This is a genomic window from Porphyromonas sp. COT-290 OH3588, from assembly GCF_000769075.1.
Lineage (GTDB): Bacteria > Bacteroidota > Bacteroidia > Bacteroidales > Porphyromonadaceae > Porphyromonas.
In genome coordinates this window covers 519,044-634,386 of sequence record NZ_JRFC01000014.1, presented here as the reverse complement: position 1 = coordinate 634,386, position 115,343 = coordinate 519,044, and the positions used below count along the sequence as shown (strand labels likewise).

Below are 115,343 nucleotides of genomic sequence, written 5' to 3'. Positions count from 1 at the left end.
TCGCCTACGCTGGTGGAGAAAACCTTCCTCAAGAGTATCAATGTAGAGGCTGCTCCCAAGCTCACTCAGCTCGCTATCGGCAACCATGCACTGCCCGATACACTCGACCTGCGCAACAACAAGGAGCTGCGTGTCCTAGGTGTGGCTGCTGGTCTAGATAAGGGGGATAAGAAGCGCAAGAAGCTGCGTGCGATCCTAGGCATCAAAGATTTAACCCTCGAGCGATTCTACGGGCAAAACAATGAGCTAGGTTTCGATCAACTCCCCAATAGACCCGAGGAAGTGCCCCTAGAGCAATTTATCTACAGCAATCAGCGCAACTATCTACTCAACCGCCAGTATATCCAAGGCCTCACGGTCAATCTGGCGCACCTCTACAAGGCTAAGGGGATACAAGCAGGTATCTCGCTGACCAACTTCGAGTGGGTAATGGGTGTCGAGAAGGGAGAGAAAACGGAATACATTCCTATCCCCGAGGATAAGATTAAGCATAAGGATGGTGTCTTTACTTTCGACGAGTCTATCCTCATCGACGGCAAGCGTAAGGTCTACTTCCGTATGTGGAATAGCGGCTACCCCGGCATCGGGCGGTACATCACCAAGGATAAGAAGTACAATAATAAGCTCGTTTCCTATGCTTTTACTCTCGAGAAGAAGACCTCGCACGTTGTCCTCTCTACGGGCGTCAAGGCTGGAGCACCAATCAGCCTGCGCCTTGTCTCTCGCAGTGGTAAGGCGATGATCAAAGTAGGAGCCGAGCAGCGAGAGTACGAGGTGAGTACAGACCTGCAGCAGGCGACTCCTCTGACCCTAAGATCGACAGAGGAGCATCCCGTGGTAGAGCTAGACGGAGAGCTAAGGTTGCTAGCTTGCTCGGATATCAGCCTAAAAAGTCTGGATCTGAGCAAGGCCAAATCGCTACAAGTTCTCGACTGCTCCCGCACAGGTCTAGAGAGCCTAGACGCATCGGCCTGCGAAGACCTAGTCTACCTCTATGCCATGGAGAACGAGCTAGAGGCCGTTACCCTAGGCAAGCTACCCAAGCTACGAGAGCTCAATCTCTCATTCAATAGTCTAACCTCGATCGACTTCTCTGGCTTGCCTCTCTTGACGAACCTAACCTACGATAAAAATAAGGTCAAGCAGGCCGATTTCTCCCACAACCCCGAGCTGAGCCAGCTCTACTGCAAAGCCAATGGCATCGAGAGTCTTAACCTCAAGGGGCTGACTAAGCTCACAGCTCTATCCTGCGAGAGTAATAAGATCAAGGAGCTAGACCTCACGCCTTGCCCTAAGCTCGAGAAGCTCTATTGTAAGGGCAATAAGCTCACGGCGCTTGACCTCAAAGCTAATCCCGCTCTTGTGGAGATCAACGCCTCGGCCAATGAAATCAAGTCGCTTGATCTAAACGGGCTTGCCGAGCTTAAGGAACTCTACTGCTGGACGAACCAAATCGACAAGCTAGACCTCACGCCTTGTAAGAAGCTAGAGGTCGTTAGCGCTGGCGATAACAAACTTACAGAGATTAAGGCTACGGCTTTGCCTATGCTTGGTTCTTTGGCTTTGAGTTTCAATCAGCTCTCTGCGCTCTCGGTAGAGGGTTGTGCCTCTCTGGAGGGAATTGATGTCTCGTTCAATAAGCTCTCACTAGCGGCGGCAGATGCTTTCATTGCTTCTCTACCTATGCGTTCGGCCGATGAGTCTGGGGTTGTAATCTACTACAATAAGCAGGAATTCCCCGATGAGCAAGATCAGAATCAAATTACCCCCGAGCTGGCCTCTAAGGCTAGGGCGAAGCATTGGGTTATGCAAGATGGCGAGGAGCCGCTGCCTCTAGGCTTGCAGGAGGTTGTGCAGCAGAGGCTGAGAGCCTTCCCAACCGTGGCTACCGATCGATTGGAGATTAGAGGAGCCTATACTCGTGGTGCTCTCTATCGCTTCGATGGGGTAGAGGTTGCTCGCCTCGTGGGTGAGCAGACGGCGTGGAGTGTTAGCCATCTGCCAGAGGGTAGCTATCTATTGCGTCTGTGGCTCCCCGATGGCTCGGTCGAAATATTCCGTATAGAGATCCGCCATTAGGGCTATTCCAACACTGTTATAAGTCGAAGGGGCTGTGGTAAAATCAAATTTGCCACAGCCCCTTTGGTCGTTTAATCGACAAGTGAGTGATTAAGATGTAGCGACGCTACGTGCTGCGTCGTCGCCTCTCGGGAGGAGCTCATTAGTATAGCCCTTTTTCCTGTATAGGGGGTAATAGTGCTGCTTGGGTCTGTTGATGTTGGTCTGAGCCAAAGCCCCAAGATTTATATTTCAGCTCAAATTTCAGAATGTTGGTGGGTAAATGCTCAGCTGACAGGTCAAGAAATAGCAGACCTCGTATTTGCCCTCTAGAAGGTGCTATACGGTGCGCGCCTCCGCTTGGGGGCTTAGGCCTACATGAGCGGAAATACCCCTCTTAAACGGCCTGTTCGTAATTGTTTGATTTCTAGATTTGTATGTTCGTGTTCTGAAGTGCTTGATCCATCTGTAGCTTATGTTGTGGTATTTCTTCCCATCAATCTTGCTGGATTGTAGGACACTTCTTGACGGGCTAGTCCATCAATCCCAATAAATCTTCCCACCGATTTTGCCCAGAGGGTCTGTCGCTTTGCCTCAACGAGTCCATGATTGGGGTTGTATGTACCCTTGTTTGTTTGCAAATATTAACGAATAAGTTGCATTTTGGTATCTTCTGTTGCTGGAAGATTGCTGTCGGATCGGGGCGCCTTGCGGCATACTTGTGCCAACATTTGTGGTGAGGTTCTGCTAATTTGATAGATTTGTGTTACTTTTATCCTCGTGCTGTTTGTTGCAAGTCAAAGTTGAATAAGAAATAAAGTAAGATACTCTAATGATTAAATCAGTTACACTTATGAGAAAGCTACTCTACACGCTGGGCTTGGCTTTTGGTATTAGCCTCATAGCCTCGGCTCAGATCCCAGACTTTAAGCTCAAGGATATTGATGGGCGTACGCATCAGACTACTGCTGTTGTCGGCCAAGGCAAGCCTGTCGTTATGAGCTTCTTTGCTACTTGGTGCAAGCCTTGTCTACGAGAACTTAGTGCTATCCATGAGGTCTATGCCGACTGGAAAGAAGAAACAGGTGTAGAGCTGATTGCCGTTTCTATCGACGAGGGGGCCAATAGCCGTAAGGTGAAGCCTCTAGCTCGTAGCAATGGTTGGGAATGGCTGGTACTGCTCGACCCCAATAGCGACTTGATGCGTGCGATGAATGTGACGATGGTACCTACTGTCGTGATTTTCGACGGTGCAGGTAAGATCGTTTACCGCCACACGGGCTACAATGAGGGTGGAGAACAGGAGATCATTGCAGAGGTACGCAAACTCATCAAAAAGTAGGCTGTATGAAGAAGGGTCTATTGGTACTCTACACACTGGCCTCTCTCTCTGGTCTAGGCCTGCACTCTGCACAAGCGCAGGGCGAAGATAACGGGTGGAAGAAGATTAACTACAGCATACTGCTCCAGAGTGATCAGCACCTCAGCCAAGATGAGAAGCTGTCGCACCGCTTTACGGGGATGTCGTACTTGGATATGAAGCTATCCAACGACTATCTGAGCCTAGGCGTTCGTGGCGAGTATATGCCACACCCTCTGCCCGGGCTACACGCCACAGCAGGCAAGGGCATCAGCCATCTCTACCTCAGAGGTAAGTACAAGATGCTGGATCTGACGGTGGGCGATGTGTACGAGCAGTTTGGCTCTGGGCTACTGCTCCGTGCCTATGAAGATCGTCCTCTAGGGATCGACAACGCCATACGTGGTGGGCGACTAATCTTGACGCCTCTCGAGGGTCTTCGTTTGGTGGCTCTAGGTGGTCAGCAACGTAACCACTTCGATCGTGAAGGCAAGCTCTGGAATAGCTCTCGTGGACATCTCCTCGGCACAGACCTACAGCTAGACTTGCAGTCGCTCATCAGCCCTCTGCAGCAGAGCGATCTGCGCATAGATCTAGGCGGTAGCTTCGTCAGCAAGTATGAGAAGACAGATGCGGGTATGCTCATCTTGCATCCTACCGATCCCAAGCTCAGGCTCAACCTGCCCGAGGTAACGCCTGCTTGGTCTGGTCGTACCTCTGTGCAGTATGGCTCTTGGGAGGTCTATGGTGAGTATGGCTACAAGTGGGCAGATCCCAACCGATCCAATAAGTACACCTATGGTCCCGGCTCGGTAGCTATGCTGACGGCCTCGTATTCGACCAATAGACTTAGCGCAGTGATCGGAGCAAGACGCTCGGAGGACTTTGACTTCCGCTCTGCTCGTTCGGCTGGCGAAACGGATCTTAGGGTCAATCACTTGCTCCCCTTCACGCAGGCGCAGACTTATACGCTAGCGGCCCTACGCCCGTATGCTACTCAGGCTCGTGGAGAGTGGGCGCTACAAGGAGAGCTCCGCTACTCTCTCGATCGTGGCACGGCTCTAGGCGGTCGCTATGGTACCAAGATCAAGCTGACGGCCTCGTACATCAGTGCGCTTAAACCTCAGGCAGGCGAGAAGGTCTTCGACAACCTCCAGCAGGGCGACAATGGTATTCGCTATGCTTATTTCGGCTGGGGCGAGAAGCTCTTCCATGACTTGGGGCTAGAGATTAGCCGCAAGGTGAGTAGCTCGTACTCCTTCGCCTTCAGCTATTTCAACCAATACTACAATCAGTTCCAGCTCGAGCAGCACGGCGAGCGTGATGTGCGTAGCCACATCTTCGTCTACGATGGCAAGCATCGCCTTACTAAGTCTTTGGGGCTGCGCACAGAGCTGCAATATCTGCACTCTGGTCAGGCCGAGGGCGACTGGATGTTTGGCCTTGTAGAGGCGTCTATCGGCAAGCATCTCATCGTTTCGCTTAGCGACCAGTACAACAATGGCAAGACCAAGGAACACTACCCCATGGTGGCTGTTGCTGGTACCTATAAGTCGCATCGCCTACAGCTCTCATGGGGTCGTACTCGTGCCGGGATCAACTGCTCGGGTGGTGTGTGCCGTATGATGCCCGAGACACAGGGACTATATCTATCACTTAATTCAGCATTCTAATGAAGAAAATCTTTGTGGCGCTTATGGCGGTGGGGACTCTACTCACCGCCTGCGACAAAAATCAGAAAGAACCTCGCTGGGAGAGCAACGAGGGCGTTCAGCTAAGCGAAGCGGAGCGCCGCACCGTTCTCATCGAGGAGTATACGGGTCAGGACTGTGTCAATTGCCCAACCGCAGCTGGAGTCTTGCATAAGTTAGAGGAGGAGTTCCCCAAGAACGTAATCGTCGTAGCCATGCACTCGGCGCACTCGGGCATGGCACGTGATCTGGAGAACGCCGAGGCGACTCGCCTAGCCAAGCACTATGCTTTACCTAGTGCTGTGCCCATGATGATGATGAGCCGTATGCCCTTTTCCGACAACAAGAACTTCAACTCCGACTATCTCCAATGGCCTAATAGCATTCGTAAGCTCATCAACACTCCCAAGCTGGCAGACATTGTGCTTGGTAAGCCTGAGTATAACGAGGCGGAGGATAAGCTAAGCCTCAGCATTGAGCTTAAGCCAGCACCTACTCTGAGCGACGAACAAGTCGGCCTAGTAGCTTGGCTCGTGGAAGATGTGGTGGCAGGGCAGAAATTGCTCAATGGTAAGACTAAAGAAGACTATCAGCACCACAATGTCCTACGCAAGGTGCTCTCAGGTGGAGAAGCCTTGGTCGTTAAGTCAGAGAGCAAGACTACACTCACAGCTACGGGACTCAAGGCAAGTCTCAAGGACATCAAGAACGCCAAGGTCGTTGTATTCATTCATAAGCTCAAGGGTGGCGACGAAGTGCTAGCAGCTGGTCTTGTTACTCTCGGTTCGGGTAACAAGCCAAAGCCCAACCCAGAACCCAACCCCAATCCCAACCCTCAGCCAGATGGTAAGCCTGAGCTACGTGACGGCCTAAGCTTTTACTTAGCCGAAACGGATTTCAATTCCGACTATTCGCTCAAGTTCGTTAGGCTCATCAAGCAGGCCGACTCGGGATATGAATTTAAGTTTACCGAGAAGCCCGAGAAGGATGGCTCCGAGTATCAAATTGGAATGCCCAATGTATTCATTCACCCCGGTAAGAACGCTCCTGCGGGTCAATACCAAATCAAGGTAGAGAAGGTGAGTCACAAGGGTGATGCTTCAGTAGGGTTATTCTCTGTGTGTGTTCTAGGCCAATGTAACTCGGCCAAGAACCCCGAATCCTACGAGCAGGAAATCAATGTGCAGCCTGCCGACAAGTTGGCCGCTGAGCTCGTACAGATCCACTACAAAGTACCTGCCAACAATCCTCCAGCAGACGGTACGGAGTACAAGACTAAGGTAACTATCTCCGATATGTCTGGTAAGGAAGTCGCACATTGCTTCGTGACTTTCGTCTTCAAGAAGCCTACGGAGTAGCGTACATATCGTATAATTAATTAGGGGGTGTAGACCGCATCGGTCTACACCCCCTAATTAATTATTTCCCCTTAGTGCTCTAGCGCACTTCGTCGCTTTGGCTAGCTCTCTTTTTACGTAGGTACATACCCACGAGTACTAGGACTACCACGACGGTGATGCCGATACCTATTGGCTTGCTGTAGCTCATGACCGTAGGGATCAGTTGATCTTCTGGCACAATGTGCCCTAGATAGTAGCCTATTGCTGCAAGAATGATATTCCACGCACCAGCCCCGATCGTTGTGTAGAAGAGGAAAGGCATCAGCTTCATGCCCGATAGCCCAGCAGGAATCGAGATGAGCTGGCGAATACCCGGGATCAAGCGGCCCACTAGCGTAGAGGTAGCACCATTCTTCTGGAAGTAAGCCTCGGCTTGCTGCACCTTCTCACGGCTGAGCAAGCACATACGTCCCCATTTGCTCTCGGCGAAGCGGTAGACAAGTGGGCGACCTAGGTAGCGTGCTAGATAATAGTTCACGAGGGCACCAACGTTGGAGCCCAGCGTAGCCGCCAGTACGACCAATACTACGTTCATCTTGCCATTGGCCGCCAGATAGGCTGCTGGGGGTACGACCACTTCGCTAGGGAAGGGGATAAACGAACTCTCGATAGCCATCAGTACCGCCACCCAAAAGTAGTTGAGGTGGTGGAGGATTTCTTGGATAAACTCTAATGATTCGAGCATCGGATAGTGACGTGCTTAGGGGTTATTTATTCACCTTCTTCCAAGTATCCTTCAGCCCAACGGTACGGTTGAAGACTGGGCGCTCTGGCGTGCTATCCTTATCTAGACAGAAGTAGCCGATGCGCTGGAACTGGTAGGACTCGCCTAGCTTAGCCTCTGCTAGGAATGGCTCGATGCGGCAGTGCGTCAGTACCTTCAGGCTCTCGGGGTTGATGAGCTCGGCGAGGGTTTTGTCCTTGACGGCTGATGGGTCTTCGTCCGTGAAGAGGCGATCGTATAGGCGTACCTCTGCCTCTACACTATCGGCACAAGACACCCAGTGGATCGTACCCTTGACCTTACGGTTCGCCTCTGGCATACCGCTTAGTGTCTGTGGGTCGTACTCGGCATAGACCTCTACGACATTGCCCTCTGCGTCCTTTTTGCAGCCTGTGCACTTGACGATATAGGCACTCTTGAGGCGCACCTCCTGCCCGGGAGTCATACGGAAGTATTTCTTCGGCGCATCTTCCATGAAGTCTTCGCGCTCGATGAAGAGCTCACGGCGGAAGGTAATTTGGTGGTGTCCTGCACTCTCGTCCTCGGGGTTGTTGAGGAAATCCATTGCCTCGGCCTTGTCCTCGGGGTAGTTGGTGATGACGAGCTTGACGGGGTCGAGTACCGCAGAGCCACGTAGGGCATGGCGGTTGAGGTCTTCACGTATCGAGTGCTCGAGCAGAGCTACGTCGATGATGCCATCGTACTTGGTATAGCCAATCTTGTCGATGAAGCTGCGAATAGAGGTAGGCGTATAGCCACGACGACGGAAGCCACAGATCGTAGGCATACGAGGATCGTCCCAACCACTCACTAGCCCCTCCTGTACGAGCTGGAGCAGCTTGCGCTTGCTCATCATCGTATAGGTTAGGTTGAGGCGGTTGAACTCGAACTGACGTGGGCGATACTCGCTATCAGCAGGCTTGAGTAGGTCGATGAAGTAGTCGTAGAGCGGGCGGTGTACCTCGAACTCTAGCGTACAGATCGAGTGCGTTACGCCCTCGAAGTAGTCGCTCTGCCCGTGGGCGAAGTCGTACATCGGATAGACGTGCCACTTGTGTCCCGTGCGGTGGTGTGGGTGCTTGATGATGCGATAGATGATAGGATCACGGAAGTGCATATTGCTATGCGCCATATCTATCTTGGCACGCAGGATCATAGCCCCCTCCTCAAATTCGCCTGCGTTCATGCGGCGGAAGAGATCTAGGCTCTCCTCGGCAGGGCGATCACGGTAGGGGCTGTTGATCCCGGGGGTGGTGGGTGTCCCCTTTTGCTTGGCAATCTCCTCGGCACTCTGCTCGTCGATATAGGCGTGCCCCTCTAGGATCAGACGTTCGGCGAACTCGTAGAGCTGATCGAAGTAGTCGGAAGCGTAGTACACATCGCCCCACTTGAAGCCTAGCCACTCAATATCCTCACGGATCGCATCGACGTACTCGACGTCCTCCTTGGCGGGGTTGGTGTCGTCGAAGCGCAGATTGCACACACCATCGTATTTCTCGGCGATACCGAAGTCCATACAAATGGCTTTGGCGTGGCCGATATGCAGATAACCGTTGGGTTCTGGTGGGAAGCGAGTTTGTAGGCGACCTCCGTTTTTGCCTGCGCAGAGGTCGCTCTCGACGATCTGCTCGATGAAGTTGAGGCTCTTCTTGCTCTCGATTTCTTGCTCTAGTACTTCACTCATAATCTATATTCTATTGTAATCTTATTTGCTTGAGTTGGGCTGATCAATAGATCAGTATTGATTTGCCGAATTTGGGACACAAAGTTACACATTTGCGCTTGATTAGCTGCCTTATCCCAAATTCCTAGCTGGTCAGTACATGATCTCGTGTCTTGAGGTTTGCCTCCGTTGGAGGGTTCGGCTTGTTGGTTCCCCTGCCAGAGTGGGCCTATGGGCGTTGCACTCCAATGGATTGGAGTCTGGATATACTCAGCCTCCACTGTGCTAAGCGTATTTGAGAGGCTTGGCTTAGTGAGAGGGCTGCCCAAGCATCGCTCCTAGTGGTAGCTGTGTCTTTGCGCTTTTTTTGTTAAAATGCATAAACAAAGGATCCTCACATCAAGGCTGAAACGCAGGGTGTCCTCGGCAGATTGGGCCTACTGTGATCATAATTGATGGGAAGATCTACTTGGATTGGAGGACTAATCTCTTGCAGTGTGTCCACCAATTCCCAAGGATTGATGGGGAGAAATATCCTAGAATATACGACAAGAGTACTAAGATGTGGCTTGTTTGTAGTATATTAGTTTGTTTTATAGGTAGTTATAAAGAGTTTCCTTTAGACGAGTGTTTTCGTGCGACTGAGCCCCAAGTGCCCAAATGCGGTCGGACGCAGTACAGAGCTTGCTAGAGGGTAAATACGGGGTCTAGCGGTTCTTGTCCGAGCTATGAGAGGCTTTCTCATCAACATTCTGAAATCTGGTCTAAAATCTAAAATCCCTGCCAGTAACAACGCCCGCCTAACTAGTATATCGTATTCGTGTTCTCCTAGGGTTTGCTTCTATCGCTCTGCCCTCTAGTACGGGGAGATAGGGGTTGTGCTTGGGAGTCGTAGAGGTGCACCCGAGAGCCCTATATGCTCCGATTGGGGGCTAGGAGTGCGACGCCTTTGTGCCTAAAAAGTGTATGATTTGTCCGTTTTCTAGAGCTCTAGATAAAATTTGTTTTGTTTTTCGTGGTGTAGATGAGCATTTTTGAGTGTCTATGGAGGTTAGTTTTACTATGCTATGTGTGCTTTATCTGTTGATGTATTTTCCTTTTTGCAGTAAACGAGGGGTAAAAAAGGACATTTTTCTATCTGTCCTGCTTTAATAATTAATTTAACTAACCAGACCTGCTGGTGTAATGTAAAATAAGTTGGATTATTATATGGGTTTGTCTTAATTTTGTATTTGCGTACGTGACTACATATATGTATGTCGGTATGATATTTGACTATCTTCCGGTGTGGTGATCCAAGGAAGGAGTTCTTGAGAGGTAAATGATTTTTTAATTTTAATTATAGTGATGAGAGTACTAAAGCAATTTCTACTCATGGCGCTACTAGGTCTATTTGTGATCGACGGCCTAGGTGCGCAAGCAACCCGTAAGGTTGTAGGGGTAGTCAAAGACGACAAGGGAGAACCCTTGATCGGAGTGCAGGTGGTACCTGTAGGGGCTACTCAGAATGGAGGTCTTACCGACTTCGATGGCAACTACAGTGTAGATGTCCCCAAGGGTGTTACACAGCTGAGCTTCTCCTACATCGGCTTTGCTACGCAGACTATTGACATCAATGGTCGTAGCAAGATTGATGTGACTATGCGTGAGGATTCGCAGCAGCTCGAAGCGGTCGTAGTGACAGCTCTTGGTATCAAGCGTAAGAGTAAGACGCTGACCTATGCTACACAGTCGGTGGACAACAAGGAGCTGACACGTATCAAGGAGCCTAACTTCGTTAATGCTCTGCGTGGTAAGAGTGCCGGTCTGACCATTACCCCCAACAACTCGGGTGCAGGTGGTGGATCTACCAAGATTACTCTTCGTGGACAGAACTCGATCCTCGGTACGAACCAACCTCTGATCGTGCTCGACGGGGTGCCCCTCTCTAGCGGACCTTCGGGTCAGGCTACCGACCTCTTGCAGGGTGGTGGTCGAGATGGTGGAGATATCCTCTCTACGATTAACCCCGACGACATTGCCTCGCTTACCGTACTCAAGGGCCCCAATGCTGCTGCACTCTATGGTAGTAGTGCCAATAACGGGGTGCTCATCATCACCACCAAGAGTGGTCGCGAGGGTAAGCTACGTGTAGATGTATCTACTAGCACTATGGTAGACCTCATCGCAGACTATCCCGAGCTACAGAAGACCTATGGCCTAGGTGCAGGGTACGATGGTTGGGGTAAGCGCATCAGCGAGCTGACAGACGACGAGCTAGCTGCTACGCCCTACCTGACACGCACACCTCGCAATACGATCAAGGATTTCTTCAACCTTGGCTTTACGCAGAATACAGCTGCTACGATCAGCGGAGGTACAGAGAAGCAACAGACTTATTTCTCCTATGCCAATACCTATCAGACAGGTATCATGCCCAAGAATAAGTTTATGCGTCATAATATGATGTTCAAGCAGTCTTATAAGCTCTTCGAGCGCCTAGACCTAGACTTGAGCATGAACTATATCCACCAGAATACGCTCAACCGCCCCGTTATCGGTCGCTCTATGAGCCCTATGGCTGCGCTCTATCGTACGCCAGCTAGTGTGGATATGCGCTACTTCCGTCACAACTACCAGCACCCCGGTACCTACGACGATCTCGTTGTCTACAACCCAATCGACGGACGCCACAATAGCAAGCTGCTCGGCCAGCCCGTACAGACTTGGTACTGGCTAGACACAGACTTCAATAACCCATGGTGGCTTGTGAATATGCTCTCTGACGAGTCTATCCAAGACCGTCTGCTTGGTACACTGTCGGCCAAAGTGAAGATTCTTGACAATCTGAACTTCCAGACACGTACCAACCTCGACTACATACAGAATAGAGGCTTCAACTCTCGCTATGCTACCTCTATCGTAGCCGGTCAGGCGCTCGGTGCTTCGTACTACACGGGTCGTAGCCACTCTACGGACTTCTTCCAAGATGCTCTCTTGAGCTACAACCAAGAGCTTGGTAAGGCTGTGAGTCTACAGGCCACTGCCGGTGCTAGCCACAAGCGTTCAGCCAACCGCTCTCTCTCTGTGGGTAACGACCAAGATACTGCGGCTCGCCCCAATATCTTCTTGCCACAGAATGACCTCGTGATCAACGATACCAATAAGTCTGGTCGTAGCGCTAACCCCAACGAAAGATGGGGCGACAACTGGGAGGCAGCCCTCTTCGCTACGGCAACTCTGGGCTGGGACGATAAGATCTTCGTAGATGGTAGCTACCGTATCGAGTGGGCGAAGAGCTTCCAGCAGTTTGCCAAGGAAAATGAATACATCTCCTTCTCATTCTACTCTGCTGGTGCCAATGCTCAGCTAGACAAGTTGCTGCCTCTGGGTAAGCAGTTCAATAGCCTCAAGCTACGTACCTCATTCTCTGTAGTAGGTAACCCAGTGCCCAACCAAGACTTCTTCGCTCAGGGTATTAACCTGCGAGATCCAAGTGGTTCTATCTCTCCTGCTCCACCCCCCTTCAAGGATCCTAAGCCCGAAACAACAACTTCGTTTGAGGTCGGCTTAGACGGAGCACTCTTCGACAATCGTTGGGATTTTGACCTAACGTTCTATAACTCTACGCTCAAGAACCAGTTCCTCTACATCGACGGTGTACCTGTCAATACAGGTAAAATTCGTAACTGGGGGGTTGAGTTCTCTACCAACTATCGAGTGAATATCACTAAGGATCTGACTTGGCGCCCCGGCTTCAACATTGCCTACAACGACAATAAGATCCTCGAAACTTACATTCGCCCCGACGGCACACCTCACACTTACGTCACTGGCCCCAATAAGTTCAAGATCAAGTACGTCAAGGGAGGTGCTTATGGTGATATCTATGTGAACTCGTTCCTGCGTGACGAGAAGGGTCACATCGTGCTACAAGACGATGGCCATACACCAGTGCTCGCATCGGGAGGCTTCGATACTAAGGTGGGTAATGCTACGGCTCGCATCAACTTCGGTATCAACAATACGTTTAGCTACAAGAACTTCCAGCTCTATATGCTCATCGATGGTAAGATCGGTGGTAAGGTGATGAGCCTCACGCAGCCAGATATGGACCTCTATGGTGTGTCTGTGCGCTCAGCCGAGGCTCGTGACCGTGGCTACGTAGAGCTCAATGATGGTAGCGGACGCCGTGTAAACCCCGAGATCTACTACAAGACGATCGGTGGTAACCCAATCGAAGACTATATCTACGATGCGACGAACCTACGCCTTAGAGATGTTTCTCTGAGCTACACGTTCTACGACCTACTAGGTGCTAGCAAGAATTTGCAGCTCAGTGCTATCGCTCGTAACCTATTCTTCATCTACCGCAATAGCCCAATCGACCCAGACATCTCTCAGTCTGCTGCCAACGGCTTTGGTGGTATTGATGCCTACTCAATGCCTACGACACGTACCTTCGGGATTAGTGCCAAGGTTACTTTCTAGTTGAGTTGTCTAACTATTTATCAAAAGAAATTCGATGAAAAAGAAACATATAGTAGTTGGGATCGCATTAGCCTCTTTGGGGTTAGTGCTTCCCGCCTGCGGATCAAGAGAACTTGACAACTACCCTTGGAATGCTCCTCGTGAGAAGCATCAGGGGCAGAATAAAGAGATTGACGATACGGGTGGTGCAGGTGCAGAAGATCCCGTAGCTCTTGCCAAGGAGATGAAGGGTGGTATGAACCATGTGATTACCTGTCAGGAGCACAATTATCAGTATCAGCGTGCGAACCATATCGATGTGTATGCAGGCTACTGGACGGTAACGCAGAATAAGTTCCTCTTCGGAGGAGCTCTGCCTACCACCTATACGTTCCCCAATGACTATCTGATGGGGGCGATGAGTACACCCTCTGCCCTCTATCCTGCTATCCGCAATGCTTACTTCCATGGTGAGCGTCTAGGGGTGCCACACTTCAAGGCGATCGCGATGATCCTCTTCGACTTCACGGCTCAGGAGCTTACAGATATCTTTGGTCCATTGGCCTTCGATGATATGAGGGCGGTGAAGCGCTTCCCCCCTCGCACCTATATTTCACAGCAGGAGGTCTACAAGCGTATTTTCGACGAGCTAGACGAGGCTTCTAAGATTCTTAGAGAAACGCAGCCTTCGTCCGACGAGCTAGCCAAGATCGAGGGCCCACGTGGTGGTATCTCTCGTGGCGACTGGCGCAACTGGGTTAAGTTCGCCAACTCAATCCGCTTGCGTATGGCTATGAATATCGTTAAGGTTGATCCTACACAGGCTCGTCAGCAGGCAGAGAAGGCTATGAGCGATGATATAGGTGTGTTTACCGACAAGGATGCTTACGACTTCACGCAGGATCGTAACTTCTGCGACTGGGTGGGCGATAATCCCATCTGGAAGATTTCTGTGGGTTGGGACGACCTGCGTCTAGGTGGATCTATGGAGAATATCATGAAGCGTCTAGATAATCCGCTCATCGGAGTCTGGTTCACTAAGCATGGTAATATCCTCAATGCCAACAATCAGTCTACGGGTTACACATTCGAGGACGAGGGCTATATCGGCGTGCGTCAGGGTATCCCCATGATCAATAAGAGCGATAAGCTCCACGGCTATGGCCCCTATTCGGCTGCTAGCTCCAATATGCAGAATATGCCATTGCCTTGGATTAAGCGCACGGAGATGCTCTTCATTATGGCGGAGGCTGCTCTGCGTGGCTGGAATACTCCCGGTGGCGCTACTGCACAGGAGTGGTATGAGCGAGGCATTAAGCTCTCTTTCACCGAGAATGGCCTCACCGAAGATGATGCAGCCAAGTACATGGAGCGTACAGAGCCTAAGGATATCGACTATGTAGATCCATACGCAGGCAAGGCTCACGACCTCAAGGGCCGTGTGATGGTAGGTGTAGCTTGGAATGAAGCCGATACCGACGAGATCAAGCTAGAGAAGATCATTACCCAGAAGTATATGGCTGTCTTCCCTTGCTCGGCTCCTACTTGGACGACTTTCCGCCGTACGGGCTACCCACGTCTATTCCCAGTGTACATCAACAACTGGAGGGGCGTAGATGGCGAGCTACAGCTCCGCCGTATCCCATACGTAGAGAACCCCAACAACGCAGAGGAACTCAAGACACTACCTGCGCTACTAGGTGGCCCTAATGAAGGATCTACACGCCTATGGTGGGACGTGCCAACGGAAACGATCACGGATATTCCCGGAGATGACCTCGCCAAGAGCAAGCGCCGAGAACCTAAGAACTTTTAATCTCTAGGCTCTACTCTATTACCTAGTTCGAGTGCTTCTGGGCAATAGGGTAGGGTTGATATGAATGACATTATTATAACCAATAGGAAATGAAACGAAATCTCAATAAATGGGTGGCAGGTCTTTCTGGTCTTGTGCTGGCTTCGTCCTTGTTTAGCTGTAAGGACAAGCAGACCTTGGCTGGGGTAGGCAACGACTACTACATAACCATCACGCCATCTGCTCCCAAGCTAAGAGCAGAGCTCGATACCATCGCCATGACTTGTGCTGTGCGCAATGTCGATGGAGAGGACATCAAGGATGCTGTGGTGAGCTGGTCTTCGGAAGATGAGAAGATTGTTAAGGTTATAGAGGGAAATAAGATTGTTGCCGTCAAGGGTGGCGAAGGCAAAGAGGTAGCGATACGTGCTAGCCTACAGAACGGGCGCTATGCCAAGGTAACAGCTACGGTGACCAAGAAGGCTAACGCCAGTGGCATTACTTTCTTCCTCAACGAGATTACTCCAGTCAAGAAGTATTTCTATATGCCTGCTGGCGAGAAAAGGGATCTCTTGTTGGCGGTGACGCCTGCTGCACTCATTGCAGAGGAGGAGATTGAGTGGTCTTCGCAGGACGATGTGTTCAAGGTAACCAAAAAGGTGCTAGACCCAGAGAAGGACAGTGACATCATCAAGGATCTCCCACAGGGGGCTGCTTGGTACGTTGTAGAGGCTAAACCCGTTTCTCTGGGTGTCTACACGCTCAACGTCAAGCTAGCAGGCAAAACGCAGAGCCTATCCGTCAAGCTAGGCCCAACGCTTAAGGCGGCTGTAGTTAAGAAGGAGATCCAGCCACAGCTCGGTCTTGACCCAAGCTTCAAGTCGTTTGAGAAGTCTGAGGCTATTGATATCCTAACGAAGCATCAGGTAGAGGTCTATGCCGACGTTACCCCCAATACTCAGGAAGCTCTAGATCAGATTAAGGGCGATGTCGTTTGGGAGGTATCAGGTGGCGGCGGTATCATCGAGCAGACCGAGAGCTCTATTGACCCAAGTGGTAAGTTCAAGTTTGTGGCTCATGTGGCTAGCGGTTCTACTGAGGGCAACTTCAAGGTAAGTTGCACTCTGCAGGAAGCTACAGTCGGGGTTATCTTCTCTGTACTCAACTTCAAGACGATACCATTTGAGGGCATTTCGTTTGCTCCATCTGTAATCACGGGCTTCTCTGTGGGTGAGCACCTACCTATCCGTCTACTCGTGACTCCTCGTAGCTCTACGGCAGTGATCCTCGGCGAGCTCGATCTAGAGAAGGCCGTTACCTACTCTACACCCGGTATTGTGGAGCTACAGGGCAACGATGGTGTCTTCTCTCTCAGAGCTCTAGCTACGGGTACTACAGATATGACCATTACGCTACGAGGCAAGAGCTTTACACTCAAGAATATCACTACGCTTGCCTCTCCTAAGTCGCTGAGCATCGACAACTCAACGCCCAACGTCTTGATGGTAGGCGACGAGGTAGACTGGAGAGCTAAGCTCCTAATGGAGGGAGCTGATAAGCCAGACTGGACTAAGGTGCACTGGTCTATCGACAAGAATGTACCTCTAGAGTTTGTAACCAAGAACCCAGTAGGAGAGGTTGTACGTCTCAAGGCTCTTGATTTGCCAAGCAATGAGCCTGTCAAGGTAGAGGTAAGGGCTCAGTATGGTAAGTCCGACCGTATGGACAAGCGTGAGATGACTATCGTGCCAGTACAGCCTAGCGCTACACTCAGCAATGAGATGTACGAGGCCAAGCAGAGTGGTATCCGCTACTCGGGTGGTCTGTACGACATCGTGCTCAAGGCCAAGGACGCACAGCAGAGTATCCCTGCCAACTTCAGAATCAAGGTTGCTGGCTCCGACAAGTTTGAAGAAGGTGTTTACACTGTGGGTAATGGTACCGAGATCTCTGTTCGCTGGAGCATTGGTGGAGGTCTCATTAAGCAGGCCGAGTCTGGTAGTATTAGCATCGAGAAGGACGGATCTAAGTACAAGATCGTTGTTAATGATCTGACGCTCGATGTGGCTGGGAAGAAGATTAAATTCACAGGAACTGTAACAGGTCTTGCTCGAGGCAAGTAAAACCTAGAGCCACCAGAGCTTGGATAAAGGCTCTGGTGGCTCTAGCTGATAATGATAATTAAAGTTTCATTCACAAATAATTAGTTTTATGAAGACAAAGACAAGTCTCTGCCTGGCGGCAGTGCTACTCTCTTCGACTTCTCTACTCGCACAGCTTCCAACGAAGTATGTCAAGTGGACAGGAGAAGGAGAACGTTTTGGTAATGTCTATCGCAGTTGGACTCCGGGTAAGCCTCTGTATCCTGGGGCAGCGGAGGACGAGAACTTCTTTATCTCCCGTATTAAGTTCCGTCCTCGCTTTACCAATCAAGCTACTCAGGTAGACAAGGCCCTTACGCAGGATAAGGACAAGAATGTCCTGAACTGGGTTCCTATTGGGACTTCTAACGATGGTAATACGAATGCTTTGCCCTCTGCTGTTTTCGATAGTGATGTGTTTTCCACATGGAGCTATCTGACGCATTATGGTAACTGGACAGCTCCGCTGGTGCGCATGCCTGGCGCTTTTATGGACGCTGCTCATAAGAACGGAGTAGGTACATCGGTTCTATCATCTATCCCCTTTGGAGATAATATAAATCCTAGCTCGGGGCATGGGCTCGACCTCTCTGGAATGTACGAAGGAGGAGCTGATAAGTTTCTAGCTCTGCTCAAGCAATACGGTATTGGAGGCTGGGGGATGAACTCTGAGTTTAAGAGTACTTCTTCTTTTGCTATAAAACTACAGGAGTTTATGGCTGATGTCTACGATAAGGCAATCACCAAGAAGGAATGGCCTCAGTATGCTGCTATTTGGTATACGCTTGTTTCGAACAATGGTGGCCTGGTATTAGCAGACGGTCTGACGAATAATAATATCAACTGGTTCCATAAGGATGGTCGTCCAGTATCTAATTATGTATTCGGGAATTATAACTGGACACAGAGCCAATTAGCCCTCAATGACCAGTTGGCAAAGAGTGTTAATCGAGATCCAAGAGAGGTTTATGCCGGTATGAATCTTCAGGGAGCTGAAGGCCGTCGCTGGAGTCTACTTAAGACCTCTGGCACATCTATAGGTCTTTGGGGAGCCCACAACCGCAATATGTTCTTCGAGAGCCGTAATGAGATGGGGTCTGCTCCAGAGATCATGCAACGTACATACCTAGGGCGTACCGAAAGCTTCTTTGGCAATGGCAGTCGTAACCCCGCCATCAAGCTACGTGTGCAGGATAAACTGGGTATTTCTTTGGGGTTCCTAAAAGACTTTCACGGGATTAGTGCTTTTGCTACTGCTAAGAGTGCCCTCAAGTGGGATCTTGACCAGATGCCATTCTTCACATTCTTCAACCTTGGTAATGGTCGCTTCTACAACATCGAGGGTAAGACAGTACGTAATGCAGAGTGGTACAATCTGGGGATGCAGGATTATCTCCCTACTTGGCGCTACTGGTTCTCCAAGAAGTATCTAGGCTCTGCAGAAGCAGATGTTAAGGATCTAGGCCTATCTGCCACCTTCACCTGGGATGATGCATGGTTTGGTGGCTCTAGCTTCCAAATCAAGGGTACTGCAGCAAGTGAGTATCTCCACCTCTTCAAAACTGAGTTTGCACTCAAGAGTGGTGACAAGATTCGTCTGCGCTATAAGTTCAGATCAGGTTCTTCTGACCTTGCTCTTGTAGCTTCTGCTAAGGGGCAGGAAAGCACCGAAGTTACTGCTTCTATACTCGATGCTTCTGATGTAGATTTGGACGAATGGACAACCTCTGAAATCACGATTGGAGAAGGTTTCACTGATCTTAATCTAGCAAATCAGACTATAGCTGCTGTCGCACTCAAGTTTGAGAATGCTAAGGATATGGAGCTTCTTATCGGTGAGTTCTCTATTCTGAGAGGTGAGGTTAAGAAGCCTGCTACTCCTACAATCAAGGAAGAGTATACGAAGGCTTATAACTATACATTCAAGGGTATTGATGGTAAGATTATCTTCAATATGCCTACACCTGACGGCCACCCCAAAAATGAAGTGGTGTACAACGAAGATGTTAAGACAGCCTTCTTCAAGCTATACAGCCAGCAGGAGGGTGAGAAGGAACACTTCATTGGAACGACGACTTCGTGGGCTGGTCTTTATTTCTCTGCTCCATTCGACGTTGCTAAGACCAAGAAGATTCGCTTCGGGGTGTCTGCTGTAGGTCTAGATGGTGTTACTGAGGGAGAGATCGCTTGGAGCGAATATAAGACAGCTGGCGAGCAGGAAATCAGTGAAGCTGTTGTGATCGACAAACCTGTTATCAAGCCAAATCAGGACTTCACAGTACAGTTTGAGGATCCAACGCATGCGGATGCGACATGGGTAATCTTAGATGATAAGAACACAGAGCTTGCCTCGTTCGCAGGAGTTAAGAAGTTTACCCACCAGCTACCTAAGTCAGGTATCTATTCGCTTAAGTATACAGTCAATAACCAAGGGGCTAAGACTCTCTTTGGTTTCATCCAAGTTTCAGACCTTAGCAAGGGAGCTGTGCCAAGCATCAAGACGCTGACCTTCAATGCCACTGAGGATAAGAGCGTGAAGAGTAAGAAGGGTCAGGTTAATGAGCTTGCCTATACGGGTAATAGCGCCAATGGTGCGGTGTCTAGAGGTATTAGCCTATCGGAACAGCCCTACTCAATTCCTTCTAGGGAGGTTCGTTTGACTCAACCCGGACAGACTTGGTCAATGGCTATGTGGGTAAAGTTCAATTCGTTCAAGGGTGCTACCCAGCTACTTAACGTGCGTGATGTGCAATATCACGATTGGCCACAGAACAACTGGGGTAATACTTGGTCTGTTTATGACCCTAATAGCAAGATATACGATGTAGCCCGTCGTGAGGACTATTCTCAGGGTGCAACAGAGCATCATCAGAAGTATCGCATCAACTTCCCTATTGGAGCGTGGACGCATCTTGTCTATGTCTTTGAAAGAAAGGATAATGGCCTAAATGTTGGTCGTCTCTATGTCAATGGTAAGCCAGCCGAAGCAGTTGAGTATAGAAATGGAAATGCGAAGGGTCAGGGGCTTGATGAAACAGGTTTTAATCTGACCGACTACAACGATAAATCATTCGTCTACTTCGGTGGTACTGCTGCTGGTCGTGCTGGCGTAGATGGCGTGATTGATGATGTTAAGTTCTATGATATTGCTCTTACGGAGGAGCAGGCAGCTAAGGAAATGTATGCATCTACACTTCCAGAGGGAACTATCGGTTATTGGGACTTCGAGGGTGAAATGAATGCAGAGCACAAGTTCGCCTCCAAGATTTCTAAGCTCGACAATAAGCCTCACTCTTGGACTGCGATCTTTGCTGCTGACCCTAAGGGAGCAGAGGGACGCTCTATTCCATCCAGCATCCCATCTTCTTTCGAGGCAGGTTCTCCATATCTGCCAGGTGAGCTCTTCAAGGTAGAAACTACAGCTAAGTGGACTTTCCCACGCGGTGCCGTTACCGAAGCTACTGGTAACGATGTAGCTGGTAGCGCTAAGGTTACTTATGCCAAGAAGGGAGTTTTCTCTGGTAAGCTTACGCTGACTAATTCATGGGGTAGTGATAGCCGTGAGATCGACGTGATTACCATCACAGATCCCGGTAGCATCGAGACTACCGACGAAGTAAGCCTAGCTGCATTCCCCAACCCATTCGTGGAAACAGTGAATGTTCGCTTTGCTACTGCCGGCCAGTACCAGATTGCTATCTATGATCTCTCTGGTAATCTCGTAAGCCGCAAGGCTATGGATGCAGAGGCTGGTAGCATCGTTGCTGTTAACTTAGACGCTCCTGCAGGTATCTACCTGCTCCGCGTACAGACTGCAGAGGGTAAGCTTCTACAGACGCTTAAACTGCAGAAAAAGTAGGGTTAAACCCTAGTTTAAGAAAACAATGCAAAGAGTGGGCTAGTCATTTCTCAAGATGTGCTAGCCCACTCTCTTTTTTATGATTGCTAATGAACGTATACAAATCATTTAGTATGAAAAGGACAATTTTATTGAGCCTATCCGTAGCCTTGGCCAGTAGCTGGGCGATAGAGGCTCAGACGCCCACACACCCTCAGTACGTTAAGGAGATGGGGGGCTCCGAGGATTTTGCCACCCTCTACCGTAATTGGTCTTTGGGTAGCCCTCTCTCCAAGGAGCGTGTAGAGGACGAGGAGTTCTTCACGAGCCGAGTGCGCCCTCGTCGCCGCTTCGTGGAGAGTAGCACGCAGGTCAATAGTAGCCTATCGACGGATCGCAAATTCATGTGGTGGGTACCTTGCGGCGTAGGTGGCTGGAATGCCGTTCCCTCGTATTTCTTCAACTCGGAGGTGTTCTCTACATGGAGCTATATCGACCACTGGGGCAACTGGACCGCTCCCTATCTACGTATGCCGGGAGCATTCGCCGACGTAGCACACAAAAACGGTGTGTCTATTACCGCAACATCTTCTCCCACTTTCGGCGCTCAGATAACGAGAAACAACGGAGCAGGCCTACAGTATCATACAGTTGTAAAAGGTGGAGTAGATAAATATCTGCAGTACCTTAAGTACTACGGCCTCGATGGAGCTGGCTACAACTCCGAGTTTCGTATGGACTGGAGGCTAGCTATGGAGATGTCTTCATTTTTGGCCAATGTGGGTAAGAAAGCCGCCGAGCAAGGCTTCTTCAATTACTCCAACGACTGGTACTCCCTCACTGCAAGCTCGGGTCGCTTCTCGAGCAACTGGGACGACTTGGCTAGCGAGGACACTGCTTGGTTTCACAAAGATGGAGGTGTGGTGTCGAACCATTACTTCCTCAACTATAACTGGTACGATACCCACCTCAATACCAGTAAGGCTACAGCAGAGGGGCTAGGACGTAGCTCATACGATGTCTATGCTGGTATCAATATGCAGGCTGGTAGCGGCGTACGCTGGGAACTGCTGTCACGCCACCCGATCTCTATCGGGGTTTGGGGTGCACACAGATCCAATATGCTCTTTGAGAACCGTGGAGGCGGTGGCTCAAACCCCCTAAGCCAGCAGGAGGAGTATCAGCTGGCTAGCGAATACTTCTTCACTGGTGGCAAGCACAATCCTATTAGCCACTTCGACTATGGTCGTACTATCCCCTCTGGCTCTCAAGCTGCATCTAGCTTTTTCGGCATCTCTAAGCTAATCTCTGCCCGCAGTACTCTGCACGGCAATCTAGGGCAAGAACCATTTGTAACGTACTTCAACCTCGGTAACGGACGCTACTTCAACCTCAAGGGCGAGCAAGCCTTTGCTGGCGAGTGGTACAATATCGGTATGCAGGACTTCATGCCTACATGGCGCTGGTGGTTCTCCACCCAGTTCATGGGGCGCACCGAGGCTACCATCCCTCAAGAGAGTATGAAAGCCCGCTTCACTTGGGCAGATGCTTGGTTTGGTGGTTCTTGTCTAGAGATCTCTGTAGGCTCTGGCAAGGAGCAGTATCTCCAGCTCTTCAAGACCAAGTACGAGCTCAAGGCTGGCGATAAGCTAACAGTGCGCTATAAGGTGCTCAGAGGTACTGGCTCTATTGCATGGGCCAACGCAGCTCAAGGCAAGGCCGACGAATACTCGGCTACGATCCTAGATAGCGAAGAGAAGCCCCAGTATGGAGAGTGGATTGAGAAAACGGTTGAGGTTGGCTCGGGCTTTACAGATCTAAATATGTCTGATGCAACGCTTGCACTCATCGGGTTGAAGTTTACAGATACTTCTGCCGACTTCGCCGTGCGCCTTGGGGAGATTTCGCTTACTCGTGATAGCTACAAAACTCCTAAGGCTCCCCAGATCGTGTTGCACAAGGTGCTGGACAATAACTATAAGGGGCACGACTTCAAACTTGTCTACAAAATGGCCGAGCCTAAGGTAGACAAGACTATTATCTACAATGACGAGGTCAATACTTGGTTCTACAAGATCTATGCTCAGCAAGAAGGGGAGTCCGAGGTTTTCTGTACGGCTACCACTTCTTGGGCTGCTTATGTCGTGGGTGCTAAGCTCAACATCGAGGGTAAGCGCCGTGTGCGCTACGGCGTTTCGGCTGTTTCTCTAGACGGCAAGACCGAGAGCCCAATCACATGGACTGACTATGTAGACCTCTCCGAGGCCAAGGTTGTAGGTACGGTAAGTGCCGACAGGACGACTGTTAATATCGGTGAGCCTGTGCGTATCAGCTTCGATGACCCCACTCACCCCTCAGCTAAGTCTTGGACAGTCAAGCAGGACGGCAAGGTCATCAAGCAGGTAAGCAATAGTAAATCTGTGGAGTTCTCTGCAAGTGCAGTAGGACTATGCGATGTGGAGTATACACTACAGAATGGACAGACGGAGGTTCTCCCTGCCTATATATCTGTAGTGCCCGAGGCCGCAGGTACTACCCCACGTATTAATAGTATCACTGCTAACGGCAAGAATACAGCTATCGAAGTACGCCCCGATGAAGCCGTGACTATGGCCTACACCGCCAAGAAGAGCGATGGCGCTGTGTCGCGAGCTTTGCGCATCCAAGACAAGAGCTTCTCGATCAAGAGAATCTACGAGACGCTAGGCATTCGTCTTGGTAACTCTCGTGCTACGAATGCAGAGGGTGGTATGACAGTTTCCTTCTGGCTACGTCCACACAAGACGGTCTATGCCCCCGGAGAAGATGGAGTCCGTTTGGTTGAGATTGCAGAGCCTCATGCTCCATGGCCAATGAGTGAGTGGAGCTACTTCTGGGTAAATTATGGAGGAGGCCATACGAACAACCATAAGTCTAGACCATCCTACCAAGGCTTCAGCTGGACCAATATGTTTACGGGCTACGACAGCAATGACGCTCGCGAGAAGTTCGTCGATACTAAGCCTTACAAGATGGAGGCTGGAGGCTGGTACCACATCACCGTATCTCTTAGCTACGACCTAGCAGCTAAGATTTACATCAATGGTGTACTCCTTGATGAAACTAAGCCTTCCGATAAGCGTTCGTCCGTATATGGCTCCAACTATGACCTCAACATCAGTCGCTATGTGAAGTTTGCCTCTGCGCTTGACGGCCTGATTGATGAGGTGCGTGTCTACGATCGTGTGATCACAGAGGCAGAGGTCAAGGAAGCGATGAAGCACAGCGATAATCCCCAGAGCATCAAGGGACTCAAGGCTTACTTCGACTTTGAGCAGGAGCCACAAGATGGCTACTTCATTAGCCGTGTGGGCAACAACGTCAAGGCTGAGGTACGTTCGCTTACTTGGAAGGGAGAGGGTAATGTGGTTTGGACTAAGGAGCCTAATCCGCTCTTTGGCCCCGGAACTGGTCTACTACCTGGCAATAGCTACAACGTCACGACTAAGGCCGTTTGGAGCGCTCCTAAGGGTAAACTAGCCGACATCAAGAGCTCCGAGGCTGGCGGTACAGCACTGGTTTCTTGGTCTAGAGAGGGTGCCTATCCTGTAACGCTTACCCTGCAGAATGCGTGGGGTGAGGATACTAAGACCTTCAATGTGGTCAATGTAGTCAAGAAGAATGTAGCAGTTGAGCAGACAGAGATGATTGACCTAACGGTATATCCCAATCCTTTTGTCGAAGATGTGCGCATTCGCTTTGCCGAGGCTGGTCGCTACGATATAGCTCTATATGATCTGGCTGGTCGTCAGATCTCTCGTAGCGAGGCGCATGTGGATACTGCTATGCTGCATACGCTACATGTAGACGCACCTGCTGGTATCTATCTACTCAAGATTTCTCAGGCTGGGCGTGTGGTTACGACGCTCAAGTTGCAGAAGAAGTAGGCTGAGCTAAGCCTAGAATAATCCAAGAGGGGCTGTGCCAAGATTTGATTTTGGCGCAGCCCTTCTAGCATATGCTAGAGTCTAAAGAGTATTAAGAGCGGCTATGTATGCTGGCGGGACTAAAAAGGCGGTGTGTCATAGTGCACAAACTGCTGTGTTGCTTGCGATATTCTGAGATATCTCAAAAGGGGCTGCGCCAAAAATGAATTTTGACACAGCCCCTTTTTGTAGCGAGAGGGGGACTTGAACCCCCGACCTTCGGATTATGAATCCGACGCTCTAACCAGCTGAGCTATCTCGCCATCTGAGTACCTGAGGTACTCCCGAAATCGATGCAAAGGTAATACTTTTTCTGAAACTAACAAGTCTTCGTGTGCCTTGCACTCGATTTTGTTGTCTAGACACCAACTAAGCCGACCATCGTAGCCTCATGTATTGTGTGAGGCTTGGAGGTCTTGAGGTCCATACCTGCTCGTTTAGTTGCTTTTTTGTTAAGGTCTGTAAATGGATTGTGCTTAAAATTGGTGTAATGGCTGACTAGTTTATAAAGAGTAGTGGAGCTGCTGAAGAAAATTGATGGGAAGAGTTATTCGGATCCTAGGGCTAATCCTCGGAGATGTGTCCACCGTTTGCCCAAGATTGGAGGGAAGAAAAGCCTCAAAGTCTGCCCAAGGTTTATCGAATTGCCCTTTTATTTGATGTATATATTTGGTTTTCATTTGTTTGTTGATCTCCTGTTTAACGGCGCTATTTCCGTCCGTCTGAGGTTAGGTACGGCAAGAGGGGAGCGCTCAATCTAGAGCCTGCTAGGGGCCAAATACGGGGTGTGGGTAATCTACCCCTTGTTGGTCGATGGTTTCGAGTACGATGCCGAGAGAGGGGCCAAGAATATAAACTCAACCATGCTATTTGTTTATTTCTGTAAATCCTCCATGAGATCGTCTAGATTAAGCAAAGACGGCGGAGATCTAGATCTGAGCCCGTAAATTCTCCTTTTGCTTGCTCATTACCACAGACCTTCATAACTTAGGGGGCTGTGGCAAGATATGAGGTTGTCCCCAGCATGAGACCCAATTGAATTTATGATTATACAGATACTACTAGTGGCACTGCTTGGCGGTGCTGTACTGGCGATATTCGCCTTGGAGCGTCGGCGTGCTCGTGTGCAGAGCGAGCTCGACCAAAGTAAACTAATTGCCGAGCAAGGGCAGCGTGACCTTGCCCATGCCGAGCAGAGGCTGCAAGCCCTAGAGGGAGATCTGCGCAGCACGGAGGAGCTGCTGGCACATGCTCGCCGAGAGGAGATAGCACTCAATACAACCGCTGCCGAGCTGCGTACACGCCTCGAGCTGGCAGAGCATCAGCTAGGAGAGGCACAGGCACAGAAGCAGGTCTTGGGCGAGGAGCTCAAGGGGCAGTTTCGTCAGCTCGCCTCGGATATCCTCCAAGAGCGAAGCTCGGCACTCGACCAGCGCAACGAGGAGGCACTCAAGCCTCTACGAGAGGACCTCAAGCGTTTCGGTGAGCAGGTACAGAAGACCTATACAGAGGAGGCACGTGAGCGCTTCTCGCTAGAGCGTGTGATCAAGGAGCTTATGGAGCGCAGCCAGCAGGTTAGCCAAGAGGCCAATCAGCTGACCAAGGCTCTGAGGGGCGATGCCAAGGTACAAGGGGATTGGGGCGAGATGATACTGGACAATATCCTAGAGATGAGCGGTCTGCGCTCTGGGGAGGAGTACTTCACCCAGCAGGAAGTGCGTGACGAGGAGGGCAACCGTTTGCGCCCGGACGTGGTAGTCAAGTACCCCAATGGTGGGTTTATGGTCATTGATAGTAAGGTTAGCCTCACGGCCTATACTGTATATGTAACAGCCGAAGACAATCTAGAGCGTGAGGCAGCAGCCCTCAGACACCTAGAGAGTGTTCGCAGGCATATCGACGAGCTCTCGAGGAAGTCATATAGCGACTTGATCGAGGGAGCACCAGACTTCGTCCTGCTCTTCATACCCAATGAGCCTGCCTACAACTTGGCGATGCAGCTCAACCCACAACTCTGGATGGATGCCTACCGCAAGCGCATTGTCTTGATCAATGGCACCAACCTAATCGCAGCCCTACGCATGGCACAGGATATGTGGCAGCGAGATCGACAGATTAGCAATGTGGAGAACATCGTCCAAGAGGCAGGCAAGCTATACGACAAATTCGTTTCCTATACCGAGACGCTACTCGAGGCGGAGAAGAAGATGCAGGCAGCCTCGGCCTCGCTGAGCAAGGCGCGCAATCAGCTTACCGATGGTAGAGGCAACCTCGTGGGGCGCCTACAGAAGCTAAGCAAGATGGGCGTCAGGGGCAAGAAGTCGCTACCAGCAGAGCTCGAACCAGACGAGAGCGAGGAGTAGGGAAGTATGGGCAAAAGAATAGGGTGCTACCAGCGGCTGTCGCTTGGTAGCACCCTATCTCGTAGGTGGTGTCGCCTAGTGGCGTAGATCCTTGAGCGCCTTTTGTAGCTCTTGTCTGGCTAGGAAGATGCGGCTCTTGACCGTTCCTAGAGGAATGTTGAGAACCTCTGCAATCTCGTTGTACTTGTAGCCAGAGAGGAACATGGAGAATGGCTCCTTGAGTACTGGGCTCAGTGCCGCAATAGCCTTCGTAATCTCCTTGATATCCATAGAGCCCTCGGGGGTATTCTCTCCGCCCTCGCTCAGTAGAGGCACGTTGTAGGCATCAACATTGTAGTCGATGACGCTCTGCGAGCGCACGAGTTTGTGGTAGTTGTTGATGAATATGTTGCGCATAATGGTCAGCACCCAGCCTTTGAAATTGACATTGTCTACGAACTTATGCTGGTTTTTGAGCACCTTGAGGGTTGTATCCTGCATCAAGTCCTCTGCGTCCGCTTCGTCAGCGGTGAGAGAGCGAGCAAAACTCTTCATATAGTCTTGCATACCGAGCAGGTTCTTTTGGAATTGTGCCGATGTCATATCTATTCTTACACCTATTTTGGATCGTGAATAATTGCTTCTTGTCAAGTAAGGTTTTCCCTCACATCTCTTTAACAAAGGTAAACAAAATAGCCGATTTGTTCGATAGATGTTGTATGTTACCCCATAGGCAATGATAATTGCTGGTCATTTATAGGTATTTGGGCTGCTTTGTGAGCCTCTAGGACGTCCCAAATAGGCTAAGTGCCGAGCTCAAAATGGATTGGGCCTTGGTGGTATTTGTAGATTGCCTCAGCTTGATTAACTTTGCTCCCGATTTAGAATAGTTTGAATTATTCACTTAAACGAAACATCAAAAATTATGGGACAAGCAGATGAAATAATTTGCCATTGCCTTGGCATCACTCGTGGTCAGATCGAAGAAGCCGTTCGCGAGAAGGGTCTATCTACCTTTGACGAAGTATCCGAAGCTACTGAGGCTGGTAGCGTATGCGGTAGCTGTCAGGACGACATCGAGGAGATCATCGCCGAGATTAAGGGCTAAGCATATTGCCCAGATTGGGCATACAGCAAAAGAACGAGCTATCCTCTAGGCTTATCCTAGGTGGGTAGCTCGTTTTCTGTCTATGCGTTAGGTCAAAGTGTCGTATCTTTGTCCATAATGTCTGAGTAACAAAACTTTGTTCTATGGTGTATATATATTCGATCATCTATCGCCTTGTCCTATATCCCTATTTGCTGTGGCGTGGCCGCAAGGCGCTCAGCCATACTTGGTACAGACGTCTTAGAATGACCCTGCTCGTGGAGTTTCTATTGGCTCTACTGGGCGTGCTCATTCATCGCTATATAGAGCATTCGCTCATGAGCTTCTACATGAGCATGGGTCTCTTCATTTTTTTCTCGCTTGGCTATGCTTCTGTTTTCGCCTTGTTGATCAATGGGCTAAGGCTACTAGACGAGCGCTACCTAGGCTGGTATGCTCGACTAGGCTCTAGGATCAAGCTTTGGGCGGAGCGCTTGGTTTGGCTGCTCTCTGGTGTGATCTTCTTGGGTACGATGTACTCGGGCTATCTCAATGTGGCAGACCCAGCCACCAGATACCACCGCTTAGTGATCGACCGACTGGCTAACCCTAGCATTCCCGCAGAGCATCGCCTACGCTTGGCTCTGCTGACGGATCTACATATCGGTGAGGGGATTACTCCGGGTTATGTCGAGCAGGCTGTCGATCGTACCCTAGCCGAGAAGCCAGACCTAGTGCTCATCGGAGGCGACTACATCGACCACGACCATAAGTATGCCTACACCGAGCGGGTGATGCAGGCGATGCGTCGGCTCAACCAAGCTCCGCATGGGGTCTACTACGTGCTCGGCAACCATGAGTATCGGGTAGACACGCTCGCCAATATGCGCTGGGTGGAGCAGGTTGGTGGGACGCTGCTCGTAGACTCTGTAGCTCAGCCTGCGGGTGGACTCATCAACCTCATTGGCCGTGACGACTATGTAAACCGCTCTCGTGCGATGCTCGAGCAGCTTACCCGAGGGCTCGATACGAGCCGCCCTACGATACTCCTAGAGCATACCCCCGAGGAGCTAGATAGCCTCAAAGGTGAGAGCATTGATCTAGCGCTCTATGGTCATACCCATGGCGGACAGCTCTGGCCGATGCCTCTCTTGATTTGGCTCAAATATGGGATTGTCTCGGGGACAGAACGCATCGGGCAGACCGAGGTTTGCGTGACGAGTGGTATCGGTGCAGCAGGCGCCCCCTACCGCATCGGCACACGCAGTGAGTTGGTGATCTATGACTTATACTGGTAGAGCCTATGGCTAAGAAGTCTAAATGGTACGTCGTCTGGCAAGGACACGAGCCGGGCATCTATGACACTTGGGAGGAGTGCAAGGTGCAGACCTCAGGCTATGCCGGAGCTCGCTACAAGGGTTTCGGCTCTCGGAGCGAAGCGATGCGTGCCTACGAGGAGGGTGCCGAGAGCTATGTGCGACACAACTATCTGCGTGAGGCCGATGCGCTGAGCAGTGCGCCTCCCTCATTCCGAGCTCTGGCGGTAGATGCAGCTTGCTCGGGTAACCCCGGGGTACTCGAGTACAGAGGTGTGCTGGTCGATGAGCGTCGGGAAATCTTTCATGTAGGCCCTTTCCCCAAGGGAACGAATAATATCGGCGAGTTTCTGGCTATCGTCCATGCCCTCGCTCTACTCAAGAAGCATAACCTCTCGATGCCGATCTACTCCGACAGCGTTACGGCTATTGCTTGGGTACGCAACAAGCGCTGCAAGACCCTACTGCCACGAGATGCCCAAACCGAGCATCTCCTTGGGGTAGTGGCACGTGCCGAGCAGTGGCTCAAGGAGAATACCTATCAGACACAGATCCTCAAGTGGGATACTAGTCGCTGGGGGGAGATCCCAGCCGATTTTGGCCGTAAGTAATGTCAGGGCGCCTATTCGTTTTTGACCCCGGGCACGAGGAAGCACTTCGTCTTCCTCAAGGGCAGAGCTATACACCGCCCAAAGAAGTTCGGCGTATGATGCTCGACCTCTCTCCTCTAATGCGGCTATTAGCCTCTACGGACGATTATATATGGCTCCCTAGTGCCGATGGCTCTGCCCAGATAGCCACACACGAGGGCGTATTGTTAGAGGATCTATCAGCCCTCCCTCCGCTACTGCTGACCCCTTGGGCACTAGAACCTCGGTTCATTGAGCAGGTCAGACGACAGGCCACATCACTAGGCATTAGGCTGATTACTCCAGAGGTTAGCTCGGCGTATCTCACTCTGTCGCATAGGCGCTCAGCCACCGATTTACTTGAGTACCTCGATAAGCACTGGGCTCGAGTTGAGGAGCTGGCGCCACGATGGATCATGCCTACGGGCGAAACAGAGAGAGCGTTGCGAGAATTATTGGAGGGTTTTAGGTTGCGTCAAGGTCTTAGGGAGGTCATTGTCAAACGTCCCTATACCTCCTCTGGGCGTGGTGTGATGGCATATGATTTACCTCTGTCTGATGAGAAAATATCAAGCCTAGTGGCCGCTTGTGCCCGGGCTGGAGGGCTAAGCGTAGAGCCTCGCCTACGTCTTGTGCAGGACTGGGCGGCGGAGTACTACTACACCGAGGGCGAGGCGCGCTATATTGGGCTATCCAAATTTGCGACGACGGCCACTACAGGCGCCTATACGGGCAATGAGCTACAATCCGAGCAAGCGCTTTGGGCGGAGCTGTCGGCCATTGTGGGCGAGGCGGAGCTCGAAGCTCTGGTGCATGCGCATCAGGACTTTCTCATAGTAAGACTAGGAAGAGGCTACGAGGGATATATCGGGATTGATATGTTCGTCTATCTCGACGATGCAGGTAGACAAAAGCTCCACCCCGCAGTCGAGATCAATGTGCGCTGCACGATGGGTGTGCTTGCACTCATGGCTTATGAGCATCATCTCGCTCCGAATGGTAGTGGTACGTATCAGCTCATCTACGGCAAACCGCCTACGATGCGTCAGCTCTATCAGGAGCATTTGGCTCAGAGAGATGTGTTCGTCCCGCTCACTTTCCCAAGCGAGCAGTCCGCATTCTATGCCTATATTACTAGATCTAATACAAGGTAGACAAGTCCTATAGTCTACTTGCCTTGCCCTCTAGGGCATCTGCTAGAGCGGTGAGGGTCGCTTCGGTTGGCATGGCACTTACACACAATCCATACGCCTGTATTGTCTGGGCGGTCACCTCACCGATAGCTGCTAGAGGCACTCTAGTCGCATAGCCCTGCAAGCCGTGTAGGTTGAGCAGAGCCATGAAGTTGTGCACGGCCGATGAGGAGCAGAAAGTAATCCAATCCAACCCTTCATCAAGCAACTCCCGAAGTTCGTCTTTCGTGTAGGGTATCGGGCGGTTGTCATAGACGTGGTATTCGCTCACTTGTAGGCCTAGGCTTGCTAGCTCTTCCCTTAGCTCTCCCGAGGCCAAGGGTGATGTGGGCAAGATGGTGTGTGTCATCTGCTGCCTCATAGGACTGTCCTTCCACGCCTCTACAAGCCCTCTGGCACTGTAGTCGGAACTAGGCATCAGATCGGCTTGTAGGCCATAGCGAGCAAGCTCTTTGGCTGTGGCTGGGCCTACGGCAGCGATTGTGCAGTCGCCAAAGAAGCGAATGTCTTGTCCGCGAGCCTGCAATCCCTCGATGTAGTAGCGTACGCCATTGGTCGAGGTGAAGAAGATGCAAGTATTGGAGTTTGGTTTGCGAAGAGCCTCAGGGCTGAGCCAGCCGTGGCTCGGGGTAATCTCTATCGTGGGCAGGAGCGTGGTGTCGGCTCCTCGCTCCTGCAAGATCTCCACTAGACGAGAGGCTTGTGCTTGGCTACGGGTAACGAGTATGCGCTGGCCTGCCAGCGGATAACTCGAGCGCCAAGCGTAGTCTTGGGCAAAAGTGACGACGTCGCCCACGACGAATACCCCGGGGGTGTAGTGCTCGTAGTCCAGATACCCCTGCACAAAGCTCGAGATCGGGGCGGTGTGTAGCTGCTCGGTGGGCAGAGTGCCACGGCTGATGATGGCAGCCTCTGTGGTTGCCCTTAGACCGCTTGCTATTAGACGCTCGGCAATGATAGGCACGACACGCATACTCATATAGAAAACCAAAGTGCCGTCAAGGCGTACTAGGGCTTCCCAATCTAGCTCGGGCACACCGCCCTCTTTGCTGAAGGCTGTAATGAGTGACACCGATCGGCTCACGCCCCGATGCGTCACGGGAATGCCACAGTAGGCAGGGGCTGCTACGCCTGCGGTTACCCCGGGTACTATTTCGTACCTTAGGCCAGCCTCTCTAAGGGCTTGCATCTCCTCGCCCCCTCGTCCGAAAACAAAAGGATCGCCCCCCTTGAGCCGTACGACGATTCCCTTGCATCGCTGGGCGACCTCTACAAGTGTCTGGTTGATTTCCTCCTGCGTCATGGCATGCCGCCCCGCTCGTTTGCCTACATAGATGCGCTCCGTATGGCTAGGTAGATGAGAGAGAATGGCTGGGCCAACGAGCGCATCGTAGACGACGGCCTCGGCTTGGGCAAGCAATCTGCTAGCCTTGAGGGTCAGTAGCTCGGCATCTCCCGGTCCCGCACCCACTAAATAGACTTTACCCATGGCATGGCGTATTAAGTTGCTTCAGTTCTTCGATGATTTGTACCAGCTGTTGCTCAGCTTCGCTTTCATCGAAGCTAAGGGCTTGCCTTAGATATTGGCTATTGTCTGACGAGGCATAGAAGGTGCGCAAGTGATACTTTGCCCCGTCGATGTGGCACACAGCACCGAGGGGTAGGGCACATCCGCCTCCTAGTCTCGATAGGATATTCCTCTCCAGTGTAACCTCCCGTGCGGTACGAGGACAGTGAATCTTATGTAGTAGCTCTGACAGATCGGCTCTATCGGCACGCTGATGTACTGCGATCGCAGCCTGCCCGGGGGCTGGTACGATGATCTCCTCGTCAATGACCTGACTGATCTCGCCCTCTAGAGCCAAGCGCCGTAGACCAGCCACTGCCATGACGATCGCATCATATTCGCCAGATTTCATCTTAGCGATACGTGTTTCGACATTCCCTCTAATCGGGCGAAACTGTAGATCAGGGCGATGAAGCCGTAGCTGCTCTACTCGGCGGCGGCTCGAGGTGCCGACGATTGCTCCCTCGGGGAGAGTAGTTAGGGTGTATGCACCGAGCAGGGCGTCTGCTGTGATCTCTCGAGGCAGGATTGCTCCGAGGCACGTGCCTGCGACTAGCTCCACGGGGAGATCCTTGAGGCTATGCACAGCCAAATCTATCCCACCAGAGAGGAGCTCTTGCTCCAGTTCTCGGGTGAATAGCCCCTTATCCCCCGAGGCGTCTAAGGCTAGTTGTAGGAATTTATCCCCCTTGGTCTTGATGATGCGTACCTCAACCTCCAGTTCTGGAGCCACCGCATTGATTGACGAACGCACTAGCTCTGTCTGATACAGAGCCAGACGGCTACCACGTGTCCCGATGACTATTTTCTTCATCTTGTTTCCTTGTTTAATATGTGTTGGAATACTGCCCTCATCGCCTCCAGATGCTTCGTCTGCCCAGTTGGTTCTGCGATCTCTCTTAGTGCGGCTATGATCGAGGTTGCGTAGGTCGTACGCAGATGTTGGTCATATTGGCTGATGAGCGTACGTTCGCTCTCGGTCAGTGTGTTGGGTAGATTAGCCAACTCACGCTCGAGGATAGCATCGGAGCTCTGCTGAATTAGGGCAATCACTTCACGTAGCTTAGATCCCTGTGTCCACTGAACGAAGTCGGCTAGGACTTCCTCCAAAATAACCTCAGCCTCACTGATGAGCTTTGCAGTATGCTCTTGCATTTCTTCTGTGCGTAGGTCGTCTATGGTGTATAGATGAGTCAGAGGCAATGTGCCGACCTGCTCGGAGATATTGCGTGGTACGGCTAGGTCAAATAACCACTGCGCTGCTTTACGTCCATGGAGATGCTCGGGGAGGATAATCGGGTTGGAGGCTGAGGTGGCTACGAAGATTGCCTCTGCCTCTAGTAGTGCAGTGCCTAGATCTCCCTCGCAGTGGATACGTAGCTCGGGGTGACGCTCAAGGAACCTCTCGGCCCTATCCCTTGTGCGGTTGTAGATGCCGACTTGACGAGCCCCAAGATGCAGGAGATGGGCTACGATCGTTTCGGCCATCTGCCCCGCACCTACGATGAGTATAGGGGCATCAAGGATATGTTTGGCTTGTGAGAGGACGAAGTCTACTGCAGCAGATCCGGCAGAGAGAGGTGTAGCCGAAATAAGATACTGCGAGCGAATGCGCTTAGCTGCCTCGAAAGCTCGGTGAAAGAGCCGAGAGAGCAGAGGCGTACTTTGGTTCTCGGAGGTCGCTAGACGGAAGGCATCTTTGACTTGTCCTAGGATTTGCGTTTCGCCGATGACCATAGACTCGAGCCCCGAAGCGAGGCGAAAGAGGTGTCGTGCCATGGCCTCGCCCCTGAGGCTAAACATCTTGCTGTGCAAGCGTGGGCTAACCTCCAAGTTGTCAAGCAAAGACTCTATTAGACGATCGGCCGAAGCTGGGCAGTTGCTCTGGCTCTCGTAGTAAATCTCTACTCTATTGCAGGTCGAGAGCACGATTGCTCCCTCAACATATCCTGCGGCTTTCCAGTCCTCTATGAGCATAACTGCTTCGCTAGAACTAAGGGCAAAAGCCGCCCGTTCATCTATTGACGCTGTTTTGTGGTTAATCCCGATTAACCCAATCATATCTTATCTGTGCTGTTATTTGTGCTTTGAGCTGTTCGTATTCTTGTCTTGAGGCCTCTGACTCCTTCCCCGTTTGTGAGATGTAGCTCGCCCTAAGCTCAGAGAGGCGTCTAAGCTGCTCCTCGCCTAGCCTAAGGCTCTGGCTAATCTCGTCACGAATGCACTGAGCTACCTCGGGAAGACGATAGTGCGTGTGGATCGCAAGGTCTAGTCCCTGCCCCGAGTGCTGTGCGGCGAACTGAATGTTTCCGCCCGTGCTCTCGCTCAGTGTGCTGGTCAGTAGCCCTATGCTAGCGGCTCGTGTGGCGATCTCTCTATCTAGTGCCTCCTGCCCTGTGGCAGCAATGACGAGCCAGTAGGGCTCGAGTGCTACCTGCGAGCTATAGTGCCCCTGCCTCCACTCGATGCCATGAGTGGGTAGTAGCTGCGCAAGCTCTGCATCTAGCTCTGGGGCGAGCACCGTACAGTGTGCCCCATGTGCTAGGAGGGTCTGCACTTTGCGCTTAGCTCCCCGACCGCCACCGACTACCAATACCTGTTTCCCTCTGGCAGGGTGAAAGAGAGCAAGCGAATAGTCGGCATCGGTATATCCCCCAGCCGACCTTCTCTGCCCAGCTAGTTTGTCATACATCAAGAGAGGCCTATCAAGGTTGGCACGAGCGAGTAGAGCATCGTCAGCGAAAACTTCGTCTGCCGAGCCGTCGGCAATAAGCTCTCCAGAGCTCATCACGAGGATGCGGCTTGCCCATTGGTATGCCAAATTCATATCGTGAGTGGAGAGCAAGATCGTCTTGCCCGAGCGATTGAGCCGATCAAGGAGCTCCATAACCCGATGCGTATAATATCGGTCTAGGGAGGCCGTTGGCTCATCAAGGAGTATAATGTCGGGGTCTGTAGCCAGTACGGCTGCCAGACTTACCCATTTTTTTTGCCCCTCACTGAGCTTGTGCGGAGGCTGATGACGAAGCTCGTGCAGGTTGTAGCAGTCGATGATGCTCTCAACCTGTGTGGCGAGCTGCTCGTCCTGCAAGCCGATGTTTTTGAGCCCGAAAGCGATCTCGTCTTGTACAGACGGGCAAAAGAGCTGATGGTTGGCATTCTGTAGCACCAGCGCAACGCTTTGGCGAAGCTGCTTCAGCCCTCTATGATTGACCTCTATGACCTGTCCTGATAGCTCAATCTGCCCCTCCTCGCATCTGAGCAGTCCGCTAGCGATGCGCATGAGTGTCGATTTGCCAGCACCATTCGCTCCGAGTAGGGCAATGCGCTCGCCATGCTTGATCTCTAAACTAATTCCTCTGAGGGCATAGTGCTCTGGGCGATAGCAGTGGCTTAGCCCTCTAAGGGTTAACCTGATGTCTGGAGAACTGTCCGCTGGGGTGGTAGGCTCTGAGGCTCCTTCATCGTCAAAACCACGAGAGAGTAAGCCGTCATAGATCTGCTCGGCTTGGCTGTGTGCTAGGACAAAAGTCCGCGATAGGAGTATGGATAGATGTTCCAACCGAGAACGATAGCCCCCGAGATAGCCGAGCCGGCTTACTTGAGCCAACGCAATTTGCTTCGCCGTATCTTCTAATACGTATATATACCGGTAGCTGAGCTCCAGCAACTCAACAAATAGAGTTGGCACTCCTGCTGTCCTAAGATCCGATGTGAGCTGATAGATCGGATTGAGCTGTGTGAGTAGAGTCATTGCCCCAAAGGCCGTGATTGCCCTAATGCTAACTAGAGCAAATAGGTCGATACTCCCTCGGCTGATGCCCCAGCCCCAAAGTGTGTAGAGCGATTCCGCACTCGCACGCTCGATCAGTAGGGGGATAGTGCCCAACAAGATGAATAGCCAAACGATGCTTATCCGTATGACTAAACGTTTCTTGGAGTAGGGCTCTACGCCTAGAGCTATACCATAGAGCGACATTGCCACGGGGAGCAAGAGCCATACCCAAGGCACAACGAGGGCGAATACCAAAGCTCCACAAGGGACAAGTAAGCTCGGGCGCAGTAGCGTGGCGGTCTTGGCAGGGATAGCTTGAGGCATTTTGCTGATTTTTAGAATCCGTTTTGGGCTATGATGCCCCAAAATTACTCAATTTCTAGCACCTATCCCCCTGCCTTCCCGTGTCGCAGTACTCCTCAAAGCCTCTAGTGTCTCAGCTTTGAGGGGTGTTATCTGCGCCTAGAGCTGTGGGGGTATCTGCAGAGTGGATTAGGCGAGAGTCGAGGTAGAAGTCGAAGTTGAGGCTTAGATCGAAAGTGAGTTCGCCAATCGTGCGTGACGTTTGGATTTTACGATATGCCTCTGGCCCGTCGTCATTTGGTTCCCATGTGCCATTGTTGTAGCTAAACGTACGCTCTAGCACCACTGTTTGGGCGTCACGCTCAGTCCTATCTCCAAACTTATAGGCAGATGATTTCNCCCATGTGCCATTGTTGTAGCTAAACGTACGCTCTAGCACCACTGTTTGGGCGTCACGCTCAGTCCTATCTCCAAACTTATAGGCAGATGATTTCACCTCGACCTCAGCGTAAATGGTAATCTTATTAAAATATGATCCTTGAGGGCTTCTTTCATGATAAAGCTTGTATATAGGTATGTATACAGGATCCTTGATCCAGAAATTCTTATTCTCAATATCTATGGGTTGAGTCTCAAGTTTTCCTCCAGATTTGTAGTATTTAATAAATAACTTTTTCAACGCTACATGACCTCTATTAGATGCTATCCATCCAGAAGAAGGAGAAACCTTAACGAAAATGTCATTCAGCATAATACCTACTACCCCATCTTTTTCCTTAGGCAAAAACTCCACCTTATCATAGCTGTATTTGAGGGTATTGCCCATACGTACAGTGGAGGCATCGTAGAGGTGCTTGACCGTAAACGAGATAGGNCTTAGGCAAAAACTCCACCTTATCATAGCTGTATTTGAGGGTATTGCCCATACGTACAGTGGAGGCATCGTAGAGGTGCTTGACCGTAAACGAGATAGGTGCCTCAACGTTATCCCCACTGAGCTTTGCGCCCTTGATGATGAAGTCTGCGACATCCTTGAAGTTGCCTGTTACAGCTCCCTGCAGGCCAGACTGGGCATCACCACCCAGCTGAATCATCTTGATTTTAAGTTCTTGTAGCTCTTTGGTGCTGTTTATTTGTCCCCCTGCAGAGATACCCGAAAGTCCGACATTGAGTATGGCAGTCAGCTCTTGGTGGGTCTTATTGGACTCTACGAGCAAATAGTAGACGCGGCCATAGGAAACCGAGGAGATNCTTGGTGGGTCTTATTGGACTCTACGAGCAAATAGTAGACGCGGCCATAGGAAACCGAGGAGATGTAGCAGAGCGGATTGCCCTTGCCTGTGAATGGATTCAAATCATCCGTAGTTATGTCATCGGTAAAGACCCCTCTGAAGCCTCCATCGGGATCCTCGTAGCTCATCGTGAAGAAGCGCTGATAGAGGCGCACGAGCATATAGTTCTTCTGCTTATTCAGGGTCTGCCCAAAGCTCGCCTTAATCTTGCCGAACGAGCGGTTGATGTCTATCCCAGCGGAGATAGCCAGCTCCTCGAGGCTACGCACTGCTTCGAAGTTGTAGCTCACCGAGGCTGGCATACCACTATGTAGATAGCGCTTGAGGAGCCTATTCTGTGCCTGCAGGACGTTGCTCTCACGCATGTCCTTGACCTCCTCGTAGAGCGCAGCCTCATCCTGATCGCCTGCCCCAGAGACGAGCTGTAGCAGGATGCGCCCGGGCTTACGCTTCTTGTATATAGGGACTGTGGCAGGTACATTCGTCCCCTTGAGGCTCTCGCCCTGCACGATACAGCCAGGCCAGAGTACCGAAGGCCAGGGGTTGAGGATGGCAAAGNACTGTGGCAGGTACATTCGTCCCCTTGAGGCTCTCGCCCTGCACGATACAGCCAGGCCAGAGTACCGAAGGCCAGGGGTTGAGGATGGCAAAGTCCTCCGACGAGCTAGCGTAGTCGTAGCTCACCGGAGTGGTGATCTTTTGATGCTCCTGATTTCTGCCCGTAATTATGTTTTTTCTAATTCCGACATCCTCTGTCTTCTCCTTTCCTTGGGTGATGATATTCTTCTCCTCGGGAACTTCTAGCTTACCAGCGCTACGCAGGAGTTCACCTACAGCTTCGAGATTGGTCTTCTTAATAGGCTTCTCCGAGTCAATAGGCTTATCCTCTGAGCAAGAGGGTAGCACGACAGAGAGTAGTAGCAGAGCANTCGAGATTGGTCTTCTTAATAGGCTTCTCCGAGTCAATAGGCTTATCCTCTGAGCAAGAGGGTAGCACGACAGAGAGTAGTAGCAGAGCAAGGCTACTCAAATGACGCATAGAGTTATTCATAATCATATATCTCGTTTATAAAGTGGAGGGGGCGGTGTATCTAGACGCACACCGCCCTCAAAGCTAGTTTAGAGCTGTGGGGGTATCTGCAGAGTGGATTAGGCGAGAGTCGAGGTAGAAGTCGAAGTTGAGGCTTAGCTCGAAGTTGAGTTCCCCAATCTTGACTGACTTTTTAATCTTGCGATATGCCTCTGGCCCGTTGTCATTTGGTTCCCATGTGCCATTGTTGTAGCTAAACGTACGCTCTAGCACCACTATCTGGGCGTCACGCTCAGTCCTATCTCCAAACTTATAAGCAGATGATTTCACCTCGACCTCAGCATAAATGGTAATCTTATTAAAATATGATCCTTGAGGACTTCTTTCATGATAAAGCTCATAGACAGGGATATATATAGGGTCTTTGATTCCATGTCTTTTTGAACTTATTGCTATAGGCTTATTGACCAGCTCCCCTCCCTGTGTTTGATGGAGGCGGATCGATAATTCTTTCAAGAGAGCATGTCCTTTATTGGAAGTCGTCCATCCAGAGTTTGCAGAGGTGTGAATAGAGATGTTGTTTAGCATAATGGCGATTCTGCCTTCTTTCTGTTTAGGGACGAATTCAGTTTTATCATAGTTGTACTTGAGGGTATTGCTCATGCGTACGGGAGAGCTATCGTAGACATGCTTGACCGTAAACGAGATGGGCGCCCCAACGTTGTCCTCACTGAGCTTTGCCCCCTTGATGATGAAGTCTGCGACATCCTTGAAATTGCCTGTCACAGCCCCCTGTAGCCCAGATTGAGCATCACCACCGAGCTGAATCATCTTGATTTTAAGTTCTTGTAGCTCTTCGGTGCTGTTTATTTGTCCCCCCGCAGAGATGCCAGAAAGTCCGATATTGAGTATGGCAGTCAGCTCTTGGTGGGTCTTATTGGACTCTACGAGCAAATAGTAGACGCGGCCATAGGAAACCGAGGAGATGTAGCAGAGCGGATTNATGGCAGTCAGCTCTTGGTGGGTCTTATTGGACTCTACGAGCAAATAGTAGACGCGGCCATAGGAAACCGAGGAGATGTAGCAGAGCGGATTGCCCTTGCCCGTGAATGGAGCCAAGTCGTCCGTAGTGATGTCATCGGTAAAGACCCCTCTGAAGCCCCCATCAGGGTCCTCGTAGCTCATCGTGAAGAAGCGCTGATAGAGGCGCACGAGCATATAGTTCTTCTGCTTATTAAGGGTCTGCCCAAAGCTCGCCTTAATCTTACCGANACTGTGGCAGGTACATTCGTCCCCTTGAGGCTCTCGCCCTGCACGATACAGCCAGGCCAGAGTACCGAAGGCCAGGGGTTGAGGATGGCAAAGTCCTCTGACGAGCTAGCGTAGTCGTAGCTCACCGGAGTAGTGATCTTTTGATGTTCTTGCTCAAACCCCGTAATTATATTTTTTCTTTTCCCTGAATCCTCTGTCTTTTTCTCCCCCTCGGTGATGATATTCTTCTCCTCGGGGGCTTCTAGTTTACCAGCGCTACGCAGGAGTTCATCTACAGCTTCGAGATTGGTCTTCTTAATAGGCTTCTCCGAGTCAATAGGCTTATCCTCTGAGCAAGAGGGTAGCACGACAGAGAGTAGTAGCAGAGCANTCGAGATTGGTCTTCTTAATAGGCTTCTCCGAGTCAATAGGCTTATCCTCTGAGCAAGAGGGTAGCACGACAGAGAGTAGTAGCAGAGCAAGGCTACTTAAATGACGCATAGAGTTATTCATAATCATATATCTCGTTTATAAAGTGGAGAGGGCGGTGTATCTAGACGCACACCGCCCTCAAAGCTAGTTTAGAGCTGTGGGGTATCTGCAGAGTGGATTAAGCGAGAGTCGAGGTAGAAGTCGAAGTTGAGGCTTAGGTTGAAAGTGAGCTCGCCAATGGTGCGTGACGTCTGGATTTTACGATATGCCTCAGGCCCGTTGTCATTTGGTTCCCATGTGCCATTGTTGTAGCTAAACGTACGCTCTAGCACCACTGTTTGGGCGTCACGCTCAGTCCTATCTCCAAACTTATAGGCAGNCCCATGTGCCATTGTTGTAGCTAAACGTACGCTCTAGCACCACTGTTTGGGCGTCACGCTCAGTCCTATCTCCAAACTTATAGGCAGATGATTTCACCTCAACCTCAGCATAAATCGTTATTTGATTAATATGCGTACCTCTTACTGTATTTTCATGCTTCACAGCATATATAGGGATGTATACGGGGTCTTTCACTCCCCACTTACGTTCATCTAATGTGAAAGGGGAAGACTCTACAAGGTTCAGGGCTGGCTTGTTATATCTTAATGTTAACTTTTTTAACGACACATACCCCATGTGTGAAACAATCCATTTATTTGATTCTGAAGTGTTTACTTCTATGTCTTTAATTGAGATTGCAACCTTGCCCTGTTTCTTCTTAGGCAAAAACTCCACCTTATCATAGCTGTATTTGAGGGTATTGCCCATACGTACAGTGGAGGCATCGTAGAGGTGCTTGACCGTAAACGAGATAGGNGCAAAAACTCCACCTTATCATAGCTGTATTTGAGGGTATTGCCCATACGTACAGTGGAGGCATCGTAGAGGTGCTTGACCGTAAACGAGATAGGTGCCCCAACGTTATCCCCACTGAGCTTTGCGCCCTTGATGATGAAGTTTGCGACATCCTTGAAGTTACCTGTTACAGCTCCCTGCAGACCAGACTGGGCATCACCACCGAGCTGAATCATCTTGATCTTCAGCTCTTCCAGCTCCTTAGTATTATTTATTCCTCCCCCTGCAGAGATCCCCGAAAGTCCGACATTGAGTATGGCAGTCAGCTCTTGGTGGGTCTTATTGGACTCTACGAGCAAATAGTAGACGCGGCCATAGGAAACCGAGGAGATNCTTGGTGGGTCTTATTGGACTCTACGAGCAAATAGTAGACGCGGCCATAGGAAACCGAGGAGATGTAGCAGAGCGGATTGCCCTTGCCTGTGAATGGAGCCAAGTCGTCCGTAGTGATGTCATCGGTAAAGACCCCTCTGAAGCCCCCATCGGGATCCTCGTAGCTCATCGTGAAGAAGCGCTGATAGAGGCGCACGAGCATATAGTTCTTCTGCTTATTAAGGGTCTGCCCAAAGCTCGCCTTAATCTTACCGANGAAGTTGTAGCTCACCGAGGCTGGCATACCACTATGTAGATAGCGCTTGAGGAGCCTATTCTGTGCCTGCAGGACGTTGCTCTCACGCATGTCCTTGATCTCCTCGTAGAGCGCTGCCTCATCCTGATCGCCTGCCCCAGAAACGAGCTGTAGCAGGATGCGCCCGGGCTTACGCTTCTTGTAGATAGGGACTGTGGCAGGNTCGTAGAGCGCTGCCTCATCCTGATCGCCTGCCCCAGAAACGAGCTGTAGCAGGATGCGCCCGGGCTTACGCTTCTTGTAGATAGGGACTGTGGCAGGCACATTCGTCCCCTTGAGGCTCTCACCCTGCACGATGCAGCCAGGCCAGAGCACCGAGGGCCAGGGGTTGAGGATGGCAAAGTCCTCCGACGAACTAGCATAATCATAACTGACGGGGGTTGTTATTTTATCATGAGGAAGTGTGCTTCCAGTGAAGAGTTCCGTTCTTTCTCCTGCATCCTCTGTCTTTTTCTCTCCCTCGGTGATGATGTTCTTCTCCTCAGGAGCTTCTAGCTTACCAGCGCTACGCAGGAGGCTGTTGACCTCTACGATGTTGGTCTTGTCGATAGGCTTCTCCGAGTCAATAGGCTTATTCTCCCGCTCGCGGCATCCAGCCACGCCTAGCATACAGAGTGCTAGCGCAGCAACTCCCCAGATCTTTGTTTTTTGTTTCATAAATAATAACGTTGCTTATTGTAATTGATATTTCACTTCTTTGGATAAATAACTTGGTCTGTCCTAAATGAATACTTGAGTTCAAAATGAACGGGACAGAAATTGAAAATCTCGTGTACACCTATCTTACGAAAAAGATCGTTCTCAAAATAGCTCCCATGTTGCCTAGCAACCCACTCCTTCTTGGATGGATTATAGGAAAACTCGACTGATAGGTCGTAGGTTTTCTCTGCCGCATCTCTATCTCCCCAAAGTAAGCCGTCTGTATATCGCTATGCCCGACATGAGACACTGAGCCTTAGTTTGATAATAGCATTGCCCTCCTGCTTTTTGTTGTCTTGGCGACTAAACAATCTTGCGTCGCTAGGCGGCTTGGGGACTTGAGTAGCAAAGAGCGAGTCTAGTCCCCTCAATCGGGCTTTGTCTTTTTGTTCCTGCTCTCTCTGCTCCTTACGGGCTTGCTCTTCGCTGAGCTTAGGATCCAAGGGGGCATCCTCACGCTGAGTGCAGGCGAAACTACTCCCTAGAAAAACGAGCCACAGGCAGGTGTGGCGTACTAGGTGTGTGAAGCCATTAAGCATGATGAGTTACAAAATCTTAATCAATAACATCACTTCCGTTAATATACAGATAGACTATACAGACTATCGAGATAATGAATTTATATTCTCGAGGACAAATGTAAATATTTATTTATTTTTATATCAGATATATTTTTCTTTTCCCGCTACTCAGTTTTCGAGCGCTAGTATCCTTCAGGGTACACCATTGCCAATGCTCAATAAGAAGCTTCGAGATAGCACCATGCTTGCCTTGGGCGTTTGATGTCTTTGTGGGCGTATTTTGCCTGATGCTTGTGATGCCCTGTGTGCTATCGCTATATCTAGGTTACTTGATTTTAGGCTTCATTCTTCTGTGTTTGTGTTGAGAAGTGTTAATGTGTTCTTGAGGAAATTGAGGGAATATGCCAGAGGTTCGTAAAGAGCGTTGAGGTGTTTGAGGAGGATTGATGGGAAGGTTGATTGGGATTGGTGGACCAATTTCTAGAGGTATGTCCACTAATCCAAGAGGATTGATGGGAAGAAACCGCAAGAAATATGCCATAAGAGCCTAAGTTTGCTTCTAGACAGATTTTATAGTACTGGTTATTAGCGTGATGTGTTTTCGGCCTTTGGAGGGTCTGTTTTGTTAAGCTGGGGATAGGGAGCCTAAAGAAGGTTGGACGCAACCTAGAGCCTCCCAGAGGGCAAATACGGAGGATGTCACTTCCTCCCCTTGGTCCTAGCCAATCTGCTCATTGATGCTATATAAGTATTATATTATGTAAAGGGGGTGAGGGGTGGGAAGGACTGTACCTTCGGCCTTGTATCCAAAAAATGTTGTGGGATTGGCGCTCCTCTATTCGTTTTCTGTAACTTTGCATAAATACTCAATTATATTAGGATACTTAGGTTATGAATCATCCACTACATATATATAATACGCTCACGCGTAGCAAGGAGCAGTTTGTCCCCAGCCAAGCCCCACACGTTGGACTCTATGTCTGTGGTCCCACAGTTTACGGCGATGGACATCTAGGGCATGCACGCCCTGCGATTACTTTCGATCTGCTCTTTCGCTACCTGCAGCACCTCGGTTACAAGGTGCGCTATGTGCGCAACATCACCGACGTTGGTCACCTTGAGCATGATGCCGACGAGGGCGAGGACAAGATCGCCAAGAAAGCTCGCCTAGAGCAGCTCGAGCCGATGGAGGTTGTGCAGTACTACATGACTCGCTACCACAAGGCTATGGAGCGTCTCAACGTCCTGCCGCCCAGCATCGAGCCTATGGCATCGGGGCATATCATCGAGCAGATTGAGCTGACGAAGCAGATCCTAGAGGCAGGCTTCGCCTACGAGAGTGCAGGGTCGGTGTACTTCGACGTACGCAAGTTCGACGAGGTCTATGGCTATGGCAAGCTCAGTGGGCGCAACATCGAGGATATGCTCCACAATACACGCGAGCTCGATGGCCAAGGCGAGAAGCGCTTCCCCCTAGACTTCGCACTGTGGAAGAATGCCCAACCCGAGCACATCATGCGCTGGCCTAGCCCATGGGGTATGGGCTTCCCCGGCTGGCACTGCGAGTGTACGGCTATGGGGCGCAAGTATCTCGGCGAAACGTTCGATATCCACGGTGGTGGTATGGACCTCGTCTTCCCGCATCATGAGTGTGAAATCGCTCAAGCGGTTGCCTCGCAGCAGGGGCAGGCGATGGTGCGCTACTGGATGCACAACAATATGATCACCATCGAGGGCAAGAAGATGAGCAAGAGTGCAGGCAACTTCATCACTCTAGATGAGTTCTTCACTGGGGAGCATCAGCACTTGCAGCAGGCCTATAGCCCGATGACGATTCGCTTCTTCATCCTTGGAGCGCATTACCGCAGCACCGTAGACTTCGGCAATGATGCTCTACAAGCTGCCGAGAAGGGGCTCGCTCGCCTACTTGATGCTGCAGCTCTGCTTGATGGGCTCAAGGCCTCGGGACAGACGACCGTATCGGTGTCGGGGCTTAGAGAGCGTTGCTACGAGGCGCTCAACGACGACCTCAATAGCCCCATGGTTATCGCCGAGCTATTCGAGGCGAGCCGTGCGATCAATAGCATCCATAGCGGTCTGGCGAGCATCACGGCCGAAGACCTAGAGGAGCTCAGGGCTACCTTCCGCCTCTTCCTCTTCGATCTGCTCGGGCTGGTAGACGAGCGACAGACAGACTCGGGCTCGCAGACGGCTTTCAGCGGTGCGGTAGACCTACTGCTACAGCTCAGAGCAACCGCCAAGAGCAACAAGGACTGGGCAACGAGCGACCGCATCCGAGATGAACTGACGGCTCTAGGCTTCGTGATCAAGGACACGAAGGACGGTGCCGAGTGGCAACTTAAATAACTCAACCTAAGAATAATGCTCCTCTCAATCATTGTCCCCGTCTACAACCGCCCCGACGAAGTGCGTGAGCTACTGGATAGCCTCACGCGTCAGTTGATGCTCGACTATGAGGTCATCATCGTGGAGGACGGCTCTACGCTCAGCTGCGAGCGGGAGGTGGAGCGCTTTCGTTCGCTTCTCCCCGCAGTGCAATATCTGCGCATTCCCAACTCTGGCCCTAGCGTGGCACGCAATAGAGGGGCAGAGCGTGCTAGCGGTGAGTATCTTCTCATTTTGGACTCCGATGTGGTGCTCCCTTCTGGCTATCTAGAAGCCGTGCAGAGAGGTATCTATGGTACCCGTGCCGATGCTTTCGGCGGGCCAGACGCCGCTTCACCTGACTTCACGCCGATGCAGCAGGCGGTAAACTATGCCATGACCTCATGGCTCACCACAGGTGGCATACGTGGCGGTAGTGCCGATGCTATGGAGCAGTTCAAGCCTCGCACCTTCAATATGGGCTGTCGCCGAGAGCTCTTTCTCCGTTTGGGAGGTTTCGCCGAGGATATGCGCTACGGCGAGGATATCGACTTTAGCTTGCGATTGATCGAGGCTGGCGCTTCGGTGCGCTTATTCCCCGATGCTTTTGTCTATCACAAGCGTCGTGTAGACCTCAGTAGGTTCTTCATGCAGGTGCATCACTCGGGCATGGCACGCATCGCTCTAGAGGCACGGCATCCCGGCAGTACGAGGCTTGTACATTACTTGCCTGCCCTCTTTACGATGATCTCTGCCCTCTGCCTGCTCTCGGTAGTAGGCTGCGCGCCACTCTTGCTCTATGCACTCTTGCTCCTTGTCGATGCCAAGCAACGCTCTGGGCGCTGGGACGTGGCAGTGCGAGCAGTCCCTGCTAGCTTCGTGCAGCTCTGGGGCTACGGCTCGGGCTTCATCCGCGCGTGGGTGGACAAGCACTGGGTAGGGTAGAGTCCCTAGAGGTTTCGAGGAACTGTAAACGGCCTTTGTAGATCGCATTATATACTCAGGTATAAATTCAAAATTCGATTAGTGTGAACTTTCAAAATTCGATTAGTGTGAACTTTAGAGTATTAGTTACTCTGTGCTTGCTCCTAGTGGGGGCGAGTGTCTATGCACAGAAGTCGGGCAATGAGGTTGTCTACCTCAAAAACGGCTCGGTTATCCGAGGTACAGTACTGGAGGTTGTGCAGGGCAAGCAGGTCAAAATCCTTACTGCCGATGGGAGCATATTTGTGTACAACTCCAGCGAGGTGGAGCGTATCGTCAAGGATGCTCCACTCAATCGCAAAGCCTCTAGTGGCTATACTGAGAAGCGTGGATATATTGGCTTCTCTGCTGGTATGGCTTATAGTGGAGGTATGAGGAGCATCGGGGGCTATATTAGCCCTATTGATTTTGGTTTTCTCCTGACGCCCAATGTCGGCATAGCGGCCAAGATAGGAGCACGGGTCTATGATCTAGAAGATCAGACATCCTACGGCCAGCACTACGATGAGGATATATCCCTAGCCTCTATGATGGTCGGTGGACTTCTGTCTCTGCCCACGAGTAAATACGATCGCTTCGAGCTGAAGCCTCTTGTTGGCTTTGCACGCTATCAGCTAGAAGGAAACTGGGTGGGTCGCACCCTCTTCTCTTGGGAACTTGGGGGACAGTACCGTCGCCACTTGGGACGCACCGTGGACTTCTATACAGGCCTAGGCCTCAATCAGGTCAATGGCTTCTACGACTGGACTATCAGTTTTGGCTTTGGCTTCCGCCTACGCTAGAGGAGTAAGTGGTACACACGTAATTATTAGATTTATATGAAAGCAAATATTAGAGCGCATGCACTAGGACTACTAGGCATCTTGGTAGCCTCTGGGATAGCAGTGGCACAAAACCCCCAACGCATTGAGCGCGAAACAGAACACAAGGCTACACCACAGCCGACACAAGTACTCAAGTGGAAGGTCGCCATCGGTCGTTTCTCCAATGAGACGCAGTATGGCAAGGGGATCTTTTACGAGCGCGAAAACGACCCAATGGCCAAGCAAGCTCTCGACATCCTCTCGACCAAGCTCAGTAGCTCGGGTAAGTTTATCCTCCTAGAGCGTGGAGATCTAGACAAAATCGAGGCCGAACTCAAGACGCAAGCCTCTACGACACAGAAGATCGGGGCCGACTATCTGATCTTGGGGTCTATTACAGAGTTTGGACGTAAGACGACAGGCAAGGAGGGACTCTTTACCACCGAGAAGAGCCAGATCGTAGAGGCAGGTGTGAGCATCCGCATCGTAGATGTCGCCACGGGGCTTATTATCTACTCGGAGGAGGGTAAAGGCTCGGCCGAGACTACCTCGAAGAGTACTCTAGGCTTTGGCGGTAAGGCTGGCTACGATGCCACGCTCAGCGATAAGGCCATCTCTGGAGCGATCGATATGCTCGTAGAGAATATCATCAACAAGTGTACGGACAAGCCTTGGCGCACCTATCTGCTCAGTGTGGATGACGAGGGTGTCATCATCGCTGGTGGAGCGTCTCAGGGGTTGCGCCAGGGGGATATTTTTGGGGTTTTCGCCCGAGGCAAAAAGGTCAAGAACCCGCAGACAGGTGTCGAGTTTGAGCTGCCAGGCAAGCAGATTGCGACAATCAAGGTAGAAGCCACGATGGGAGAGACTACCGAGACGGAGTTCTCTATCGTAACTGTTGTGGATGGTCAGATTGACCCCACGCAATATGAGCATTACTACATCCAACAACTTTAAGAGCAGAGCTATGAAACAGAAGATAAATCTCAGATATCTAGCCCTAGGCCTATTGATGGCTTTATCTATGATATTTACACTTGGATCTTGTGGCTCTACCGCCTCGATCAGTGGTGGTCTGAGCGACGAAGCCTATGTCGTACTCTCGGCCAATCGCACCTATATCAACGAGACGGTCTATGTGCAAATTGATGCAGAGGAGTCTATCCCCGTTAAGGTGGTACGCGACGACAAGGCGGCTCGCACAGGCAGGCGCATCGTCCTCAAGCCTGGCAAACACCGTATTGTGGTTTTCGATAGTGCAGGCAAAGTTCTCTATAACCAGCATATCTTCGTCTCTACGCGCAACGCCAAGACGATCGTACTACCCTAGCTATACATACTAAATAATCCATACCCCAAGGGAGCTGTGTGCCAATTCATTTTGTCCGCAGCTCCACTATGGGTACACACGGCTATTAGCCTACTATGGCACACCATTATCATTGAATATCACATTAAACTTTTTCTATATGAAGCAACCTATGCGCACACTAATGCTCTCGGCCATTTTGGTTATTATGCTAGGCTTATCGAGCTGTAGTACGAGCTCAAATCTCTACTCTTGGTACAACTACGAACAGGTTACCTATGCCTATACACAGAGCCAAAGCCCCGAGCGACTCTCCGATGTCGTAGAGACCTACAAGAAGATGATCGATAGACAGGTAGCCTCGCGCAAAACCCCACCTCCAGGCATCTGTGCCGAGTACGGCTATCTGCTGGTCAAGACTGGGCAAAAAGAGCTAGGCCTACAGATGCTCGCCAAGGAGGTAGAGCTTTATCCCGAGAGTACCGTGTTTATTAACCGCATTATTGAGCAGCTAAAAAATAAATAACTATGTCTATAACCAACAAACTTCTGCTCCGCCTCTGCCTCACTTTGGTGAGTGCTTTCGTCCTAGTAAGCTGTGGTACGCTCTCATCTACGCGCGCCAAGCTATTCCCCAAGGTTTATAGCGAGAAACCTGCCTCAATCCTCATTATGCCTCCAATCAATGAGACCAATCACGTTGAGGCCAAAGATTACTTCTACACTTCACTGATGAAGCCTCTCTCCGAGCGTGGCTATTACATTTTCTCACCCTATCTGGCTATGGAACTTCTGCAGAGTGAGAGTGCAGCGGATGCGGAGATGTTTATCGACCGTTCGCTCAAACCATTTGTACAGGTCTTCAATGCCGATGCAGCCCTATTCACGATTGTCAAGCAATGGGAGAAATCCGTTCTCTTGAATACAATCGACGTAGAGGTTCAGTTTATCTTGAAGTCTACGCGTACAGAGGAGGTTATGTTTGAGCGTCATATCGTAGCTACAGTAGATTGTGCAGTAGTGTCCGATGGCGGACTTTTGGGGATGATCGCAAACGCTGTAATTACGGCTGCCACCGAGAAGATAGTTGGGGCGCGCAAGGCCAGTGCATACGCTGTGGCAGATCTACCTCTAGGCAAGTTCTCTCCCGAATACGGCAAAGACGGTAATATGCCAGCACAAGTCAATAGCTTAAAGAAGGTCGTAATCCGCTAGGGGCAACTAACATTTGCTTTAACCTAGTAGGCTCGTCGGGTAACTCAAGGCTAAATCGCTGCATAGACTCGCTAAGAATTTTGCAAAAAAAAGTGGTGGTTGTTTGGAGATTTGGAAAATAGTATTACCTTTGCAGTGTCTTAAAGACAACGGGGCCTATAGCTCAGCTGGTTTAGAGCATCTGCCTTACAAGCAGAGGGTCATAGGTTCGAATCCTATTGGGCCCACGAATTATAGTCGCAAGTTGATTCATTCAGCTTGCGACTTTTTCATTATTCCCTTAGCGGTAGACGAGCATTCGTCCTCATATCGGGTGCCTGACATCAGGCATTAGTTCGTATATTTGCGTTACAAGCATTTCTGATATATGATTTTAGGAAGAGATAGGGTTGGGTTTATCACTGTTGTACTACTTGTACTACTGGGCACGGTCTCTTTGTTGGCTCAAGAAGCAGATAACGTTAAGCTCCGATTGGGTGGAGCACTTCGCTTTGGATATAAGTATGCCGCTTGGTTGGAGGACCACAAGCGAGAGGGTGGATTGCTCGTCTATGATGTCTTTCGCCTTAACCCTGAAGCGAGCTATGGCAACTTTAGCCTAACGGCGGACTATCGCTTCTATGCCACAGCCTCGGGAGGCGGTATGCTCAAGTATGGATATATGAGCTATACACCCAACGAGCGTCATCAGGTGCAGTTAGGGCTAGTACCCGTTCCATTCGGCGTGATGCCTTGCGCCTCTAATAGCTTCCTATTCAACCTCAACTATCTACTCGGCTTAGAGGACGACTCCGATATGGGGCTTCGTTATGTCTACAATTATCGTGGCTGGGAGGCTAGTGTGGCTTTCTACAAAAATGCCGATTGGTTTGGTGGCGAGGAGGCCTCGCCCTCTAGGTTTGGCTTCGATGTGGCAGGACGCAATAGAGAGGTCAATCAGCTCAATCTCTACCTGCATCGCCAGTGGGGGAATACTTGGCAGCATCAGATCGGTCTATCGAGTATGGTCGGTGGGCTGTACAATATAGATACTCAGGCTATGGGTTCGCGCTATGCTACCGCCCTACACTATACGCTAGACTATGGAGCGCTTAGCTTCAAGGCTCAGTATAGTAGATATGGTATGTATTCGAGGCCTAAGCAAGGCCTATCGACCGACTATGTGACCATGACGGCCTTCGGGGCAACTCACCCCATTGCCTCCGAAGGCGATACCTATTCGGCTGGTCTAGGCTATCGCATCCCTTTTAGGCTCCCTTGGCTGAGCGAACTGTATCTCTACAATGACTTCAGTATGATGCATAAGCGCCTAGATGGCGCACATAATACCTATCAGAATATCTTAGGTTGCCTCATTACTACGGGGCCAATCCAGACTTATGTCGATTGGGCGCTTGCCCGTAATCATCCCGATATGGGCTTAGGTAATGCCGAGGGCTTCGTCCGAGGGTTGCCCAACCAGCCTTGGCAAAGCTACCTATACATCAATCTCGGCTACTACTTCTAGGCTCTTATCGTTTTGGGGAAGTGGTAGATTTGCCGTATATTTGCGCCTCATATTGTACCCGTACTCTCCGTAGAGTAGATGCGTACAGTAGAGCTGTTTGGAAAATAATTCAATCATAATAATCAACAAAAAAAGAATGGCTGTATCCATTAAGCATACCAGCGACGTCGCTGCAGTAGTGACAATCGCGGTAACGAAAGCAGACTATCAAGCAGAGGTAGAGAAGGCACTCAAAACATATCGTCAGCGTGCCGACATCCCCGGCTTCCGCAAGGGGCACGCGCCTATAGGCATGATTCAAAAGAAGTTTGGGCTAGGTGCAAAGGTTGAGGAAATCAACAAGTTCGTTGGTCGCAAGCTCTACGACTATATCAACGAGCACAAGCTCCGTGTGCTTGGAGAGCCTATGCCAAGCGAAACGGCTCCAGAGCAAGATCTAGAGAAGGGCGAAGACTTTGAGTTCGTTTTCGACCTAGCTCTTACGCCAAATATCGACGTTAAGCTCGGTAAGGACGACCATCTGCCATACTACCATATTGAGGCTACAGACGAGATGGTATCTGCACACATCGAGCAGATGCTTAATATGCAGGGCACTCAGCAGGAGGCCGAGAGCGTAGAAGCTCGCGACATCGTACGTGGTAGACTTGTACAGCTAGAGAATGGTGCTGCCAAGGACGGAGGTATCCTCGTAGAGGAAGCTCTCATTATGCCAGACTATGTCAAGGAAGAGTCTGCGAAGGCTGCGTTCATTGGCAAGACTAAAAATACGGTTGTTACATTCGAGCCTTATGCGGCCTACGAAGGCAATCAGTACGAGCTTGCTTCTTTCCTCAAGATCGACAAGGATCAGGTAGAGGCCTACAAGGGCGTGGAGTTCTCATTCGAGATCTCTTCTATCCAGCGTCACGTACCAGCAGAGCTCAACGAAGAGTTCTACGTGAAGGCATTCGGCGAAGAGGGTGATGTGAAGGACGAAGAAACACTCAAGGCTAAGATCCGCGAAGGATTCCGTGAGCAGTTCGACCCAGAGAGCGACTATAAGCTACTGCAGGACGTACGCGACCTAATCATCAAGAAGGCTGGCAAGATAGAGTACCCTGAGGCTTTGCTCAAGCGTTGGCTCAAGATCAGCAACGAGAAGCTAAGCGAAGAGGAGATCGAGAAGGAACTCCCAGCGCAGCTCGAGGGGCTAACTTACCAGATCGTTAAGGACGGCATTCTAGCTGAGAAGGAAGTAACGGTTAGTCGTGAGGAAGTTCTAGCCTTCGCTACGATCGTTGCCAAGAGCCAGTTCGCCCAGTATGGTATGAGCTCTGTACCCGACGAAGTGCTACACAACTATGCCAAGAGCCTACTTGAGAAGGAAGACACTGCTCGTAATCTGAGCGCACGTGTGCTAGACAACAAGTTCGCTGCTATCGTTAAGGGTATGGTAACGCTCGAGGAAAAGAGCGTTAGCCCAGAGGAGTTCGGTAAGCTGATCAATCCAGAGGCCTAATCGGCTACAATAATAGCTCACATAACGGGGCAGTGTCGAAGATCTTTTCGGCACTGCCCCGTTTGCTTTGAGGGTAGGCTTGATGTTTTTTGTATGTTTGCAAGGTAATTATCTATACGTAAACGAACTATTATGATCAGACCAATTAAGCTAATGCTTGCGATGAGCACGCTTGTGCTTTCTCTCGCAGCGCAGAATGGGCACAAATCGCCCACTATCGACGAGATCTTCACGGGTAAGTTCTCGGCTAGAGGTGCAGGCTATGGTATGCGCTCTACGACCGATGGGCAGCACTATACGCTTGTTTCTCAAGACGGGTCGGCGATACTGCGCTACAACTTCGCCACTGGAGCACTGGTAGATACACTCTTCAGCACAGCGAAGGCTAGGGATTGTGAGTTTAAGCGTTTCGACGATTATCAGATTGCCCCTAGCGGTCACCACATACTCTTGCACACGGAGCGTGAGCACATCTACCGTCGTTCGACCAAGAGTGTCGTCTATCACTACGACGTACGACGCAATCGTGTACAGCCACTGAGCGAAACCCAAGGCAAGGTGATGATCCCCACCTTTAGCCCCGACGGACGCATGGTTGCTTTCGTGCGTGAGGGCGATATTTTCATTAAGAAGTTCGACTACGACACCGAGGTACGTGTCACGACAGATGCCAAGCGCAATCATGTGATGAATGGTGTGACGGACTGGGTGTACGAGGAAGAGTTTAGCGTCACAAAGCTGATGAGCTGGAGCGAGGACGGCGCTTCCTTGGCTTTCGTCCGCACCGACGAGAGTGCCGTGCCCGAATACCGAATGCCTATGTATCATGGCAATCTCTATCCTACCGACTATACCTACAAATACCCCAAGGCAGGCGAGCCGAACTCTAGGGTAAGCGTACATCTCTACGACGTCGCCGATCGCAAGCTCAAGCACATTCCGCTCAAGGAGGAGGACAGTTACTACATTCCTCGCATCGACTTCGTGGGGCGTGGCGGTAATCTGGCCGTGATGACGCTCAATCGCCGTCAAAATCACTTCAAGATGTTCTACGTCAACTACAAGACTATGATCCCTAAGCTCGTTTTCGATGAGCGAAGTGAGACCTATGTCGATAGCGAAAACATACAAACGCTGGAGTTTGTCCCCCAAGGTTTTGCTTATACGAGCGAACGCAGTGGCTATGCGCACCTCTACCTCTTTGGCGACAATGGGCAGGTTATTCGTCCGCTTACCTCAGGTCAATGGGACGTTACTGCCTTCTACGGGCTAGATGAGCAGGGCAATGCCTATTACCAAGCAGCCGACGAGCACCCAAGCCAGAGAGCGATCTATCGGGTCGATGCCAAGGGGAAGCGTACTCGTCTAGGGGCAGGTAGAGGTACGAACAAGGCGATCTTCTCTACTAGCTTCGACTACTTCATCAATAGCTACGCCTCGCTCGCCTCTCCTACGGTGACCGAGGTCTACCGCAGCAAGGACAACAAGAGCCTACGTACCCTAGAGGACAATGCAGCCCTGCGCAAAAAACTCTCCAAGTATAGCTTTGCACAGAAAGAACTAACGAACATTAGCCTAGCCGATGGCGTAGAACTCAATGCGTGGATGCTCAAACCTCACAACTTCGATGCTAACAAAAAGTACCCCGTACTGATGATTCAGTACAGCGGGCCTAATTCGCAACTTGTGCTAGACGACTACCGCTTTGGCTGGGAATACTACTTGGCAAGCCAAGGCTACATCGTAGTTTGTGCAGACGGGCGAGGTACGGGAGCAAGAGGCGAGGCTTGGCGCAAGGGGACGTACCTCAAGCTCGGTGTGCAGGAGAGTGCCGACCAGATAGCAGCCGCCAAGGCTCTAGGTAAGCTCCCATACGTAGATGCTAAGCGTATCGGTATTTGGGGCTGGAGCTTCGGCGGATATAATACGCTGATGAGCCTCTGCCATGGCAAGGGTACGTTTAAGCTCGGCATTGCCGTAGCACCAGTAACCGACTGGAAGTACTACGATACGATCTACACGGAGCGATTTATGCGTACACCACAAGAGAACCCCGATGGCTACCGCAAGAGTAGCGTCCTAGAGGTGGCCGATAAGCTACAGGGCAAGCTCCTGATCATACACGGCAGTGCGGACGACAATGTGCACGTGCAGAATACGATGGATCTGACCACTCGCCTCGTAGAGGCTGGTGTCCCCTTCGATATGGCTATCTATACGGACAAAGATCATGGCATCAGAGGAGGCAAAACTTCTCAGCATATCTATGGCAAGATGGCTCGCTACGTCATCGAGCATCTTTAGTTGAGCCTCGAGGTTCTAGAATTAGCCGAAAAAGGGCTGCGCTAAATTCATTTGGCGCAGCCCTTTTTCGGTCTAATCGGCTCATCTGAGTACTTCGTTTGTCTACTTTAGTGTTAAGAAGTGTTGGAATATTTCTGAAGGCTTTGGTGGAATTCATGGCCGGTTTGTAAAGACCGCTTGGGCTGGTAAGCAAAATTGATGGGAAGAATGATTTGGATTGGTGGGCTAATGCCCCCCGATGTGCCCACTAATTTCTAGAGATTGATGGGGAGAAATGCCAAGAAATGTACCACGACTCTATTTAATTGCTCTATCTTTATGGTTATTCTTTTGTTTATTAGTGTTTTATGATTATTGCGTTTAGGGTGGTTATTTATGTCTAGCTAAGGGAGGGAGCCCAAGCAAGAGAGGACGCAGCCTAGAGCCTGCTAGGAGGCAAATACGAGGTCTGCCACTTCTAGCCCTAGGGCGGATACGATTGCCCGTAGATATGCCAAAGTGTAGTCAGAGTTGCAAATTTTTGTTTTCGACAAGGGGAGGGCATTTCGCCTCGTAGAGAGAGGGAGTTTGGGGCAGGGGAAATATAAATAACTTTGCCTTAAATTGTTTCACCTTAATAACAAGATTGTATGGCGAAGATATTAGTCGGATTTAATACCGTAGACGAAGGGTTTGAACGCCTATGCGCTCAGCATACAGTTATTCGTCCGCAAACCAATAAGGATCTTAGAACGGAAGAGCTCATGGAGCTCATCGAGGATTGTGATATACTCTGCTCGACAATCACTCATGCAGTGACCGGAGAGCTGATGGCACGAGGTAAGAAGCTCAAGCTCGTGGCGAACTATGCCGTCGGATACAATAACATAGATATAAACTATGCTCGGGTACACGGCATCGCTGTAACCAACACGCCTCGTTCGGTTGTGGCACCTACCGCAGAGCTAGCCATGGCACTCCTGTTGAGCTGTACTAGGCGGACGGCAGAGCTAGACCGCCGCATTCGAGAGGTTGGTGGTAAGCTGCGCCTCCCTAGGCTTGAGATGCTAGGCACCAACCTCTATGGTAAGACTATCGGGATCGTCGGCTATGGCAATATCGGAGCTGCTGTGGCGAAGCGTTGCTTGGCGTTTGGCCTTCGGGTGCTCTACTATAAGCGCACTAGGCTCGCCCCAGAGCTAGAGGCTGCCCAGCAGATTGAGTACCGACCTCTAGAGGATTTGCTCCGTGAGAGCGATATTGTTTCGCTACATACACCCTACACTCCAGCCTCGCATCATCAGATTGGCGAGCGTGAGCTGGCGCTGATGAAGCAAGGGAGCATACTGATTAATACGGCTCGGGGTTCTATTGTGGACGAGGATGCTCTGATTGCTGCCCTCAAATCGGGGCATTTGGCTACGGCCGGGCTAGATGTCTTTGAGGACAAAGATGTTCCTCGCCCCGGACTACTTGAGCTGCCACAAGTCGTGATGACCCCACACGTCGGCACCAAGACCTATGAGGCATGGCGGTCGATGGTCGATGAGCTGGTGGGCAATGTGCTCGGCTTCCTCGACGGCTCACCTAATATCAGCCGCATTGTTTAGCCTTGGGGGCGTCATCATATTGTGATCGAGGAGTGGCTTTGATGAGGCTTTTCAAGTGTCCTTCGCTGCTGGCCTCGACTCTATAGGTTGGCACACTCTGCTTTGTCCTGTTTTCAGTGCCTTGTGCTTTGGATACTTTGGAGTGTCTTGGAGGAGGAGAGGCCAAAATTAACTATCCTCTAAGACACTCTTCGCAGTATCATGCTATTCCTATCAGGTCTGCCCCATGGCCGATAGATCTATGTGTTGGTAGCTCATTTGAAAACAATAAAATATATCGTTCTTTGGATTGGGTATTTTTATATTTATTTAGTATCTTTGTGGGCGGATAACTTAACGAGAATATTCATCCATTATTCAAGACTAATATGCATATTGTAAAGATTGTAGGTCGAGAAATCCTCGACTCTCGCGGTAACCCTACCGTAGAGGTAGATGTACATCTAGCTTGTGGTATCATCGGTCGTGCCGCTGTACCAAGCGGTGCTTCGACTGGTGAAAATGAGGCGCTTGAGCTTCGTGACGGAGATAAGGGTCGCTACCTAGGTAAGGGCGTACTCAAGGCTGTAGAAAACATCAACAACGAGATTGCCCCTGCTCTCTATGGTATGAGCACTCTAGAGCAGCGTGCTATCGACATGAAGATGCTTGAGCTAGATGGTACTAAGACTAAGAGCAGACTAGGTGCCAACGCTATCCTCGGTGTATCTCTCGCTGTGGCTAAGGCTGCTGCTGCTTACCTCGATATGCCTCTGTATCGCTACATCGGTGGCACCAACACTTACGTGCTACCTGTACCTATGATGAACATCATCAACGGTGGTTCTCACTCAGATGCTCCTATCGCATTCCAAGAGTTTATGATCCGCCCCGTAGGTGCTACCAGTTTCCGTGAAGCACTCCGTATGGGTGCCGAAGTATTCCATGCCCTCAAGAGCATTCTCAAGGGTAAGGGTTACAGCACGGCAGTAGGTGACGAAGGTGGTTTCGCTCCCAACTTCGCTGGCGGTACAGACGAAGCTCTAGAGACTATCCTCGCTGCTATCGAGAAGGCTGGCTACAAGGCTGGTTCAGACATTACGATTGCTATGGACTGCGCTTCTAGCGAGTTCTTCAAGGATGGTATCTACGACTACAGCAAGTTCGAGGGTCCTAACGGTGCTAAGCGCACGATCGACGAGCAGGTTGAGTTCCTCGCCTCTCTCGTAGAGAAGTACCCAATTGACTCTATCGAAGACGGTATGGGTGAAAACGACTGGGAAGGTTGGAAGAAGCTTACAGCTAAGATCGGTAGCAAGATCCAGCTCGTGGGTGACGACCTATTCGTAACCAACGTAGAGTACCTACGCCGTGGTATCGCCGAGGACTGCGCTAACTCAATCCTCATCAAGGTTAATCAGATCGGTACACTCACCGAAACACTTGATGCTATCGAGATGGCTCACCGTCATGGCTTTACGAGCGTAACATCTCACCGCTCAGGCGAAACTGAAGATGCTACGATTGCAGACATCGCCGTAGCTACAAACTCTGGCCAGATCAAGACTGGCTCACTCTCACGCACAGACCGTATGGCTAAGTATAACCAGCTGCTCCGTATCGAGGAGGAACTTGGCGCACTAGCTCAGTACGGCATCAAGCGTGTGAAGTAGATCGCCCCTCGGGCACATAACACAGTGACTTGAAAAGACTCCCAAGAGGCTGCCTCTACACGAGGTTGGGCTCTTGGGAGTTGAGCTTTGGAGGCACACCACGAGGCGTAGGGCAATTATAGATGGAGCTGATTTAGGCATTATATCTGTCTGTTGGTTGCCAGTAGGGGAGGTGCTACCTTTGCATCATCAAAGAAACAAAACAAACTAAACAAAGAAGTATTATGAACAAGGTATTGTCAATCACAGGGCTAGATGCTGCCAAGCTCGCCCCAGTAGTTAAGGGTCTGGAAACGCTGCTTGCTACATTCCAAGTATATTACACCAATCTGCGTGGCTATCACTGGCACGTTCGTGGTCCACAGTTCTTCGTTCTGCACGAGCAGTTCGAGAAGATGTACGACGATGTAGCCGAGAAGGTAGACGAGCTAGCAGAGCGTCTGCTCCAGCTGGATGTACAGCCCGAGAATCGCTTCAGCGTACTCGTAGGCCAGAGCAAGATCAAGGAAACGACTCTGCTGTCTAAGCAAGAAGAGATCCTCCCAGAGATTGTAGACAACTATAAGACCCTCATCGCTCTAGAGCGTGAAGTTCTAGAGGCTGCTAGCGAAGCAGGCGACGAAGTAACGGTTGCCCTCCTTGGTGACTTCCTCTCTGAGCAAGAGAAGAGCGCTTGGATGTTTGCTGCTTACCTAGGCTAATCAAAACAAACGACTATATATAAGCACTTCGCCCCGTGATCCATTTGAGATTACGGGGCGAAGTTTTTTTTGTGTCTAGTCGGCTGCAATAGCCGTCGTCTACGGGGACTATTACAGGCCCATCTGTTCTTTCGTCGATAGCATACCGCAGGCCGCCGAGATATCTTCGCCTCGAGAAGTGCGGATCGTCGTTACATAGCCCGCACGCTCTAGCTGAGTCTTGAAGGCTTCCATGCGCTCACGTGTCGTAGGGCGTAGGGGGACGTTCGGGATTTGGTGGAAGGGGATTAGGTTGATGCGACAGGGAATACCTCTGAGAATGCGTGCCAGCTCGGCAGCATGCTTGGGACTATCATTGCGATCGTCGAAGACGATGTACTCAAATGATACACGCCTCTGGCCAGAAAAGTCGTACTGACGAATCAGATCGAGCGTTTCGCTTAGCGTCATGCCCTGCTCGGCTGGCATAATCTCTAGTCGGCCCTCGTGGAATGGGTTATGCAAGCTAACAGCTAGATGGCACGTCGTCTCACGAAGGAAGCGCTCTAGTCCCTTGCGTACGCCCACCGTCGATAGGGTTAGTCGCTTGGGGCTCCAAGCCAGTCCCCAGTCTTGCGTCATCACTCGTATTGACTTCATCACTTGCTCCACGTTGTCTAGCGGCTCGCCCATACCCATATAGACGATATTGGTGAGTTGCTCCGACTCCTCGACTGAGAGTACTTGGTTGATAATCTCACTCACGGGGAGATGTCCACGGAAGCCTTGCTTGCCCGTCATGCAGAAGAGGCAATTCATCTTACAGCCGACCTGCGAGGAGATACAGAGTGTCGCCCGATCTCCGTCTGGAATGAAGACCGACTCTACCAAACCTCCAGTAGCGACCTTGAAAAGATACTTGCGAGTGCCGTCTACCGAGAGCTGCGAAGTCACGGGGGCGCTACGCCCTACGACGAAGTGCTCGGCCATTAGCTCACGATTGGCCTTGGAGATATTCGTCATCTCTTCGATGCTTGTTGCCCGCTTTTTGTAGAGCCAGTCCGCCACTTGTTTGCCTGTGAAGCGGGGCATTCCGAGTGCGGTGAGCGCAGAGGTTAGCTCCTCGAGCGACATACCCAGCAGGGTTTGTTTGCTTGTATTATTGTCCGTCATTGAGTTATAAATCATTTGTATAAGAAACCCGAGCCACCTGCCTAATGTTTGGCAGTCGGCTCGGGTTGTTGGTTGTGTAGGGTTTCGTATGCCCTAGTAGAAGCGAGCTCTGTTGTCCTCTACCTTGAGGCTCTGCAAGAGCTGTGAGAAGGCACGATAGCTGAACTGGCGGCCTAGGTCTGCCTCCTGCTGACGGCTCTGTGCCTGAGCTGCTGTGGCATCTGCTGGCTGCTGGCTCAATGGCTGAACGACCATTACCTCGCTGCCTGCTACGAATGGCTTAGACACCATATTGAGCGCAGTCGTCATCGTCTTACCGTTGAAGGCTGCACCCTCGGAGCCACGCACCACGTAGCTAACCCCCACGAGCGTATCTACCTGCGTATTGAGCTCGGTAGCGTAAGCATCGAGTGAGGCGAGTGCCTTGGACTCGAGCGACTTGGCAAGCGCTTCGGTGCGCTTCTCCATCTCTACACGAGCAGCGATCTGCTCGCGTACTAGGGATAGGGGAGCGAAACCAGCAGGCAAGTGCTTATCTAGAGCGGCTACTACGAGGTAGTCGGAGCCACAGCGGTACACCTTGTCTGCGATCTCACCGTCCTTGGCATTCATCGCCCAAGTGATTACGGGGCGAGAGCTTGGGATAGCTCCTAGCTGAGGCGACTGGGTAGATACGGCCATGGCGCGAGATATTTCGAAGCCTTCCTTCTCCGCTTTCTCTGCCATTTGGTCGAATGTGCCACCTTCGCCGAGGATCTTATTTAGCGCAGCGTAGCGTTCGTTGTAGGTCTTATCCGAGAATAGAGCAGGGATAGATACAGTGGCTACCTGATACTTCTCTACAGCTGGCTTCACATGCACGGCCTTGACGAACATCTTGTTCATGCCGGGGCGCTCAAGCGTGATCACTGAGCCGAAAGGAGCCTTGTAGAGTGTGTCGAGAGAGAACTGAGCTAGCGTAAACTCTGTGAAGGTGCTGTCCGTCATACCATACTGGTTGGGCACCATGAGCAGACCGCCGTCGGCTGCTGTCCTTGGGTCTGAGCTATGCTTCTTGGCAAGCTCGGCGAAGTCTGCGCCAGAGTTGAGCAGTGCCAGTAGACTGTCGCTCTTGGCCATCCCTGCGCTATCGAGCGTGAGGATACGTACCCCGATAGACTCTGCGCTGGTCTTCTTGTCGATGAGCTTAACGAGGTTGTAGCGGTCGCTCACTAGACGTGGCTGATTGACAGCGCCAATCTCCGACGTCTTGATGAAGGTTGCATCATCTGTGCCTAGCCCCATCTGGTCCAGCTCGGCAGCGGTGAGGTACACCTTGCTAGAGAACTTCTCGTTGTAGTTGCGGATAGCTTCCTCAACCTGCGTGAGCGTAGCAGACTCGCGTAGCTCGGTGTAGGCCTTCTGCATATCGGCTTCGGCGGCTGCATAGTCGTCGGCTGAGGGGAGTACCTGCATGCTGATGTAGCTTACCTCGGCGTTGGGGTAAGGCATGCGGAAGAAGTTCTTGTGCTCCTCGTAGTACTTCTTGATCTCTGCATCGGTAGCACGCTGTGTGCTGTCCGAGATCATACCTGCGGTGGTGCGCACGAGAGCTACTGTGCGGCTACCGGAGCCTTGGGCGATCTCCTCGTCGAGTTTGGTAATCTTGTAGCTGCGGCTAAGCAGTGCGGAGAATTTCTCTTGCAGACGGCTATTGACGATAGAGCGGTGTACACCCTGCCACTGAGCACGTAGGCGAGCCTGATGCTCGGCTGGTAGGTTGCCTAGGTTCTTGTCGCTCATCTGCATGATGAGATCATCGACAGACTTCTTGTCCTCGGGGTTGATGCCGAACTGGGAGAAGAACTGACGTGCGATAGGAGAAGTGCTGACGCCCTGACCGCTCAAGAGAGCGTAGAGCTCGTCGTTGGTTACCTTGAGGCCAAGCTCCTCGGCTAGCTTAGTGATAGCATAGTCGGTGATGTACTCCTGCGAGAGCTGATTGTTGATCATCAGCCTCTGTTCGTCGCTCAGGCGCTGCTGTGAGCGTGCCTCCATCTGCTCCTGCATCATCTGCAGACGAGCATCGTAGTCCATGATTGATACTTCCTGTCCGTCGATAGACAAGGCCACCTGTTGGCTCTTTTGTAGCCACGGCGTGCACGAACGCATACCGTCACCGAGGAGGAATGCTGCAAGCGCAACACCAATCCCTCCGACCAAGAGGCCAGCATTGTTTCTGATCTTCTCTAATACTGCCATTTGAGATACTATATAGTTTGTTTTGTTATTACCTATAATAATTGCGTCGCAAAGATACAAACAGTAAGTGATATAGGCTTATAATTGCCGCTAAAATGTTGATGTGTCGCTCTATTTCTGCTAGATCTTATCCCAATCTTATGCGCAAATAAGACGGGTCTGCCGCAATCATGGTTGTTGATCATGGGGTGAATGCGGGGAGTTAAGGGGTAAAATCTCGATCTCTCCCGCCCTCGATACCCTAAGCTAGATGAGAAATGAGCATAATCCCCTTCAATATATACTGCTTGGTGTGGCGATATCGCCCGTGGCATTGCTGCAAGCTAAAACCAATTGCCCCTCGGCTAGTATGTTTCGTGTGCCTCGGGCTCATCTGAAACAAGGCTCGTTTGTCTACTTTTGTGTTAAGGTATGCAAAGGGATTGCTTAGATATTTTATGGAATGAGGCGCTGGTTTATAAAGACAAACGAAGAGCCTAAAGAAAATTGATGGGAAGATTTTTGTGGATTGGTGGACTAATCCCCAGCGATGTGTCCATCAATTCGGCAAGATTGATGGGAAGAAAACTTGGAATCGGTTGTGCTAAGTGGCTGATTAATTCGTGGTTCTTGTTTATGTGTTTGGTTGTTAGATGGTTGCTTGGAGGCTGTTCCCGGCTGCTGTTTTGGTCGGGCTGGAGGTTGTTGGCTCAAGCGACGTCGGACGCAGCCTAGAGCCTCCTAGAGGCTAAATACGAGGTTTGAGTTTTTGCTTGCATTCGGCTGATACAAGCGCTCAATTGCTTCAATTGTCTAAATGGTTGTGAAAATGTGTGAATGGCAGACGCGCTAGATAAGTGCATAGTTGGATAACCTCGATTTGTGGTGGTCATTAATTGGGGATTGTCCGGATCCTTATTTAATGTACAGAGCAACCCAAGCTGAACTTAGTGAAGTCGCTCATGGTGCTAGACTTCACTTTTTCTTGTGATGTATTGTTGTTGGCAAAAACTTTAGTATTTTTGTGCTGATGTAGTCTTGAAGTTAAACAAACAAATAATATAGGAATAGTTATGGAAATCAAGAAATCACCTCAAGCAGACCTTGAGAAAAGCAAGGGCTTATCCCTCTTGCTCGGTCTGGTAGTGGCGCTATCGTTGCTCTTCGTTACCCTTGAGTGGCGCTCGTCTATCGCTAAGGCTATTGATACGGCAGTACTAAGCCTAGCCGATCTTGATGATGCCCTCATCGTACAAGACGAACAGCAAGAGGAACAACCAGAGCCAGAGCCAGAGCCCGAACAGCAAATCGAGGCTCAGCTACCTGAGGAGTTTACTACAGTAGACAACGAGAAGGAAGTTGCCAAGGTAGCTTTCGTATCGGCTGACGAGGCTAAGCCAACGCCTCCTCCTGTAGTCGTAGCTGCTCCTGTAGAGGAAGAAGATGCCAACCAAATCTTCGAGATCGTAGAAGAGAGCACTGAGTTCCCCGGCGGTCAGGCAGCTCTGATGAAGTACCTAAGCAACAACGTGCGCTACCCCGAGATCGCTCAGGAGAACGGTATCCAAGGTCGTGTGATCGTGGGCTTCGTGATCGAGCGTGACGGTAGGCCATCTCAGGTAGAGGTGCTACGTGGTGTAGACCCTGCTCTAGATAAGGAAGCCGTGCGTGTGGTATCTGGTATGCCAGCTTGGAAGCCCGGTAAGCAGCGTGGTAAGCCTGTGCGTCAGCGCTTCAGACTGCCAGTTGTATTCCGCTTACAATAAGCTGTCTTAGATTAGAAAAGAGCTTTTCATATTGTGAATATTTTATTTATGGTAAACCGTGGCCCCCTATTCAGAGCGGTCACGGTTTATTGCGTTATAGACTATGCCTACACTACGTACATCATCGGAGCTGCTCGTACAGATTGAGCAGGCGCTCCATGCACAAGGCTACGCCACGTGTATCCCCGAGGAGCTTTATGCCCCCATTCACTATACCCTAGAGCTTGGCGGTAAGCGTGTGCGTCCGTTGCTCTGCTTGCTCTCGGCTCAGCTCTTCTCTGCCGACATTCGTCCTGCCCTGCCGATGGCTGTGGCACTAGAGGTCTTCCACAACTTTACGCTGCTACATGATGATCTGATGGATCGCTCGCCGCTCAGACGTGGTCAGCCTACTGTCTATCGCAAGTGGGACGAGAACACGGCTGTCCTCTCGGGCGATGTGATGAGTATCGAGGCGTACAGAGCGCTGGAGGGTATCGCCTCGGCAGAGCTACTCTATCGTGTCTTCCCGATCTTTAATCAGATGGCGGTAGATATTTGCCGTGGTCAGCAGTACGATATGCTCTTTGAGTGTCGTGAAGATGTGTCTACGGACGAGTATCTAGAGATGATTCGCCTCAAGACGGCCGTTCTGCTCGGGGCGTCTATGCGGTTGGGTGCTCTAGCTAGTGGTGCCAGTGCGGAGGACGCAGAGCGTCTAGACGAAGTAGGGCAGAGGCTCGGGCTCGCCTTCCAGATACAGGACGACTATCTCGATGTCTATGGCGACGAGGCGACTTTCGGTAAGCCTATCGGAGGTGACATCATGAATGCCAAGAAGACGCTTATGCTCCTCTATACTCGCGAGCAGCTTGAGGCGAGAGATTTGGTTGAGCTAGATCGTTTGATGACGCTCGGGCAGGAGCATCGCCAAGAGCGGATACAAGGTGTTACAGCTCTCTACGATAAGGCGGGTGCACCTGTGTATGCCCGTGCCCAGATTACCCGACTGACTCAAGAGGCGCTCGGCATTCTCGGGGCTCTATCTCTGGAGCCGGAGCGTACGGCTCCGCTTGTGGAGCTATTCGATTCGCTTGCTAGTCGCATGAGCTAAGATGAGGCTGATAGATTCGCATACGCATATATACGCCGAGGAGTTCGACGAGGATATTGATGAGGTGCTAGCTCGAGCTGTATCCTCGGGGGTGGAGCGTATGGTACTGCCCAATGTAGATAGAGAGAGCTATCCTCGTATGATGGCGCTCGTCGAGCGTTACCCAAAAGTGCTTTATCCCTCTGCGGGGTTGCATCCGACCTCTGTGGGCGCAGACTATCGTGTGCAGCTCGATTTTGTTGCCGAGGCTCTTACCCATGGACGCTTTGTCGCTGTTGGGGAGATAGGGCTAGACTACTACTGGGATACGACCTACAAGGTACAGCAGGCAGAGGCTTTCTCTGAGCAGATTGCCCTAGCTCATCGGTACGGCCTACCTATTATTATACACACGCGCGAGGCATTCGCCGATACGTTCGACCTGCTACGCTGTGCAGGTAGGAATACAACTCGTGGCGTCTTCCACAGCTTTACGGGCAGTGAGGCGGAGCTGGAGGAGGCACTCGGCTTCGATGACTTCATGATTGGGCTCAATGGGGTGGTAACCTTCAAGAATAGTCAGCTCAAGACCTACGTGCAGCGGATCCCTCTAGAGCGTTTACTCATAGAAACCGATGCCCCATACTTGAGCCCTATGCCTAAGCGAGGCAGACGCAATGAGCCTGCGCATTTGGTGCACACCCTAGAGTTCCTCGCTGGGATCTACGGACTCTCGGCTCATGAGCTGGGGGAGATTACCGCTCAGAATGCAGAGCGCCTGTTTGGGCTGACTTAGTTGCTTGATAAGTGTAGAGAGATGATGCGCCAAGCGATACGAGATTATTTGCGCTACTTGGAGCAGGAGGTCAATGCTGCCCGACGTACCCGAGAGAGCTATGCTGCCGATCTAGAGGCCTATGCCCTCTACTGCGAGCAGCGACTTGGGGAGTTGGTTGCCCCTAGTGGGGCCGATACGGACTTGATAAGAGGTTGGCTCTCGGCACAAATGGACTCAGGCCTCAAGGCGAGCTCCGTGGCACGCAGGCTCTCTGCGGTCAAGAGCTTCTACCGCTATCTGCTCAAGCGTGGCGACATCGACCGCCACCCAGCGCAACATCTCCGACCGCCTCGTGCAGAGCGCCCTCTGCCCGTCTATGTGCCAACGGCCGAGATCGAGCGGCTACTTGAGGAGCAGGAAGAGGAGAGTCTGCCAGAGCTACTCGCACGTACGCTTATCGCCACACTCTATGAGTGTGGGCTCAGGCGTTCGGAGCTGGCGGGGCTCAAAGATGCCGATGTGGACCTACGAGGGCAGACGCTCAAGGTGCTCGGCAAGGGAGGCAAGGAGCGGATCATTCCTTTTGGCAACAATTTGGCTGAACTGCTGATTCAGTGGCGAGAGAAACGTAACGAAACGTTTGGAAATACCGATACTTTTTTCGTATCTTTGAGAGGTAAAGCTATGACGGGCGAAGCGGTCTACCGCATTGTACATCGAGCCCTCGAGAGCGTTCCTAACCTCTCACGGCGAGGGGCGCACGCCCTTAGGCACTCATTCGCTACCGATATGCTCAACTCTGGAGCTGATCTCTTGGCCATCAAGGAGCTTATGGGGCACAGCTCGGTCACGACGACAGTGCAGTACACGCATACGACCTTCAAACAGCTGCAACAGATGTATAACGCTCACCCAAGAGCAAAAAAAGAAAAATGACTATGGATATCAGGATTCAGGCTTTGCACTTCGAAGCCACCGCTCAGCTCAAGGAGTTCATCCAGAAGAAACTAGAGAAGCTTAACCGTTTCGCCGACGAAATTCAAGCGGCAGAGGTGATTCTCAAGGTCATTAAACCAGAAGTTTCGCTTAACAAAGAAGCCTCTGTCAAACTCATCATCGCAGGCGCCGATCTATTTGCGGATAAGACTGCCGACACATTTGAGGAGGCTATAGATATATCTATTGATGCACTCAAGCGACAGCTGGAGAAGCGCAAAGAGTCACGCAAGTAGAGGTAATTCGTCACTCTCTGCGATAGACAAGATGTGATACTTCAATCCCCACCCTAGGCCCGGAGCCATAGGGTGGGGATTGCTTTTGGGGTATTTGCTCATCGTGGTGAAATATTGTTACTTTGTAGTATTATACGATATTTGTAACTATAGCGTTGTATGAAGCAATATAATAGAGTGCTGCTCAAGCTCAGCGGAGAATCTCTTATGGGAGCTAAGCAGCACGGTATTGATACGGGGCGTCTGTCCGATTATGCCCACGATATCAAGACTACGTGCCAGATGGGTATTCAGGTGGCTATCGTCATTGGTGGCGGGAATATCTTCAGGGGTCTGAGCGGAGCCACACAAGGCTTCGACCGTGTTAAGGGCGATCAGATGGGTATGCTTGCGACCGTAATCAATAGCCTTGCCCTATCCTCTGCGCTCTCAGCCGTTGGCGTGAAGAACCGCGTGATGACGGCCATTCGCATGGAGCCTATTGGTGAGCTATATACCAAGTGGCGTGCGATCGAGGCCATGGAGGCTGGGCAGGTGGTTATCCTCTCGGCTGGTACGGGTAACCCATTCTTCACGACCGATACCGGTTCGTCGCTCAGAGGCATCGAGCTGGAGGCTGATGTGATGCTCAAGGGAACACGTGTGGACGGTATCTATACGGCAGATCCCGAGAAAGATCCAGCGGCAACCAAGTTCGACCGCATCAGCTATCAGGAGATCTATCGCCGAGGCCTCAAGATTATGGATTTGACGGCTACGACGATGTGTATGGAGAACAACCTCCCCATTGTAGTCTTCGATATGGATACGCCCGGCAACCTCATCAAAGTGCTCAGCGGCGAGAATATCGGCACCTACGTGAGCAACGAATAAATAGTTCGCTGGAGTAGGATTAGAATATAAAAGAGTAGAAGATAAACCCTAGAATAATAAAGTAATGAGCGACTTAAAAAGCATGATAGCCCAAGCGGGCGAAAGTATGAGCAAGGCTGTAGATCACCTCGAGGAGCTACTAGGACGAGTGCGTGCCGGCAAGGCCAATCCTAAGATCCTAGATGGCATCATGGTAGAGTACTACGGAAGTCTTGTACCCCTCAATCAGGTTGGTTCGGTGACAATCCCAGACGCCAAGAGTATCGTGATCACTCCATGGGAGAAGACGATCATTCGCGACATCGAGCGTGCGATCATTAACTCTCCTCTCGGCATTACGCCCGAGAATAATGGCGAGCTGATCCGTCTCGGCATTCCACCGCTGACCGAAGATCGTCGCCGTGAGCTGGTCAAGCAGGTTAAGTCGGACGCTGAGGAAGCGAAGATCCGAGTGCGCAACGTACGTCGCGATACCAACGACGCCGTCAAGAAGAGCATCAAGACAGACAATACGCCCGAAGACGTAGCCAAGGACGCCGAGGCAGAAGTGCAGAAGCTCCACGATAAGTATATTAAGCGTATTGACGAGCTTTTCGGCGAGAAGGAAAAGGAAATCATGACGGTCTAGAGTCCGTACAGCTATCGCAATGCAAGAAGTACAGGGTCTGGTCATTCGCAACACAGGCAGCCACTATCTCGTGCTCTGCGACGATGGTGTCGAGCGAGCTTGTTTGGCCAAGGGCAATCTGCGCCTTAGGGGCATTCGCTCGACCAACCCAATCGTCGTGGGCGATCGTGTAGAGGTTAAGCTAACTCCAGAGGGCGGAGGCGAGGCACACTTCATCAAAGAAATACTGCCCCGACGCAACTACATATTGCGTCGGGCTGCCAATCTATCGAAACAGTCGCATATCCTTGCAGCTAATATAGATGCTTCGTTTCTGGTCTGTACGCTGGTTGCACCAGAGACCAGTACTACGTTTATCGATCGCTTCCTCGCCAATGCCGAAGCGTATCGAGTACCCACGCAACTTGTCTTCAACAAAACCGACCTCCTCAACGAAGAAGGCCAAGCCTATCTTGCAGAGCTTATCGCTCTCTACACGGGTATTGGCTACACTTGTCATAGAGTCTCGGCCATCACGGGCGAGGGGCTCGAGACTCTGAGTGAGCAGATGCAGGACAAGATCACGCTCTTTAGCGGGCACTCGGGTGTGGGCAAAAGTACGCTCATCAATGCTTTGATTCCCGGTGTAGACTTACGTACGGGCGATATTTCCCAAGCGCATTACACGGGAATGCACACCACAACATTCTCCCAGATGATCCCTCTGCCCACGAGCAAGGGCTATCTGATCGACACACCGGGTATCAAAGGGTTCGGACTGCTCGATATGCAGGACGAAGAAGTGTCACACTACTTCCCCGAGATCTTTGCCCTCCAGCCCCAATGTCGCTTCGGCAACTGCACACATACCCACGAACCAGCCTGTGCCGTGCGTGAGGCGCTAGAGGACGGGCGCATCGCCGAGAGCAGATACATCAGCTATCTGAGCATTCTTGAAGACAAGGACGAAGAGAAGTATCGCCCCGAATACTAAAGCCTATGCGATCCCTCTGCCGAATACTCCACATCTTGAGCTTTCTTCTCCTGCTCTCTGGGGTAAGTTGTGCAGAAGCCTCGAGTACTTCTGTTCAGTCGTCGGATACAATAGCTCCAGTTAGGCCAGAGGTTTATCGCCTTGTTTTCGCTGGGGATATCATGGCGCACGGCCCGCAGATCAAGGCGGCTCGCACGGCCGAGGGTATGTATGACTTTACTTCGTCCTTCGATTCGCTAGCCTCTCGTATCAGCTCGGCCGATTTAGCCTTTGGCAACTTGGAAACGACCTTTGGAGGTAAGCCTTACACTGGCTATCCAATGTTTTCTACGCCCGATGCTATGGGCACGGCTCTGCGAGAAGCTGGCTTCGATGTCCTGACGACCAGCAATAATCACTCGGCCGACCGCTCCGCGCTTGGTATTACACGCACCCTCGATGTCCTAGATAGCCTAGGCATTGCTCACACGGGTAGCTACCGAAGTGTGGACGAACGTAAGCGCACAGTACCTCTTATGCTAGAGCTTGGGAGTTTGCGTCTAGCCGTACTGGCCTATACCTATGGGACGAATGGCCTCACAGTGCCAGAGCCAACTCTGGTAGATGGTATTGATACGCTCCTAATGGCTCAGGACATCGCTCGGGCCGATTCGCTTGGAGCGAACTACAAGATCGTCCAGATACATTGGGGGGTAGAGTACGAACGAGCGCCCAATAGAGAACAGCGTGCCCTTGCTCGATGGCTTCACGGCCAAGGAGTGGACGCAATCGTAGGGAGTCACCCGCACGTCGTACAGCAGAGCGAATGGATTGAGCCAGACAGCCTACAGAGTAAGAAGAGCTTTGTGATCTATTCGTTGGGCAACTTTGTTAGCAATCAGCGCAAACCAGCTGCCACACGTGGTGGCATGCTACTCTCCCTAACCCTTAGTCGAGCCAATCCGATGGCTGATATTGTCACACAGCCTAGCTATCAATACGTTTTTGTCAATAAGCTTCGTCCAGATGGGCGAGCGGTCTATCGCTTACTCCCTGTAGATTTGCCGAAGGCTCAAGTTCCCGTGCCATTGCCTCGGGTAGAGCAGGTCGATTTACAGGATTTTTGTTCCTATTATAGTGCCATTCCTATGGTGCATTAACCCTCTAAATAGTCTTGATTTTATGAGCAATAAGTTCATCTCCGCCCTCCTACTTGCCCTAGGACTCTACTCTTGCGGTACGGTGCCCGTGACGGGGAGGCGTACCCTCAATCTAGTTTCGGACAACGAGATCTTATCCTCAAGCGTATCTCAGTATCGCTCGTTTATCCAGCAAGCCCCTCTTAGCACGAATATGACGACCAATAGCCGAGTGAAAGAGGTCGGTACACGCATCATCAATGCGACGATGCAGTACCTCAAGGAGCAGAGGTTCGACGATCTTGCTCGTCAGATGTCTTGGGAGCTCAACGTCGTGAATAGCCAATCGGTCAATGCTTTCTGTATGCCCGGTGGTAAGATTGTCGTCTATACTGGGCTACTTAATCTTATCGGTTCTGGTGCTGGCTCCGATGCTCAGCTTGCTGCCGTTATCGGTCACGAGGTCGCACACGCTTTGGCTAAGCATGCAAATGAGCGCATCAGCAACCAAATGCTACTGCAGATGGGTGGCGACATTCTCGGTAGTGCTGTGAGTGATAAGTCCGCTCTGATGCGCATGGTTATCGGTCAGGCTTATGGTCTTGGGACGAATATGTTCGTTGCTCTACCTTTTGGCCGTAAGCAGGAGCTAGAGGCCGATAAAATTGGTCTAGTGCTTATGGCTATGGCTGGTTACGATCCCAACGAGGCAGTTAATCTGTGGCGCAAAATGGGTGCAGGGAGCAAGGGCGGTATGGAATTTCTCTCTACACACCCCTCCGACGAAACACGTATCCGTGAGATCCAAACCTATATGCCTCATGCGCTCAAGCACTACAAGCCCAAGAGCTCTGGTGTGACCTATACGCCAGTGACGAAGAAGAAAACCCATTCAACTCGAAAAAAATAATAGATCTTATGAAGAAAGTTATTTCTACCTCAGCAGCACCTGCTGCTATCGGCCCTTACAGCCAAGCTGTTCTTGTAGATAAAACGCTCTACGCCTCTGGTCAGCTGGGGATCGACCCCAAGACGGGCGAATTTGCAGACGGGATCACGGCTCAGACCGAGCAGGCTTTCCGTAATGTACATGCCATACTCGCCGAAGCTGGTATGACGATCAACGATGTGGTTAAGACCACTGTCTTTCTAGCCGATATGGGCGACTTCGCAGCGATGAACGAGGTGTATGCTCGTCAGTTCGAGGGCACTTTCCCCGCACGCTCTGCCGTAGCCGTCCGCACGCTACCCAAGAACGGTCTAGTAGAGATCGAGGTACTTGCTATCAAGGGCTAACTGTCCCAGACTGAAACTTCAAACACAAGAGAGGGGGCTGTGGCAAAGTTTATTTTTGCTACAGCCCCTTTTGGGTGTTTCAGAATGCGCAGACTGCAAGGCTCCGAGGCCGACGAGAGGGGGTATACCACCCTCTTACCTTCTACTTTTTGAGCTAGAGGCACCCCCTACTGTAGAGCGCCCGAAGATCTGTATAGGTAGACACCTTGCTATTCGAGTATAAACATTTAGCTTAGGTGCTTCGTTATTATCAAACATATATTTAAGCAATAAATAAAATAATCGAATGAGTATTAAGACACTTGGAGGGAAGTCCTTCCTATTAGTATTTGCCCTAACGGCGATGAGTTGCTCCGACAGCATGCCCCTAACACCTGCCCCAGAGTCTAAGCAGACCGAGGTGCCTACCCAGCCAAAGAAGGAGGAGCAGAAAGATGAGCCTAAGAACGAAAAGAAGGAAGAGAAAAAGGAGGAGCCCAAAGACCAAAAGAAAGACGATAGGCAAAAGGAGGATAAGAAAGAAGAGGGGCGTATCACCGATCTCGATAGTGCGCTCAAGTACGGAGCCATGCTCGTAGATGTACGTACGCCTAGAGAGTTTGCCGCTGGCAGTGTGCCCGGAGCTGTGAATATCCCTCTCAGCTCGATTAAGGATCGTCTTGAGGAGTTTAAGGGGAAGAAAGGAATCTTAGTCTTCTGTCGTAGTGGCAACCGTAGCGGTCAGGCTAAAGCTATACTTGATGAGGCTGGCATACCCAACGTAATCAATGGCGGTACTTGGCAAATGGTCAAGGCTGCTAAGGAAAGGCTCGGCTTGTAGGCTGTTTGTATATAGCACGATCGCCTCCTCGCCCTACAGCAAAGGTCTTTCTTTGCTAGGGCGAGGAGGCGTTTTTTGTATCGCTAGGCTAGGCTATCGGCACAATAGTATATACAGGGGTGTGGTGAGCCGTAATGCATAGGCAGCTCTTACCTTTCTGCACCTTACCCCTCTCTTGTATATGGCTTGACGATAATTCTCTCTACTCCCTTGGCTTGAAGAGCAGGCGGAAAGCCTCCTCTACGGTACTTACCCCCACGAGGCGAATGCCCCACGAGCGGTTGCTCAGCTGTGCGAGGTTGGCTTGTGGTAGGATAATAGCCTTGAGCCCAATGCGCTCGGCCTCTAGAATGCGCTGCTCGGCACGACTCACGGGGCGCACCTCTCCCGATAGCCCGACCTCTCCCGTCAGGCAAACACCCTCGGGGAGGGCGATGTCTAGGCTCGAGGAGAGGACAGAAGTGATGATAGCCAGATCACTCGCTGGGTCGGCAATCTTGATGCCCCCGGCTATGTTGAGGAAGACGTCCTTCTGTATGAGCTTGAAGCCGGCTCGCTTCTCCAGTACAGCCAGTAGCATATTCATGCGCCTCGTGTCGTAGCCCGTAGCAGAGCGCTGCGGTGTAGCATAGACGGCAGAGCTGACCAAGGCCTGCGTTTCTATAAGGAAAGGGCGGACGCCCTCCATCGCCACGGCAATAGCGATGCCACTCAGGTGCGCTCGATCACGGCTAATGAGATGCTCCGAGGGGTTCTCTACGGGGCGTAGCCCTGTCTGCTGCATCTCGTAGATGCCCAGCTCGTTGGTCGAGCCGAAGCGGTTCTTCTGTCCACGCAAGATGCGGTACATATAGTGCTTGTCGCCATCGAACTGCAAGACGACATCGACCGTGTGCTCTAGTATCTTGGGCCCTGCGATGCTCCCCTCCTTGTTGATGTGTCCGATGAGGATCACGGGTACACCCTCTGTCTTGCTGTACTTGAGCAGTAGGTTCGCACACTCGCGGATCTGCGAGATACTCCCGGGGCTACTCTCCGATAGCTCCGTCTGTATGGTCTGGATCGAGTCGATGACCACAAGGTCGGGCTTGACCTCTAGGGCTGTCGTGAGGATACGCTCGAGGTTTGTTTCTGTGTAGATTAGGCAGTCGGCCACACCAGTGCCAAGCCTATCGGCTCTCACCTTGAGCTGTGTTTGGCTTTCCTCGCCCGAAACGTAGAGCGTGCGCAAGGGTAGGCGCAGCACCGTCTGTAGAATCAGCGTACTCTTGCCGATGCCCGGTTCTCCTCCTAGTAGCACAAAGGCACCCGGCACCAAGCCACCGCCGAGCACTCGATTGAGCTCAGGGTCGAGCATGTCTTGGCGCACCTCAGCGTTTGCGGCAATATCGGAGAGGCGAACGGGCTTCACGGCCACTGTGCCTCCTAGTGCAGGGTGCCCTACTGACGGACGGTTGCTGCTGGTTGATACCTCCTCGGCTATGGTGTTCCACTCGCCACAGGCATGGCACTGTCCCTGCCACTTGGGGTAGACTGTGCCACAGCCTTGGCAGGCAAATACGATTTTTTGCTTAGCCATTAACTTGCATTAGATCGGCTTGCGTACCAAAGGCATCGTTGAGCAACGTAGCAGGCCACCCATCTTGGCGATCTCTTGGTAGGGGACTGCTTCTACGGCGATACCCCAGTTCTGCTCTAGGTGCTGATTGAGGCGTGTGAAGGCTTGGTCGCTGATGACTCTGCTAGGCGATAGAGATACCAAGTTGGTGTTCATCATATAGGCCTCCTCACCAGTCACGGCGAATAGATTATCCTTGCCGAAGATCTCCTCTACTACCCCTACATACTTAGGCTCTAGAAATCCCTCACGGAAGATAAGTGCTCGCCCTTTGCCCACTGGCTGGAAGGCACAATCTAGGTGTAGGACACTCAGCCGTGGGTCGTGGTCGTGCTTGCGCAGCTCTAGGGGGACAACCTGCTTGGTTGGGAAACGCTCACGCAGGTAGTCGATAGCATATTGGTTGGTGCGTGCTGTCTTGTAGGTTGAGTAGTCTGGGCGTAGATAGCAGCCTACGAATAAAATATCATCGTAGAGTAGAATATCTCCGCCCTCGGTATGCACACGCTCGGGGAGGCTCTCGATATGCGCCGAGGGGATACGCTCGAGGATATGCCCGATAGCCCCTGTTTCTTTCTCTCGGTCTGGGATCAGGTTGGACACGAAGAGGGTGTCATCGATGACGAAGGCCACATCACGGGCGAAAATTTGGTTGTAGTCCTCTACCAAATCTGGGCGCAGCACCTCGACACCGTTGCGCTCAAGTACAGAGAGTACGGCATTCATCTCATGTATCACGTCCTGCTCTTGGGGGTAGACACCTCGGCTAACTGCTTCGTAGCTCTTGGCATCGTAGGTCTGGTCTAGTGTAGGGTCTGGCCCGAGGCTATGGGGTAATCCTAGCACGACCACCTCTAGGCGGTCTGTTTCGTTGTGGACGCTGGGAATGATCTGTTTCATATTTCTTGGGATTGTATTAAGTCGAGCTGATTGATTTTTTTAGTTGGTGCTTGGTAGATATGCAAGTATCGCCCCTTGCCTAGTGGGCTTGCTGGGGCGATACTCTATGATGAGTCTAGAGAATGTTGAGCGACTGCTCCTTGATTTGCTCTAGTTCGTCTTTCATCTTAACTACGATTTTCTGCATCTCGGCATTGTTGCTTTTCGATCCAAGGGTATTGATCTCTCGGCCGATTTCTTGGGCGATGAAGCCCAATGTCTTGCCCTGTGCTTCACCCTGCTCGATGACCTCGACAAAGTAGCCGAGGTGGTGGCGTAGACGATCTTTCTCCTCGTTGATGTCGAGCTTCTCAATGTAGTAGATCATCTCTTGCTCTAGTCGGCCTTTGTCATAGCTATCGGGGCTAATCTTTTGTAGGGACTCGGTGATGCGCTGGCGAATGGCTTCGATGCGTTCGGCCTCGGGCTGATCTACGCCTTGCAGCAGGTTAGAGATGTTGTCGATGCGCTGCCGCAGAGCTCCCTCGAGCATAGTACCCTCTTGGCGACGGAAAGCCGTGACAGCCTCAAGCGCCTCTCGAATGGCGCCACCCAGTACCTGCCATTCCTCATCTGGTAGCTCCTCGAGCAGGCTGCTCTCGTTGGGGAGAAGTACGCCCGGCAGGCGCAGTAGGCTCTCGGAGGTTTGGAGCTCTAGAGCCAACCCTTTGTAGAGAGGGGAGAGTGCCTCGATATAGTACTTGAGTGCTTCCTCATTGATTTTCTGCACTCCCGAGAGTGCTCCAGCTTCCTCCTCGATGCTGATGCTTAGCTCTACTTTGCCCCGTACGAGCGCCTCGGCCACAAGGCCACGGATCTCAATCTCTTTTTCTCGGTAGGGCTGAGCGATGCGTGTGGATATGTCTAGTTGTTTGCTGTTGAGTGTCTTGACGAAGACGACGATGTTTTTATTGTTGTATCGAGCGATGGACTTGCCTACACCCGTCATTGATAAAATCATACTAATTCAGTTTGCTTACTTGTATCCCCAAAGTTACGCTTTTCTCTCCAAACCTACACAAGCTCTATGGCTTACTCTTCGCTAGGCTAGCACGGCTATTTCTCCTTTCTGCGGTAGGTTTGCAGGACTCGGTGCAGAGATGCGGGAGCAGGTTACAAGGCGTGTTGTACTCCAATCGGCCTTGCTATCTACAGTGAGTGCTAGCAAGCGAATGGCTCAATAGATCGGGTTCGGGCTCTAGAAGCTTAATAAATGATTACAAAGGGTATTGGGGAATTTATATTTTAGGTCAAGTTTCAGAATGTTGATGGGAATAGGTGTATAAGTGGTGGATAACTTGTGCAGACCTCGTATTTGCCCTCTAGGAGGCTCTAGATTGAGCTCGACCTCGTTTTGGCACTTAGCCCCAGTCGAGTGAAAATAATTGCATCAAACGATGTGATTACAAACTGCTGTAAAATAGGCTGATATGATGGTTTGGAGGATCGTTTTATGTGCTTGTAGTGTATTTTGCAGGATTTCTTCCCATCAATCTTCTCCGATTGGTGGACACATCTCGGAGAATAAGCCCATCGATCCGAATAAATCTTCCCATTAATTTCTCCCAGACTTCCTGCTAGTCTTTGTAGGGTCACGGCCTTGTTCCGTCAAAAACCTTAGAAATCCTTTAATACTCCTTAACCAAAAATGCGAAGAATGAAACCCCAAATCAATCCGACCCAATGTGATGATGAGGGCTTATGTCCACTGCTGGCAAAAACCGAGTAGGGGAGCGATATGCGAGCCTTGAGGGGATTTTGGGGCGTAGTAAGGGTATTGAATGTGGCAAGGCGAGGTTATTGAATAGCGATTGTCAGCGCTACATCGCAAAGACTTTGGGCAGAGCGGAGATGGATAATGTCCGCCCTTTGGTGTACATTTGTATATCATCAAAATTTAGGAGTAGATATGACGACAATAGAACAACTATATAGCCTCTATCTAGAGCACCCAGCGATCTCTACCGATAGCCGAAGTATCACGCCCGACAGCATCTTCTTCGCTCTGCGAGGAGAGAGATTCGATGGCAACCAGTACGCCCTATCGGCCATAGAGGCAGGGGCTGCCTATGCCGTCGTAGATGATGCCTCGCTCGTAGGGGAGCGGCTGCTCCATGTGCCTAATGTGCTGGAGGCTCTACAAGCTCTGGCGGCACATCATAGGCAAGCTCTAGCTACTCCCGTCATTGCGATTACTGGGACGAATGGCAAGACGACGACCAAAGAGCTCGCTGCTGCCGTACTCGCCAAGAGCTACAACCTGCTCTACACCGAGGGTAATCTAAACAACCATATCGGCGTACCGCTTACTCTGCTGCGCCTTACCTCTGAGCATCAGATCGCACTCATCGAGATGGGGGCGAGTAAGCCGGGCGACATTGCTGAGCTATGCGCCATTGCCCAACCCAACTACGGCCTTATTACTAATGTAGGGCTGGCGCATCTAGAGGGCTTCGGTTCGCTCATCGGGGTCATCAAGACTAAGGGCGAGCTGTACGACTGGCTTAGGGCGCATGAGGGCAAGATATTCCTCAGAGAGGAGGACGCTACGCTTCGTGACCTAGGGCGTGGTATCCCTGCCGTTACCTATGGTCAGGGCGAGGAGGCAGTAGTTAGAGGTGTCTTGCCAGAGGACAATCGTGAGCTTTTCTTACACTTCACATGGTTTTGCCCCACGCTACAGATAGCCGAGTGCAAGCAGTCTACGAGGTTGGTGGGGGGCTACAATCTAGACAATGCTTTGGCCGCTATCGCCATGGGGCTCTACTTCGATGTGCCAGTAGAGGACATCTCCCAAGCCTTGGCAGACTATGCCCCAAGCAATAGCCGCAGTCAGCTCATTGAAACCGAGCACAACTGGCTCATCGCCGATGCCTACAATGCCAATCCCTCGAGTATGCACACCGCCCTGCGCAACCTTGTCAGCCTATCGGTCGATCGTCCTAGACTTTTGGTGCTTGGAGATATGAATGAGCTAGGGGCCGAGAGTGAGGCTGCCCACCACAAGTTGCGTCGGGAGGTAGAGGCACTGCTAGGCGAGCAAGACCAAGTACTCTACTGTGGCCCTAAGTGGCGCCAAGAGCTAGGAGAGGTCGCCAATAGCTTCCTAACGAGAGAGGAACTAGCGCACTGGCTAGAGCAACACCCCCCTAAGGGCTACTTGGTACTGGTCAAGGGCTCCAATGGGATAGGTCTAGGGCATATCCTCCACCTATTCTAGTGGACACTATGAATAAACTGACCCAACAGCAGCGGCTGGAGCAGGGACTTACACTAAGCCCCGCACAGATACAAGCCATCAAGATGCTCGAGCTGACAACCCTCGAGCTAGAGATACGTATAGAGCGGGAGCTTGAGGAGAACCCAGCTCTCGAGGAGAACTACGAGGCAGAGGGCCTATCCTCTGCCGACGACGAGGCCCGAGGCGAGGCGAGCGAGCAGGACTGGGAGCTAGGGGAGTATGCCAGCGAAGATGATATACCTGCCTATAAACTCAGAGAGCTACAAGAGCGGCAGGCTAAGCGAGAGGAGGTCCCTTTCTCTGCCTCTGCGCCATCGCTAGACGAGCTACTCATGGAGCAGCTTAGCCTGACCAAGCTCACCGAGCGAGAGCGAGAGCTTGCACGCTATATTATAGGCAATCTCTCGGCAGAGGGTTATCTCGATCGCTCGATCTATCAGCTACAAGACGATCTGCTCTTCAAGGTAGGTATTGAGGCGAGCGAATACGAGTTGAGGGAACTTATCAAACGTATTCAAGGGCTTGAGCCTGCTGGCATTGCAGCTCGCAACTTGCAGGAGTGTCTAATCCTACAACTAGAGCGTAGAGTGGAGGGATCTCGTCTTGGTATAGCTCTAGCGCTGACGATCCTACGCCATCACTACGACGACTTCGTCAATAAACGCTTCGACAAGCTCTGCGCTTCGCTCGAGATTAGCCAAGATGAGCTCTCGGAGGTCTACGCTCTGGTGGCTAAACTCAACCCACGTCCGACCTCGGGGCTAGGGAGCGATGAGGAGAGCCGTATGATGCAGTACGCCCCCGACTTCATCGTTTCGGAGGTCGATGGTGAGCTTACCGTGGCGCTTGTACACGAGCGAGAGCTCACACCGCTTAGACTTAGCCCTACCTATGTGGCTATGCTCGAGGACGTCCAGCAGGGATCAGCAGACCGTAAGCGACGAGAAGCGATGACTTTCCTCAAGCATAAGGTAGAGCAAGCTCGTTGGTTCATAGACGCTGTGGCTCAGAGGCAACAGACGCTTAGACAGACTATGCTTGCCATTGTGGCGCACCAGCACGCATTCTTCCTCTCGGGTGAGCTGAGCGACTTGCGCCCCATGGTTCTGCGAGATATCGCCGAGGCCACAGGGCTAGACATTAGTACTATTAGCCGTGTGAGCAATAGCAAGAGTGTGCAAACGGATCACGGTGTCTATTCGCTCAAATTTTTCTTTGGCGAGGGCATTACCAACGATGAGGGGGAGGAGATCTCCACGCGACAGATCAAGCAGGCTCTGGAGCTCCTAATCTCGGAGGAAGACAAGCACAATCCCTATACAGATGCCGAGCTGGTTGATTTGCTTGCCAAGCAGGGTTACCCTCTGGCTAGGCGCACTGTGGCGAAGTATCGGGAGCAGTTGAAGCTACCGGTAGCTAGGTTGCGCCGTGAGCTGTAGTGGCTGCATTTTCTCTCACCTCGCTTGTGTATTTGGAAATTAGTATTACCTTTGCCGTCGGATTTAGGAAATTTTTCTTATCCGAATGTGATTGCCTCATGGTGTAATGGTAGCACAACAGATTCTGGTCCTGTTTGTTAAGGTTCGAGTCCTTATGAGGCAACTAAAGGGGAGCTAATTAGCTCCCCTTTTTTATTTATGCTTGTTAAAGTCCTCCTTGACACTTTTTTGCATTCCTCTTCCCTCTGTTTTACTTGTATTCTAATGGACCAACGCATTCGTGCTGTTTGCCGAGGGGCTATCTGCTTGCTATATTGGGAGATTAGGATTACTTTTGTCATATTGTAAATTGTTTTAATTACCTCAATGGACATCAAGACTTATTTGACTTATTGGGCTGAGCGTTATCGCAGTGAGCTCCAAGATAATATCCTTAATTTCTGGCTCAAGCATGGGTTGGATCCTGTGCATGGTGGCATATATACCTGCCTAGATAGAGATGGCAAGCTGATGGACGGCACCAAGAGTGTTTGGTTTCAGGGGCGCGCAGGATACATTTTTGCCAATGCCTACAACGAAATAGAGCCTAGAGCCGAATACCTAGAGGCAAGTAAGAGTTGTATAGACTTCCTCTTGCAGCACTGTTTCAACGCCGATGGTCGTATGTACTTCGAGGTAATGGCAGACGGTACACCCCTGCGCTTGCGTCGCTATGTCTTCAGCGAAACCTTCGCCATCATCGCTATGGCGGAGTACAGCATCGCCTCGGGCGATAGATCTTATGCAGAGCGTGCCCTAGCACTCTTCAAGCAGGTGCAGGGCTGGCTCGCTACACCCGGCGCACTGCCAGCTAAGTATGAGCCACACGTCAAGGGACGATCGCACTCGATCGTCATGATTATGCTCAATGTAGCGGCTCGTTTGCGCTCAGCTATTGCCGATCCTGCACTCGACAAGCAGATCGCCGACTCGATCTATGAGCTCAAAACATACTTCATGAAGCCCGAGTACAAGGCGCTTCTTGAGGGAGTAGGTGAGCATGGTGAGTTTATCGACACAATCAATGGCCGACTAATTAATCCCGGCCACTGCATCGAGACAGCGTGGTTCCTGCTCGACGAAGTGAAATATCGTGGAGGCGATAAGGAGCTGCAGGATATGGCTCTTACGATTCTAGACTGGTCTTGGGACTGGGGCTGGGATCAGGAGTATGGCGGTATCATCAACTTCAGAGATTGCAAGGGCTTCCCCGCACAGGACTATTCGCAAGATATGAAGTTCTGGTGGCCACAGACCGAAGCAATCATCGCCACACTCTACGCCTATCAGCTTAGCGGAGATGAGAAGTATATGCAGATGCATCGCCAAATCAGCGATTGGACGTATGCTCATTTCCCAGACAACGAATTCGGAGAGTGGTATGGTTATCTGCATCGGGACGGCTCGGTAGCTCAACCTGCCAAGGGTAATATCTTCAAAGGTCCATTCCACATTCCCCGTATGATGATCAAGAGCTATCAGCTCTGCCAAGAGATGCTAGCAAAACTCTAAACAAAAAGCTTATGATTAAGCCAATCAAATTCGCCCTACTTACTGCGCTTCTGATCATCGCAGTAGGTGGGGCGAATGCCCAATCAGCCACACGCCTACAAACGCCACAGCTAGATGCCGACTACGCCAAGGGTGTATCTGGACACATCGCCGCCTCGCTCGCCGAAGACTATGTGGTGCTCGTAGGCGGATGTAACTTCCCCGATGCGCCAGCGGCCGAGGGGGGAGCGAAACGCTTCTATAGCCATGTCTACGCAACATGTGGGCTGCTCTCTGGGCAGGAGTGGGAGCGACTGGGCAATCTGCCCGAGCCATTGGCCTATGCCGCTGGACGCACCTATCTCGGGCGGCTCATCGTCGCAGGCGGACAGACTACTGGTGGGCGAGAGCTAGCCTCTGTCTATGCCATCTCTGTGGACGAAGCTGGCAAATTGACCACCGAAACGTTGCCAAGTCTGCCACAGCCACGCAGTGCAATGGCTTCGGCGCTTATCCGCTCACGGCTCTATCTGATTGGCGGTAGCGTTGCGGGTCGTCTGTCCAACTCTGTGATTTCGCTAGATCTCGACGAACCGCAGCTCGGCTGGCGGGAAGAAAGGAGCTATCCCGGCTCTGCTCTGCTCAAAGTACTCGCTACGGAGTATTGGCTCGACGAAGAGCCTTATATCTACTTCATGGGTGCCTTTTCTGGGAGTGAGGGGGAGGAAGGTGTGCGAACGGCTCTCTCCTGCTATACGCTCCGAGCCGACGACCAAGAAGCCTCGTGGCAGAGAATCCCCGTGCCCTACGCTTCTATTAGACGTGGGGCTACTTTCGGCGGAGGTATCATGTCCCTGTACGCAGAGGACGAGATCATGGTTACCTCTGGTGTACACGAGGCGAAGTTTCTCTCAGCTCTGCAGCGCATACAGCGCCTACGCCGAGCCAAGCGACTAGGACAAAGTAGTGTGACCTCTCGCCTAGAGGCTGAGGGGCGTGCCTATCTGCTGCACGAGCCCGAGTGGTACAGCTTCACGCCTTTCATACTTGTCTACAACCTGCGTACGCAGAAGTGGCGTAGAGAGCATGCACACCCCGATTTGGCTCGAGCCGATGCCGCATATCTAGACGGCATCATCATCGGCGGAGAGATCAAGCCCGGCGTGCGCACCAGTAGTATCGTTCGTGTTCAACATTAGTTATATCCTACACATCAAACTCATCATTTTATGATTATTGGTAGTATTCATGAGTCGGCTCGCTACGAGAGCCTACACCCTGCTTTCAAACAAGTATTCGACTATATCAAGGCGCACGACCTGCTCAACGCCCCACTCGAACGCATCGTCCTAGATGGCGATCGCCTCTTCATCAACAATGTGGAGGCTGATGCCAAGCGTCAGGAAGAAATGCCCCTAGAGGCGCATCGTCAGTATCTAGATATTCATATCCTACTGGCGGGTAATGAGCGTATCGGTTGGCGTGATTTGCAGGACTGCGGTACGCCTACTAAGCCCTACGACGAGGAGGGCGACTATATGCTCTTCGAGCAGCCTGCCTCTACTTATGTCGATCTCAAAGTCGGTCAGTTCGCCGTGGTTTATCCAGAGGACGCGCATGCGCCATTGATTGGCGAGGGCAAAATCCGCAAGCTGATCGTCAAAGCACTTGTCAATTACTAGCCTCTATGGGACTAAGTCACACTGTCCTAGTCGCTCTCTCGGGAGCGATTGGGGCAGTTTTGCGTTATGCCGTAGGGCTTTGGGTGGGTCGAATTGCCACGAATAGCCTATTGCCTTGGCCAACACTCTCTGTCAATCTAATCGGTTGCCTGCTCATCGGCCTTGTGGCAGGTTACGAACTGCGTCATGGACTCTCCGAGAGCTGGAGGCTACTGCTTATCACAGGCTTCTGCGGTGGCTATACAACCTATTCGGCTTTCGCTCTAGAGAATTTGCGCTTGCTCCAGCAAGGGGCGTACCTGCCCCTCATGGCCTATATGCTGCTTAGTCTCATCGGAGGGATTGCCTTGGTTGCTTTGGGGATATATCTGGTGCGTTTGCTCTGCTGATATCCTCTGTCGTGGTGACAGATTGGCAGTATTTGTAACTTTGGCACAAGTATTGTCCTAAATTGTAAGCGAAACGAAACCGAAATTCGGACAATTTTAATGGTACTAATCAAATAACATCAAATAAAGTATGAACATCAAACCATTGGCAGACCGTGTGCTCGTCAAGCCAGTTCCTGCAGAAGAGAAGACAATAGGCGGAGTGATTATCCCAGACTCAGCTAAGGAAAAGCCTGCTAAGGCGGAAGTCCTAGCCGTAGGTGGTGGCACCAAGGACGAAGAGATGGTCGTTAAGGTAGGCGACATCGTCCTTTATGGCAAGTACGCTGGTACGGAGATCGAGCACGAAGGCGAGAAGTACCTCATCATGCGTCAGAGCGATATTCTAGCTACGCTCTAAACTCGGAAGTGTATTCATAATCAATAGACTCAAAGACAATGGCAAAGGAAATTAAATTCGATATGGAGGCACGCGACCTCCTCAAGCGTGGTGTAGATTCGTTGGCTAATGCCGTTAAGGTAACACTCGGCCCTAAGGGGCGCAACGTAATCCTCAGTAAGATGTATGGTGCACCACACATCACCAAGGACGGCGTTTCGGTAGCTAAGGAGATCGAGCTGGAAGATCCATTTGAGAATATGGGTGCTCAGCTCGTCAAGGAAGTAGCGAGCAAGACTAACGACGACGCTGGCGATGGCACCACTACTGCCACAATCCTAGCACAGGCGCTCATCAGCGTTGGGCTCAAGAATGTAACGGCTGGTGCTAACCCTATGGATCTCAAGCGCGGTATCGATAAGGCTGTGGCTAAGGTTGTGAGCGAAATCAAGGCTATGGCTCAGGAGGTTGGTGACGACTTCGAGAAGATCGAGCACGTAGCCAAAATCTCTGCCAATGGCGATGAACACATCGGTGCTCTCATTGCCGAGGCGATGCGTAAGGTGAAGAAAGAAGGGGTGATCACCGTAGAGGAAGCTAAGGGAACGGACACGACGGTAGAGATCGTCGAAGGTATGCAGTTCGACCGTGGCTATATCTCTCCATACTTCGTGACCAACAGTGAGAAGATGGAGGCTCAGCTTGAGAATCCGTACATTCTGCTCTACGATAAGAAGATCAGCGTCCTGAAGGAAGTGCTGCCAATCCTAGAGCAAACCATACAGACGGGTCGCCCACTGCTCATCATCGCCGAAGACATCGAGAGCGAAGCCCTCACGACGCTTGTGGTAAACCGCCTACGTGGTAGCCTCAAGGTGTGCGCAGTGAAGGCTCCGGGCTTCGGAGATCGCCGCAAGGCTATGCTCCAAGACATCGCTACGCTTACGGGCGGTGTGGTGATCAGCGAAGAAACTGGCCTCAAGCTCGATGCCGTAACACTCGAGATGCTTGGCCGTGCCGAGAAGATCACGGTGGACAAGGACAACACCACGATCGTCAATGGTGCTGGCGACAAGCAGGCTATTGCTGAGCGTGTTGGACAGATCCGTGCACAGATGGCGCAGACCACGAGTGACTACGATCGTGAGAAGCTACAGGAGCGTTTGGCTAAGCTCGCTGGTGGTGTAGCTGTGCTCTACGTGGGTGCTGCTAGCGAAGTAGAGATGAAGGAAAAGAAAGACCGTGTAGATGATGCCCTGAGCGCAACGCGTGCAGCGGTTGAGGAAGGAACTGTCCCCGGTGGTGGTACTGCCTACATCCGTGCGATCGCAGCTCTTGAGAACCTCAAGGGAGAGAACGATGACGAGACTACGGGTATCGAGATCGTCAAGCGTGCTATCGAGGAGCCACTTCGTCAGATCGTAGCCAACGCTGGCAAGGAGGGTGCAGTGATTGTGCAGAAGGTACGAGATGGCGAAGCTGACTTCGGCTACAACGCACGCACCGACCGCTTCGAGCACCTCTATGCCTCTGGTGTCATCGATCCCGCTAAGGTAACACGTGTGGCTCTAGAGAATGCTGCCTCTATCGCAGGTATGTTCCTGACGACTGAGTGTGTCGTAGCCGACAAGAAGGAGGAAACCTCTGCTGCCCCAGCTATGGCTCCCGGTATGGGAGGTATGGGCGGCATGATGTAGTCCATTAGTAACTCAATTATAGTAAAGGGGCTGTGGCAAAGTTCGTTTTGCCGCAGCCCCTTTTCGATGCTTCAGAGTGCGTAAACTGCAAGAATCGCATATCCTGATGCACCGCCACTGTGTTTAGTGTGAGCCTTGTCTACTGCACTTCGTAGAACTCCCGAGGGCTACCAAGGTGCTCAAGTAAGAACCTTACCTGAGCTGGTGACAGATTGCGTCCGTAAGCCTTGAAGCCACGCTGTGCCAATCCGTCCCTAAGAAGAGGGTCGGTGCGTAACAACTTGCGGAAGCTCCTGCACGCCGAGAGGGGGCTAGAGGTGGGATAGTAGAGGACTGCCAGCTCCTTGACCGAGTAGATGCGAAACTCTGGCAGAGGCATCTCGGGAGAAGCGAGATGCGCATTGAAATTGCTCTTCATAAGAAATACATTAAAATAAGTAGTACAATAAATACATAGACAGCAGGCTAAGGCAAATATACATAGCCGATTGGCTGCCTCTGCAAGCAAAGATAAGAAGAAGCTCCGAGGTCGTAGATACCTCGGAGCTTAATAATTTTCTTGAATAAGTATCTGCGCTCCGCTACGGTTGGAGCATCACGATTTGAGCCAAATCTTGAGCAAATCTTTGGTATTCTGCCTCTGTAATGACTTGCTCAGTCGTCAATACAATCAGTGAGTGAGCAGGGTAACTACATCGGTAGGGAGGGTACCTGTGCGGATATGGATTGGTGTGGAACCCACACCTCTGGTAGAACCTCTGCCGTGCACGAGAAACCTCATCAACGATAGGATCTATCTCTAGCAGGATACGTCTATCGGCCGATTGGACGAACGTACTCAGTAGCAGGCTACCATACCCTCGCCCTCTGATATCTGTATTAATCGCAAAATGCTCAATATATAGATAGTCCTCAAACTCCCAATAGGAGATGAAGCCTATTAGCTCGCCCTGATCGGTGTACGCAATGAGCCGATATTGGCTGTGAGCGAAAGCATAGGCCTGTTGGTCGCTCGTCCTCTGCTCGAAGATAGGAAAGCTCCGAGCATACAATGCGCTGATTGCTTCGTAGAGGGGGTGTCTTGAGTTGTTTATCGTTGTTGACCGCATGATGAATGCTAGTTCGCTTATTTCGGATACTAAGATAGCTGTTTCTAGCAGCTTGGAGTAGCCATGTGGTGTGTGGGTGACATTCTGTAGTTTATACTCTAGCCCGATGAAATACCCCTACATTCTTCTACTTTTTCGTTAAGGAGTATTAAGATGTTACTCAAGTTTTTTATGTAATGGGCTGGTTGTTCATAAAGGTCGATCGTGAGGTTCGGCAAAGTTCATGGGAAGATTCATACGGATTGGTGGGTTCATGCGTTAAGGTGTGTCCACCAATTCGTATAGATTGATGGGAAGGAATACCAAGAGATGCGGTAATATCGTATGAAATCCCTTTGAGACTTGTTTTATATGTCTGGTTATTAGTATTTTGTGATGAAGTCTTTTAAGGCTGGTCTTTTCTTCTGATTGTGGGGGAGTACGCCAGTGACCGAGGACGCCGTGTAGGGCTTGCTAGGGGGCAAATACGAGGTCGGCCATTGTTGGGCCTCATTGGTCTAGTGAGCACAATGAATAGGCTTAAGTGTAAATAAGTATGAATATGTAGATCCCTTGCGCTTGGGACATAAAAATGGGAGCTGCGCTAAGAAGAGTCTTGACACAGCTCCTTGTTAGGTGTTTCTAAATGTGCAAAATGCAAGGCGTACATCGAGAGCGATGTACGCCTTGGCGAATCCTTGGCCAGTAGATCTATTTATTGGCTTTTGGCTCAGAATTGTTGTACCACTCTAGGTAGGCCGTAGTATAGTTGCGACCCGAGGCCAATAGGTCGTGCTTCTTTTGTTCCTCGATAGCGAAGTCTGTAGCCTTCACCCCTAGAGTGTCGATATAGATGGTTCGCTGCCAGTCGTCGCTGTGTAGGTGCGTATTGTCCTGTGCATCAATGAGGGTATTGAGCAGGGCTGTGGTGTAGTCCCATAGGTCGTTGATTTGGCGTGTGGGTGGCTCGGCCTGATCTCTAAACATGGAGATCTTCTCCTTGCTGTCTAGCTTGAAGCCCAGTGTCTGCTTGTTGTAGACATAGTCCGAGATACGTCTGCATCGGTCACGCAGCTCCTCGTTGATAGCTTCGTAGTACTCTGTACGTGCCCAATCTCTCTTGACGTACTTGCGTCTGTCGAAGACTTTGACGGGGTAGTTGTCGAGCATGCCACCATCCACGTAGAGATCTCCTCTGAAGTTGCGCTTGGCAGCGAAGAAAATCGGGATAGACATGGAGATACGTACCGCATCGGCGATGCAGAAGCGAGGCGTGTGTTCGTGCGAGAAGACCTCGGAGAAGCCCGTAGATAGGTTCGTCCCTACGAGATAGATCTGCTTGGCTTTGAGGTTGGGGTCTGTGCAGTGAATGAGGTCAGAGAATGTCGCCTCGGAGTTGCCTAGCTTGCGGGCAATCATGGATCCGATCCAAGCTCGGAAGAAGTCGCCTTTGTACCAGCCAAATTCACTGATTAGACGATTGGCATCTCTGACCACTCCCCACGAGTCGTCCATGAAGTTCTTGAAGTCGAGCTCCCACATTACCTTCTTGATTTCCTCGGGGGTATAGCCTACACCTAGCAATACGGCGATGATAGCGCCAGCAGAGGTCCCTGCTACTCGCTCTATCTGGTCAAAAATGCCAGCCTCTTGGAGTACCTCCAAGGCTCCTACATAGGCAATTCCTTTGACTCCACCACCCTCAAATACGAGGTTGCGAAAAAAGTAGCTATTCTTCTTGTTCATAGGTTCGTATGTTTCTTGAGCAAAAGTGCTTTTGGTTTACGTCTACTAAAGTAGTCATTTGTTTAGAGTTATTTATCGGTTTGGGCGCTTTGTTGCTCACGCTTTGTTCGCTTTTGGGTGCTATGGGGGGTATTTATTATCTTTGCTCATTCAAAATCAGTAGATAAACTATTTAATCAGTAATAAACGAAACATCAATGACACTTCACAAGGAGGGAACTTGTCTATTAATCGGCATTGGGATATCGCTAGCGCTCTTTTGTGCTACGGCGTATATGCTCTCGGGAGCTGGGGTTGCATTCTATATTACACTTGCTATCTCGGCTATTCTCTATGCACTAGTGCTCAACTTCTTTCGCTATATCCCACGCAAGCACCCCGAGGCCGCCAATAATCGAGCTGTGGTATGCCCTGCGGACGGTAAGGTAGTCGTGATTGAGGAGGTCGATGAGCAGGAAATCATGGGGTGCCGCTGCTTACAGGTATCTGTCTTTATGAACGTCTTCAACATGCATGTCAATTGGATCCCCGTCAATGGTACGGTTGAGCATGTGTCGCACAATAAGGGCCGCTTCCTAGCAGCTCACTTGCCCAAAAGTAGTACGGAGAATGAGCGCTCGGCCGTCGTAATTCGTACGCCCGAGGGGCATCGTGTCCTTGCGCGCCAGATTGCGGGGGCTGTGGCTCAGCGCATCGTTACTTACCCCGAGGTAGGTCATCAGGCTCGCATCAATGACAATTTGGGTTTCATCAAGTTCGGCTCTCGTGTAGACCTCTATTTGCCTCTCGGCTCTGAGGTTTGCGTCAAGCTAGGGCAGAAGGTCGATGGCAACGTAACGATGATCGCCCGCTTACCTGAGTGATGATGATGAGCATCAAAAGGCATATCCCAAATGCCATTACTTGTCTGAACCTCCTCTCAGGGGCTCTCTCTATTATCTATACGCTCAAGGTGGGGGATCTGTCCTTGGCGGCTGTGTTAATTATTTTGGCGGCAGTCTTCGATTTTTTCGATGGGCTAGCTGCTCGTGCCCTAGGTGTGTCATCGCCTATTGGTAAGGATCTAGACTCTCTGGCCGATGTGCTGAGCTTTGGTTTGGCACCTGCTATTTTGGTCGTGCAGGGGCTCTGGGATAGCGGTCTGGGCTTCTACGAGGCACTCCCCGTGCTTGTCTTGGCCGCAGGAGCTGCGCTTCGTCTGGCCAAGTTCAATCACGATACCCGTCAGACGACTTCTTTTATCGGCCTACCAGTACCAGCCAATGCTCTTTTTTGGATTGGTTATTCGGCGTTTATCCCCACTTTATTCACGGCTATCGGCTTGGTAGGCACGCAGCTTACGACCTACGTAGCTGTGTTTCTGCTGGCTTATCTGATGTTGAGTGAGATCCCGATGTTCTCGTTCAAGGTCAAGAAGCTCTCATTCTCAAGCCTCACTTACCAGATTATTTTGGTCGTGGCCGTACTAGCCTCTGTTGCCGCTTTCGGTCTTTTTGGCTTCTCTGTCGGTATCTTGGCATACGTTTTGCTATCTATAGTGCAGAGCTCGACTAAGGGGTAGAGGCCTACCGAGCTAGATGTATCGGATCAAACTAAACGAAGATTAGAACAATGGAATTTGTAGGGACACTCCTGCTCGTCGGGATACTACTATATCTGCTTATGCCAGTGCTGCGCAACTGGTTCCTCAAATGGATTGCTGGACGTATTCAGCAGAGGCTACACGAGCAGATGAGGCAAGGTGCTAGCTCCAATAGGCGTACTTCATCTCAAGAGCCAACCAGCCATAAGAAAGAAAAGATGGACATGGACGAGATAGAAGCCAAGCGATTCGACAAGGAGAATAGCGATGACTATGTAGACTTCGAGGAGCTACCCAAGTAATCCATCGCTCCAGTCCTGCTAGGTTTGTCGCCACAAACAAAAAATATCCCCCAAGAGCTCTGCAGTGAGTAGGCTCTTGGGGGATAATCTTTTGTCCCGAGGTCAAGGAGATATAGGGCTTACCCTTGTTCTTTGTACGTTGTGGTACTACACAAAAGGGGCTGTGCCAAGATCTATTTCTAGCACAGCCCCTAGGCTATATGTACTACTCAGTGAGCTGAGTGCGGCTTATCGCTTTACCAGTCTGTGCACACGTACTTGCTGGCCTTGGCTAACTTTGAGCAAGTATACGCCTTGTGGTAGCTTGGATACATCGACATGAGTCGTTGCTTTAGCCTGCTTGTGTACCAAAACGCCGGTTAGATTGTAGATAGATACCTGACCAGCTCGACTGAGGAAGAGGTCATTGTGGCAAGGGTTAGGGTATATCTCGTTGGCTCTTCCCTCAATGGTTTCGATACTTGTTGTATCCTCTTCGCCCTCCTTGAGGAATGTAACATCAAAGTGCATATTCTTCTTGATCGTCCCGAGGCTGTATATGCCGTAGGAATTGAACTTGTGCCCTTCGATTGTAATGCCGTCGTACTTAACGTGACCAATCTTGTAGCCATCTTCAGGGGTTAGCTCAAGCGAAAGTTGGTCGCCCTTCTCTAGAATGAACTTCCCATTTTGCACCTCCGCATGACGCACCTCAAACGTCCCTAGGCCAGCAACGATATTGTAAGTCACAGTGAAGGTTTCTACTTCAGGTTCTTCTTCATCTTCTTCTTCAGGTTCTTCCACCTGCGCATAAGTCACAGTGATGATAACATTGCCTTTTAGGCTCTTGGCCTCGAAGTGACTATTGTTCTTCATCGTGTGCTCTTTGGTTGGGTCGCTTTCATCAACCCAAGTGATAGACTGGAGGTAAAATCCCTTGTTGGCCATTACTCGTACGCGGACATGCTCCCATGTGTTGTCCCACTTCTCATGCCCTTTCAAGGGGATAATTGTCTTGCCTTCACCTGTTTTGAGGTCCATTGTTACCTCATCAGTGCCGACAAAGATGCGCCCGGGAGTTTTGTCTTTCCTAAGGGCGCCCTTGGAGATTAAGTCTTTTGCGTTTGTCTTTACTGTAACGCTGTAGGCATTACTCTCTTGGGCGGATAGTTTGTAGGAAATACCAAACAGCACAAGAAGCAATAGGCATCTCTGCGCCCATACCATGAATGTAGAAAGTGAATTCTTTTTCATAAGTGGTTTGAATTAAGTTGTTAAAAAGTTCTTTAATATGTCCGCAAATGTAGGGAGTTTTCTTCTCATTAACTCCCTATTTATCCAAAAAAGTGCTTCAGAAAATGGAATAAAGTCATGACGGAAGGGCTGGTATGTCTGCACAAGAGAGATTGAAGGCGAGCAGATGCCTATTTGAGTGTCACGCAGACATATTCACTTTGGGTGCCAATTCTAAACTTACCACCCCACAAGCCAATACCAGAGCTGACGTAGAAGTGGGTATTGCCCTTGCGTAGATAGCCGTGCGACTGCTCATAGAGTGCATCGACCAGTAGGTTGATCGGGAAGACCTGCCCTCTATGTGTGTGCCCAGAAAGCTGGAAGTCTATACCAGCTGCCTCGCTATGCTCTAGATTGTAGGGCTGATGATCAAGTAGCAGGATAGGCTTGGAGTGATCCAACCCTTGTACTAGCTCTTGGGTAGATCGGCGGTAAGGGTTCATACGATCGTCCCTGCCGATGATATAGAAAGTGCTATCAACCAAGATAGTTTCGTCTTGCAGTAGTTTGATATTGGTCCTGCTGAGTACGTCCCTACGTTGGGCTTCTCGCCCAATGTATTCGTGATTGCCAAGGCAAGCGAAGACTCCGAGTCGGGCTTTGAGGCGATTTAGCTCCTTGTGCATACCCTCTTGTAGTACTGGGCGTGCGTCATTGTCTAGGATATCGCCTGCGATCAAGATTAGATCCGCCTGCTCAGCATTGATCTTGTCTACCCATTGGCTCAGCTCACCACGTCCTATCGTATAGCCTAGGTGCAGGTCCGAGATGCCAACTATCTTGAGCGGCTTGGGCAGCGGTTTGGAGATATCAATCTCTAGGGCTACTCGCTTCTTGTCTCGATACTCGTAGTAGCCATGGAGCAGCACGGATGCGACCGAGAGCAGTAGCCCTAGGGTAAGCCAGCAGTTGTCGGTGATGAGCCCCCGAGCGATGGGTAGACATAGGTAAATCAAACCCCACAAGAGAAGAGGCATCATCAAATAGAGGAAGACAAATAGCCACGATGTGCCGAGCGAGTAGGATAGACGCAGAAACCAAATAGGGAATATCTCACGCCCTGAGAAGGACAAGACCAAGCCGAGTAGGCACATAATGCTCCCACCGACCACACCAATCCTTAGCCAAGGCCACGAAGGAGCGAGCACTCCGAGGCTATAGTAGGCGTAGTAGAGTCCTGCACCGAGCAGAGCCAGTAGTAACAGTACGATTAAAATCATCATTTAGCTCAAGTCATCTCCTTAGAGCAGCAGTGGCGTTGCTCGTCAATGGCGTTTGCCGGCATAGAGATACGTGTACATACAACCTACGAAAAGCGTACCGCCGATGATGTTGCCCAGAGTAGAAGGTATTAGGTTGTCTAGTATGAATGCTCCCCAAGACACATTAGCCCCATAGAGCATACCAGTAGGGATATAGAACATATTGGCGATTGAGTGCTCGAAGCCTATCGCCACGAAAGCCATCACTGGCCACCAAATGCCCACAAGGCGTCCTACCATACTACGAGAGGCGAAGCCAAGCCAAACCGCCAAGCAAACTAGCCAGTTGGCACCGATGCCACGCAGCAAGACTTGATCCCATGGCAGGCCGACCTTGTACTCGGCTACGTGCCTGATGTAGTCGGCGTAGGCTGGTGCTTGCATGATGCCCGCTTTGTAGACGAGGAAATAGTCGAAGAGTAGCGCCCCTACAAGGTTGGCAGCGAAAACGACCGCCCAGTTCTGTACGAAGTAAATAGATGGTATGCGCCGTGTGATCGTAGCAGGCATCAGATAGGCCGTGTTGCCAGTGAAGAGCTCTGCCCCGACAAGGACCACGAGGATTAGCCCCACGGGGAAAGTGATGCCCGCCAATAGCTTGGGGAGAAAAGGGTTGCCCTCTGACCAAGCGCCGAAGCCCGCTGCAGACAACGATGCTAGTAGGCCGCCCGTAGCAATGTACACGCCTGCTAGCATACCGAGTATGATGAGTTTGAGCCAAGGCGTCCTGTACTTCTTCTCGCCCAGCCCGATGAGCTGATCAATGACTTCCGTTGGTGTATTCATACACTTCTTGCGATAGATTAATAGTCTACTCTATGACCTTTGGCTACTGCCGAGCATCGTAGATCAATGCTATCACATAGGTAGACATTCCCTCTTGTCGCCCCGTGAAGCCCAAGCGCTCGGTCGTAGTTGCTTTGACCGAAATCTGGCTTACCTCTATGCCCATTACCTCTGCCATTGTTTGGCGCATCTGTGGGATATGGGGATTGAGTTTGGGAGCTTCGGCGGCAATCGTGGCGTCGATATTGCCAATCTCATACCCCGTCTGGCGTACTAGAGTGCAGACCTCTCGGAGCAAGATCTTGCTGTCGATGCCTTTGTACTTCATATCCGTAGGAGGGAAGTGTACGCCTATGTCCCCAAGGGCTGCGGCTCCGAGTAGGGCATCGCAGACAGAGTGCAGCAAGACATCGGCATCGGAGTGCCCCTCTAGTCCTAAATGATGCTCCAGCTTGATGCCACCTAGCCAAAGCGGGTAGCCAGCTTCTAGGCGATGGACGTCGAAGCCGAAGCCTATTCTATATGGTAGTTTCATGTTATCTAAATAGGTTGCGCAGCCCTTCCATATCGAACGCTAGGCTGAAGCGAAGCGTCTGGTCGAGCGGATTGTTCTGTACGGTAGACATCAGATAGGACGCATCAATGCGGAAGGCGCTCATCTTGAAGCCTGCTCCTGCTGTGAAGCCTTGTAGATTACCCTTGGTTGGGTGCAGGTAGCTGTAGCCAGCACGCAGGAAGAATTGATCATTGTAGCTGTACTCTGCCCCGAAGCTCCAGCGTACCTCTTTCATTTCCTCCGAGAAGCCACCGGGAGCATCTGTAAAGCTCTTGAAGATCCCCGACACAGATGAAGTGTTGCGGTAGTCGTCGTAGAGCTTATTCTCCTCTTCCTTGGTCATACCTTCTGTACGTAGAGGTCGAGTTGGTACGAGTAGTTTATTGGCCTCGACGTTGAACGAAATCATATTGTACTCGTCGATCGGATACAAAATACCAGTTCCGAGCCCTAGGTTGGCTGGAATGAACGAGTTGCTAGCCCCATCGTCGAAAGAGATCTTCGAGCCTAAGTTCTTGAGGTTGAACCCAACTGTCCACAGACTCTCGGCCCCTGCTAGCATGATGTACTTATTCATATATCCCGCTAGGTCGGCTGCGAAGGCTGAACCTGCTGGGTACTGCTTGTCCACGTTCTGGTCCGAGTAGATATAGCGTAGTCCAACAGCCATAGAGAACTCTGGGCTGAGCTTGAGCGAATAGCTCAGGTCTACCGCAAACTCGTTGGGGTGTGCCTCCCCGATATTAGTGCCGAGGGCGTCGAACTTGACGAACTTACCCATGGTGAAGTAGCGGAGCGATGCCCCAAGTGCCTGATTATCCTCCGAGCCAATCTTGTAGTAGCCCACTGCCTGCATGAGGGCGATGTCGTCTACTAGCTGTGAGAGCCAAGGCGTATAGCTCATAGAGAAGGCCGCTTTGCTTGAGGCAAAAGCATACTTGGCTGGATTCCAGTACTGGGCGTATGGGTCTGCCGTAGTAGACACCCCGATATCTCCTAGACCTGCTGCACGAGCGTCTGGTGTGATCTGTAGGGAGGGTACAGCCGTGACTACGGGATTGATTGGTTGTTCACTCTGCTGAGCGTGGGCGTTTAGTCCCATTGTAAGCCCTAGGGTGGTTAGTAGGGCCAGACTTATATGCTTCATCATCTTGCTTATTTAGTTACTTGTCTCAATTGATGCGCTATACTTGCTAGTGCCAAAGTCGCAAGCGCAAAGATATAAAGATCTCCTTTAGCCCGCTTGTGTAATCTCTGTACTTGCCGTAGCATCATCAATATAGTATCGTTCGGAAACCCCTACTTATTGTCTGTTGGCTCCTCTTATATAAGCCTCTATCCCCTCGAGATCGGTGATAGAGTGCCGTATGGGCGCATAGAGTTGGCTCTCTGGTCGTGCATCTTTGATCCCGTGCTTGGCCATACGCTCGCTTGTGGGGAGTACATAGTCGGCCAAGGTGAGCAGATAGCCCAGAGCATAAATCCCGATGACTAGACCTAGAACACCCCCCAGTACATGGTTGGCGAAGCCCAAGATCCCCCCCTTGAAGAAGCCAGCGAGCCAGCTCCCCACGCCCCATATAGCAAGATAGATGACGGCAAAGGAGATAATCGGGATTAGGAAACTCATCGCCTCTCCCGAGAGGTCGAAAGCAGACATCACTACATCTCGTACCCAAGGCGAGAGCCTCCAGCACTCGGCGAAGGCCACTACGGCAGCGGCAATCTGTATAATCCGCTTGGCAGCTCCCATGACAGCACCCTTGACTATCGAGATGAGTAGCAGGATCAGTAAGACAAGGTCAATCCAGTTCATCGCTCTAGTGGCATTTGTCTTTGAGGCCACAGCCGTCGCACCCCGAGCACCCACTGCCGCTCTTCGGTTTGCCCGAGAGCGCCCGCCAGAGGCTACGCCCTACATAGCTCACGACTAGCAGACCGATTATCCCTACTATTATATACTGTATCATATCAATCTCAATATTTCTAGCCCATAAGTAGTCGCCCTATCTGATAGACAGCGAAACTCATAAGCCAAGCCAGAGAACAAGAATATATCACGGAGAATGCTCCCCAGCGCCACGAACCCGACTCTCGTGCTATGGCGATGATTGTAGCCACGCAAGGGAAGTAAATCAGCACAAAGATCATAAAGCCGAAAGCAACTAGAGGCGTGAAGCTTGGAGAGCCGTCGGCACGCCGCTCGGTGCGAATACGCTCGGAGAGTACCTGCTGTGCCTCCTCACTGTCGTCTGGGTTGCCCGTATAGATAACTCCTAGTGTGCTGACGACGATCTCCTTGGCGGCAAGACCCGAGAGCAGACTGATACCCATCTTCCAGTCGAAGCCTAGAGGCTCGATGATTGGTTCGGTGAGCTTACCGAGGCGACCGATATACGAGTTCTCTTGGTGGTACTGCTCGTGTTGAGCCGTTAGCTCTGCCACTTGTTGCTCTCGCTCCTGTTCGCTTAGTTGGTCACTCTGCTCTACCTGCTCGATCTGCTGCTCCAGCCTTACCTCAGCCTCGCTCTGGCGAGGGAAGTAGCCCAAGAACCAAATGGCGATAGAGGCCACTAGGATCACAGTCCCCATTTTGTGCAGATACTGCTTGGCTCTATTCCACATATGCCTGACTACGGAGCGGAGCGTAGGCATACGATACGGAGGTAGCTCCATGACGAATGGCACGTCCTCGCCTCGGAAGTAGGTGCTGCGCATTACTCGTGCACTCACTACAGCGATCAAGATACCTATTATATATAGGGCGAAGAGGACTAAGCCTGCGTAGTTGGGGAGCAGCGCCCCTGCCAGCAGAATATATACGGGTAGGCGTGCCGAGCAACTCATGAAGGGAAGTACCAGCATCGTGATGATGCGGCTCTTGCGACTCTCGATGGTGCGTGTGGCCATAACGGCAGGCACGTTGCACCCGAAGCCCATAATCAGCGGAATGAAGCTCTTGCCATGCAACCCCATGCGGTGCATCAGCTTATCCATGATGAAGGCGGCACGGGCCATATAGCCACTATCCTCAAAGATCGCGATGAATAGATAGAGGATTAGGATATTGGGCAGGAAGACAATGACCCCACCAACCCCAGCGATGATGCCATCTACGATCAGGTCTTTGAGGGGGCCGTCGCTCATCAATCCACGTACGGCATTGCCTATCGCCTCTACGCCTGCCTCGATCCAGTCCATCGGATACGCTCCCAGAGTAAAGGTTGCCTCAAACATGATATACATGAGTAGCAGGAAGATCGGGAAGCCCCACAGCCTATGCGTGACGATATGGTCTATGCGGTCGGTAAGTGTCTGCCCTCGGTGCTTGTTGGGTTTGTAGGTCTCTCTCAGAGCTCCTGAGATGAAGCCGTAGCGAGCGTCCGTTATCAGCTCCTCTGCATCTCGCTCGCCGAGCTCCTCCTTGATGCTCTTGAGGGCATAATCTCGGGCGGAGATAACGAAAGCACCCTTGGGGTAGCGGTTCATCAGCTCACGCGCGATGGGTTCGTCCCCCTCAAGTAGCTTGATCGCGATGTGGCGTGCCTCTAGCTCGTTGGCGATAGGTAGGTGGTCTAGGATTTTGCGTTGTAGCGTTGAGATCTGTCCCTCTAGCGTGAGTCCATAGTTGATCTGTAACGGACGGATCTGTCCCTGCTCGGGGTCTACGACTTGTGGGTCGACCGAGCGGATTCCCTCCCATATTTGTATTATCTGGTCGAATAGAGCCTCTAACCCCAGCCCTGTACGGCAGACTGTTGGGATCATCGGTACGCCGATCAGGCGAGCCAGTTTGGGGTAGTTGAGGAACTCCTTGCGCTCGGCAAACTCGTCAAACATATTGAGGGCTGCCACGACAGGTAGCCCCATTTCCTTGATTTGGAGCGTTAGGTAGAGGTTGCGCTCTAGGTTGGTCGTGTCAAGTACGTTGAGTACAAGGTCTGGGCGCAAATCTCCGCTGAGGAAGTTGCGGATATAGAGCTCCTCTGGGCTATACGGCGAGAGAGAGTACGACCCCGGTAGGTCGATGATCTCGATGCGATAGCCCCGATAGTCTATGTGTCCCGTCTTGGCCTCGACGGTCACGCCACTATAGTTGCCGACATGCTCGTGCGCACCACTGGCTTGGTTAAAAAGCGAAGTCTTGCCGCAGTTGGGGTTGCCTATCAGTGCGATGCGTAGCTTCTGGCGCTTAGCTCTTGCCGAGGTGTGTGTGCGCCCTATCTTGTCCGTACCCCAGCCCTCCGGCACCCCGGTGGGTAGCTCTGTACTCTCTGGCGCTTCTTGAGCGAGAGCCTCGAGCGGTCTAATCTCTATTTGCCGAGCGTCCTCTAGTCTTAGAGAAACGTCATAGCCCAATATCTTGTAGTGCATTGGGTCACGCAGAGGGGCGCCCTGCACGGCTAAAACTTCCTTCCCTTGGACGAACCCCATCTCTAGGATTCTCTTGCGAAACTGCCCCGAGCCATGTACTCTGAGTATGACGGCTCGCTCACCTTGTCTAAGCTCTGATAAATTCATATACTACAAAAGTATAGAAATGCCGTCTTTGTTCTTAATTCGCTTTGAGCCGAGCAAGAAAATACCTACTAATGGGGATAGCTGGGAGAGGAGTATCATCATGTTACGAAAGGGCGGATTCTGAGGATTTGGGGGTTTACACTCTATAACACTTTTGGGCTAATTCGGCTGCGAATTGAGGCCTAGCCTAGCCAACGGCCTAGCCCTCATATTTGCCGCCTAGGAGGCTCTAGACTGCGTCCTCTCTTGTTTGGGCACTTAGCTCCAGAGCAACGGAAATACCCCTCTTAAATAGCGTTCGTGCAACTTGCTTATGATGAGTGCTTTATTTTGTTTTCTGGGCTGGCTTGATAAGCCTATGGCACACTTTTTGGTATTTCTCCCCATCAATCTTGGCGGATTAATGGACATATTGGGGAGGATTGGTCCATCAGTCCCAGTCGTTCTTCCCTTCTATTTCTTGCGGGCACCCCTCAGAGCTTTATAAACTACCACCTTGTTTGATAAAATTTAAGTGTAGTTCGTTTGCGTATTTTTAACTAAAATCTATCATTTAGGCATAAGTAATTGGCTATCAACAGTCGAATGAGTCATGAAATGCAGTAGGTAATGATTTAGCGACCTATCTTCTGCAATAATATACAATGCTTTGTGTACCTTGAATAACCTACTTCAAAGGTAATACTATCTACGGAGAAAGACGAAACTTTCTCTGTTTTTCTTTTCTGACGGCTCTCTATCCAGTCAGCTGATTCTATTTTTTCGTCTTATTGCTGATTGTTGTGGCAGTCTTACTTGTGAAGACTGCCTTTCATTTTTTTCACTCTGTCCTATGCGTTGTTCCACTCCACTTTCTACTTTATGTATTCGCTTCGGGATCGGTCTTCGTTCTCTTCGGCAAAGGTAGCTTCGGCGTCTGACGGCCAAAAAGGTCAAGCGGCAAGCCGTCAGGGCAACAATCTCCACACTTCATTCTTCAGGTAGTATTCTTGCCCTAAACCTTGTTGTCCTTGCCCCCTACCTTTTTATCGCCTTGAAACGAAAACGACCGACCCGACGGAAATACGCAAAAAAAATGTCGGAAACGCGAGGACAGAGAAAAAGAAAAATGGAAACTCAACTCCCTCACCTCAAGAATCCGCATAAAATCAAAAAACAGACAAGATGAAACTGAGATACAAAACCTTGATTTGGGGAACACTTGCCCTCATCGGCTCATCCCTCTTGGGCGGCAGTCTTTGGCTTTGGCTTGCAGGACTATGGCTGGGGAAATACATCGTTCGGCTACTCTTTGCCATCACACTGGCAATTGTGGTCTACATACTGACCTATCTATTCATTGTCGGGGGAATATTTTGGTTGCTTATCTCATAAACATTTATCCATATGAAAAGAAGAAGTAAAACTATCGCACAGCAATGCAGATACTACGAGGTAGATAACATTTTCGAGTATATGGTATCGGTTTACCTCAATGGGAATATATCCGCCTTTAGGGAATTATACAAAGAACTCAATCGGAAGGACAGAAAGGAATTTATCCTCTATCTCTTCTCAGAAGTTGAACCTATTCATATCCAAGAAATCATTTTAGCAACAATCTAATAGTGGGAGCGATGGAAGCATTCAGATTTTACCAAGATAGAAAGGTTACTTGTTGGGAGCGCACCCACTTTGAAGTAACAGCAGAGAATTACGAGGAAGCCGTTGCCCTTGTCAAATCATGGCAGGGAGAGGATGTACTTTGTTTTGAAGACAACGAGAAAGTCATCATTATGGACGACGAGACCTTATATGAAACCTCCGAACACCTATCCGTAGAGGAAAATGGAGGGAACCCGACTATTGAGGTCTTTGCAGACAATGGAGAAAACATCATCAATAATACCCCCGACAACACCAAGCAGATATGAGAATAGAAACAAGAACATACGAGGTTTACAACCTCCACGAACTGACAAGAGAGGCACAAGCAAAGGCACACAGCCATTGGGTGGAACATTTTAACTATGGTTGGGACGAAGAAAACCGAAAGACATTGCAAGCCTTTGAACAGATATTCAATATCAAGGTGGACAGATGGTCATACGATAATTATTCCTATTGGTATCGTTTCACTTCTCATTACAGCGAGGAAGAAGATAATTTGAAAGGGGTTAGACTACTGAAATACCTTGTCAATAACCATTGGAACGACTTGTATATACCCAAAACCATTTGGAGGCACAATTACAAGAGAAAGCGTAAAAGTCGTGTATTTGTTACCAATGATTGCGTATTGACGGGCTATTGTATGGACTATGAGATATTGAAGCCCATATACGACTTTTTGAAAGCCCCCGATGATACCACCCTATACGAACTTATGGACAGGTGCTTGAATGGATTTTTCAAGGCTTGCAGGGACGATATGGAATACCAACTCAGCGAGGAAGCCTTTGCAGAGAGTTGCGAAGCCAACAACTACGAATTTCTATCCAACGGAACATTATTCAATTGATTAAAAAGACAAAAACAATGAAAGGTACAGAACATTTCAAGGACGTTATCCAAAACTATTTGGAAATAAGAGCATCATACGATGAACTCTTTGCAGGGAATTTCCGCAAGGAGAACAAGAACATAGACGAGTGCATTACCTACATCTTGACGGAAGTCCAAAGAATGGAGTGTGCAGGTCTGTCTGATGAGGAGGTATATTCCCTTGCCGTGCATTATTACGATGAGGATAACATCAAGGTAGGCACGTCCATCAACTGCCAAGTCGTGGTAAACCATACTATCGAACTCACAGAAGAGGAGAAAGCGGAAGCACGGAAAAAGGCTATCGAGCGATACCAAGCAGAGGAATACCGCAAACTTACCGCTAAGAAACCGAAAGCGGAGAAGCAGGCGGAGGAGCAACTCCAACCCTCCTTATTCGAATTTTAATACTAAACAGCGAACGAATATGAAACCAAGAAACAAGTTTGAGAAAGCAGTACTTGCCGAGAGTCAGAACTTACGCCCGATAACCAAGACACAATGTAAGTGGGCATTTAGAGGGTGTATAGACCACTTTGCCTATCGACTTCCCAAAGGTCGTACAACGTGTATGGATTGCGGTCATAGTTGGACAATGGAAAAGTCGAAATACACTTGCACCTGCCCTCATTGTAGGGCAAGGTTGCAGGTTAAGGAAACCTTTGAACGCAAGATAAGACAGAAGCAATACTTTACGATACTTACCACTTGTGGAGAGTACCAAGTACTAAGAATGTTTCTTCTTTTTGTGGAAATGGAGAAAGGTTGCAAGGCATCATCATACATCTTTGAAATCGGTCAGTATTGGTGGAACGCACAAGGACGAAAGACGATTATTGCCGTTCAGAGAGTATTGGGCAGATACATCGACACCTTTTCTTATTGCTCGCCTATGGCAATCCGCAACGACAACGAAGCCTACCGCCATATATCATACTCCCCGATATATCCGAAGTTCAAGGTAACGGAAGCACTCCACAGAAATGGTTTTAGAGACGATTTTCACGACATCGAACCAACCGTTCTCATTCCTGCCCTGTTGTCCGACAGCCGTGCGGAAACATTGATGAAAGCAGGCAGAACCGAACATCTGAAATACTTTCTTAACAATTCACGGACATTTGATGCTTGTTGGCAGTCCTATAAAGTCGCCACTCGCAACGGCTATAATATAGAGGACATTTCGATATGGTGCGACTACGTAGATATGCTCCGGAGATTGGGCAAGGACATACACAGCCCGAAGTATGTTTGCCCTACTGACCTGCATAGGGAACACGACCTAAGACAAAATGAACTTCGCAGGCAACGAGAAAAGGAAGAAAAGGAGAAGAGACGCAAAAAAGCAATAGAGGACGAGAAGCGTTTCCACGAACTCAAATCCAAGTTCTTCGGTATCTCATTCACGGACGGCACAATCCGAGTCCACGTTTTGGAGAGCGTGCGGGAATTTTTGGATGAGGGAGTGGCAATGCACCATTGCGTATTCGACAATGCCTACTATCTCAAAGAGAACTCGCTTATCCTTTCGGCTACCATTGAGGGCAGACGGATAGAAACGATTGAGGTCAATTTGGATACGTTCAAAGTGGTGCAAAGTCGTGGACTATGCAATCAAAATACGGAATACCACGACCAAATTATCAATCTTGTCAATGCCAACCGCAAACTGATAAGGCAGAGAATGAGAGCGACAGCATAAGCAACAATCACCCAAACATCACAGAATATGAAAGCAGAAATAGAAAGCATCGTATGCAATTGGGTGGACGAGATGCCCCATATCCTTATAAGGGTAATCAATGCCATTACTCTCTCTGCCAACGAGGAGGGACTAAGAGTAGCCATCAAGAAGATTGCCGAAGAAACAGAACTTGATAAGTTTTTTGTCTATGGATTTGGAGCGCATCATTTTTGGCTTACCCACCGCAAACTATCAAATGGCAAGCCAATGGAACACAGATTATTAAAGGTCGAGTTCTGAGTATATGAATAAGAAAGTTTATAGAGTACGAACGCAGTACAGTTTCGAGGGAGTGTTTGAAGTAGTTGCCGAAAGCAAGGTGGAAGCACGGCAGAAAGTCCGACAAGATTGTGGGTTAATAATGGGCGGAAGCATTTATAGCACTTTGCCTGATGAGGAGATAAATTGGGCTTTCTCCTCTCACCCCGATGTAAGGACGATGCAGATAACCATTCGAGAAGAACAGACAGAATAAAGCAGTCGGCGGATTTGCCAACCGCTACTTTCTTTCGTGAGCTTCGGGCGGACAAAGAAAGTAGCAAAGAAACCCCTATTAAGGATTCTAATTTATCTTACATCTATTGTCATGATAATGGCAAAATAATTCTACCTTTGACATATAGTTCTCATTAAAGCAATAAAACTATGAGTAGATTGGATGAATTACAGGAACAAATTTCAATCCTTGAAGAAAGTATTGAGAGAATTGAGAGACGAATCTCAGACTTGAGGGATTTAATTGACAATGCCTCTGACGATGTTCCTAGCTACATTGTACAAAGTTGGGAGGATGAATTAGACAATCTATATGAAGAAAAAATAGACAACGAAGAGCGTCTTGACGAATATCAAAATGAATATGACGATTGGGAAGAATACGATGAGGGCTGAGCTTAGTTAATATGAGCTTAGTTAATATATAATGGGGCTAGCATTGTTCTGACAATAAAAAAGAGCGAGAAGCAACATCGAATTTCTTCCAGTCTATTTTATCGACGACCAATTTTCAGAGTGAGTGAGATAGGTTCGGCACGCCTGACAAATTGCAGGCTGATAAAGGTTTTTTATAGGGCTTTTAATTATGAAAATCTGCAAGTATCCTGCTATAAACGATAAGTTCACGAGCTGGTTGGTTTGCGAAATATTAAAAACTAAAAGGTGGTTTAAAGGACGACTTGTTGGTGAAGCTTGTGCCTTTCTATAACTTTTACCGAATACCAAATATTATACTCTATATGGTAAATTTTTCGGATAGAGTGTCTTGAATAAGCTTTATCAAGTCAATCATTTCTGTCTCTTCCCTTATGTCAAACCCGATGATATAGTCTCTCAAAATGCTCTCTTTTCCCTCAACATAATAATGATAGTTCGAAATAGCTTTTTTATTGATAAGAAGCTGATTGAAATTAAAGTGTGCAGCTTTAATTTCAGTCATAAAACTTAAAGCTCCACCTACAATATTGGGGAGCGAGAGAAAACCAAGCCCGATGTTTGCTGAATTTTTTAAGAGTTCTTTGGAGTTGCGTATAAATTCTTTCTTAAAATAAGAAGAAAGCTGTGTTTGAAATATTTCCTTATATTGGCTCTCCAAAGCCTCCCTTATATTCATTAATTCTTGGGCATTATATAGGATATCAGCTCTGTTTTCTTGGGAGATAGTGTTGACTGAAAGACGAAGGAAGCGATTGTAATTATCTATAAAATTAGAATTCAATATTGGTTGCCTTAGATAATATATATCCTCGAAGCTAAGACAATCTAGTGCTTCAACTGAAAACTTATGTCTATTCAACATCTCCAATAGTAATTCTATATAAATCTTCCAGAAGACCTGTAGTTCGGATAACTGAGTTTTTCGATTCTTTAAGTCTGTAAAACTATAGTCTATGTAATTCTCTTGAGGGAGCGTACTCTCACAATTCACAACTCTAGCACCAGACATATGATATACGAGCTCACGGTAATTTCTTAAAATAGCTCGACTGTGTGTGTCAAAATGGAGGGTTAAGCGGTCTATTGTCCCTCTATCCAATATCTTGTAATCTTTAATTTTTAGTATCAACTCTTCGATTTCATGTGTTGGCAAATGCTTTAGATTACTTCGAATCACAGAGTCTTCAGAGGCTAACCCTCGTACGAAAGTATCTCTAAACCAAGTTGAGTTTTCTTGTAATTCCCAAAGTACAGTCTTAGAGAGAAACTCATTGTAAAATGCTGTATATTCTTTTTTCCTTACAAGACTTATTTCTTTGCCTTCAAATAATTCTGAAATCTCTTTTTTATCTTTTCTAAATGCAGGAATTACCATTTCTTTCTGCAATAAGATTGGATTAGATGAGAAAAGCTTATACGTAAGTGGATTAACTAAATGAGATGCAGCGCAGACAATATTATTCTTGGTTAGTAATAAAACCTTTAAGTTACGTTCAATATAACGCTCTAGCACTTCAAGATTAGTAGAAGATGCAACAATACGATTATCGAAATTTGTAAAGTACGCATTTGCTCCTTGTAAATCTACACTTTCAATCCTATTCATTGTAAATTATTTCATCCGAAAAGTTTCACTAAAATTTAATTATTAAAAACCAGTACCTTAACTGCATCTTCTAATAACTAGCATCTACCCTAGCAAAGGTACTTATTCATTCTAAAAACACGAAGAAAATCCCCCTTGAGATCTTACTTTTTGCAAGGGGGATTTTTTGAAGAGAGAAAAAAGAAGCCAACCTCTATTGTTATTCTCTGTCAAAATATCTCTATGCTGAAAATTTCACTATATCAACATCTGAAAAATGAATCCCTATTCATTTGGTTTCTCCTTTTCCTCGTCCTTTTGGCTGTTGAACTCAAACGAGAGTTTTGCTGTCTGTTCGAAATTGTCCTCCACATACACGTCGATTGTCTGCTGGTCGGTGGAAGCAGAGGTGTAGTAAAGCCTGAACTCCTCTTTTGTAAGCGGGTAACGGTCATTGGGTTTGAATATCGTGCCGTCTTCCATCTTCAGCCGTCCTTTTCCATCGGGCTGAAAGTACCTTATGGTGTAGCGGGTGTCGGCAAAGTTGCCCTCCCTTTTCAATGTACAGCGTATCTCCGCCGTCTGTCCCTTGACGATGTGCTTCTGAACGGGCATCGTCTCGACAGTGAACGGGTACGCCTGCTGAATATCCAACTCATTATCACAAGCAGATAAACAAAATCCTGCAAGAGCAAGCACTCCTATTACCAAAATCGTATTCAATATTTTCTTTTTCATTGTTCCTTACATTTTATTGTTATACACTCACTCCTGCCTTTGATAGAGCAGGTAATCATTCAAATCTTTGTGGTCGGCATACAGAGAGGAACGGTCAATAACCTTCTCTCCGAAATCTGCCCTCAGCCTTTCCAATGTTCTTCGTCCCGCATTATCATTATCGAGGTAGCATTCTATCCTGTGATAACCGCCCAGTACTTTCAGTGCCTTCTCCATGTTGGAAACGGAATTAAGGACAAGCCAGTCCGAAGCGATTATGCCGAGTTGCATGGCGGAGAGGTAATCCATAAAACCCTCAAAGACGGCACACACGTTCGAGCCGTTACGCTTCAGTGAAATGTCTTTGGGCGGTATGCAACCCTTGAAAAAGCAATTACGCAATTCCATTCCTCCTGCCTCGTTACGAAAGCCGATGGCATAGTACCGCTTGCCCCGTACACGATACCTCACCTCCTCGCAGTTGGGGATGGCAACGTGGGCATCGATACCCCGTTCTTCCAGATAGCCCAACAGTCTGCCATTCAATAAGGGACGCCTCTCAATATCCTCAAAGGAGGGATCTCTTTCTTTTTCCCTTAGCGATTGCTCCATAACGGGAAGCGGACAAGCTCCGTTCCGTGCGATGAATGCCGCCCGTAGGAGAAAATCACTGCTTCCGATAAACTCTCCTGCCAAGTCGAAGATGTCGCCACCTTTGCCCGTCCCGAAATCGAACCAAACATTCTTGGCGATATCGACCTTGAAAGAGGGTGTCCGTTCCGTGCGGTACGGAGCGGAATACCATAAAGCGTTTCCTTTCTGTTTGGTCGGATGAATACCCATTGCGTTCAGGAAGTCCGCAATGGGTATCTCTCTCATCTGTCGCATGTCCATCAGTCCAGCATGATTTTCAGTCCGACACCGTACTGGGCATGAAAACGCCCCGTAGAGCCTCCCCACAGGCAACGCTCCCTGCCATAGAGCAACAGTACAAGGCGGTCACTCAGATAGGTCTCCGCCTGTAGGGTGATTGCTCCACCATAGATAAAGCCATCTTTGTTATGGAGCGTAGAGCCATCGAATAGCAGCTTCTTCCCTCCATTGACCGTCTCATATCCCGCCAAGGCGGAAACGCCTGCGGAGAGGAAAAAGGTCTTGCTCCCGTCGGAAAGCACACCAAAGAAGAAGCCTCCCTCGCCTGTGAACTGCTCCATAGGGATACGGCTATCTCGATAAGGGTGGTATCTGCGGAGATACTCCACCCCGAGCACCCATTGATGTCCGCCTTTGGTATAGGTGGCAAGCGAAGCCCCGAACGTATAGCCTGTGTTGTTGCTGGCAGGCTTGGTATAAAAGCCGTCCGCCATGCCTGTGGTCAGGCGTATGCCCTTCATCTTGGGCAGACATCGTTGGGCGTGTGCCTGCCCTGCAAGGAGGGCAAGCATCACGACAAACAGGAAAAATGCGAGCTTTCTCATATCACTTCACTTTGAGTTCGTCAATCTCCCTTGCACGCACAAGGTCTTCGTTCTCCACAACGAAAGACTGGTGTCTTCCGCCGTTCTTCTCGTGCATCTCCACAATGAGCTGCTTATCGTCGGGGATGGTGAACTTTTGAAGCGTGAATACCGTGCGACCGCTCTTCTGCCCCGCCACGCAAGTAACATAGTTGTAGGCACGCAGCGGAAGCAGTACCTGCTCCTGCATGGCGGTCTGCTTGGCTACGTTCTTGTCCACAATTTTGAACGTGATGAAGTCGATGTCGAACGGCACGTTGGACTTGTTGCGCAGTTCCGTATGGAAGTACAGCAGTCCGTTGTGCGAGTACAACCCTTTGAGCAGGTACTGAATACCGAAGGACTTGCTGCCGATGTGCTTCACAGTCCGCCTGTCCTCCTTGTGAATGGACTTCATGATAAGCCTTACCAGCATCGGACTCTCGCTGCCGAGTTCCTTGAGATAAACCTCCATTGCGTTGTTCGGTCGGTTTACGCTCGCCCCGTCGTGGATAGAGTCCGCCATTTCCACATTGAGTAACAGTGGCTCGTTGGCATACTTGACATTGAAGGTGTAGAATGCTCCGTCTTCGGTGATGACACTCATGTTCGTCTCCTCGTGGAAGTTCTTGACCGTCGCTTTCACACGGATGACGTTTTCCGCTCCGTCCGCCTTCCCCGCAATGAGATTGGGCGAACCCAAATCGACATAGCGCACGGCAGATGGGAAGATGATGTGCACCGTCTTGTCATAGGTGATTTCCAATCCGTGGGGCGGTATCATCCGCTCAAAGGCAATCTTTCGGGTCAGACCCTGATAGAGGTCTCCCGTTGAGGTTGTCTCCTGTGCGTTGGCACAGACTGCGCCCAGCATCAGGGCGATGGCTAAAACTGTTCTTTTCATTTTTACATTGGATTAAAGTGGTGAATAATAACTGTGAATTACTTGTTTTCAGGTTGGTAGAGCAATACCTTGTATCCGGCTTTGAGATGCACCTTGACGGTGCGCATTTTCTTGGCGAAATACTGCGAGGTTCCCTGTATCAGCCCCTTGCCCAAGTCGGCGGCAAGCTGTGCACCTGCATCGGTGGAGATGTTCATGCTGCTGCCCACGGATGTCCCCATGTTAGCGGCAATCTCCTTGGCGGCACTGCGCTCCATCGAGCCGGGAATGAATATCCCTTCCTGCCCGTCCATATCGTACACTGTCAGCTCTACGGGAATGATATTGCCCTGATATTCCAGTGAAGAAATGACAACGGCAAGCCGTTCGCCCTGTACCTTTGTCGTTCCCACGACAAGGGTATTGCGTGGTATTTCCCTGCCGGAGACCTGCATCGGTTCCAAGAGACGGAAACGCACCGTCTGACCATCCATAACCGTCTGGTTGTTATGCACACAGGCTGATATGGTGTTTCTATCCGTCTGTGAGGCTGTCCCGATAGCAGTTTGAAATAGGAAATTTCTCTCCTTGACATATTCGGAGCGGAAAGTCGAGTCGCTCATCGGCTGCGCCAGAGCCGACACCACTTGTTCGCTCACAGGGGCAACGGGAAAAGCTACCGCCTTCCCGTTTCGGGTGGTTGCGACCGCTTTCCTTTCGGAAGCCGTCTCCCCATCCGACACCAACGCCATATTGGAAGATGGTTGTCCAGCACCCGACGGCATATACTTTGCCGCCAACTGATAGGACTTTTCGAGCAATGCCATCTGGTCGTTTACGGTTATGGCAGGCGACTGCTGTTCGCTATTCATACGGTTTTCCAACTCTGCCAATCGAGCACGCAGCTCCTCCTTTTCGAGGTCTTCCCTCGGTGCTTCATAGAAACTGCCGAGCGTGCGGTTGATGTCCTGATAGGCGGATGCCGAAGCGTGAAAGCCATCTTGCGGGGCAGAATGTCGGGACGTGTATCCCTCACTCTCATTCGAGGGGTCAGACTCCCAAGCGGACGCTTCGCCCGCTCCCTGTGAAGTCTCTCCTCCTGTCATTTCCCCGAACATGGAACTAAGGCTTTGCATGGCACGACTTCGTTCCTGCTCCTTCTGTTCCATCATCTCCTTCTCATAGGCTTTCTTCTTATCACCAATCAGTTCGGCTGCCATCGGGTCGGGCACTTCCGTGTTGAAGCCCTTGGTCTGTTTCTCCTCTTCTTTCTCCGACGGAGCGAAAATGAGCCACATGGAGCCTGCAAAAAGCAGAAACATCAGGGGATAAATGATAAACTTCTTTTGCCTTTGTCTCTCTTCTTCCGTCAGCTCAGGCGAGGTACTCGTATCGGAGGCTGTCTTTCTTTTGAATGGGAACATAATCGTAATACTTTAATAGGTTGATACTGTCTTGCGGATAGAGCCGCCTTACTTCAGGGGCTTCTATATGCTTGATTGCCAGTAGCCTTTCCTCTTCGGAGTCTCCTTCGGAAAAGATACGGTACAAACCGTTGAAGAAAACATAGTTGGCAAGGAAGGCGAAAAAGAGAAGCATCGTCAGGACGACATATAACCTCATATGAGTGGGGATGCGTCCGCACAGGCGGCGGAGTCTTGCCTCCGCTCCCTCCTGCATCATTCGGAACAGACTTTTCTTTTTCATCGCTTACGAGTACTGATGTCCTTGTTCTCCAATATTTCAAATCCCTCGATGTTGAATCCGTTCGGATTGTCGTCGCTGCGGCTCGTATTGAGCAGGCGACATACGGTCACGAGATTGCGCTCGGTCACGTTGGTTGCACGGATAATCATCTGCCGGGCGTACGTCCGTACCGAATAGGGATAGTGGTCAAAGTCACAGAGTACGCTGTCCACCTGCACGACCTGATTGATGTTTCCTGCCACGATACGGTTGTAGTACCCTTTCTCGGAGAAATCCCGATAGTAATTGTAGGCACTTTTGTCCGCCAAGAGCAGCGCACGGGAGATATTCCCCTCGATGGCACTCTTATCGGGCGAAAGGGTGAAGAACAACTCGTGGAAGCGGCGCACGTGCTCTTTCGCCTCGGCGGGTCTGTTCTGCGACAGATCCTGCGACAAGGCGAGCATCAGCGACTTACCGCCATCCAGCACATAGATTTTCTGCCTTTGAGCTTCGGCAAAGGAGTAGGCACTCCATACCGAATAGCCCGCAAGGGCGGCACACAGACAGACGACAACCAAAGTAAAAAGGCGTATCTGCCTGAAACTTGTTTCGATATTCTTTAATGACTTAAATTCCATAGCGTTTTAATTTTGTTCCGATGGTTCGGAGGATTTGTTTTCTCCCCGATGAAATAATTTTCCGGCAATCTCTTTGGCTTTGCTGCCCGCATGGTTCATCATGCTTCGTCCGTGTCCCACGGCAAAGCCGCCTGCGGCTCCACCCACGGCACCTGCAATACCGGCACCCTTTCCTGCTGCATAGTTCACGTTTTTTCCGAAATTACCTGCTCCACCTGCCTGTATCACCCAGCCCGCAACCGTTGGAATGGTAAAGTAGCCGATGATGCCGATAATCATAAATACAAGGTAGACCCCATTCGAGGCATCTATCGTATAGGTAGGGTCATTTTGTAGCTGTGTGATGTCATGCTTGAGCATCAGCTCCTGAATCTTCGCCAGCATCGAGCTGAACAAGTCCGCCACAGGTAGCCACAGATAGATGGAGATATACCTCGTAAACCATTGCGTGAGGGTACTCTGAAAACCGTCCCACACCGAGATGGCGAAGGCTATCGGTCCCAAGATGGAGAGGACTATCAGGAAGAAAGTCCTGAGCGTGTCGATGAGCAGGGAGGAAGCGGCGAAAAGCAGTTCCAAGAACTCCCGCACCATATTACGGAACCATTTCTTGAGGTTGTACATACTGCGCTCCACATACATTCCTGCCATCGTTGCCATATCCGAGGGGGCGATACCGAGTTCATCCAATTTTTTGTCGAACTCTTCATTACTTACCAGATAGGCTGTTTCGGGATTCTTCACCATCGCCTCGTATTCCAGTTTGTCCCGTAACTTGCGGTATTCGTCCATGCTGAAGGTCTGCTTTTCGAGCATCTTGTGTGTACCCTGCACAACGGGACTGAGTACCCCATTGATGGTCTCCAGCACCATCGGAAAGAAGAGGATGCAAAGACCGAGTGCAAAGGGACGAAGTAGCGGATAGACGTCGATGGGTTCGGCACGGGCAAGCGTTTGCCATACTCTGAGTGCCACATAGAAGAGCGCGCCCAAGCCCGCAATGCCTTTGGCGACGCCTATCATGTCGCCGCACATCGGCATCATCTCCGTGTAAAGGGTACGGAGGACTTGGTGCAGGTTATCAAATTCCGCTCCCATACCTACCAATACCTTTCGTTGTCCGTTCCATAGAGCGAAAGCACCCGGTCGGTATCCTGCTGCTTCTTGGCTCTGAGGTAGCTTACGGAGATGTTCTTGTTCGTGTAGTAACGCACGAGGTTACGATAATCCCTGATTTCCTTGTAGCAGCGATCCACCACATCCATACGCTCCTTGTCGGTCATCTTCAGCGTGGTGATGTTCACCACCTGCTTCAGCTCCTTGAGCAGGTTGTTACTCTCTCCGAGTAGTTTGGTATAACCGTTGGCGATGGCAACCAACTCCTCTGGACGGAAGTTCGGGTCGGAAAGCATCTTCTTGTAGTTGTTCACATAGATGTCGGAGATTTCCCCGACCATCAGGATGGTCTCTTTGACTCGTTGGGTATCCCGCACGAGGTCATTCACTTTTTTCAGAGCGTCGTAGTACTTCTTGCTCTCATTGTAGAGTTTCTCCACCTCTTTGAAGTTGTTGAGCGTGTTCTTGACCGTTTTGGAGGTTTGTACGATTTCCTTGGTCGTGTTGATGATGCTCTGTGCAAGGTTGGTGGGGTCTGTGACTACCCACTGGGCGTGTGCGCTGCCGGCCAGGAGGCAACCGCACGTGATAAGCATTAAAATTCTCTTTCTCATTTTACGTTGGATTTTAGTGATGATTATTCTTGACTATTCTTCTTCAGTGAGCTGCCTGATGGCAAGCTCCATGTTGCCGCCGAGTTGCTCGGCACGGGCCAGTACGCGCATCTTCTCTGTCTCCTCCGTTGTGTAGGTGAGGTATTCGGCTTTTGATACTTCGGTGGCATAGACAGCGGATTGTACACCACCCAGTCCGATCCATACCTCCTTGTATGACCTCGTGGCATCGTTGCTCTGGTTGATGGAGAGGATTTGCCCCCGTTCCTTGTCCGTCAGTCCCAAGAGTGCCTGAATCTGGTCGAACTTGTTCATGTACTTGCGCTGGTCAAGCAGTATCTTGCAATCACTATTATTGATGATGGACTCCTTGACCACGGGCGATGAGATGATGTCGTCCACTTCCTGTGTCACCACGACCGCCTCGCCAAAGAACTTACGCACGGTTTTGTAGAGGTAGCGTATGTATCCCGCCATGTTTGCGGAGGCTATCGCTTTCCAAGCCTCCTCGATGAGGATGACTTTCCGAACCCCTTTCAGTCGTCGCATCTTATTGATGAACAACTCCATAATGATGATGGTCGTGATGGGAAAGAGGATGGGATGATCCTTTATCGCGTCGATTTCGAAAACGATGAAGCGTGCATTTAAGAGGTCGAGTTGCTTGTCCGAGTTCAGCAGATAGTCGTATTCGCCACCCTTGTAGTACGGCTCCAGCACGTTGAGAAAATTGGCCAAGTCAAAATCCTTTTCCCTGACCTTTTTCTCACGAAGCAGAGCCGAGTAATCGGTGGTGAGATACTCGTAAAAGCTGTTGAACGAAGGGACGATACCATCATCCGTCTTGATCCGCTCGATAAAGAGCGAAACGGCATTGGAGAGGGCAACCTCCTCCGAACGGGTGGCAGGCTCGTTGTCTTTTTTCCATAGGGTCAGCAGTAGGGTCTTGATGCTCTCTCGCTTCTCCACATCAAAAATCTTGTCCGTCGTGTAGAAGGGATTGAAGCTGATGGGACTCTCGTCTGAGTAGGTGAAATAGACCCCATCCTCGCCCTGCGTTTTGTGGCGTATCATCTCGCACAAGCCCTGATAGCTGTTTCCCGTGTCTACCAAGACGATATGGGTGTTCTGTTCCCAGTACTGCCTTAGTAGGTGGTTGGTGAAGAACGACTTGCCCGAACCCGACGGTCCCAAGATGAACTTGTTGCGGTTCGTGATGATGCCTTGCTTCATCGGCAGATCGGAGATGTCGAGATGGATGGGCTTGCCGCTGCGGTCAGCCATCTTGATACCGAACGGTGAGAGTGAATCACGGTAGTTGGTCTCCTCATTGAAGAAGCAGACCGCCTGTTCGATGAAGGTGTAGAAACTCTCTTCGGCAGGGAAGTCGGCTTCATTGCCGGGAATGCCCGCCCAGAAGAGCGTCGGCACATCCACTGTGTTGTGTCG

At 50.5% G+C, this 115,343-nt stretch carries 100 protein-coding genes and 3 tRNA genes (2 of these 103 running past the window's edge); 61 read left to right on the top strand and 42 right to left on the bottom strand.

The window, feature by feature from the left end:
• From HQ48_RS04475 to HQ48_RS04460, 4 genes are all read left to right on the top strand, one after another.
• A protein-coding gene (locus tag HQ48_RS04475) for a leucine-rich repeat domain-containing protein (protein WP_044231852.1) crosses the window boundary here: on the top strand, positions 1–2,079 show its 3' portion. 525 nt of this gene lie to the left of the window's left edge; the window shows 2,079 of its 2,604 coding nt (coding positions 526–2,604); its start codon lies beyond the left edge, outside the window; it ends in the stop codon at positions 2,077–2,079.
• 832 nt (positions 2,080–2,911) lie between these two features.
• A complete protein-coding gene (locus HQ48_RS04470; protein WP_044231851.1) occupies positions 2,912–3,400 on the top strand; it encodes a TlpA disulfide reductase family protein in 489 nt (162 codons plus the stop codon).
• A gap of 5 nt (positions 3,401–3,405) precedes the next feature.
• Positions 3,406–5,091, top strand: coding sequence for a DUF6029 family protein (locus tag HQ48_RS04465; protein WP_044231850.1), 1,686 nt, complete (start codon positions 3,406–3,408; stop codon positions 5,089–5,091).
• Positions 5,091–6,467: an Omp28-related outer membrane protein gene (locus tag HQ48_RS04460; RefSeq protein WP_044231849.1), complete on the top strand. Its 1,377-nt coding sequence runs from the start codon at positions 5,091–5,093 to the stop codon at positions 6,465–6,467. Before HQ48_RS04465 ends, HQ48_RS04460 begins: the two co-directional genes overlap by 1 nt.
• Before the next feature lie 79 nt (positions 6,468–6,546).
• Here HQ48_RS04460 and HQ48_RS04455 read toward each other — a convergent pair whose 3' ends face one another.
• Both HQ48_RS04455 and HQ48_RS04450 read right to left on the bottom strand, forming a co-directional pair.
• Complete coding sequence (locus HQ48_RS04455) at positions 6,547–7,194, bottom strand: DedA family protein (protein WP_044231848.1); 648 nt, start codon at positions 7,192–7,194, stop codon at positions 6,547–6,549.
• Positions 7,195–7,216: 22 nt separating this feature from the next.
• On the bottom strand, positions 7,217–8,917 hold the full coding sequence (locus HQ48_RS04450; RefSeq protein ID WP_044231847.1) for a glutamine--tRNA ligase/YqeY domain fusion protein: 1,701 nt from the start codon (positions 8,915–8,917) through the stop codon (positions 7,217–7,219).
• A gap of 1,326 nt (positions 8,918–10,243) precedes the next feature.
• On the opposite strand from HQ48_RS04450, the gene HQ48_RS04440 reads away from it, so the two are divergent.
• The 5 genes from HQ48_RS04440 to HQ48_RS04420 all read left to right on the top strand — a co-directional run bounded on the left by HQ48_RS04440 (position 10,244) and on the right by HQ48_RS04420 (position 25,045).
• A complete protein-coding gene (locus tag HQ48_RS04440; RefSeq protein WP_081969721.1) occupies positions 10,244–13,366 on the top strand; it encodes a SusC/RagA family TonB-linked outer membrane protein in 3,123 nt (1,040 codons plus the stop codon).
• Positions 13,367–13,400: 34 nt separating this feature from the next.
• Positions 13,401–15,161: a SusD/RagB family nutrient-binding outer membrane lipoprotein gene (locus tag HQ48_RS04435; RefSeq protein WP_044231845.1), complete on the top strand. Its 1,761-nt coding sequence runs from the start codon at positions 13,401–13,403 to the stop codon at positions 15,159–15,161.
• An 89-nt stretch (positions 15,162–15,250) separates the two neighbouring features.
• A complete protein-coding gene (locus HQ48_RS04430; RefSeq protein ID WP_044231844.1) occupies positions 15,251–17,263 on the top strand; it encodes a hypothetical protein in 2,013 nt (670 codons plus the stop codon).
• 88 nt (positions 17,264–17,351) lie between these two features.
• Positions 17,352–21,140 carry a T9SS type A sorting domain-containing protein gene (locus HQ48_RS04425; RefSeq protein WP_044231843.1) on the top strand — a complete coding sequence of 1,263 codons (3,789 nt, stop codon included), beginning with the start codon at positions 17,352–17,354 and terminating at the stop codon, positions 21,138–21,140.
• A gap of 113 nt (positions 21,141–21,253) precedes the next feature.
• Positions 21,254–25,045, top strand: coding sequence for a LamG-like jellyroll fold domain-containing protein (locus tag HQ48_RS04420; protein ID WP_044231842.1), 3,792 nt, complete (start codon positions 21,254–21,256; stop codon positions 25,043–25,045).
• A 228-nt stretch (positions 25,046–25,273) separates the two neighbouring features.
• Here HQ48_RS04420 and HQ48_RS04415 read toward each other — a convergent pair.
• A tRNA-Met gene (locus tag HQ48_RS04415) sits at positions 25,274–25,347 on the bottom strand.
• Between the two features lie 780 nt (positions 25,348–26,127).
• Between HQ48_RS04415 and rmuC the strand changes: the two genes are divergently transcribed.
• Complete coding sequence (gene rmuC / locus HQ48_RS04410) at positions 26,128–27,447, top strand: DNA recombination protein RmuC (protein WP_044231841.1); 1,320 nt, start codon at positions 26,128–26,130, stop codon at positions 27,445–27,447.
• Positions 27,448–27,522: 75 nt separating this feature from the next.
• Here rmuC and HQ48_RS04405 read toward each other — a convergent pair whose 3' ends face one another.
• The gene (locus HQ48_RS04405) at positions 27,523–28,029 is read right to left on the bottom strand and encodes an RNA polymerase sigma factor (RefSeq protein WP_044186384.1); all 507 of its coding nucleotides are present in this window, start codon (positions 28,027–28,029) and stop codon (positions 27,523–27,525) included.
• Between the two features lie 322 nt (positions 28,030–28,351).
• Between HQ48_RS04405 and HQ48_RS04400 the strand changes: the two genes are divergently transcribed.
• From HQ48_RS04400 to HQ48_RS04385, 4 genes are all read left to right on the top strand, one after another.
• Positions 28,352–28,534, top strand: coding sequence for a (2Fe-2S)-binding protein (locus HQ48_RS04400; protein WP_044186386.1), 183 nt, complete (start codon positions 28,352–28,354; stop codon positions 28,532–28,534).
• Between the two features lie 143 nt (positions 28,535–28,677).
• On the top strand, positions 28,678–29,811 hold the full coding sequence (locus tag HQ48_RS04395) for a metallophosphoesterase (RefSeq protein WP_044186387.1): 1,134 nt from the start codon (positions 28,678–28,680) through the stop codon (positions 29,809–29,811).
• 5 nt (positions 29,812–29,816) lie between these two features.
• Complete coding sequence (locus HQ48_RS04390) at positions 29,817–30,440, top strand: viroplasmin family protein (protein ID WP_044231839.1); 624 nt, start codon at positions 29,817–29,819, stop codon at positions 30,438–30,440.
• The gene (locus HQ48_RS04385; protein ID WP_044231838.1) at positions 30,440–31,612 is read left to right on the top strand and encodes a hypothetical protein; all 1,173 of its coding nucleotides are present in this window, start codon (positions 30,440–30,442) and stop codon (positions 31,610–31,612) included. The genes HQ48_RS04390 and HQ48_RS04385 overlap by 1 nt, the downstream gene beginning before the upstream one ends.
• A 7-nt stretch (positions 31,613–31,619) precedes the next feature.
• Here the strand turns inward: HQ48_RS04385 and cobA are convergent, their stop codons facing one another.
• The 10 genes from cobA to HQ48_RS04315 all read right to left on the bottom strand — a co-directional run bounded on the left by cobA (position 31,620) and on the right by HQ48_RS04315 (position 44,064).
• Entirely contained in the window at positions 31,620–33,140 is a 1,521-nt protein-coding gene (gene cobA, locus HQ48_RS04380; RefSeq protein ID WP_044231837.1) for a uroporphyrinogen-III C-methyltransferase, read from the bottom strand.
• Positions 33,133–34,032 carry a hydroxymethylbilane synthase gene (hemC, locus tag HQ48_RS04375; protein WP_044231835.1) on the bottom strand — a complete coding sequence of 300 codons (900 nt, stop codon included), beginning with the start codon at positions 34,030–34,032 and terminating at the stop codon, positions 33,133–33,135. Before hemC ends, cobA begins: the two co-directional genes overlap by 8 nt.
• A complete protein-coding gene (hemA, locus tag HQ48_RS04370) occupies positions 34,029–35,279 on the bottom strand; it encodes a glutamyl-tRNA reductase (RefSeq protein WP_081969719.1) in 1,251 nt (416 codons plus the stop codon). The genes hemC and hemA overlap by 4 nt, the downstream gene beginning before the upstream one ends.
• A complete protein-coding gene (locus tag HQ48_RS09005; RefSeq protein WP_052408958.1) occupies positions 35,257–37,317 on the bottom strand; it encodes an ATP-binding cassette domain-containing protein in 2,061 nt (686 codons plus the stop codon). Before HQ48_RS09005 ends, hemA begins: the two co-directional genes overlap by 23 nt.
• Positions 37,318–38,093: 776 nt before the next feature.
• Positions 38,094–38,513 carry a thiol-activated cytolysin family protein gene (locus HQ48_RS09575; RefSeq protein WP_044231831.1) on the bottom strand — a complete coding sequence of 140 codons (420 nt, stop codon included), beginning with the start codon at positions 38,511–38,513 and terminating at the stop codon, positions 38,094–38,096.
• Positions 38,504–39,097 (bottom strand): thiol-activated cytolysin family protein, encoded by a 594-nt coding sequence (locus HQ48_RS09570; protein WP_255360628.1) that lies wholly within the window; start codon positions 39,095–39,097, stop codon positions 38,504–38,506. The genes HQ48_RS09575 and HQ48_RS09570 overlap by 10 nt, the downstream gene beginning before the upstream one ends.
• 605 nt (positions 39,098–39,702) lie before the next feature.
• On the bottom strand, positions 39,703–40,836 hold the full coding sequence (locus tag HQ48_RS04345) for a thiol-activated cytolysin family protein (RefSeq protein WP_044231828.1): 1,134 nt from the start codon (positions 40,834–40,836) through the stop codon (positions 39,703–39,705).
• 1,184 nt (positions 40,837–42,020) lie between these two features.
• On the bottom strand, positions 42,021–42,497 hold the full coding sequence (locus tag HQ48_RS09565; RefSeq protein WP_044231822.1) for a thiol-activated cytolysin family protein: 477 nt from the start codon (positions 42,495–42,497) through the stop codon (positions 42,021–42,023).
• Complete coding sequence (locus tag HQ48_RS09560) at positions 42,488–43,483, bottom strand: thiol-activated cytolysin family protein (protein WP_081969715.1); 996 nt, start codon at positions 43,481–43,483, stop codon at positions 42,488–42,490. Before HQ48_RS09560 ends, HQ48_RS09565 begins: the two co-directional genes overlap by 10 nt.
• A 272-nt stretch (positions 43,484–43,755) precedes the next feature.
• Entirely contained in the window at positions 43,756–44,064 is a 309-nt protein-coding gene (locus tag HQ48_RS04315) for a hypothetical protein (protein WP_044231818.1), read from the bottom strand.
• Between the two features lie 873 nt (positions 44,065–44,937).
• Between HQ48_RS04315 and cysS the strand changes: the two genes are divergently transcribed.
• From cysS to HQ48_RS04265, 9 genes are all read left to right on the top strand, one after another.
• Positions 44,938–46,413 carry a cysteine--tRNA ligase gene (cysS, locus tag HQ48_RS04305; RefSeq protein WP_044231815.1) on the top strand — a complete coding sequence of 492 codons (1,476 nt, stop codon included), beginning with the start codon at positions 44,938–44,940 and terminating at the stop codon, positions 46,411–46,413.
• A gap of 15 nt (positions 46,414–46,428) precedes the next feature.
• Complete coding sequence (locus HQ48_RS04300) at positions 46,429–47,376, top strand: glycosyltransferase (protein WP_044231813.1); 948 nt, start codon at positions 46,429–46,431, stop codon at positions 47,374–47,376.
• A gap of 107 nt (positions 47,377–47,483) precedes the next feature.
• Positions 47,484–48,197, top strand: coding sequence for a hypothetical protein (locus HQ48_RS09000; protein WP_152568305.1), 714 nt, complete (start codon positions 47,484–47,486; stop codon positions 48,195–48,197).
• A 36-nt stretch (positions 48,198–48,233) separates the two neighbouring features.
• Positions 48,234–49,175 carry a CsgG/HfaB family protein gene (locus HQ48_RS04290; protein WP_044231812.1) on the top strand — a complete coding sequence of 314 codons (942 nt, stop codon included), beginning with the start codon at positions 48,234–48,236 and terminating at the stop codon, positions 49,173–49,175.
• Positions 49,176–49,185: 10 nt separating this feature from the next.
• On the top strand, positions 49,186–49,548 hold the full coding sequence (locus HQ48_RS04285; protein ID WP_044231810.1) for a hypothetical protein: 363 nt from the start codon (positions 49,186–49,188) through the stop codon (positions 49,546–49,548).
• A 139-nt stretch (positions 49,549–49,687) separates the two neighbouring features.
• Positions 49,688–50,053 carry a DUF4810 domain-containing protein gene (locus HQ48_RS04280; RefSeq protein ID WP_235300192.1) on the top strand — a complete coding sequence of 122 codons (366 nt, stop codon included), beginning with the start codon at positions 49,688–49,690 and terminating at the stop codon, positions 50,051–50,053.
• Between the two features lie 2 nt (positions 50,054–50,055).
• Positions 50,056–50,742 carry a GNA1162 family protein gene (locus HQ48_RS04275; RefSeq protein WP_044231809.1) on the top strand — a complete coding sequence of 229 codons (687 nt, stop codon included), beginning with the start codon at positions 50,056–50,058 and terminating at the stop codon, positions 50,740–50,742.
• A 152-nt stretch (positions 50,743–50,894) separates the two neighbouring features.
• A tRNA-Val gene (locus HQ48_RS04270) sits at positions 50,895–50,969 on the top strand.
• A gap of 140 nt (positions 50,970–51,109) precedes the next feature.
• Complete coding sequence (locus tag HQ48_RS04265) at positions 51,110–52,249, top strand: hypothetical protein (RefSeq protein WP_044231808.1); 1,140 nt, start codon at positions 51,110–51,112, stop codon at positions 52,247–52,249.
• Here the strand turns inward: HQ48_RS04265 and HQ48_RS09355 are convergent.
• Positions 52,220–52,366 (bottom strand): hypothetical protein, encoded by a 147-nt coding sequence (locus HQ48_RS09355; RefSeq protein WP_160225910.1) that lies wholly within the window; start codon positions 52,364–52,366, stop codon positions 52,220–52,222. The two genes, HQ48_RS04265 and HQ48_RS09355, sit on opposite strands and share 30 nt — an antisense overlap.
• Before the next feature lie 19 nt (positions 52,367–52,385).
• Between HQ48_RS09355 and tig the strand changes: the two genes are divergently transcribed.
• From tig to HQ48_RS04240, 5 genes are all read left to right on the top strand, one after another.
• Positions 52,386–53,750 carry a trigger factor gene (tig, locus tag HQ48_RS04260; protein ID WP_044231807.1) on the top strand — a complete coding sequence of 455 codons (1,365 nt, stop codon included), beginning with the start codon at positions 52,386–52,388 and terminating at the stop codon, positions 53,748–53,750.
• A 132-nt stretch (positions 53,751–53,882) separates the two neighbouring features.
• The gene (locus HQ48_RS04255) at positions 53,883–56,054 is read left to right on the top strand and encodes a S9 family peptidase (protein ID WP_044231805.1); all 2,172 of its coding nucleotides are present in this window, start codon (positions 53,883–53,885) and stop codon (positions 56,052–56,054) included.
• Positions 56,055–56,683: 629 nt separating this feature from the next.
• Positions 56,684–57,643: an NAD(P)-dependent oxidoreductase gene (locus HQ48_RS04250; protein WP_044231804.1), complete on the top strand. Its 960-nt coding sequence runs from the start codon at positions 56,684–56,686 to the stop codon at positions 57,641–57,643.
• Between the two features lie 368 nt (positions 57,644–58,011).
• Complete coding sequence (eno, locus tag HQ48_RS04245; protein WP_044186409.1) at positions 58,012–59,295, top strand: phosphopyruvate hydratase; 1,284 nt, start codon at positions 58,012–58,014, stop codon at positions 59,293–59,295.
• 224 nt (positions 59,296–59,519) lie between these two features.
• Entirely contained in the window at positions 59,520–59,996 is a 477-nt protein-coding gene (locus HQ48_RS04240) for a Dps family protein (protein ID WP_044186410.1), read from the top strand.
• Between the two features lie 111 nt (positions 59,997–60,107).
• On the opposite strand, the gene rlmN is transcribed toward HQ48_RS04240, so the two are convergent.
• Both rlmN and HQ48_RS04230 read right to left on the bottom strand, forming a co-directional pair.
• Complete coding sequence (gene rlmN / locus HQ48_RS04235) at positions 60,108–61,163, bottom strand: 23S rRNA (adenine(2503)-C(2))-methyltransferase RlmN (RefSeq protein ID WP_235300191.1); 1,056 nt, start codon at positions 61,161–61,163, stop codon at positions 60,108–60,110.
• A gap of 78 nt (positions 61,164–61,241) precedes the next feature.
• Positions 61,242–63,389 (bottom strand): peptidylprolyl isomerase, encoded by a 2,148-nt coding sequence (locus HQ48_RS04230; protein ID WP_044231801.1) that lies wholly within the window; start codon positions 63,387–63,389, stop codon positions 61,242–61,244.
• 1,052 nt (positions 63,390–64,441) lie between these two features.
• On the opposite strand from HQ48_RS04230, the gene HQ48_RS04225 reads away from it, so the two are divergent.
• From HQ48_RS04225 to HQ48_RS09180, 12 genes are all read left to right on the top strand, one after another.
• The gene (locus tag HQ48_RS04225) at positions 64,442–65,134 is read left to right on the top strand and encodes an energy transducer TonB (protein WP_044188721.1); all 693 of its coding nucleotides are present in this window, start codon (positions 64,442–64,444) and stop codon (positions 65,132–65,134) included.
• A 103-nt stretch (positions 65,135–65,237) separates the two neighbouring features.
• Positions 65,238–66,227: a polyprenyl synthetase family protein gene (locus HQ48_RS04220; protein WP_044231799.1), complete on the top strand. Its 990-nt coding sequence runs from the start codon at positions 65,238–65,240 to the stop codon at positions 66,225–66,227.
• A 1-nt stretch (position 66,228) separates the two neighbouring features.
• A complete protein-coding gene (locus HQ48_RS04215) occupies positions 66,229–67,002 on the top strand; it encodes a TatD family hydrolase (RefSeq protein WP_044231797.1) in 774 nt (257 codons plus the stop codon).
• Between the two features lie 21 nt (positions 67,003–67,023).
• Positions 67,024–67,920 (top strand): tyrosine-type recombinase/integrase, encoded by an 897-nt coding sequence (locus HQ48_RS04210; protein ID WP_044232001.1) that lies wholly within the window; start codon positions 67,024–67,026, stop codon positions 67,918–67,920.
• A 2-nt stretch (positions 67,921–67,922) separates the two neighbouring features.
• Positions 67,923–68,216 (top strand): ribosome hibernation-promoting factor, HPF/YfiA family, encoded by a 294-nt coding sequence (hpf, locus tag HQ48_RS04205; RefSeq protein WP_044188730.1) that lies wholly within the window; start codon positions 67,923–67,925, stop codon positions 68,214–68,216.
• Positions 68,217–68,375: 159 nt separating this feature from the next.
• Positions 68,376–69,089, top strand: a complete 714-nt coding sequence (gene pyrH, locus HQ48_RS04200; protein ID WP_044231795.1) for a UMP kinase — start codon at positions 68,376–68,378, stop codon at positions 69,087–69,089.
• 64 nt (positions 69,090–69,153) lie between these two features.
• A complete protein-coding gene (gene frr, locus HQ48_RS04195; protein WP_044231794.1) occupies positions 69,154–69,717 on the top strand; it encodes a ribosome recycling factor in 564 nt (187 codons plus the stop codon).
• Positions 69,718–69,736: 19 nt separating this feature from the next.
• Positions 69,737–70,690 (top strand): ribosome small subunit-dependent GTPase A, encoded by a 954-nt coding sequence (gene rsgA, locus HQ48_RS04190; RefSeq protein ID WP_044231792.1) that lies wholly within the window; start codon positions 69,737–69,739, stop codon positions 70,688–70,690.
• A 35-nt stretch (positions 70,691–70,725) separates the two neighbouring features.
• The gene (locus tag HQ48_RS04185) at positions 70,726–71,829 is read left to right on the top strand and encodes a CapA family protein (RefSeq protein ID WP_235300190.1); all 1,104 of its coding nucleotides are present in this window, start codon (positions 70,726–70,728) and stop codon (positions 71,827–71,829) included.
• 22 nt (positions 71,830–71,851) lie between these two features.
• Positions 71,852–72,718 (top strand): M48 family metallopeptidase, encoded by an 867-nt coding sequence (locus tag HQ48_RS04180; RefSeq protein WP_044188744.1) that lies wholly within the window; start codon positions 71,852–71,854, stop codon positions 72,716–72,718.
• A gap of 8 nt (positions 72,719–72,726) precedes the next feature.
• A complete protein-coding gene (locus HQ48_RS04175; protein WP_044188746.1) occupies positions 72,727–73,104 on the top strand; it encodes a RidA family protein in 378 nt (125 codons plus the stop codon).
• A gap of 286 nt (positions 73,105–73,390) precedes the next feature.
• Positions 73,391–73,924 carry a rhodanese-like domain-containing protein gene (locus tag HQ48_RS09180; protein WP_200879860.1) on the top strand — a complete coding sequence of 178 codons (534 nt, stop codon included), beginning with the start codon at positions 73,391–73,393 and terminating at the stop codon, positions 73,922–73,924.
• A 202-nt stretch (positions 73,925–74,126) separates the two neighbouring features.
• On the opposite strand, the gene radA is transcribed toward HQ48_RS09180, so the two are convergent.
• From radA to HQ48_RS04155, 3 genes are all read right to left on the bottom strand, one after another.
• The gene (gene radA, locus HQ48_RS04165; protein ID WP_044231789.1) at positions 74,127–75,503 is read right to left on the bottom strand and encodes a DNA repair protein RadA; all 1,377 of its coding nucleotides are present in this window, start codon (positions 75,501–75,503) and stop codon (positions 74,127–74,129) included.
• A 9-nt stretch (positions 75,504–75,512) separates the two neighbouring features.
• Positions 75,513–76,442, bottom strand: a complete 930-nt coding sequence (locus HQ48_RS04160; protein ID WP_044188752.1) for a dimethylarginine dimethylaminohydrolase family protein — start codon at positions 76,440–76,442, stop codon at positions 75,513–75,515.
• 115 nt (positions 76,443–76,557) lie between these two features.
• The gene (locus HQ48_RS04155) at positions 76,558–77,442 is read right to left on the bottom strand and encodes a YicC/YloC family endoribonuclease (protein ID WP_044231787.1); all 885 of its coding nucleotides are present in this window, start codon (positions 77,440–77,442) and stop codon (positions 76,558–76,560) included.
• 948 nt (positions 77,443–78,390) lie between these two features.
• Between HQ48_RS04155 and murF the strand changes: the two genes are divergently transcribed.
• The 9 genes from murF (at position 78,391) to groL (ending at position 86,838) form a co-directional block, all read left to right on the top strand.
• Positions 78,391–79,701, top strand: coding sequence for a UDP-N-acetylmuramoyl-tripeptide--D-alanyl-D-alanine ligase (gene murF / locus HQ48_RS04150; RefSeq protein WP_044231786.1), 1,311 nt, complete (start codon positions 78,391–78,393; stop codon positions 79,699–79,701).
• Positions 79,702–79,709: 8 nt separating this feature from the next.
• Positions 79,710–81,161, top strand: coding sequence for an RNA polymerase factor sigma-54 (rpoN, locus tag HQ48_RS04145; protein WP_044231785.1), 1,452 nt, complete (start codon positions 79,710–79,712; stop codon positions 81,159–81,161).
• A 92-nt stretch (positions 81,162–81,253) separates the two neighbouring features.
• A tRNA-Gln gene (locus HQ48_RS04140) sits at positions 81,254–81,324 on the top strand.
• A gap of 203 nt (positions 81,325–81,527) precedes the next feature.
• Entirely contained in the window at positions 81,528–82,712 is a 1,185-nt protein-coding gene (locus tag HQ48_RS04135; protein WP_044188764.1) for an AGE family epimerase/isomerase, read from the top strand.
• 11 nt (positions 82,713–82,723) lie between these two features.
• Complete coding sequence (locus HQ48_RS04130) at positions 82,724–83,890, top strand: hypothetical protein (RefSeq protein ID WP_044231783.1); 1,167 nt, start codon at positions 82,724–82,726, stop codon at positions 83,888–83,890.
• A gap of 30 nt (positions 83,891–83,920) precedes the next feature.
• Positions 83,921–84,373: a YhcH/YjgK/YiaL family protein gene (locus tag HQ48_RS04125; RefSeq protein WP_044231781.1), complete on the top strand. Its 453-nt coding sequence runs from the start codon at positions 83,921–83,923 to the stop codon at positions 84,371–84,373.
• Positions 84,374–84,378: 5 nt separating this feature from the next.
• Positions 84,379–84,762, top strand: coding sequence for a fluoride efflux transporter CrcB (gene crcB, locus HQ48_RS04120; RefSeq protein ID WP_044188770.1), 384 nt, complete (start codon positions 84,379–84,381; stop codon positions 84,760–84,762).
• A gap of 130 nt (positions 84,763–84,892) precedes the next feature.
• Positions 84,893–85,162, top strand: a complete 270-nt coding sequence (locus HQ48_RS04115) for a co-chaperone GroES (protein ID WP_044188772.1) — start codon at positions 84,893–84,895, stop codon at positions 85,160–85,162.
• Between the two features lie 38 nt (positions 85,163–85,200).
• Positions 85,201–86,838 carry a chaperonin GroEL gene (gene groL / locus HQ48_RS04110; RefSeq protein WP_044188775.1) on the top strand — a complete coding sequence of 546 codons (1,638 nt, stop codon included), beginning with the start codon at positions 85,201–85,203 and terminating at the stop codon, positions 86,836–86,838.
• A gap of 139 nt (positions 86,839–86,977) precedes the next feature.
• Here the strand turns inward: groL and HQ48_RS04105 are convergent, their stop codons facing one another.
• From HQ48_RS04105 to HQ48_RS04095, 3 genes are all read right to left on the bottom strand, one after another.
• Complete coding sequence (locus HQ48_RS04105; RefSeq protein WP_044188778.1) at positions 86,978–87,256, bottom strand: DUF4248 domain-containing protein; 279 nt, start codon at positions 87,254–87,256, stop codon at positions 86,978–86,980.
• Between the two features lie 163 nt (positions 87,257–87,419).
• A complete protein-coding gene (locus tag HQ48_RS04100; RefSeq protein WP_044231779.1) occupies positions 87,420–87,947 on the bottom strand; it encodes a GNAT family N-acetyltransferase in 528 nt (175 codons plus the stop codon).
• 690 nt (positions 87,948–88,637) lie between these two features.
• A complete protein-coding gene (locus HQ48_RS04095) occupies positions 88,638–89,672 on the bottom strand; it encodes a patatin-like phospholipase family protein (protein ID WP_044188783.1) in 1,035 nt (344 codons plus the stop codon).
• 197 nt (positions 89,673–89,869) lie between these two features.
• Here HQ48_RS04095 and HQ48_RS04090 point away from each other — a divergent pair, with 197 nt between their 5' ends.
• The 3 genes from HQ48_RS04090 to HQ48_RS04080 are packed head-to-tail and all read left to right on the top strand — an operon-like array spanning position 89,870 to position 91,556.
• A complete protein-coding gene (locus HQ48_RS04090) occupies positions 89,870–90,535 on the top strand; it encodes a phosphatidylserine decarboxylase family protein (protein ID WP_044231777.1) in 666 nt (221 codons plus the stop codon).
• Between the two features lie 5 nt (positions 90,536–90,540).
• The gene (gene pssA, locus HQ48_RS04085; protein ID WP_044188847.1) at positions 90,541–91,233 is read left to right on the top strand and encodes a CDP-diacylglycerol--serine O-phosphatidyltransferase; all 693 of its coding nucleotides are present in this window, start codon (positions 90,541–90,543) and stop codon (positions 91,231–91,233) included.
• 50 nt (positions 91,234–91,283) lie between these two features.
• Entirely contained in the window at positions 91,284–91,556 is a 273-nt protein-coding gene (locus tag HQ48_RS04080) for a DUF4834 family protein (protein ID WP_044188787.1), read from the top strand.
• A 228-nt stretch (positions 91,557–91,784) separates the two neighbouring features.
• Here the strand turns inward: HQ48_RS04080 and HQ48_RS04075 are convergent, their stop codons facing one another.
• The 8 genes from HQ48_RS04075 to feoB all read right to left on the bottom strand — a co-directional run bounded on the left by HQ48_RS04075 (position 91,785) and on the right by feoB (position 99,956).
• Entirely contained in the window at positions 91,785–92,789 is a 1,005-nt protein-coding gene (locus HQ48_RS04075) for a T9SS type A sorting domain-containing protein (protein ID WP_081969714.1), read from the bottom strand.
• 170 nt (positions 92,790–92,959) lie between these two features.
• Positions 92,960–94,054 (bottom strand): metallophosphoesterase, encoded by a 1,095-nt coding sequence (locus HQ48_RS04070; RefSeq protein WP_044231774.1) that lies wholly within the window; start codon positions 94,052–94,054, stop codon positions 92,960–92,962.
• A 42-nt stretch (positions 94,055–94,096) separates the two neighbouring features.
• On the bottom strand, positions 94,097–94,879 hold the full coding sequence (locus tag HQ48_RS04065) for a formate/nitrite transporter family protein (RefSeq protein ID WP_044231772.1): 783 nt from the start codon (positions 94,877–94,879) through the stop codon (positions 94,097–94,099).
• Positions 94,880–94,922: 43 nt separating this feature from the next.
• Positions 94,923–95,414 (bottom strand): 2-C-methyl-D-erythritol 2,4-cyclodiphosphate synthase, encoded by a 492-nt coding sequence (gene ispF / locus HQ48_RS04060; RefSeq protein ID WP_044231771.1) that lies wholly within the window; start codon positions 95,412–95,414, stop codon positions 94,923–94,925.
• Position 95,415: 1 nt separating this feature from the next.
• A complete protein-coding gene (porV, locus tag HQ48_RS04055; RefSeq protein WP_044231998.1) occupies positions 95,416–96,582 on the bottom strand; it encodes a type IX secretion system outer membrane channel protein PorV in 1,167 nt (388 codons plus the stop codon).
• 156 nt (positions 96,583–96,738) lie between these two features.
• Positions 96,739–97,281 (bottom strand): CvpA family protein, encoded by a 543-nt coding sequence (locus tag HQ48_RS04050; protein WP_152568304.1) that lies wholly within the window; start codon positions 97,279–97,281, stop codon positions 96,739–96,741.
• Entirely contained in the window at positions 97,256–97,405 is a 150-nt protein-coding gene (locus HQ48_RS09175; RefSeq protein WP_081969713.1) for a FeoB-associated Cys-rich membrane protein, read from the bottom strand. The genes HQ48_RS04050 and HQ48_RS09175 overlap by 26 nt, the downstream gene beginning before the upstream one ends.
• Positions 97,406–97,421: 16 nt before the next feature.
• A complete protein-coding gene (feoB, locus tag HQ48_RS04045) occupies positions 97,422–99,956 on the bottom strand; it encodes a ferrous iron transport protein B (RefSeq protein WP_044231768.1) in 2,535 nt (844 codons plus the stop codon).
• Positions 99,957–101,120: 1,164 nt separating this feature from the next.
• On the opposite strand from feoB, the gene HQ48_RS04040 reads away from it, so the two are divergent.
• The 9 genes from HQ48_RS04040 to HQ48_RS04000 all read left to right on the top strand — a co-directional run bounded on the left by HQ48_RS04040 (position 101,121) and on the right by HQ48_RS04000 (position 105,114).
• Complete coding sequence (locus tag HQ48_RS04040) at positions 101,121–101,330, top strand: hypothetical protein (RefSeq protein ID WP_044231767.1); 210 nt, start codon at positions 101,121–101,123, stop codon at positions 101,328–101,330.
• 12 nt (positions 101,331–101,342) lie between these two features.
• Positions 101,343–101,561 (top strand): hypothetical protein, encoded by a 219-nt coding sequence (locus HQ48_RS04035; RefSeq protein ID WP_004584361.1) that lies wholly within the window; start codon positions 101,343–101,345, stop codon positions 101,559–101,561.
• An 11-nt stretch (positions 101,562–101,572) separates the two neighbouring features.
• On the top strand, positions 101,573–101,869 hold the full coding sequence (locus HQ48_RS04030; protein WP_044231765.1) for a hypothetical protein: 297 nt from the start codon (positions 101,573–101,575) through the stop codon (positions 101,867–101,869).
• Positions 101,866–102,456 carry a hypothetical protein gene (locus HQ48_RS04025; protein ID WP_044231764.1) on the top strand — a complete coding sequence of 197 codons (591 nt, stop codon included), beginning with the start codon at positions 101,866–101,868 and terminating at the stop codon, positions 102,454–102,456. Before HQ48_RS04030 ends, HQ48_RS04025 begins: the two co-directional genes overlap by 4 nt.
• 17 nt (positions 102,457–102,473) lie before the next feature.
• Positions 102,474–102,887: a PcfK-like family protein gene (locus tag HQ48_RS04020; RefSeq protein WP_044231996.1), complete on the top strand. Its 414-nt coding sequence runs from the start codon at positions 102,474–102,476 to the stop codon at positions 102,885–102,887.
• 19 nt (positions 102,888–102,906) lie between these two features.
• On the top strand, positions 102,907–104,181 hold the full coding sequence (locus HQ48_RS04015) for a PcfJ domain-containing protein (RefSeq protein ID WP_044231762.1): 1,275 nt from the start codon (positions 102,907–102,909) through the stop codon (positions 104,179–104,181).
• Between the two features lie 27 nt (positions 104,182–104,208).
• Entirely contained in the window at positions 104,209–104,463 is a 255-nt protein-coding gene (locus HQ48_RS04010) for a hypothetical protein (protein ID WP_044231760.1), read from the top strand.
• Between the two features lie 4 nt (positions 104,464–104,467).
• Entirely contained in the window at positions 104,468–104,698 is a 231-nt protein-coding gene (locus tag HQ48_RS04005) for a hypothetical protein (protein ID WP_036847949.1), read from the top strand.
• 170 nt (positions 104,699–104,868) lie between these two features.
• The gene (locus HQ48_RS04000) at positions 104,869–105,114 is read left to right on the top strand and encodes a DUF5320 domain-containing protein (RefSeq protein ID WP_044231759.1); all 246 of its coding nucleotides are present in this window, start codon (positions 104,869–104,871) and stop codon (positions 105,112–105,114) included.
• Between the two features lie 340 nt (positions 105,115–105,454).
• Here the strand turns inward: HQ48_RS04000 and HQ48_RS03995 are convergent, their stop codons facing one another.
• The 11 genes from HQ48_RS03995 to HQ48_RS03945 all read right to left on the bottom strand — a co-directional run.
• Positions 105,455–106,762 carry a hypothetical protein gene (locus tag HQ48_RS03995; protein WP_036847956.1) on the bottom strand — a complete coding sequence of 436 codons (1,308 nt, stop codon included), beginning with the start codon at positions 106,760–106,762 and terminating at the stop codon, positions 105,455–105,457.
• Positions 106,763–107,026: 264 nt separating this feature from the next.
• The gene (locus HQ48_RS03990; RefSeq protein ID WP_044231757.1) at positions 107,027–107,479 is read right to left on the bottom strand and encodes a DUF3872 domain-containing protein; all 453 of its coding nucleotides are present in this window, start codon (positions 107,477–107,479) and stop codon (positions 107,027–107,029) included.
• A 27-nt stretch (positions 107,480–107,506) separates the two neighbouring features.
• Entirely contained in the window at positions 107,507–108,352 is an 846-nt protein-coding gene (locus HQ48_RS03985) for a toprim domain-containing protein (RefSeq protein ID WP_025837626.1), read from the bottom strand.
• Positions 108,352–108,936: a conjugal transfer protein TraO gene (locus HQ48_RS03980; RefSeq protein ID WP_025837624.1), complete on the bottom strand. Its 585-nt coding sequence runs from the start codon at positions 108,934–108,936 to the stop codon at positions 108,352–108,354. Before HQ48_RS03980 ends, HQ48_RS03985 begins: the two co-directional genes overlap by 1 nt.
• 1 nt (position 108,937) lies before the next feature.
• Positions 108,938–109,858, bottom strand: coding sequence for a conjugative transposon protein TraN (gene traN / locus HQ48_RS03975; RefSeq protein ID WP_025837621.1), 921 nt, complete (start codon positions 109,856–109,858; stop codon positions 108,938–108,940).
• A 38-nt stretch (positions 109,859–109,896) separates the two neighbouring features.
• Positions 109,897–111,261, bottom strand: a complete 1,365-nt coding sequence (traM, locus tag HQ48_RS03970; protein WP_078735721.1) for a conjugative transposon protein TraM — start codon at positions 111,259–111,261, stop codon at positions 109,897–109,899.
• Positions 111,212–111,544, bottom strand: a complete 333-nt coding sequence (locus tag HQ48_RS03965; RefSeq protein ID WP_044231754.1) for a TraL conjugative transposon family protein — start codon at positions 111,542–111,544, stop codon at positions 111,212–111,214. Before HQ48_RS03965 ends, traM begins: the two co-directional genes overlap by 50 nt.
• Positions 111,541–112,164 (bottom strand): conjugative transposon protein TraK, encoded by a 624-nt coding sequence (gene traK, locus HQ48_RS03960; RefSeq protein WP_004584343.1) that lies wholly within the window; start codon positions 112,162–112,164, stop codon positions 111,541–111,543. Before traK ends, HQ48_RS03965 begins: the two co-directional genes overlap by 4 nt.
• A 6-nt stretch (positions 112,165–112,170) precedes the next feature.
• A complete protein-coding gene (gene traJ / locus HQ48_RS03955; RefSeq protein ID WP_036889328.1) occupies positions 112,171–113,262 on the bottom strand; it encodes a conjugative transposon protein TraJ in 1,092 nt (363 codons plus the stop codon).
• A gap of 2 nt (positions 113,263–113,264) precedes the next feature.
• On the bottom strand, positions 113,265–113,894 hold the full coding sequence (locus HQ48_RS03950; protein WP_162832395.1) for a DUF4141 domain-containing protein: 630 nt from the start codon (positions 113,892–113,894) through the stop codon (positions 113,265–113,267).
• Between the two features lie 33 nt (positions 113,895–113,927).
• Positions 113,928–115,343 carry the 3' portion of a TraG family conjugative transposon ATPase gene (locus HQ48_RS03945; protein WP_044231752.1) on the bottom strand. 1,071 nt of this gene lie beyond the right edge of the window, so the window shows 1,416 of its 2,487 coding nt (coding positions 1,072–2,487); the start codon falls outside the window, past its right edge — the gene reads right to left on this strand; its stop codon occupies positions 113,928–113,930.

Coding starts and splice junctions, on each gene's coding strand:
- HQ48_RS04470 (WP_044231851.1), top strand. CDS start 2,912: ATGAGAAAGCTACTCTACACGCTGGGCTTGGCTTTTGGTATTAGCCTC.
- HQ48_RS04465 (WP_044231850.1), top strand. CDS start 3,406: ATGAAGAAGGGTCTATTGGTACTCTACACACTGGCCTCTCTCTCTGGT.
- HQ48_RS04460 (WP_044231849.1), top strand. CDS start 5,091: ATGAAGAAAATCTTTGTGGCGCTTATGGCGGTGGGGACTCTACTCACC.
- HQ48_RS04455 (WP_044231848.1), bottom strand. CDS start 7,194: ATGCTCGAATCATTAGAGTTTATCCAAGAAATCCTCCACCACCTCAAC.
- HQ48_RS04450 (WP_044231847.1), bottom strand. CDS start 8,917: ATGAGTGAAGTACTAGAGCAAGAAATCGAGAGCAAGAAGAGCCTCAAC.
- HQ48_RS04440 (WP_081969721.1), top strand. CDS start 10,244: ATGAGAGTACTAAAGCAATTTCTACTCATGGCGCTACTAGGTCTATTT.
- HQ48_RS04435 (WP_044231845.1), top strand. CDS start 13,401: ATGAAAAAGAAACATATAGTAGTTGGGATCGCATTAGCCTCTTTGGGG.
- HQ48_RS04430 (WP_044231844.1), top strand. CDS start 15,251: ATGAAACGAAATCTCAATAAATGGGTGGCAGGTCTTTCTGGTCTTGTG.
- HQ48_RS04425 (WP_044231843.1), top strand. CDS start 17,352: ATGAAGACAAAGACAAGTCTCTGCCTGGCGGCAGTGCTACTCTCTTCG.
- HQ48_RS04420 (WP_044231842.1), top strand. CDS start 21,254: ATGAAAAGGACAATTTTATTGAGCCTATCCGTAGCCTTGGCCAGTAGC.
- rmuC (WP_044231841.1), top strand. CDS start 26,128: ATGATTATACAGATACTACTAGTGGCACTGCTTGGCGGTGCTGTACTG.
- HQ48_RS04405 (WP_044186384.1), bottom strand. CDS start 28,029: ATGACATCGGCACAATTCCAAAAGAACCTGCTCGGTATGCAAGACTAT.
- HQ48_RS04400 (WP_044186386.1), top strand. CDS start 28,352: ATGGGACAAGCAGATGAAATAATTTGCCATTGCCTTGGCATCACTCGT.
- HQ48_RS04395 (WP_044186387.1), top strand. CDS start 28,678: ATGGTGTATATATATTCGATCATCTATCGCCTTGTCCTATATCCCTAT.
- HQ48_RS04390 (WP_044231839.1), top strand. CDS start 29,817: ATGGCTAAGAAGTCTAAATGGTACGTCGTCTGGCAAGGACACGAGCCG.
- HQ48_RS04385 (WP_044231838.1), top strand. CDS start 30,440: ATGTCAGGGCGCCTATTCGTTTTTGACCCCGGGCACGAGGAAGCACTT.
- cobA (WP_044231837.1), bottom strand. CDS start 33,140: ATGGGTAAAGTCTATTTAGTGGGTGCGGGACCGGGAGATGCCGAGCTA.
- hemC (WP_044231835.1), bottom strand. CDS start 34,032: ATGAAGAAAATAGTCATCGGGACACGTGGTAGCCGTCTGGCTCTGTAT.
- hemA (WP_081969719.1), bottom strand. CDS start 35,279: ATGATTGGGTTAATCGGGATTAACCACAAAACAGCGTCAATAGATGAA.
- HQ48_RS09005 (WP_052408958.1), bottom strand. CDS start 37,317: ATGCCTCAAGCTATCCCTGCCAAGACCGCCACGCTACTGCGCCCGAGC.
- HQ48_RS04315 (WP_044231818.1), bottom strand. CDS start 44,064: ATGCTTAATGGCTTCACACACCTAGTACGCCACACCTGCCTGTGGCTC.
- cysS (WP_044231815.1), top strand. CDS start 44,938: ATGAATCATCCACTACATATATATAATACGCTCACGCGTAGCAAGGAG.
- HQ48_RS04300 (WP_044231813.1), top strand. CDS start 46,429: ATGCTCCTCTCAATCATTGTCCCCGTCTACAACCGCCCCGACGAAGTG.
- HQ48_RS04290 (WP_044231812.1), top strand. CDS start 48,234: ATGAAAGCAAATATTAGAGCGCATGCACTAGGACTACTAGGCATCTTG.
- HQ48_RS04285 (WP_044231810.1), top strand. CDS start 49,186: ATGAAACAGAAGATAAATCTCAGATATCTAGCCCTAGGCCTATTGATG.
- HQ48_RS04280 (WP_235300192.1), top strand. CDS start 49,688: ATGAAGCAACCTATGCGCACACTAATGCTCTCGGCCATTTTGGTTATT.
- HQ48_RS04275 (WP_044231809.1), top strand. CDS start 50,056: ATGTCTATAACCAACAAACTTCTGCTCCGCCTCTGCCTCACTTTGGTG.
- HQ48_RS04265 (WP_044231808.1), top strand. CDS start 51,110: ATGATTTTAGGAAGAGATAGGGTTGGGTTTATCACTGTTGTACTACTT.
- HQ48_RS09355 (WP_160225910.1), bottom strand. CDS start 52,366: ATGATTGAATTATTTTCCAAACAGCTCTACTGTACGCATCTACTCTAC.
- tig (WP_044231807.1), top strand. CDS start 52,386: ATGGCTGTATCCATTAAGCATACCAGCGACGTCGCTGCAGTAGTGACA.
- HQ48_RS04255 (WP_044231805.1), top strand. CDS start 53,883: ATGATCAGACCAATTAAGCTAATGCTTGCGATGAGCACGCTTGTGCTT.
- HQ48_RS04250 (WP_044231804.1), top strand. CDS start 56,684: ATGGCGAAGATATTAGTCGGATTTAATACCGTAGACGAAGGGTTTGAA.
- eno (WP_044186409.1), top strand. CDS start 58,012: ATGCATATTGTAAAGATTGTAGGTCGAGAAATCCTCGACTCTCGCGGT.
- HQ48_RS04240 (WP_044186410.1), top strand. CDS start 59,520: ATGAACAAGGTATTGTCAATCACAGGGCTAGATGCTGCCAAGCTCGCC.
- rlmN (WP_235300191.1), bottom strand. CDS start 61,163: ATGATTTATAACTCAATGACGGACAATAATACAAGCAAACAAACCCTG.
- HQ48_RS04230 (WP_044231801.1), bottom strand. CDS start 63,389: ATGGCAGTATTAGAGAAGATCAGAAACAATGCTGGCCTCTTGGTCGGA.
- HQ48_RS04225 (WP_044188721.1), top strand. CDS start 64,442: ATGGAAATCAAGAAATCACCTCAAGCAGACCTTGAGAAAAGCAAGGGC.
- HQ48_RS04220 (WP_044231799.1), top strand. CDS start 65,238: ATGCCTACACTACGTACATCATCGGAGCTGCTCGTACAGATTGAGCAG.
- HQ48_RS04215 (WP_044231797.1), top strand. CDS start 66,229: ATGAGGCTGATAGATTCGCATACGCATATATACGCCGAGGAGTTCGAC.
- HQ48_RS04210 (WP_044232001.1), top strand. CDS start 67,024: ATGATGCGCCAAGCGATACGAGATTATTTGCGCTACTTGGAGCAGGAG.
- hpf (WP_044188730.1), top strand. CDS start 67,923: ATGGATATCAGGATTCAGGCTTTGCACTTCGAAGCCACCGCTCAGCTC.
- pyrH (WP_044231795.1), top strand. CDS start 68,376: ATGAAGCAATATAATAGAGTGCTGCTCAAGCTCAGCGGAGAATCTCTT.
- frr (WP_044231794.1), top strand. CDS start 69,154: ATGAGCGACTTAAAAAGCATGATAGCCCAAGCGGGCGAAAGTATGAGC.
- rsgA (WP_044231792.1), top strand. CDS start 69,737: ATGCAAGAAGTACAGGGTCTGGTCATTCGCAACACAGGCAGCCACTAT.
- HQ48_RS04180 (WP_044188744.1), top strand. CDS start 71,852: ATGAGCAATAAGTTCATCTCCGCCCTCCTACTTGCCCTAGGACTCTAC.
- HQ48_RS04175 (WP_044188746.1), top strand. CDS start 72,727: ATGAAGAAAGTTATTTCTACCTCAGCAGCACCTGCTGCTATCGGCCCT.
- HQ48_RS09180 (WP_200879860.1), top strand. CDS start 73,391: ATGAGTATTAAGACACTTGGAGGGAAGTCCTTCCTATTAGTATTTGCC.
- radA (WP_044231789.1), bottom strand. CDS start 75,503: ATGGCTAAGCAAAAAATCGTATTTGCCTGCCAAGGCTGTGGCACAGTC.
- HQ48_RS04160 (WP_044188752.1), bottom strand. CDS start 76,442: ATGAAACAGATCATTCCCAGCGTCCACAACGAAACAGACCGCCTAGAG.
- HQ48_RS04155 (WP_044231787.1), bottom strand. CDS start 77,442: ATGATTTTATCAATGACGGGTGTAGGCAAGTCCATCGCTCGATACAAC.
- murF (WP_044231786.1), top strand. CDS start 78,391: ATGACGACAATAGAACAACTATATAGCCTCTATCTAGAGCACCCAGCG.
- rpoN (WP_044231785.1), top strand. CDS start 79,710: ATGAATAAACTGACCCAACAGCAGCGGCTGGAGCAGGGACTTACACTA.
- HQ48_RS04135 (WP_044188764.1), top strand. CDS start 81,528: ATGGACATCAAGACTTATTTGACTTATTGGGCTGAGCGTTATCGCAGT.
- HQ48_RS04130 (WP_044231783.1), top strand. CDS start 82,724: ATGATTAAGCCAATCAAATTCGCCCTACTTACTGCGCTTCTGATCATC.
- HQ48_RS04125 (WP_044231781.1), top strand. CDS start 83,921: ATGATTATTGGTAGTATTCATGAGTCGGCTCGCTACGAGAGCCTACAC.
- crcB (WP_044188770.1), top strand. CDS start 84,379: ATGGGACTAAGTCACACTGTCCTAGTCGCTCTCTCGGGAGCGATTGGG.
- HQ48_RS04115 (WP_044188772.1), top strand. CDS start 84,893: ATGAACATCAAACCATTGGCAGACCGTGTGCTCGTCAAGCCAGTTCCT.
- groL (WP_044188775.1), top strand. CDS start 85,201: ATGGCAAAGGAAATTAAATTCGATATGGAGGCACGCGACCTCCTCAAG.
- HQ48_RS04105 (WP_044188778.1), bottom strand. CDS start 87,256: ATGAAGAGCAATTTCAATGCGCATCTCGCTTCTCCCGAGATGCCTCTG.
- HQ48_RS04100 (WP_044231779.1), bottom strand. CDS start 87,947: ATGCGGTCAACAACGATAAACAACTCAAGACACCCCCTCTACGAAGCA.
- HQ48_RS04095 (WP_044188783.1), bottom strand. CDS start 89,672: ATGAACAAGAAGAATAGCTACTTTTTTCGCAACCTCGTATTTGAGGGT.
- HQ48_RS04090 (WP_044231777.1), top strand. CDS start 89,870: ATGACACTTCACAAGGAGGGAACTTGTCTATTAATCGGCATTGGGATA.
- pssA (WP_044188847.1), top strand. CDS start 90,541: ATGAGCATCAAAAGGCATATCCCAAATGCCATTACTTGTCTGAACCTC.
- HQ48_RS04080 (WP_044188787.1), top strand. CDS start 91,284: ATGGAATTTGTAGGGACACTCCTGCTCGTCGGGATACTACTATATCTG.
- HQ48_RS04075 (WP_081969714.1), bottom strand. CDS start 92,789: ATGAAAAAGAATTCACTTTCTACATTCATGGTATGGGCGCAGAGATGC.
- HQ48_RS04070 (WP_044231774.1), bottom strand. CDS start 94,054: ATGATGATTTTAATCGTACTGTTACTACTGGCTCTGCTCGGTGCAGGA.
- HQ48_RS04065 (WP_044231772.1), bottom strand. CDS start 94,879: ATGAATACACCAACGGAAGTCATTGATCAGCTCATCGGGCTGGGCGAG.
- ispF (WP_044231771.1), bottom strand. CDS start 95,414: ATGAAACTACCATATAGAATAGGCTTCGGCTTCGACGTCCATCGCCTA.
- porV (WP_044231998.1), bottom strand. CDS start 96,582: ATGAAGCATATAAGTCTGGCCCTACTAACCACCCTAGGGCTTACAATG.
- HQ48_RS09175 (WP_081969713.1), bottom strand. CDS start 97,405: ATGATACAGTATATAATAGTAGGGATAATCGGTCTGCTAGTCGTGAGC.
- feoB (WP_044231768.1), bottom strand. CDS start 99,956: ATGAATTTATCAGAGCTTAGACAAGGTGAGCGAGCCGTCATACTCAGA.
- HQ48_RS04040 (WP_044231767.1), top strand. CDS start 101,121: ATGAAACTGAGATACAAAACCTTGATTTGGGGAACACTTGCCCTCATC.
- HQ48_RS04035 (WP_004584361.1), top strand. CDS start 101,343: ATGAAAAGAAGAAGTAAAACTATCGCACAGCAATGCAGATACTACGAG.
- HQ48_RS04030 (WP_044231765.1), top strand. CDS start 101,573: ATGGAAGCATTCAGATTTTACCAAGATAGAAAGGTTACTTGTTGGGAG.
- HQ48_RS04025 (WP_044231764.1), top strand. CDS start 101,866: ATGAGAATAGAAACAAGAACATACGAGGTTTACAACCTCCACGAACTG.
- HQ48_RS04020 (WP_044231996.1), top strand. CDS start 102,474: ATGAAAGGTACAGAACATTTCAAGGACGTTATCCAAAACTATTTGGAA.
- HQ48_RS04015 (WP_044231762.1), top strand. CDS start 102,907: ATGAAACCAAGAAACAAGTTTGAGAAAGCAGTACTTGCCGAGAGTCAG.
- HQ48_RS04010 (WP_044231760.1), top strand. CDS start 104,209: ATGAAAGCAGAAATAGAAAGCATCGTATGCAATTGGGTGGACGAGATG.
- HQ48_RS04005 (WP_036847949.1), top strand. CDS start 104,468: ATGAATAAGAAAGTTTATAGAGTACGAACGCAGTACAGTTTCGAGGGA.
- HQ48_RS04000 (WP_044231759.1), top strand. CDS start 104,869: ATGAGTAGATTGGATGAATTACAGGAACAAATTTCAATCCTTGAAGAA.
- HQ48_RS03995 (WP_036847956.1), bottom strand. CDS start 106,762: ATGAATAGGATTGAAAGTGTAGATTTACAAGGAGCAAATGCGTACTTT.
- HQ48_RS03990 (WP_044231757.1), bottom strand. CDS start 107,479: ATGAAAAAGAAAATATTGAATACGATTTTGGTAATAGGAGTGCTTGCT.
- HQ48_RS03985 (WP_025837626.1), bottom strand. CDS start 108,352: ATGGACATGCGACAGATGAGAGAGATACCCATTGCGGACTTCCTGAAC.
- HQ48_RS03980 (WP_025837624.1), bottom strand. CDS start 108,936: ATGAGAAAGCTCGCATTTTTCCTGTTTGTCGTGATGCTTGCCCTCCTT.
- traN (WP_025837621.1), bottom strand. CDS start 109,858: ATGAAAAGAACAGTTTTAGCCATCGCCCTGATGCTGGGCGCAGTCTGT.
- traM (WP_078735721.1), bottom strand. CDS start 111,261: ATGTTCCCATTCAAAAGAAAGACAGCCTCCGATACGAGTACCTCGCCT.
- HQ48_RS03965 (WP_044231754.1), bottom strand. CDS start 111,544: ATGAAAAAGAAAAGTCTGTTCCGAATGATGCAGGAGGGAGCGGAGGCA.
- traK (WP_004584343.1), bottom strand. CDS start 112,164: ATGGAATTTAAGTCATTAAAGAATATCGAAACAAGTTTCAGGCAGATA.
- traJ (WP_036889328.1), bottom strand. CDS start 113,262: ATGGGAGCGGAATTTGATAACCTGCACCAAGTCCTCCGTACCCTTTAC.
- HQ48_RS03950 (WP_162832395.1), bottom strand. CDS start 113,894: ATGAGAAAGAGAATTTTAATGCTTATCACGTGCGGTTGCCTCCTGGCC.